Source organism: Streptomyces polygonati (genome assembly GCF_042650325.1).
Taxonomy (GTDB): Bacteria; Actinomycetota; Actinomycetes; order Streptomycetales; family Streptomycetaceae; genus Actinacidiphila; species Actinacidiphila polygonati.
Genome location: NZ_JBHSBB010000019.1, coordinates 1 through 115,077, shown reverse-complemented (window position 1 = coordinate 115,077; position 115,077 = coordinate 1). Strand labels below are relative to the sequence as shown.

The window sequence follows — 115,077 nt, the reverse complement described above, 5'->3', positions numbered from 1 at the left end:
GGCGATCATCTCAAGGCTGATGTTCTGATTGCCACGCTCAATACGGTTCACCGCACTCTGGCTGGTACCGAGCGCTTCGGCGAGCTGGGCCTGTGTCCAGCCACGATGCTGCCGCGCGTCCCGAATCAGCCTGCCGATACGTACCAGGTAGTCGTCGGTCATGTGATCGAGGCTATCTCTTATATGAGATGCGGCAACTCGGGACCCGCCATCAGTGACACAACCCGTACATTGCCCGACCGGTCGGTACATCGCATCTTCCCCGGCGGGCAGGCGCCACACCTGGAGACTACCGGGCCGGGGCATGACCCGGGCGCGGTGGTGTACTAGAGTTATCTCGACATCGAGATATCTGCCGAGGCGTACCGTCAGGTCGGCGGCAATGCGGGCAACGCGGTGGTACGCGCGAAATCATGCATGAAGGAGACTGTCGTGTCGGCGAACAGCTTCGACTCCCGCGGCACCCTGCGGGTGGGCGACGAGTCGTACGAGATCTTCCGGCTGGACAAGGTGGCCGGCTCCGCCCGACTGCCGTACAGCCTGAAGGTGCTGCTGGAGAATCTGCTCCGCACCGAGGACGGCGCGAACATCACCGCCGACCACATCCGGGCCGTCGGCGGCTGGGACTCGCAGGCCCAGCCAAGCCAGGAGATCCAGTTCACGCCGGCCCGGGTGATCATGCAGGACTTCACCGGCGTGCCCTGTGTGGTGGACCTGGCGACCATGCGCGAGGCGGTCAAGGAACTGGGCGGCGACGCGGCCAGGATCAACCCGCTGGCCCCCGCCGAGCTGGTCATCGACCACTCGGTCATCGCCGACCGCTTCGGCACCCCCGACTCCTTCGCGCAGAACGTGGAGTTGGAGTACGGCCGCAACAAGGAGCGCTACCAGTTCCTGCGCTGGGGCCAGACCGCCTTCGACGAGTTCAAGGTGGTCCCGCCCGGCACCGGCATCGTGCACCAGGTGAACATCGAGCACCTGGCCCGTACCGTGATGGTCCGCGGCGGCCAGGCCTACCCCGACACCCTCGTCGGCACCGACTCGCACACCACCATGGTCAACGGCCTCGGTGTGCTCGGCTGGGGCGTCGGCGGCATCGAGGCCGAGGCCGCGATGCTCGGCCAGCCGGTGTCCATGCTCATCCCGCGGGTGGTCGGCTTCAAGCTGACCGGTGAGCTGCCGGCCGGCACCACCGCCACCGACCTGGTGCTGACCATCACCGAGATGCTGCGCAAGCACGGTGTGGTCGGCAAGTTCGTGGAGTTCTACGGCGAGGGCGTCGGCGCCACCTCGCTGGCCAACCGCGCCACCATCGGCAACATGTCGCCGGAGTTCGGCTCCACCGCGGCGATCTTCCCGATCGACGCCGAGACGATCAGCTACCTGACGCTGACCGGCCGCTCCGCGCAGCAGGTCGCGCTGGTCGAGGCCTACGCCAAGGAGCAGGGCCTGTGGCTGGACCCGGCCGCCGAGCCGGACTACTCCGAGAAGCTGGAGCTGGACCTCTCCACCGTCGTCCCGTCCATCGCGGGGCCCAAGCGCCCGCAGGACCGTATCGTGCTGGCGAACGCCTCCCGGCAGTTCGCCCGCGACGTGCGCAACTACGTCACCGACGACGAGGAGGCGGGCAAGGAGTCCTTCCCGGCCTCGGACTCGCCCGCGACGACCAACGGAGTGCCGACCAAGCCCACCCTGGTGACGGCCCCCGACGGGACCAGCTACGAACTCGACCACGGCGCGGTCACCGTCGCCGCGATCACCTCGTGCACCAACACCTCGAACCCGTATGTGATGGTCGCCGCCGCGCTGGTGGCCAAGAAGGCGGTCGAGAACGGCCTGACCAGCAAGCCGTGGGTGAAGACCACGCTCGCCCCGGGCTCCAAGGTGGTCACCGACTACTTCGACAAGTCCGGCCTGACCCCGTACCTGAACAAGCTCGGCTTCAACCTGGTCGGCTACGGCTGCACCACCTGCATCGGCAACTCGGGCCCGCTGCCCGAGGAGGTGTCCAAGGCGGTCAACTCCGCGGACCTCGCGGTCACTTCGGTGCTGTCGGGCAACCGCAACTTCGAGGGCCGGATCAACCCCGACGTGAAGATGAACTACCTGGCGTCCCCGCCGCTGGTGGTCGCCTACGCCATCGCCGGCTCGATGAAGGTGGACATCACCCGGGACCCGCTGGGCACCGACCCGCAGGGCAAGCCGGTCTTCCTGGCCGACATCTGGCCGTCCGAGGCCGAGGTCAACGACGTGGTGGCCGCCTCCATCGGCCAGGACATGTTCAACCAGTCCTACCGGGACGTCTTCGCCGGCGACGAGCAGTGGCAGGCGCTGTCGATCCCGACCGGTGACACCTTCGAGTGGGACCCGCAGTCCACCTACGTCCGCAAGCCCCCGTACTTCGACGGGATGCGGATGGACCCGGAGCCGGTCGCCGACATCACCGGCGCCCGGGTGCTGGCCAAGCTGGGCGACTCGGTCACCACCGACCACATCTCCCCGGCCGGCGCCATCAAGGCCGACACACCGGCCGGACAGTACCTCACCGAGCACGACGTGGCGCGCCGCGACTTCAACAGCTACGGCTCGCGCCGCGGCAACCACGAGGTCATGATCCGCGGCACCTTCGCCAACATCCGGCTGCGCAACCAGATCGCCCCCGGCACCGAGGGCGGCTTCACCCGCGACTTCACCCAGCCGGACGGCCCGGTGGCGTTCATCTACGACGCCTCGCGCAACTACATCGAACAGGGGGTCCCGCTGGTCGTGCTGGCCGGCAAGGAGTACGGCTCCGGGTCGTCGCGCGACTGGGCGGCCAAGGGCACCGCGCTGCTCGGCGTCAAGGCGGTCGTCGCGGAGTCCTACGAGCGCATCCACCGCTCCAACCTGATCGGCATGGGTGTCCTGCCGCTGCAGTTCCCTGAGGGCGCGTCAGCGGCCACCCTGGGCCTCACCGGCGAGGAGGCCTTCACCATCACCGGTGTCACCGAGCTCAACGAGGGACGCACCCCGCGCACCGTCAAGGTCAGCACCGACACCGGCACCGAGTTCGACGCCGTGGTGCGCATCGACACCCCCGGCGAGGCGGACTACTACCGCAACGGCGGGATCATGCAGTACGTGCTTCGGTCGTTGATCCGCAAGTAACCAGCACGTAGCATCCGGTCCGTGCGACGGGCCGCATCCCTGTCAGCAGGGATGCGGCCCGTCCGTCTTTGTCCGGACGTGACCCCCCACCGGCCCTTCACTACTTGAACGCATGCCGCAGAAGGACTCGTTGACGATTGAATCCAAGATCCGGCCGATCCTTCGACGGCGAGTCATCCCACGTTTCGGACAGGTCTCAACTCGGGAAAGCTTACTGTCCAAACCGGCAATGGATCTTGCCCTCCCGGAGAGAAGTGGACTATACCTGTCGCGTCCAAGGAACCCGCCTCGCAGCGGGGCGGGGCGGGGGGAACGGCGGGCTCGGCAGCCAGCCGATACGGTGACGTACCCCTCCCCGATGGATGCACGGCATCACTTCACGCTTCATCTGTTCGCGGTCGTCGGCGGATTCCGCTGCACCGCATGAGTCCTGTTAGAAGGCGAGGACTTGAGCATGGGATCCGAATTCAACCGTCGGGATCTGGTCAAGCGTTCCGCGGCGCTCGGCCTGGTCGCCATCCCGTCGGCCGGCCTGCTGAGCGCTTGCGCGTCCGATGGTGGCGACAGCAGTTCCAGCACGCCCACCACCACCGCCCCGGCGGCCGGTGCCACGGTCGACCCGAAGAACCCGTTCGGCGTCAAGGACGCCGACCCGCTGGACATCGTCATCTTCGACGGCGGTTACGGCCACGACTACGCCACCGCGCTGGGCAAGCTCTACGAGCAGCAGCACAGCGGATCCAAGGCGAGCGTCCTGGCCACCCAGGACATCATCGGCAAGCTCCAGCCCCGCTTCAACGGCGGTACCCCGCCGGACGTCATCGACGACTCGGGCGCCCAGCAGATCAAGCTGGACACCCTGCAGAGCAGCGGCCAGCTGGCGGACCTCACCCCGCTGCTGGACGCGCCGTACCTGGACGACCCGACCAAGAAGGTCCGCGACGTGCTGCAGCCCGGCACGATCGAGAGCGGCACGCTGGCCGGGAAGATGTACTCGCTGAGCTACATCTACACCGTCAGCGGACTGTGGTACTCGGGCAAGCTGTTCAAGCAGCACGGCTGGACCCCGCCGAAGACCTGGAAGGACTTCATCTCGCTCTGCGGCGAGATCAAGAAGGCCGGCATCGCGCCGTTCTGCTACCAGGGCAAGTACCCGTACTACATGAACACGCCGATCCTGGACCTGGCCGCCAAGAACGGCGGTCTGGACATCCAGAAGCGTGTCGACGCGATGGACCCGACGGTCTGGGACGAGCCGGCGATCAAGAACGCCGTCGAGGCCGCCTACCAGATCGTGTCCAACAACTACCTGCTCCCCGGCACCAACGGTCTGACCCACATCGAGTCGCAGACCGCGTGGAACCAGTACAAGGCCGCCTTCATCCCGTGCGGCTCCTGGCTGGAGAACGAGCAGATGAAGGCCACCCCGGCCGACTTCGACATGAAGTTCCTGCCGATGCCCTCGCTCGACGGCGACAAGCTGCCGTGGGAGTCCATCCGGGCGGGCGCCGGTGAGCCGTTCATCGTGCCGGAGAAGGCCAAGAACAAGGCCGGCGGCCTTGAGTTCCTGCGCATGATGCTGACCAAGGAGGGCTCCGGCCGGTTCGCCGCCGCAGCCAACTCGCTCACCGTGCTGCAGAACGGTGTCGGCTCCGACGTCAAGCTGCGTCCGGGCACCGCCTCCACCGTGGTGGCGATCGACGCTGCCGGCAACAACACGTTCAACTTCAACTACCCCAACACCAACAGCGTGTTCGACGTCGCGCTGCAGGGTGCCACCGCCGAGCTGATGGCGAAGCGCTCCACCCCCACCCAGTGGATCGCCAAGGCCAAGGCGGCCGCGTCGAAGGAAAAGAAGGCCTGACCTAACGACGTCGTGCGAGCCGCGGGGGCCGGAGGTGTTCCGGTCCCCGCGGCGGCGCAGCCCCTCGATCAGGAGCAGGATCCATGCAGCATCGCAAATACCCCTTTATTGTGGGTTTCCTCATCGTTCCGCTCGTCCTGTACATCGTCTTCGTGATCTGGCCGTATCTCCAGACCTTCGGATATTCGATGACGGACTGGAAGGGCGAGTCCCAGAGCTTCAAGTTCATCGGGTTCGACAACTACACGGCGCTGTTCCACGACGGCGTGTTCAGAACCGCGCTGTGGCACAACATCCTGCTGCTGATCTTCCTGCCGATAATCACCATCCTGCTGGCGCTCTTCTTCGCCTTCATGGTGAACGTGGGCGGCCGTGAGCGGGCTGGCGGCGTCGAGGGCGTGCGCGGAGCCGGCTTCTACAAGATCGTCTACTTCTTCCCGCAGGTGCTGTCGGTCGCCATCCTGATCGTGCTGTTCGGCGCGGTCTACCGCAGCGACTCCTCGGGTCTGCTCAACGGCGTCCTGGTCAAGGTGCACCTGGAGGACGCCAACAACCCGATCGAGTGGCTCAACGACCCCAAGCTGGTGCTCTGGTGCCTGCTGGCCATCCAGATCTGGGCCGGCGTCGGCTTCTACCTGGTGCTGTTCTCCGCCGCCATGCAGTCCATCCCCAAGGACATCTACGAGGCCGCGCTGCTGGACGGCGCCGGGCGCTCGCAGACCTTCTTCAAGGTGACGCTGCCGTTGCTGTGGGACAGCGTGCAGACCTCGTGGGTGTACATCTCGATCTTCGCCATGGACTTCTTCGCCCTGGTCTCGGGTCTGACCCCGGGCACCGGCTACGGCGGCGGCCCCGACCACCACAGCGAGGTGATGGCCACCTATCTGATGCGCAACTTCCAGTTCTTCGGCAAGAGCGGCTACGCCTGCGCACAAGGCGTGATCATCATGCTGGTGACCTTGATCGTATCCGCCGTCACGCTCCGGGCCTCCCGGCGCGACCGTATCGAGTTCTGAGCGGGGAAAGCACCATGACCTCACCCATCACCGAGTCGCAGGCCGGTCTGATCGACCAGGTCCCCGTCCCGGGTGATCTCCGCAAGCGGAAGACGACCGACGGCGAAGGTTACGACGGGGCCGGCGGCCGGGTGCTGAACGTCTTCTCGCACGGCTTCCTGGCGCTGTGGGCGATCATGATCGTCCTGCCGCTGGGCTGGATCATCCTCAGCGCGTTCAAGAACAACGCCGAGATCGGCGCCAGCGCCTGGTCCTGGCCCTCGCACTGGAGCTTCGGCGCCTTCGGCCGGGCCTGGGACAAGGGCATCGGCGACTTCTTCCTGAACACCGTGATCGTGATGATCTTCTCGGTGCCGCTGACCATGCTGCTCGGCGCGATGGTCGCCTATGTGCTGGCCCGGTACGAGTTCCCCGGCAACAGGTTCTTCTACTACCTGTTCGTCAGCGGCGCGATGTTCCCGTACTTCCTCGCCCTGGTGCCGCTGTTCTTCATGGTGAAGAACCTGCACATGCTGAACACCTACCAGGGCCTGATCCTGGTGTACATCGCCTACTCGCTGCCGTTCACCACCTTCTTCATGCACTCGTTCTTCAAGACGCTGCCGACCGCGGTGCACGAGGCGGCGGTGCTGGACGGGGCCTCGCACACCCGGACGTTCTTCCAGATCATGCTGCCGATGGCCAAGCCCGGGCTGCTGAGCGTCGGCATCTTCAACGTGCTCGGCCAGTGGAACCAGTACATCCTGCCGGTCACCCTCATGCAGCAGCAGAGCAGCACCGACAAGGACCACTCCATGCTGGCCCAGGGCCTGGTGAACCTGGCGCTGTCGCAGGGCTACTCCGGCGACTACCCGGCGCTCTTCGCCGGCATGGTGATCGCCATGCTGCCGGTGCTGGTGGTGTACCTCTCCTTCCAGCGGCAGGTTCAGGCCGGCCTCACGGCGGGCACCTTGAAGTAGACCGCGCAGCCGCACCCGGGGCAGTCACCGGGCCGGCCCGAGCGGCTCCGCGCACCCGCGGAGCCGCTGCTCGGCGTTCCCGGTCGTTTCGCATAACGGTGTGGTTCTCCCCCTTGACGGGACATCACCCCAAACACTCAACTTAGAGTTCACATGTTGTAGACGACGGGGTCTCGCTGGTGTGATGCCGGTGTGGTGCCGTCCGTGCGGGCAGCCGGAGGCGCTCCGACTGCCGGGCAGGAGTGGATGTCGTGGAGACTCCGGGATCGCAGTCATCACTGCACCGGGCCAACCTGGAACGCGTCGTGCGCGCCGTACGGCTCGCCGGTTCGCTGACCCAGGCCGAGATCGCCCGGAGCACGGGGCTGTCGGCCGCAACGGTGTCCAACATCGTCCGGGAACTGCGGGACAACGGAACGGTGCAGGTCACGCCGACCTCCTCAGGGGGTCGGCGGGCGCGCAGCGTGTCGCTGTCCGGGGACGCCGGGATCGTGGTGGGAGTCGATTTCGGCCACTCGCACCTGCGGGTCGCGGTCGGCAATCTGGCCCACCAGGTGCTGGCCGAGCAGTCCGAGCCGATCGACGTGGACGCCTCCGCGTCGCAGGGCTTCGACCGGGCCGAGCAACTCGTTGCCCGGCTGGTGGAGTCCACCGGCATCAGCCCGGAGAAGGTGCTGGGGGTCGGACTCGGTGTGCCGGGCCCGATCGACGTGGAGTCCGGGACCCTCGGCTCGACCGCGATCCTGCCCGGCTGGAGCGGCATCAACCCCCGCCAGGAGCTCACCGACCGGCTGGGCGTCCCGGTCCAGGTGGACAACGACGCCAACCTCGGCGCGCTCGGCGAGCTGGTGTGGGGCGGCGGCCGCGGGGTCAAGGACCTGGCGTACATCAAGGTGGCCAGCGGTGTCGGCGCCGGCCTGGTGATAGACGGCCGGATCTACCGCGGACCGGGCGGCACCGCGGGTGAGATCGGCCACATCACGCTCGACGAGTCCGGTCCGGTCTGCCGCTGCGGCAATCGCGGCTGTCTGGAAACCTTCACCGCCGCGCGCTATGTGCTCGAACTGCTCAGGGGCAGCCACGGCGACGGACTGACCGTGCCGAAGATGGTGCAGCTGGCCCGTGAGGGCGATCCGGGGTGCCGCCGGGTGATCGGGGATGTCGGACGTCACATCGGCATGGGTGTCGCCAGCCTCTGCAACATCTTGAACCCCAGCAGGATCGTGCTGGGCGGCGATCTGGCCGAGGCGGGGGAGCTGGTGCTCGGCCCGATAAGGGAGTCCGTGTCGCGCTACGCCATCCCCAGCGCGGCCCAGCGGCTGTCGGTGATGCCCGGGGCGCTCGGCGCTCGCGCGGAGGTTCTGGGGGCACTTGCCCTGGTGTTGAGCGAGATGGGCGATTCAACACTTTTGGACGGAAATGCTGCGGTTGATGAGCCCGCCTTTTCAGCATAACTGAGCGTTCACACTGCTAACGAAACGCGCCGTTGCCATCTCGTTAAGTGTTTACTTCTTGACGACACGGTGTCAGCCGGAGTTGACTCACGAGCACCTCGGCCGCGGTGTTGCGGCCCTGTCAGGGAGGCAACCTCACATGAACGCAATGACGCGTCGCTTCGCTGTCGGAACGGTAGCCGTTTCGATCGCGCTCACCATGGCCGCATGCGGCAAGGCGGGTGACAGCAAGGGGTCGAGCAGCGCCAGCGCCAGCAGTAGCAGCAGCGGCGCCTCGGCCAAGTCCATCGGCCTGCTGCTGCCCGAGAACGCGACCACGCGCTACGAGAAGTTCGACAAGCCGCTGATCGAGGCGAAGATCAAGGAGCTTTGTCCTGACTGCACGGTCAGCTACGACAACGCCGCCGCTGACCCCGCCAAGCAGGCGCAGCAGGTCAACACCATGATCACCAAGGGCGTCAAGGTCCTCATCCTCGACCCGCAGGACTCGGTCGGCATCAAGTCCTCCGTCGAGGCCGCGGTCGCCGCCGGCATCAAGGTCGTCGCCTACGACCGCCTCGCCGAGGGCCCCATCTCCGCCTACGTCAGCTACGACAACGAGAAGGTCGGCGAGCTGCAGGGCCAGGCGCTGCTGGACGCGATGGGCCCCGCCGCCACCCCGAAGTCGAAGATCGTCATGATCGACGGCGACCCGGCCGACCCGAACGCCGCCCAGTTCAAGGCCGGTGCCCACAAGATCCTCGACGGCAAGGTGGACATCGCCTACGAGCAGAGCGGTCTGTGGAAGGACACCGTCGCCAACCAGAAGGTCACCGCGGCGATCACCCAGCTCGGCAAGGCCAACATCAAGGGCGTCTACTCCGCCAATGACGGTATGGCCGGTGGTATCGCCACCGCACTGAAGGGCGCGGGCATCAAGGTGCCGCTGACCGGACAGGACGCCGAACTCGCGGGTCTGCAGCGGATCCTGGTCGGCACCCAGACCAGCACGATCTACAAGGCCTACAAGCCCGAGGCGGACGCCACCGCCGAGATCGCGGTGGACCTGCTGCAGGGCAAGGACTTCAAGTCCGTCGCCACCACCACGGCCACCAGCCTCTCCGGCCAGACCGTCCCGGCCCTGCTCATCGGCGCCACCTCGGTCACCAAGGCGAACATCAAGAGCACGGTCATCGCCGACGGTCTGTACACCACCAGCCAGCTGTGCACCGCCGAGTTCGCGTCGGCCTGCAAGGCCGCGGGTATCTCGTAGTCGTAGTCTTCGGTAGCAACACCCTCCCGAAATAAGCCTGTCCGGCACCTCGCCTCAACCAAACCACCCCGCTGCGAGGCGGGGTGCCGGACGGAAACGCTTACGTCGGGGGATCGCGGTACAGGGGAACGGGATTACCCCTTCCCCGTTCCCCGTTCACTTGTAATCCTGTGCTTCTGGCACTCCCTCCGCGGCTGTATCCAGCACGCGGCATCCCCGCCGGTCAGGCGGCGAAGGAGATGGTTCACGTGTCCGCTACGCCCGTGCTGGCGTTGCGCGGAGTCTCCAAGCGATTCGGTGCGGTCCAAGCCCTCACCGAAGTCGAGTTGGAGGTTCAGTCCGGAGAGGTCGTCGCCCTGGTGGGTGACAACGGTGCCGGCAAGTCGACGCTGGTCAAGACCATTGCCGGCGTCCACCCCATCGATGAAGGCGTCATCGAGTGGGAGGGCCGGCCGGTCACGATCAACCGGCCGCAGGACGCCCAGCACCTCGGTATCGCCACCGTCTACCAGGACCTCGCCCTGTGCGACAACCTGGACGTGGTGGGAAACCTCTACCTCGGACGGGAGCTGCTCCGCTTCGGCAGCCTCGACGAGGTCACGATGGAAAAGCGCGCCCGCGAACTCCTCAGCACCCTCTCGATCCGCATCCCCAGTGTGCGGATACCGATCGCCAGCCTCTCCGGTGGTCAGCGCCAGGTGGTGGCCATCGCCCGCGCCCTGATCGGTGAGCCCAAGGTCGTCATCCTCGACGAGCCCACCGCCGCCCTCGGCGTCGAGCAGACCGCCCAGGTCCTCGACCTGGTCGAGCGGCTGCGCGAGCGGGGTCTCGGGGTGATCCTCATCAGCCACAACATGGCCGACGTCAACGCGGTCGCGGACACCGTCCACGTACTGCGGCTGGGCAAGAACAACGGTTCCTTCGACGTGAAGGGCACCACGAACGAAGAGATCATCGCCGCGATCACCGGTGCCACGGACAATGCCGTGACCCGTCGGCAGGCGCGCAACGCGGAGGCGGCCAAGTGAGCAGCGACAAGGGCACCCTGGACACGTCGACGCAGGCCGAAGAGATGCCGCCGCCCGCGGTACAGGCCATCGACCCCCGGCTGCTGATACGCGAAGAGGGCTTCAAGGGCTACCTCACCGAGTTCAAGCGCAAGCTCAAGGGCGGTGAACTCGGCTCGCTGCCGGTCGTCGTCGGCCTGATCATCATCTGGACGATCTTCCAGGTGAAGGACAGCCTGTTCCTGAGCTCGAACAACCTGGTGAACGTCAGTTACTTCCTGGCGGCCACCGGCATGATAGCCATCGGCCTGGTCTTCGTGCTGCTGCTGGGCGAGATCGACCTGTCGGTCGCCTCGGTCAGTGGTCTGTCGGCCGCCATCTTCGCGATCTTCGCCACCACGCACGGGATGAATCCCTGGCTGGCGGTGCTGCTGACCGTGCTGACCGGTATCGGGATCGGCGCCATCCACGGCTTCTTCTTCGCCAAGATCGGCGTACCGGCGTTCGTCGTCACCCTGGCGGGCAACCTGGGCTGGAACGGCCTGATGCTGTGGCTGCTCGGCTCGACCGGCAGCCTCTCGATCCAGGACACCGGCCCCATGCACCTGCTGGGCCAGCGGTCGTACTTCATGAACCAGTCGATCGCCGGCGCCTATGTGCTGGCGACGGTCGGCGTCCTCGCCCTGCTCGCCAGCTCGCTGGTCGAGCAGGTCCGCCGCCGCAAGGCCGGCGTCCCGTTCCGTCCCACCAGTGAGATCATCCTGCGCGTCGTCGCGCTCGCGGTGGTCTCCTACGTGGCCGCGTACGTGCTCAACAAGTCCACCGGTGTGCCCAACGCGCTGGTGATCTTCCTGGTCGCGCTGGTCATCTGCGACTTCGTGCTGCGCCGTACCACCTTCGGCCGCAAGGTCTTCGCGGTCGGCGGCGGCATCGAGGCCGCCCGCCGCGCCGGTATCAACGTGGCCATGGTCCGGATCGCGGTCTTCGCCATCTCCGGCGGCTTCGCGGCGCTGGGCGGCCTGTTCCTGGCCGGCCAGACCTACACCGCGACCCTGCAGGCCGGACAGGGCAACCTGCTGATGCTCGCCATCGCGGCGGCCGTCATCGGCGGCACCAGCCTGTTCGGCGGTCGCGGCAACGTCTGGTCCGCGCTGCTGGGCATGCTGGTCATCCAGTCCATCCAGACCGGTCTGGACCTGCTCAACATGAACACCTCCATCCAGTACATGATCACCGGCGCGGTGCTGCTGGCCGCGGTGGTCATCGACTCGGTGTCCCGCCAGACCCAGAAGACCTCGGGCCGGGCGTAACCCGAACGGCGGCCCCGCCGGTATTCCGGACGGGACCCGCACCGCGCACCACCGGCATCATCGGCACCCACCCGGACCGCCGGGCGGACCTGGACTTCCAGGACCGCCCGGCGGTTTCGTACATACGCTCGAACAGGGGCCATCAGGCCCACTCGTGACATTCATCGCACGGGTCGGCCGACGAGCCGCTAAGCGGAACATTAGACTCGTCCGAAAGCCGGACCGGCCGAAGGCACCGGCGGACGCGACGCAAGGAGGAACGGGTGGCAGTGCTGACCCGTATCAACGGACCCCGTGACCTCGACCGGCTCGGCCAGCCCGAGCTGGTGGAACTGGCCGGGGAGATCCGGGCCTTCCTCGTCGACGCGGTGTCCAAGACCGGCGGGCACCTCGGCCCCAACCTCGGCGTGGTCGAACTGACCATCGCACTGCACCGGGTGTTCCACTCGCCGAAGGACCGCGTGCTGTTCGACACCGGGCACCAGGCCTATGTGCACAAGCTGCTCACCGGCCGTCAGGACTTCACCGGGCTCAAGAGCAAGGGCGGCCTGTCCGGCTACCCCTCGCGCGCCGAGTCCGAGCACGACGTGATCGAGAACAGCCACGCCTCCACCGTGCTCGGCTGGGCCGACGGCCTGGCCAAGGCCAATGAGCTGCTCGGCCGCGACGACCACGTGGCCGCCGTGATCGGCGACGGCGCGCTCACCGGCGGCATGGCCTGGGAGGCGCTGAACAACATCGCCGCCGCCAAGGACCGGCCGCTGGTCATCGTGGTCAACGACAACGAATGGTCGTACTCCCCGACCATCGGCGGCCTGGCCAACCACCTGGCCACCTTGCGCACCACCGACGGCTACGAGCAGTTCCTGGCCCGCACCCGCGAAGTGCTGGAGCGCACCCCGCTGATCGGCCGGCCGCTCTACGAGACGCTGCACGGCGCCAAGAAGGGCCTGAAGGACTTCATCACCCCGCAGGGCATGTTCGAGGACCTGGGCCTGAAGTACCTCGGCCCGATCGACGGCCACGACATCGAGGCGGTCGAGTCCGCCCTGCAGCGCGCCAAGCGCTTCCGCGGCCCGGTCATCGTGCACTGCATCACCGAGAAGGGCCGCGGCTACCGCCCCGCCGAGCGCGACGAGACCGACCGCTTCCACGGCATCGGCCCGATCCACCCCGACACCGGCCTGCCCATCGCCGCGGCCGGCGCCGACTGGACCTCGGTCTTCGGCGACGAGATGCTCGAACTCGGCAAGGAACGCGCCGACATCGTGGCCATCACCGCCGCCATGCTGCACCCGGTCGGCCTCACCAAGTTCGCCGCGGCCTTCCCGCACCGGGTCTTCGACGTCGGCATCGCCGAGCAGCATGCCGCCACCTCGGCGGCGGGCCTGGCCACCGGCGGTCTGCACCCGGTGGTGGCGGTCTACGCGACCTTCCTCAACCGGGCCTTCGACCAGGTGCTGATGGATGTCGCCCTGCACAAGTGCGGCGTCACCTTCGTACTGGACCGGGCTGGCGTCACCGGCAGCGACGGCGCCTCGCACAACGGCATGTGGGACATGTCCATCCTCCAGGTCGTCCCCGGGCTGCGGATCGCCGCCCCGCGCGACGCCGACCAGGTGCGCGCCCAGCTGCGCGAGGCGGTGGCGGTCGAGGACGCGCCGACCGTGGTGCGCTACTCCAAGGGCGCGGTCGGCCCCGCCGTCGCCGCGCTCGGCCGGATCGGCGGCATGGACGTGCTGCGCGCGCCCGCCGCCGGCACCGACCGCCCCGACGTCCTGCTGGTCTCGGTCGGCGCGCTGGCCCCGATGTGCCTGGAGATCGCCGGCCTGCTGGACGCCCAGGGCATCACCAGCACCGTGGTGGACCCCCGCTGGGTCAAGCCGGTCGACCCGGAGCTGCCCGGGCTGGCCGCCCGGCACCGCGTGGTGGTCACGGTGGAGGACAACAGCCGGGTCGGCGGTGTCGGCGCCGGCATCGCCCAGGCGCTGCGCGACGCCGAAGTGGACGTACCCCTGCGGGACTTCGGCATCCCGCCGGAATTCCTCGGGCACGGCTCCCGCAAGGACGTGATGGCCGGCATCGGCCTGACCGCCCCGGACATCGCCCGCCAGGTGACCGGCGTGGTCGCCACCATCGACGGCCGGTTCGTCGACGAGGCGGGACCGCTGGCCGGCGCGGTGACCCCGGTCCCCGCCGTCCCCGGGCAGACCGCGGAAGCGGCCGAACCCGCCGACGGCACCGGGCGCAGCGACTCCGCCGCGGAGAGCACCCGCGACTGAGCACCGAGCCTGCCGAGCGCTGAATCGACCGAGCGCCGAATCGACCGAGCGCCGAGCCGGCCGAGCGCTCCATCGATGTGAACGGCCGGGCGTCAGCACGGCGCAGAAGGGGTCCACCCGAACGGGTGGACCCCTTTCGCCTGAGGCGTACGCGTAGGCGCGCCTGGACGGGTGAGGCGACCCACCGGAGTGGAGTAACGACTGCCGCCTCGAAACCGGAGTCGGCGCAGCGATCCGGAGGTGCCCCCATGGTGGACGTCGACACACACGAAGACGACAGACACGAGGAATGGACGGCGCCGCCGTCGCGCGGCCTGTTCCGCACCAAGAGCATCGAGCAGTCCATCGCGGACACCGAGGACCCCGAGCACGGGCTGCGCAAGTCGCTGTCCACGGTGGACCTGGTGGTCTACGGCGTCGGCGTCATCGTCGGCACCGGCATCTTCGTGGTCACCGGCGCCGTCGCCAAGCAGTACGCCGGCCCGGCCGTCGCGCTCGCCTTCATCGCCTCCGCGGTCGTCTGCGGGCTGGCGGCGCTGTGCTACGCAGAGTTCGCCTCCACCGTGCCGGTGGCCGGCTCCGCCTACACCTTCGGCTACGCCTCCATCGGAGAGCTGCCCGCCTGGATCATCGGCTGGGACCTGGTGCTCGAACTCGCCCTCGGCGCGGGCGTGGTGTCCGGCGGCTGGTCCGGTTACGTGGCCGAGCTGCTCTCGCACTTCGGCATCGACGTGCCCGCCCGGCTGAGTCACCGCGGCGGGCACTTCGGCTTCGACATCCTGGCCGCCGGGCTGGTGCTGGTGCTCACCGGCGTGGTGATGGCCGGCATGAAGCTGTCCGCGCGGGTCACCGGAGTGGTGGTGGCCGTCAAGGTCACCGTGGTGCTGGTCGTCATCTTCGCCGGGCTGTTCTTCATCACCGGCAGCAACTACCACCCGTTCCTGCCGCCGTCCCGGCCCAATCCGGGCGGCGGCTCGCACCTGCACGCGCCCCTGGTGCAGGTGCTGTTCGGTTTCACACCGACGTCGTTCGGGGTGATGGGCGTCTTCTCGGCCGCCGCGGTGGTCTTCTTCGCCTTCATCGGCTTCGACATCGTGGCCACCGCCGCCGAGGAGACCCGCAACCCGCAGCGGGACATGCCGCGCGGCATCATCGGCTCGCTGGTGGTGTGCACCGTGCTGTACGTGGCGGTCTCGCTGGTGGTCACCGGGATGCAGAAATACTCCCGGCTGGACACCGCCGCCCCGCTCGCCTCGGCCTTCAAGTCCGTCGGCGCCCCGTTCTGGTCCGGGCTGATCAGCTTCGGCGCCGCGGTCGGCCTCACCTCGGTGGTGATGATCCTGCTGCTCGGCCAGACCAGGGTGTTCTTCGCGATGAGCCGCGACGGGCTGCTGCCGCGGGCCTTCTCGCAGGTGCACCCGAAGTTCGGCACGCCGTACCGGACCACGGTGCTGCTGGGTGTGGTCGTGGCGGCGATCTCCGGGTTCTTCTCGGTCGGCGCGCTGGAGGAGATGGTGAACATCGGCACCCTCTTCGCGTTCGTCGTGGTCGCCGTCGGCGTCGTCGTCCTGCGCCGCACCCGGCCGGATCTGCCCCGCGCCTTCCGGGCGCCCTGGGTGCCGGTGCTGCCGGTCCTGTCGGTGTGCGCCTCGCTGTGGCTGATGCTCAATCTGAGCGTCGAGACCTGGCTCCGGTTCGCGGTCTGGATGCTGCTGGGCCTGGCCGTCTACTTCGGCTACGGCCGCTCGCACAGCAGGCTGGGCCTGGGCCCCGGCCGGTGACCTCGGCGGCACTGCCGGAGGAGGGCGGCACCGCGCCGGTCGCGCTCGCCCCGGTCAGCCGGCTCCGTTTCTGGCTGGGCCTGGCACCGGCGCTGGCGGCGGTGACGGCGCTGGTGCACCTGCCCTCCTTCCTGCGCCCGGTGTGGAACCCCGACGAGGGCTTCCTGGCCATCCAGGCCCGGCTGCTGGCTCACGGCGGGGTCGTCTACCAGACGGTGGTGGACCGCAAGCCGCCGCTGCTGCCCTGGCTCTACGAAGGTGCGTTCGCCGCCTTCGGCGACACCTCGCTGTGGCCGCTGCGGACCGCCGCGCTCCTGGCCCATCTGGCCACCGCGCTGCTGACCGCCTCGCTGGCCCGCCGCCGCTGGGGCGACCGCCCGGGGCTGGCGGCCGGCTTCGGCGTGGCGCTGCTCTCGGTGGGCCTGGCCCCGGAGGACACCCAGGCCGCCAGCTTCGAGGTCTTCATACTGCCGTGGACGGTGGCCGCCCTGTGGTGCGCCGACCGGACCCGCTTCGGCTGGGCGGGCGCCGCGCTGGCGGTCGCCGCGCTCACCAAGCAGACCGGGCTGGCGGCGCTGGTCCCGGTGCTCTGGCTGGCCTGGCGCGCGCCCGGCGCCGGGTTCGGCCGCCGGGCGCCGTCGCCCGGCCGCCGGGGCGCGAAGCCCGATCAGCGGGCGGCCGCCTTCCGCTCCGGTCCGGCACTGGACGGCGAGCCGTGGCCAGGGCCGGACGGGCTCGCCGTACCCGCCGCCGCGCAGGAGGTGCCCGTGGCGGCGCGCGGGCCGCTGGCGCCCCGCTGCTGGGCCCTGCTGCGGGTCGCCGGCGGCTTCGCGGTGCCGGTCGCGCTCGTCGCGGCGGCCTCCGGGCCCGGCCGCTTCGTGTTCTGGACGCTGACCGGCTCCGCCGCCTACGCCTCACCGAGCGGGGCCTGGCTGATCGCGCTGGCCCGGGCCTACGCGAGCCTGACCCTGCTCGGGGTGGCGGCCGGCGGCCTGCTGGTGGTGGCCTGCGCCGGGCTGGTGCTGTGGCCGGCCGCGGTCCCGGCCGATCTGTGGCTGTGGCTCGGCGCCTCGACGGCCGCGGTGGCCACCGGGTTCCAGTTCTACGGCCACTACTTCCTGCAGCTCGTGCCGCCGCTGGTGCTGACCGGGGTGGCGGCGGCACGGCGGCTGCCGCGCTGCTGGCCGGCGGTGACCGCCTGGACGGTGCTGACCTGCGCCGCCTTCGTCAGCTGGGGTCTGACCGCGCCGCGGCCCGAACTCGACCACGCCCGCACCGTCGCCTCCGCCGTACGGGCCCACACGGACCCCCGGCAGCCGGTCCTGGTGTGGGGCATGCACCCCGAGGACTACTGGCTGGCCGACCGCACCCCGTCGAGCCGCTTCCTGACGGCCGGCTTCCTCACCAACTTCAGCGGCGGCCGGCGCGGCGTGCGGGTGGGGGAGCGGTACGCCGTCCCCGGGGCCTGGCGGATCTTCCGCGCCGAGTTCGCCGCGCACCCGCCGTCCCTGGTGGTGGACGACTCCCGGGGCGCCCCGTACGCGACGGACCGTACGCCCACGCTGCGCCGGCTGCTGCTCGACCGGTACCGTCGGGTGGCCGTGGTGGACGGCGCCGTGATGTACGCCCGGGGCCCGGCTTCGTGGAACGGGCGGGACCGGTGGTAGAAATGCGCGGAGAGCAGTGCGGGATGATCGAGGTGGCGTAGTCATGACGGAGTCCAAGGGACCCGACAACCAGGACGGTACGGCGGTCCCTGGCAAGAAGAAGCGCGGCAGCCGGATAAGGCGGCTGCGGCCGTACGCGTTCGGCGTGGTGGCGATGGCCGTGGTGTTCGGCATCTCCGCGGTGATCGGCGCGCACGTCCGGGCCGGCAAGGACGACAAGGTGAGCGCGCCGGCCGGCGAGGTCGGTCCGGCGATCGTGCCCACCGGCACGGCCGGCCCGACCGACTCGCCGACCCCCACCGTCAGCGGCGGCGGCAACCTCAACATGCCGGTCCGCCCGTCGGTCCCGGTGACCGTGACCATCTACGAGGATCTGCGCAGCCCGGTGTCCAAGGCCTTCGCCGCCGAGTACCAGCCGGTGCTGAACCAGCTGCTGACCACCGGTCAGATGCAGATCCACTACCGCCTGGTCACCGCCTCCGACCAGAAGTACGGCGGCGACGGCTCGCTGCTGGCGGCCAACGCGGCGGCCTGCGCGCAGGACCAGGGGCGCTTCACCCAGTTCGTCGACCAGGTCTTCAAGCACCAGCCGGACCCGCAGGACGACAGCCTGGCCAAGGTGAGCGTGCTCAAGAAGCTGGCCGTGAAGGCCCACAAGATCCCGATGGGCAAGTTCGACCCCTGCCTGGAGCAGAAGGACCACCTCGGCTGGGCGAAGAAGTCGCAGGCCGACTACGCCGCCAGCGGCTTCGGTGACGTCCCGGTGGTGCAGATCAACGACACCACGCTCAAGGACGTGACGTCCACGCTGACCCCGCAGAAGCTGCACAGCATGGTCCTGGCCGAGGCCAGGCGGGTGATCGCGATCCAGCTGAAGCCGACCGCCTCTCCCTCCGCCAGCCCGTCCGCCTCTCCCTCGGCCTCCCCGTCCGCCAGCCCCTCCGACACGTCCACGACGAGCGGCTGACCCCGGCGACTGACATGGGTGTGGCCCCGGCGCGTGCGCCGGGGCCACACCCATGTCCGGGGACGGAGGGCGAGCGGGGGAGCTAGACGGGCACGCTCGCCACGCCCGGTGCCAGGAAACGCTTGCCGTTGACGCGCTCGGAGACGCCCTCGCGGTCCAGATAGGGCGTGATGCCGCCGAGGTGGAAGGGCCAGCCCGCGCCGGTGATCAGGCACAGGTCGATGTCCTGCGCCTCGGCCACGACGCCCTCGTCCAGCATCAGGCCGATCTCCTGGGCCACCGCCGCCAGCACCCTGGCCCGTACCTGCTCCTCGGTGAGCACCCGGTCGCCCTGCTTCAGCAGCGCCGCCACCTCCGGGTCCAGCTCCGGCGTGCCGGAGTCGTACACGTAGAAGCCGCGCTTGCCCGCCTTGACGACCGCGGCCAGATTCTCCGAGACGGTGAACCGGTCGGGGAAGGCGCCGTGCAGGGTCTGCGACACATGCAGCCCGATGGCCGGGCCGACCAGCTCCAGCAGCACCAGCGGGGACATCGGCAGGCCCAGCGGCTCGATCGCCTTCTCCGCGACCGGGACCGGGGTGCCCTCGTCGATGATGTTCTGGATCTCGCCCATGAAGCGGGTCAGCACCCGGTTGACCACGAACGCCGGGGCGTCCTTGACCAGCACCGCGGTCTTCTTCAGCTTCTTGGCGACCGCGAAGGCGGTGGCCAGCGACGCGTCGTCGGTGCCGCTGCCGCGGACGATCTCCAGCAGCGGCAGCACCGCGACCGGGTTGAAGAAGTGGAAGCCGACCACCCGCTCCGGGTGCTCCAGCTTCCCGGCCATCTCGGAGACCGACAGCGAGGAGGTGTTGGTGGCCAGGATCGTGTCCGGGCGCACCACCGCCTCCAGCTCGGCGAAGACCTGCTGCTTGACGCCCAGTTCCTCGAAGACCGCCTCGATCACGAAGTCCGCGTCACCGAACGCGGTGGCCTTGTCCAGGTGGCCGGTGACCAGCGCCTTGAGCCGGTTGGCCTGGTCCTGGCCGACCCGGCCCTTGGCGAGCAGCTTGTCGATCTCGCCGTGGACGTAGCCGACGCCCTTGTCGATCCGCGCCTGGTCGATGTCGGTGAGCACCACCGGCACCTCCAGCCGGCGGGCGAACAGCAGCGCCAGCTGCGAGGCCATCAGACCCGCGCCGACCACGCCGACCTTGGACACCGGGCGGGCCAGCGAGGCCTCCGGCGCCCCGGCCGGGCGCTTGCCGCGCTTCTGCACCAGGTTGAAGGCGTAGACGCCGCTGCGCATCTCGCCGCCCATGACGAGGTCGGCCAGCGCCGCGTTCTCCAGATCGAAGAGCGGGTCGGCGTCCAGTCCCCGGCTGAGGTCGACGTCCTTGGCGGCGGCGATGATGTCCAGCGCGCGGTAGGCGGCGGGAGCCGCGCCGTGCACCTTGCCGTCGGCGATCAGGCGGCCTCGGGCCACCGCCCGGTCCCAGGCCTCGCCGCGCTCCACCTCCGGGCGGATCACCTCGATCTCGCCCTTGAGGACGGCCGCGGTCCAGGCCAGCGACTGCTCCAGGAAGTCGGCGGCCTCGAACAGCGCGTCGGCGATGCCGAGTTCGTGGGCCTGGGCGCCCTTCAGCTGCCGGTTCTGGTTGAGCGAGTTCTCGATGATGACGGTGACCGCGCGGTCGGCGCCGATCAGGTTGGGCAGCAGGGTGCAGCCGCCCCAGCCGGGCACCAGGCCGAGGAAGACCTCGGGCAGCGAGAAGGCCGGTACGGACGAGGAGACCGTGCGGTAGGAGCAGTGCAGGCCGATCTCGACACCGCCGCCCATCGCGGCGCCGTTGTAGTAGGCGAAGGTCGGCACCGCCAGTGACCGCAGCCGCTTGAAGACGTCGTGGCCGCCCTTGCCGATGGCCAGCGCGTCCTGGTGCTCCTTGAGCTTCTCCATGCCCTTGAGGTCGGCGCCCACCGCGAAGATGAACGGTTTGCCGGTGATGCCGACACCGGTGATCTCGCCGGCCGCGGCCTCTTTCTCCACCTGGTCGACGGCGGCGTCGAGCCCGGCCAGCGACTGGGGGCCGAAGGTGGTCGGCTTGGTGTGGTCCAGGCCGTTGTCCAGGGTGATCAGGGCGAAGCGGCCAGCGCCCGGCAGGTCCAGATGGCGTACCAGCGCGCTGGTGACGACCTCGCCGGGGAACAGCCCGGCCGCGCGCTTCAGCAGTTCCGCGGTGCTCACTTGGTGCCTCCGTCGCTGTGCCGGGTGGCCGGCTCGGTGCTCGCCCCGCTCCAGTGCGGGTTCTCCCAGACGACCGTGCCGCCCATGCCGAAGCCGACGCACATGGTGGTGATGCCGTAGCGCACCTGCGGGTGGTCCTCGAACTGCCGGGCCAGCTGGGTCATCAGCCGCACCCCGGAGGAGGCCAGCGGGTGGCCGTAGGCGATGGCGCCGCCGTACTGGTTGACCCGCGGGTCGTCGTCGGCGATGCCGTAGTGGTCCAGCAGGGACAGCACCTGGACGGCGAACGCCTCGTTGATCTCGAACAGGCCGATGTCACCGATGCCCAGGCCCGCTTTGGCGAGCGCCTTCTCGGTGGCCGGGATCGGGCCGATGCCCATCACCTCCGGCTCGACACCGGCGAAGGCGTAGGAGACCAGGCGCATCCTGACCGGCAGGCCCAGTTCCTCGGCCACGTCCTCGGCGGCCAGCAGGGAGGCGGTGGCGCCGTCGTTGAGGCCGGCCGCGTTGCCCGCGGTGACCCGGCCGTGCGGGCGGAAGGGCGTCTTGAGCCCGGCGAGCTGCTCCATCGTGGTGCCCGGCCGCATCGGCTCGTCGGCGGTCGCCAGGCCCCAGCCGGCCTCCCCGCCGGAGCCGGCCTCGGACGCGGCGGTACGGCGGACCGCGATCGGCACCAGGTCGCGCTGGATCAGACCGTTCGCGTACGCCTTGGCGGCCTTCTCCTGGCTGCGCACGGCGAACTCGTCGGCGCGCCGCCGGGTGAGCCGCGGGAAGCGGTCGTGCAGATTCTCCGCGGTCATGCCCATGAACATCGCGGACTCGTCCACCAGCTTCTCGGAGACGAACCGCGGGTTGGGGTCGACCCCCTCGCCCATCGGGTGCCGCCCCATGTGCTCGACACCGCCGGCCACCACCACGTCGTACGCGCCGAAGGCGATACCGCCGGCCGTGGTCGTCACCGCCGTCATCGCGCCCGCGCACATCCGGTCGACGGAGAAGCCGGGCACGGTGGTCGGCAGCCCGGCGAGGATGGCGGCGGTACGGCCCAGGGTCAGTCCCTGGTCGCCGATCTGCGTGGTGGCGGCGATCGCGACCTCGTCGATACGCCCGGGGTCCAGGCCCGGGCTCCTGCGCAGCAGCTCCCGGATGCACTTGATCACCAGATCGTCGGCGCGGGTCTCGTGGTAGATGCCCTTCGGGCCCGCCTTGCCGAACGGGGTGCGGACGCCGTCGACAAAGACGACGTCCCTCGCGGTACGAGGCACGATGGCTCTCCCTCTCAAGATGTGGAACCCGGCTCGTCCTTATGCTACTCACGGGTAACCCGAGGCGACAGACCCACGCGCGTAAGCGGTACAGCTCACACCGGGACGGAGGGGCTCCCGGCGCCGCCGCGGACCGCTCGGGCCCAGGCCGGCGCTACTCGGCGGCGGTCGGGGCGGGCGGCGCCGCCGGTGCCGGGCGGGCGGTGAGGGCCTCCGGGAGGAGCGGGGCGACCAGCGCGGTCTGCCAGGGCCGGGCGCCCAGCGAGGCCAGGGTGGAGGTGAGCACCTCGGCGGACAGGTCGGTCGGCGGCGCCCAGCAGACCCGGCGGACGGTGTCCGGCGAGATCAGGTTCTCCTGCGGCAGGCCCAGCTCCTCGGCCAGGGCCGAGACGGCGGCGCGGGCCGCGGACAGCCGCGCCGCGGCGGCCGGGTCCTTGTCGGCCCAGGCGCGCGGCGGCGGGGGACCGGTGTACGCGGCGGTCGGCTGCGGCAGCTCCCGCTCGGGCAGCGCCCGCGCCCGGTCGATGGCCGCCTGCCACTGCTCCAGCTGACGGCGGCCCATCCGGTGCCCGAATCCGGGCAGCGCGGCCAGCGCGTGCACATTCGGCGGGCTCTCCAGCGCCGCCGCGACGATCGCCGCGTCGGTGAGCACCCGGCCCGGCGAGACATCGCGCTCCCTGGCCGCCCGGTCACGCGTCAGCCACAGCTCGCGCACCACCCCGATCTGCCGCCGCCTGCGCACCTTGTGCATGCCCGAGGTGCGGCGCCAGGGATCGACCCGGGGCGGGGGCGGCGGCGCGGCGGCGATGGCCGCGAACTCCTCCATCGCCCACTCCAGCTTGCCCTGGACGCGCAGTTCCTCCTCCAGCGCGTCCCGCAGGTCGATCAGCAGCTCGACGTCGAGCGCCGCGTAGCGCAGCCAGGGCTCGGGCAGCGGGCGGGTGGACCAGTCCACCGCCGAGTGCCCCTTCTCCAGCGCGAAGCCGAGCACGTTCTCCACCATCGCGCCCAGGCCGACCCGGGGGAAGCCGGCCAGCCGGCCGGCCAGTTCGGTGTCGAACAGCGAGGTGGGCCGCATGCCCAGCTCGTCCAGGCACGGCAGGTCCTGGGTGGCGGCGTGCAGCACCCACTCGGTGTCCGCCAGGGCGTCGCCCAGGGTGGTCAGGTCGGGGCATCCGACGGGGTCGATCAGCGCGGTCCCTGCTCCGGCGCGGCGCAGCTGGACCAGATAGGCCCGCTGCCCGTAGCGGTAGCCGGAGGCGCGCTCGGCATCGACGGCGACCGGACCCGAGCCCGCGGCGAAGGCGGCGACAACGCTGCTCAGAGCCTCGGGGCTGGCGGTCACCGGCGGGATTCCCTCGCGCGGGTCCAGCAGCGGGACCGGCGCCGCGGTGGTCGGGGTTGCGGTCTCTCTGGCGTCGGTCACCTGTCAAGGGTAGCCGGGCGGGGCTTTGCCGGTGCTTCTACGCCGCGACGCCGCGTAGAACCAACGGCCCACGCATCACCGGAACGCCCGCCGGCGGAACGTTCCGCCGACGGGCGCTCGCCGACCCGGCGGGTCGGTGGGTCCGGTGGGTCGTATGAGGAGGCTCGCGGAACACGGCGGACGGGGCGTCATCGGCGGCGGTCGCCGACCCGGCCGGCCGTCAGTGGATGATGCCGGTGCGCAAGGCGACCGCCACCATCCCGGCCCGGTCACCCGTGCCCAGCTTGCGGGCGATCCGGGCCAGATGGCTTTTGACGGTCAGCGCCGAAAGGCCCATGGACACGCCGATCGCCTTGTTCGACTGGCCTTCCGCGACCAGCCGCAGCACCTCGACCTCGCGGCCGGACAGTTCGCGGTAGCCGCCCGGGTGGCCGGGGGCTCCCGGCGGGCGGCGCTGCATCCGGGCCGCGGTGGCACCCAGCGGGGCCAGCCCCGGTCGCCCGGCCAGCGAGCCGGGGCTGTTGCGGGTACCGGTCACGACATAGCCCTTGACGCCGCCGGCCAGCGCGTTGCGTACCGCGCCGATGTCGTCGGCGGCGGACAGCGCCAGGCCGTTGGGCCAGCCGGCGGCGCGGGTCTCGGCGAGCAGGGTCAGGCCCGATCCGTCGGGCAGATGGACATCGGCGACGCAGATGTCGCGGGGATTACCGACCCGGGGACGGGCCTCGGCGATCGACGAGGCCTCGATCACATCGCGGACCCCGAGCGCCCACAGGTGTCGGGTGACAGTGGAGCGGACGCGGGGGTCGGCCACGACGACCATGGCCGTCGGCTTGCTGGGACGGTAGGCGACCAGGCTCGTGGGCTGCTCGAGAAGAACGGACACCGGGCCTCCTGTGGCAAAGGGGACTGAAACGGTCACTGTCTCCTTCGGCAGCAATTGCCCCGGGCTTTAGCTAAAGATCACGATTTATTGAGTATCAATTCCGGCAAATCGGACGGCCGATCGAACGGACGGACTGCCGGGGCACGTGTGTGCGCCACGGGCGCGCCGTGCCGGCCGGCAGGTGCCGGGCCGGGCCGCGCCGCCAAGTGCCGTGCGGTGGATCGAGTGCCGGGGCCCGCGCCGGTGCTCGCGGCGCCAGGGCGCGTGCCCCGGGTCGTACCGTCGCTCAGGTGCGCCGCTTGGGCAGCGGGAGCACTCCGGCCCCGCCGCGTACCGCCTGCTCCGGACCGTCGGCCGGCGGCAGCCCGGCGCACGCGCACAGCAGATCGCACCAGGCCGCCAGATGCGCGGCCGTGTCGGGGCCGGCGCCGCCCGGCCCCTCCCGCGGCGTCCAGGACGCCCGGATCTCCATCTGCGTGTCGTCCACCCGGTCCCCGATCGCACCGAAGTAGTGCGACGAGGCGCGCGAGACCGTCCCGCTGGGCTCCTGGTACGCCGCCCCCCGGGCGTCCAGCGCGCCGGTCAGCCACGACCAGCTGACCTCGGGCAGCAGCGGATCGCCGGCCATCTCCGGTTCGAGCTCGGCCCGCACCAGTGTGACCAGCCGGAAGTCGCCGTGCCAGGAGTCGTGGCCGGCCGGCTCGTGCAGCAGGACCAGCCGCCCGTCGGCCAGCTCCTCGCCGTCGGCGAGCACCGTGGCCTCCAGCGCGTACGCGTACGCGGCGAGGCGGCGCGGCGCCGCGGCCTCCTCGATCCGGACCTCGGGCCGGACCCGCGCCGAGCGCAAGCCCTCCACCGCGTGCCGGAAAAGGAAGGGGGCCTCGTCGCCCAAGTGCCCGGTAACCGCTGCCATGCCCGGAAGACTAGGACGCAACGGCCCCGCGCGCCCGCAGCAACACCCGCCCGGGCACGACGGGTCCGAGCGCCGTGCGAAGATTCGAGGCGTGAGTGCGCACCAGCAGACCGCTGCTTCCCCGTTCATCCGCGCCTGCCGGCGCGAGTCCGTGCCGCACACCCCGGTGTGGTTCATGCGCCAGGCCGGGCGTTCGCTGCCCGAGTACCTGAAGCTGCGCGAGGGCATCCCCATGCTGGAGTCCTGCACACGGCCCGAACTCATCACCGAGATCACCCTCCAGCCGGTGCGCCGGCACAAGGTGGACGCCGCTGTCTACTTCAGCGACATCGTGGTGCCGCTCAAGGCGATCGGGTTGGACCTGGACATCAAGCCGGGCGTCGGCCCGGTGGTCGCCGCCCCGCTCCGCCGCCGGGAGGATCTGGACCGGCTGCGCCCCCTGGAGCCCGACGACGTCCCGTATGTCACCGAGGCCATCGGCCTGCTCACCGCCGAACTCGGCCCGACCCCGCTGATCGGCTTCGCGGGGGCGCCCTTCACCCTCGCCAGCTATCTGGTCGAAGGCGGTCCGTCGCGCAACCACGAGCGCACCAAGGCCCTGATGTACGGGGAACCGGAGCTGTGGCGCGACCTGCTCGACCGGCTCGCCGACATCACCGTGGCCTTCCTCAAGGTGCAGATCGAGGCGGGCGCCAGCGCGATCCAGCTCTTCGACTCCTGGGTCGGCGCGCTGGCCCCCGCCGACTACCGGCGCTACGTCATGCCGTCCTCGGTCAAGGTCTTCGACGCGGTCGCGGGCTACGGCGTACCGCGGATCCACTTCGGCGTCGGCACCGGGGAACTGCTCGGTCTCATGGGCGAGGCCGGCGCGGACGTGGTCGGCGTCGACTGGCGGGTACCGCTGGACGAGGCGGCCCGCCGGGTCGGACCCGGCAAGGCGCTGCAGGGCAATCTCGACCCGGCGGTGCTCTTCGCCCCCACCGGGGTCGTGGAGGCCAAGACCCGGGAGGTGCTGGACGCCGCCGCGGCCAGCGGCACCGGCCACATCTTCAACCTCGGCCACGGCGTGCTGCCCAGCACCGACCCGGACGCGCTCACCCGCCTCGTCGACTTCGTCCACCGGTCGACGCGGGCCTGAGCCGCCCGCCCGACCGGCCCGGCGCGCCCGCCGCTCGTCACTCGTCCGCCGGCGGCTCCTCCGGCTGCGGGACCCGCTCCCGCCCGGACTCCGCCGGGTGCCGCGGCAGCGGGAAGGCGAGGGGCGTCTCGGCGTGTTCCCCGGCCCGGTCCGGCCCGCCGCCCGGAGGCCGCAGGGACGGCCGGGTGAGCGGACCCGGCCGCCGGCGCCGCACGACCCGGTAGCCGAACCAGCCGAGCCCCAGCACCGCCAGGAACGGCAGCGCCGCCGACAGCACCACCAGCGCCACCCGCAGGGTCACGAAGAACGCGTGCCAGCCGTTGCCCAGCGCGTGGCCCACCGACCCCCAGAAGCCGTCGTGCCTCGCCCGCTCCGGCGGCGCGGGCCTCGGCTGCGGCTCGCTCAGCCGCAGCGTGACGGTGGCCAGCGCCGTCTGCGACCTCAGCGACGCCTGCTGGGCCTCCAGCGCCTCCAGATCGCTCTCACGGGTGGTCAGCTCGCTCTCCAGCGAGACGATGGCGCTGAGTTGCTGGGCCCGGTCCATCAGAGCGCGCAGCCGGACGAGGCTCGCCTGCTGCGACTTGATCCGGCTGCCGACGTCGACCACCTGACCGGTGACGTCCTCGACCCTCACCGTGCGCGCGGTCAGCGTGCCGAGCCCGGCCAGCTCGGTCAGTACGCGGTCGTAGCCGGCGGGCGGCACGCGCAGCTGGACGGTGGAGGAGGTGCGGCCGGCGGCGTCCACCGAGGTGGTCTCGTCGCCCGCGTAGCCGCCGGCCTCGGCGACGTAGGAGCGGGCCCGGTCCAGTTGCCGCTCCACGTGCGGGGTGCGGACACTCAGGTCCGCGGTGCGCGCCAGGTAGGCGGGGGAGGCCGGGACGGTTCCGGGACCGGCGGTGCTCGCGCCGGTGCCGGTGCCCGGCGCGCCGCCGGGGCCCGCCGCGGTGGTCCCGGCGTCGTCGCGGGCGGCGGCCGGCGCCTTGGCCGCCGAGCCGGCGCTGGAGTCCGCGTGGTCGGACGCGCCACACCCCGCCACGGTCAGCGCGGCGGCCAGCAGGACGGCGCAGACCGCCGCCGGCCGCCCCCGTCTGCGCCGCCGGTGGTCGCGCCGACCTGCGGGCAGCGCGGGCGAACCGGAAAACTCTGACATCAAATCCCCCCGGGATCAGGGCCGTTGGAACACCGACGCCGTTTGGACGGATGGCCCGCCCGGCCGGTTGCCGGTCCGCGGTCCCGAAGGGGTCACGTTCGGAACTCGATCCGGAGTCTGCGACAGTGGACGGATGAGCCAGAAGCGCACCGAGCCCGCCGCCCGTCCCCCGGCCGGAAGCGCCGCCACCCCGGCGCACACGGTGGTCGTCGGCGGCGGGATCTCCGGGCTCGCCGCCGCCTACGACCTGGCGCGCGCCGGGGTCCGGGTGACGCTGCTGGAGGCCACCGGGCGGCTCGGCGGCAAGCTCTGGGCGGACGAGATCGCCGGAGTGCCGGTCGACCTGGGCGCCGAATCGCTGCTCGCCCGCCGGCCCGAGGCGGTCGGCCTGGCCCGCGAGGTCGGGCTCGCCGACGACCTGGAGCCGCCCGCCGTCCTCGGCGCCACGCTGTGGACCCGGGGCCGGCTGCGGCCGATGCCCCAGGGCCATGTGATGGGTGTACCGGGCGATCTGGGACCGCTGGCCGCCTCCGGAGTGCTGTCCGCCGCCGGACTGGCCCGGCTGCCGCTCGACCACGTCCTGCCGCGTACCGAGGTCGGCGACGACATCGCGGTCGGCGCCTTCGTGGCCGCCCGGCTCGGCCGCGAGGTGGTGGACCGGCTGGTGGAGCCGCTGCTCGGCGGTGTCTACGCCGGCGACGCCTACCAGCTCTCGCTGCGGGCCACCGTCCCGCAGCTCTATCCGGCGGCGCGCGACGGCCGCTCGCTCATCGAGGCCACCCGCGCGATCCAGCGCGGCGCCGCCGCCCGCGGCGCCACCGGACCGGTCTTCAACGGCATCCGCGGCGGGGTCGGCCGGCTGCCGCTCGCGGTCGCCGACGCCTGCCGGGCGGCCGGCGTCACCATCGAGACCGGCGCCCCCGTCCGCGAACTGCGCCGCACCGGGACGCGCGGCTGGCAGATCGTGCTGGCCGACCGGACGCTGCGGGCCGACGCGGTGGTCATAGCCGCGCCGGCGCCCGCCGCCGCCCGGCTGCTGACCGCCGAGTCCCCGGCGGCCGCGGCCGACCTGAGCGGTGTCGAGTACGCCGGCATGGCTCTGGTCACCATGGCCTTCCGCCGCCGCGACCTGCTCCAACTGCCGGTCAGCAGCGGCTTCCTGGTCCCGCCGGTGGACGGCCGGACGATCAAGGCGTCCACCTTCTCCAGCCACAAGTGGGGCTGGCTCGCCGAGGCGGGCGCCGACACCTTCGTGCTGCGCACCTCGGTCGGCCGCCACGGCAGCGAGGCGGACCTGGCCTGGGACGACACCGACCTGGTCCGGCTGTCCCGCGAGGACCTGACCGAGGCGGTCGGTCTGCGGGCCGCCCCCATCGCGGCCCGCGTCACCCGCTGGGACGCAGGACTGCCGCAGTACGCGGTCGGGCACCTGGACCGGGTGGCACGGATCAGGGAGCACGTCGGCAAGCTGCCGGGGCTGGCGGTGTGCGGCGCGCTCTACGACGGGGTGGGCGTCCCCGCCTGCGTCGCCGGCGGGCGCCGGGCGGCGGCCGACGTCCTGGCCACCCTGGTGCCGGAGGCCGGCGGCGGCGCGGGAGAATAGCGGCATGACCGACGCGAATCCCGCCCACGCCCACGCTCACGACCCGGCCGCCGAGGGCGCCGCCGAAACCGGCAAGGCGCCGAACGCCGGGAAGAAGGCCAAGGACCTCAACGACGTCATCCGCTACACGCTCTGGTCGGTGTTCCGGCTGCGCGAGCTGCTCCCGGCGGACCGCGCGGGCTACGCGGAAGAGGTCGAGGAGCTGTTCGGCCAGCTCGCCGCGAAGGACGTCACCGTACGCGGCACCTACGACGTCTCCGGGCTGCGGGCCGACGCCGATCTGATGATCTGGTGGCACGCCGAGACCGCCGACGCGCTCCAGGAGGCCTACAACCTCTTCCGCCGCACCCGGCTCGGCCGCGCCCTCGAACCGGTCTGGTCCAACATGGCGCTGCACCGCCCGGCGGAGTTCAACAAGTCGCATGTGCCGGCGTTCCTGGCGGACGAGACCCCGCGCTCGTATGTGAGCGTCTACCCCTTCGTACGCTCCTACGACTGGTATCTGCTGCCCGACGAGGACCGCCGCCGGATGCTCGCCGACCACGGCAAGATGGCGCGCGGCTACCCGGACGTCCGGGCCAACACCGTCGCCTCCTTCACGCTCGGCGACTACGAGTGGATCCTCGCCTTCGAGGCCGACGAGCTGCACCGGATCGTGGACCTGATGCGGCACCTGCGCGGGTCCGAGGCGCGGCTGTACGTCCGCGAAGAGGTGCCGTTCTACACCGGTCGCCGCCGCTCGGTCGGCGAACTGGTGGCCGGACTGGCCTGAGCCGGCCGCCGGCCCCCCTCAGCCACCCGCCCGGGGCGCCTGGAGCGCGCCGGGCAGTCCCCGGCCGGGCCGCAGGTCCGGGTGGTCGGCGACCACCGTGCAGGAGCCCGGGGCGATCTCGGTGAAGCCGGCGTCCCGGACCACCGGCAGGCCGGCGGAGATCAGCCGGCCCCAGTCGGCGGTGGTGGCAGTGCGGACCGACAGCGGGAAGCCGGCCGCGCGCCAGGCGTCGCGCCGCGCCTCGGACAGCTCCCACCAGGCGAGCTGGGCGCCGTGCCCGGCCTGCGCCATCGCCTTGCCCGCCGACATGGCGACCTCCGGGCTCATCCACAGCACCGGCAGCGCCGGGTCGGCGGGCGGCGGCGGGACCGGGTCGTCCAGTTCGGTGCCGGAGACCTGGAGGCGTGCCAGGTCCTTGGGCCAGCCGTCCAGCGGCACCGGCGGGAAGACCCGCACCTCGGCGGCGGCGCCGGTCACGGTGATGCCCGGCAGGGCCTCGGCGCGCCGCCACTCGGTGCCCCGGGCCCGCCGCACCACCTTCCTGATCCGCGCGTCCTGCCAGTCCCGTACCGCCTCGGCCCACTCCCCGCCGGGGGCGGTCGCCCGCTCGTCGGTCAGCAGGGTCAGCACCGCCCGGGCGGCCGTCTCCAGCGCGTCGGTACGGGCCGGGGGTGTATCGCGCTCGATCCGCACCACGAGCGGAAGGACGTACTGCGGTCTGGCGTCCCGGTCGGCGGCTTCGTGCCGGAAAGGGCCGGGCTCGGCGGGACCGGGAAGCTGCGGCCGGTCGGCGGGGGTGTCGCTCACGGGGCCAGTCTGCCACCGGGCCCGCGGGGTGAACCCGGTGGCCGACCGGTCCCGGGAACGCGGCCGGCGGCCCGGACCTGGTGGAGGTCCGGGCCGCCGGGGCGGTGACGAAGGGTGACAACCGCATGACCGCGGTCGGCGTGATCAGCTGGTGGGAGCCATCCGCAGCGAGATCGAGTTGATGCAGTAGCGCTGGTCGGTCGGGGTGTCGTACCCCTCGCCCTCGAAGACGTGGCCGAGGTGGGAGCCGCAGCGGGCGCAGCGCACCTCGACGCGGGCCATCCCCATCGAGCGGTCCTCGATCAGCTCCACCGCGTCGGACTTGGCCGGGTCGTAGAAGGACGGCCAGCCGCAGTGGGACTCGAACTTGGTGTCGGAGCGGAACAGCTCCGCCCCGCAGGCGCGACAGGAGTACACACCCTCGGTCGTGGTGTCGGTGTACTCACCGACGAAGGGACGCTCGGTGCCGGCCTGGCGCAGGACCGCGTACTCCTGCGGGGACAGCTCCGCACGCCACTGCTCGTCGGTCTTCTTCACTTCATACGACATGGAGGTCCTCTCAGCTTTCGAGGCGGGCGAGAATCTGGGGGCCGAGGTCGGTCACATCGCCCGCACCCATGGTGATAACGAGATCACCCGCCTTCGCCATTCCTGCCACGAGCGCGGGGACCGCCGTCTTGTCGTGTTCCGCGGTCACGTCGCCGCCGGCCGCCCGGGCGGCCTCGATCACGACGTCGCTGCTGACCCCCGGAATCGGGTCCTCGCGGGCCGGATAGATGTCCAGCACCACCGAAGCGTCCGCGAGCGCCAGCGCGGCGCCCATCTCCGCGCCCAGCTCCCGGGTCCGGCTGAAGAGATGCGGCTGGAAGACGACCAGCACCCGCGAGTCGCCCGCCGAGCCGCGGATCGCCTCCAGGTCGGCGGCCATCTCGGTCGGGTGGTGGGCATAGGAGTCGATCACCTGGACACCCGCCGCCTCGCCCTTGAGCTGGAGGCGCCGGGCGACGCCGGTGTACTTCGCCAGCGCGGCGGCCAGATTGCCGGCCGGGGCGCCGATCGCCACCCCGGCGGCGAGCGCGGCCACCGCGTTGTGCGCGTAGTGCCGGCCCGGCACGGAGACGGTGAAGGTCGTCAACCGGCCGTCCAGCAGGACGGTGACCTCACTGGTCAGGCCGCGCGGGTTGATCCGGGTGATCCGCACGTCGGCGTGCTCCGACTCGCCGACGGTCACGATCCGCAGCGTCCCGATGCCCCGGACCCTGGAGGTCAGCTCGACGGCGCCCGGCTGATCGGCCGAGACCACCAGGGTGCCGCCGGGCCTGATCTTGCCGACGAACGTCTCGAAGGACTGGTAGATCTCTTCCAGCGACGCGTAGTTGGCGTGGTGGTCCAGCTCCACATTGAGGACGACCGCGACCTCGGGGGAGTAGACGTGGAAACTGCGGTCGCTCTCGTCGGCCTCGGCCACGAAGACCTCGCCGTCGCCGTGCCGGGCGTTGGAGCCGGGGGCGTCCAGCTCGCCGCCGATCGCGTAGGACGGGTCGAGTCCGAGGGCGGTGAGCGCGACCGCCAGCATCGAGGTGGTGGTCGTCTTGCCGTGCGTACCGGCCACCGCGATCGGGCGGGCGTCGCTCATCAGTGCGGCCAGCGCGTCGCTGCGGTGCACCACCGGGACACCGCGCTTCCCGGCCGCCGCCAGCTCCACGTTGTGCGGGCGGATGGCGCTGGAGACGACCACCGCGGTGGTGTCCGGCGCGAGGTTCGCGGCGTCGTGCCCGATGTGCACGGTGACGCCCAGCGCGCGCAGCGCGTCGACGGTCTCGGATTCCCGGTGGTCGCTGCCGGCCACCCGCGCCCCGCGCTGGGCCAGGATCTTCGCGATGCCCGACATTCCGGCGCCGCCGATGCCGATGAAGTGCGGTCGGTCCAGGGCGGGGGGAACGGACGGGCTCATGCGAGGCTCTCCCGGGGGTGGTGGTCCAGTACGTGTCGGGGCACCGATTCTCGCACTTCCGCGAGGCGAAGCCGTACGGCACCGCGAGGGCGTCAGCGCGGTGCGCGGGTCCCGCCGCCCGAAGCCGCGCCGGCGGCTGCCCCGCCGCGCGCGGACTGGCTCAGTCTTGCTCCGCGAACAGCTTGAGCACCGGGACGCCCACCTTGTGCCGGGCCCGGGAGGTCCAGTCGCGGTGGAAGAACTCCTCCACGAAGTGCGGCGCGGTCAGCACGATCACCTCGTCGGCCCCGGTCCGGTCGACGACGGTACGCAGCGCGTCCAGCGGGTGCGTCTCGACGACCTCGCCGACCGCCTCGGCGCCGGCCTTCCGCAGCGACTCCAGCGAATAGGCCAGGGCCCGCTCGGCCGGCGGAAAGGCCTCCTGGCCCTCCGGTACGGCGTTCTCCCGGGCCGCGTCCTCCAGATGGCCCAGCGCCACATCGTCCACGGCCCGCAGCAGCCGGTCCTGGTCGCCGCGCGGCTGCATGAGGACGACGAAGGAGACCTGCTCGTCACCGTGCAGTGTGGTGACCATCTCCACATCGGCAGGGGCGAGTGGCTTCTCGATCATGAGTACGGTCGTGAACACGGACGCGTCCTTCTTTCTCATGGAGCTCATGGGCCACCGGCCTTATTCGGCCAACGGGCCGCCACAGGGACCATCCTGCCCCGAACTTCACCGGACACCGCAATCAGTGTTCCCGTGCCGGGCGAAACGGAACAGCGGAATCCGTTTTTTCGCCGGGATCTTCGGGAATCTTCCGGGCGTCTTCCAGCTGGCCGAGCGTCACCGGCGGACGTAGCGGGTGAAGAGGAAGCCGTCCTCCTCCAGCACCGACACCGGCCCGAAGCGGGCCGGCGGCAGGACCCCGGGACCGCTCATGATCCGGGGCGCGTCGCCGCCGGTGAGCACCGGGGAGACCGTCAGGCACAGCTCGTCGAGCACGTCGGCCGCGGCGAACTGCGCCAGCACGCGCGGACCGCCCTCGTGCAGCAGCCGGGTGAAGCCCAGGGCGGCGACCTCGCGGACGGCCCGCGCCGGGTCCACGCCGTCGCCCTCGCCGGCCACCACCACCCGGGCACCGGCCGCGCGGGCCGCGTTCAGGGCGCTGCCGGGAGCGCCGGCGCCGGTCAGCACCAGGGTCGGGGTGAGCGGGGCGGTGAACAGCGGCGCGCCGAAGTCCAGATCGAGGCGGCGGGAGATCACCGCGACCGCCGCGGCCGGCGGCTGTCCGGCGGCGGCCCGCCGGGCGGCGAAGACCTCGCGGGCCTTGGCCGGGCGGTAGCTCTCCTGCCGTACGGTCTCGGCGCCGACCAGGATCAGGTCGGCCAGTGCCCGCAGCGTGCCGAACACGCGCATGTCGGCCGGCGACGACAGCGGTGCGGACTTGCCCTCGGCCCGCGCCGCGCCGTCCACGGAGGAGACCATGTTCGCCCGCAGATACGGCGTGCCGGCCGGCCGGTCCGACGGGTAGGCGTAGGCGTCGGCCAGCCCGAGGACACCGTCCAGGTCCCGGTCGTCGGTCGCTTCGGGCCCCGGACGGGGAAACAGCCGCTGCATGGCGGAAGTCTCGCACGGACGTTTTCCGCCCGCCCGCCGCCGCGGCCCGCCCGACCTGGGCGGCTGCCCGGCTGCGGGGCCCCGGCGAAGCATTAAGCTCGACACCCGTGTCCCCTTCCGCGATGACCACGCAGGGCCCCGGGTCCGCCGGTCCCGTAGCCCTCAGCACGCGCCGGCCCGAGGTCGAGGTGTCCCGGCTGGTCGCGGACATGGTGCCGCCGCCCCGCTTCGACGGCGTGCGCTTCGAGACCTATGTGCCGGACCCCGGTCAGCCGAGCCAGACGGCGGCGGTGAAGCGGCTGACCGAGTTCGCCGCTTCGCTGGACGCCGGGCGGGACGAGAGCCCCAAGCGGTGGTTCCGGCGCGAGCCGCGGACCGCCCCCGCGCCCGGCGGGGTCTATCTGGACGGCGGCTACGGCGTCGGCAAGACCCATCTGCTGGCCTCGCTGTGGCACGCCACCCCGGCGCCGCGCGAGCGGAAGGCGTTCGGCACCTTCGTGGAGCTGACGAATCTGGTGGGGGCGCTCGGATTCCAGCGGGCCGTGCAGGCGCTGCAAGGGCACCGGCTGGTGTGCATCGACGAGTTCGAGCTGGACGACCCGGGCGACACCGTGCTGGTCTCCTCCCTGCTGGGCAAGCTCGCGGACGCCGGGGTGCGGCTGGCCGCGACCTCCAACACGCTGCCGGGCAGGCTCGGGGAGGGCAGGTTCGCCGCCGCCGACTTCATGCGCGAGATCCAGGGGCTGTCCGCCCGCTTCACCTCCCTGCGGATCGACGGCGAGGACTACCGCCACCGCGGCATGCCCCAGGCCCCGCGCCCCCACACCGACGAGCAGGTCACCGCGACGGCGCTGCGCACCCGGGGCGCGTCGCTCGACGATTTCGGGGCGCTGACCGCGCACCTGGCCACCGTCCACCCGAGCCGCTACGGAGCGCTGTGCGACGGGATCAGCGCGGTGTTCCTGCGCGGCGTCGGGCAGATCACCGACCAGGCCACCGCGCTGCGTCTGGTGGTGCTCGCCGACCGGCTCTACGACCGCGAGGTGCCGGTGATGACCTCGGGGACGCCCTTCGACCGGCTGTTCAGCGAGGAGATGCTGGCCGGCGGCTACCGCAAGAAGTACTTCCGCGCGGTGTCACGGCTGACCGCGCTGGCGCGCGACGCCGAACGGCTGAGCCCGTCGCTCTGAGCCTGTCGGTCCGAGCCCGGTGGCTCGCCGGGGCCTCCGTCCGGACCGGGCGGCTGGCGGCGCGGGCCGAACCGGCGCACGATCGTGTGCATGGCCACGTCGAAGTCCCCCTCGAAAGCCGGACCCGCGTCCGGGTCGGACGCCGGGCACGGGCTGCGCGGCGCGCAGTTGCGGTCCCTGCTGCGGATCGCTCCCCACAGCGGCCCGGTCGACCTCGCGGCGTACGACGCCGGTGCCACCCCCGGCGGCCCGAAGGGCAAGAAGCAGGGCGTCGCCGAGACCGAGCGGATGCGGGTGCGGCTGGCCGGGCTCCAGGAGAAGCTGTTCGCCCAGAGCACCGCCGGTGACCGGCGGCGGCTGCTGGTGGTCCTCCAGGGCATGGACACCTCCGGCAAGGGCGGCACCGTCAAGCATGTCGCCTCCGGCCTCAATCCCGGGGGCCTGCGGGTGCGCGCCTTCAAGACGCCCACCGACGAGGAACGCGCCCACAATTTCCTGTGGCGCATCCGCAAGGCGCTGCCCCTGCCCGGTGAGATCGGTGTGTTCGACCGCTCGCACTACGAGGACGTGCTCATCGTCCGGGTGCAGAATCTGGTGTCGGCCGCCACCTGGAACCGCCGCTACGCCGAGATCAACCGCTTCGAGCGGTCCCTCGCCGACGACGGCGTGACCGTGATCAAGCTCTTCCTGCACATCAGCTACGACGAGCAGCTCGACCGGCTGCTGTCCCGGCTGGACAACCCGGCCAAGCACTGGAAGTTCACCCCGGGCGACATCGAGGACCGCGAGCGGTGGCCCGCCTACCAGGAGGCGTACCAGACGGCCCTGGAGCGCTGCTCGACCGAGAACGCACCCTGGTATCTCGTCCCGGCCGACCACAAGTGGTATCGCAACTGGGCGGTGAGCCGGCTGCTGCTCGAACACCTGGAGGAGATCGACCCGGCCTATCCCAAGGCGGACTTCGATGTGGCCGAGAACCGCCGCTCGCTGCTGGCGACCTGACGTCGTGGCGCCGGGCCGGGCCCGATCAGCCGGAGCAGGCCGTGCGCTGGGCCTCCTGCCACGCACAGACCGGGCACAGCGTGGCACCCCGGGTGCTCGCCGGGTGCTCGGTCGGCTCCCCGCACAGCACGCAGTCGGCGACCGCTCCGGCCTCCCCGATGTCCCCGACGTCTCCGGCAGCCCCGGCCGCTCCGGCTCCGTCGACCCTTCCGACCTGCTCCACCCGCTCCACCCGCCCGACCTCCTCGGCAGCCACCGCTTCCGGCTCCGTCCACATCACCCCTTCACCGTAACGTCCCCGGTCCGCAGTACGGCCGCGCCCCGGGCGGGCAGGGACACCAGCGGGCCGGGCAGCAGCGCGCACCGCGGCCGGGACAGCACCACCTCGCAGGGGGCGTCCAGCGGCACCCGGGCGGCGGTGTCGGAGAAGTTGACGACGATACGGAACGGGCCGCGGGCGATCAGCAGTGTCCGGCCGCCCGCGGTCGCCGTCACCGTGTCCAGCCTCGGGTCGGTCAGCGCGGGCTCGCTCCGGCGCAGCGCGATCAGCGCCCGGTACCAGTCCAGCAGCTCCCGGTGCTCCGCCTTGGCCGGCTCGGCCCAGTCCAGGCAGGAGCGGTTCCTGGTGGCGGGGTCCTGCGGGTCGGGCACATCCTGCTCGGCCCAGCCGTGGGCGGCGAACTCCCGCCGCCTGCCCCGGGTGATGGCCGCGGCCAGCTCGGGGTCGTCGTGGTCGGTGAAGAACTGCCAGGGGGTGCTCGCGCCCCACTCCTCGCCCATGAACAGCATCGGGGTGAACGGCGAGGTGAGGACGAGCGCGGCGGCGGCGCCGAGCTGATCGGCGGTCAGCCGGTCGCCGACGGCGCGGTTGCCGATCTGGTCGTGGGTCTGGGCGTAGCCGAGCAGCCGGTGGGCGGACACCTCGGCGGTGTCCAGCGGGCGGCCGTGGTGGCGGCCGCGGAAGGACGACCAGGTGCCGTCGTGGAAGAAGCCGTGGGTGAGCACCCTGGCGACGGCGCCCGGACCGGCCGCGGCGAAGTCGGCGTAGTAGGCCTGCGCCTCGCCGGTGACCGCGGTGTGCACCGCGTGGTGGAAGTCGTCGTTCCACTGGGCGTGCAGGCCCAGGCCGCCGGCCTCGCGGGGCGCGGTGGTGCGCGGGTCGTTCAGATCGGACTCGCCGATCAGGAACAGCGGGCGGCCCAGCGCCGCGGAGAGACCGTCGACCGCGGTGGACAGCTCCTCCAGGAAGTGCAGCGCCCGGGTGTCGACCAGCGCGTGCACCGCGTCCAGCCGCAGGCCGTCCAGCCGGAAGTCCCGCAGCCAGGACAGCGCGCTGCCGATCAGGAAGTCCCGCACCTCGTCGGAGCCGGGAGCGTCGAGATTGACCGCGTCGCCCCACGGGGTGTGGTGCCGGTCGGTGAAGTACGGCCCGAACGGCGGCAGATGGTTGCCGGAGGGCCCGAGGTGGTTGTGCACCACGTCGAGCACCACGCCGAGGGAGTGCTGGTGCGCCGCGTCGACGAACCGCTTCATCGCCGCCGGGCCGCCGTACGGCTCGTGCACCGCCCACAGGGACACGCCCTCGTATCCCCAGCCGTTGGTGCCGGGGAACGGGCAGACCGGCATCAGCTCGATGTGCGTGATGCCCAGCCGGGCCAGGTGGGGGAGCCGTTCGGCGGCCGCGTCGAAGGTGCCTTCGGGAGTGAAGGTGCCGACATGCAGCTCGTAGAGGACCGCTCCCGGCAGGGCCCGGCCGGGCCAGGGGGCCTGCCAGGCGAACGCGTCCTGCTCGACCACCGCGCTGGGGCCGTCCGGGCCGTCCGGCTGGCGGCGGGAACGCGGATCGGGCAGCGCTTCCCCGCCGTCGAGCGCGTACGCGTACCGGGTGCCGTCCGCGGCCGGCAGCTCGGCCTGCCACCAGCCGGTGCGGGACGGGTCGGGGCCGAGCGCGTCGCGCCGGTCCTCGATCAGGATCTCCACCTGCTGGGCGTTCGGCGCCCACACCTCGAACAGCACGTACGGCTCCCGTCTGATGCGTTGTGACCGATGCTGTCCTGCCGGACGTACCGGGCCCTGCTGGATTGTGCCGGGTCGTGGCGGGCCGCGTCGCGGCTCCCCGCAGATGCATGCCCGCGCCCCCGGCGGGTCCATGCCCGGGGCCGGCCGATTCGGACGAAGCTCACACCGGCGTGGACGGCCGGGCGGCTGCCTGCTTCCGCGATGTGCCGCGACCGGTCAGCTGGATCCGGCCGGATCAGCCCAGCGGTATGTACACGCCGCCGTTCGCACCCAGCGGGAGGTAGTCGGGCACGCTGCGGCCCACGCAGGCGTGCAGCCGGCGGACCAGGTCCCGGGCCGGCGGCCGGTCCAGCCCGAGCAACCCGGCCACCCGGTCCCGGCGTTCGTCCAGGTCGTGGAAGGTCGAACGGTACTCGGCCTCCAGGCCCGGCAGCGGGAAGCCGCGTCCCGGCAGGCAGTCCTGCCAGTAGGGCAGCCCGATCAGCAGCTCCAGCGCCTCCCGCAGCGACTCGGCGATCAGACCCCCCTCGCCCTCCGATCCGGCGTACAGCACCGGCCGGTCGGCGTCGCTTCCCACGCCCACCTGGTAGTAGGTGCCACCCCCGCCGTCACCGGCGATGGCTTGCAGCGGCACGCCCGACGGCAGGCGTATCTCCTCGCCGTGCCCGGCCCTGCACGGCTCGAAGTCACCGGGCCAGGCGAGGAACTCCTCGGCTTCCGGGATGCCCAGGAGCAGCCCCAGCAGTGAATCCGTATCGGTGGTCGTCATGGCACCGAACGTAACAGCGGGGTCCGACAATCGGCCGCCCGGCCGGAGAACGCCCGGCCGGCAGGGCGCCTGACGGCCGATCAGGCCTGGTGGCGCGCGCGGTAGGCCGCGACGTTGGTGCGGTTGCCGCAGAACTCGTAGGAGTGCCAGCGGCGGGTGCGGCTGCGGGAGGTGTCGTAGAACGCCTCGCGGCACTCGTCGTTGGCGCACAGCCGCATCCGGGACCAGTCGCCGGCCGCCACCAGGGCCGCGACCGCCTCGACGATCCCGCCGACCACGAGGTCGCCGCCGACCTGGCGCAGCCGCACCCGGCCCGGCGCGGCGAACTCCTGCCGGAAGGTGACGGACGAGGCGCGGCCGGACAGCGCGGACCACTTCCCGGCGTGGTCCTCGGGGTCGGCGGCGGTCACCAGGTCCAGCAGGTCGGCGCGGACCGCGCGGACGAGGTCGAGCCGGGCGGCCGAAGGGGCGGCGCCGTCCTCCTGGCCGAAGGGGCGCAGCACCGCGGCGGCCGGCCCCGGGGAGTCCAGTTTGTCGCCGAGGTCGGCGTAGGCCCGGGAGTTGAGCAGGTCCGCCACCGCCACCGCGCCGGCCGGCACGGCCGCCTCGCGCTCCGCGGGTGTCGTGGTCTTCACCATGGGCACAGCGTACGTCAACATGGTCTATTCATCGAAGACCTTTACAAAACTTCCGGTCTCCGCGTAGCGTGTAATGGTCTTCACGGAGAAGGCGCTGTTCGACGCAAAAGAGGCATGACCATGAACGAGTTGCTGACCCAGGTGATCGACACCTACGGCGGCCTCGACCGCTGGAACGGCTTCAGCCGGCTGACCGCCCGGGTGAAGGGCGGCGGGGCCCTGTGGGTGGTCAAGGGGCAGGAGGGCGTGCTGGACGACTACACCACCCGGATCGACCTGCACCGGCAGTACGCCTCGCACGCCTTCGGCGGACGCGGGCTGCGCAGCGTCTACACCCCCGACCGGGTGGCCGTGGAGACCGAGGCGGGCGCGGTGGTCGAGGAGCGGACCGACCCGCGATCCGCCTTCGCCGGGCACGACTTCACCATGCCCTGGGACCGGCTGCACCTGGCCTACTTCACCGGCTACGCCATGTGGACGTATCTGACCGAGCCCTTCTCGCTGGCGGCCCCCGGCTCCGTCACCGAGGAGCTGGAGCCCTGGCGGGAGGAGGACGAGACCTGGCGCCGGCTGAAGGTGGTCCTCCCCGCCGGGGTCGTCGGCCACGGCAGGGAGAACGTCTACTACATCGATGAGGGCGGCCTGATCCGCCGGCACGACTATGTGGCCGAGGTGCTGGGCAAGGGCGCCGGCCTCGCGGCGCACCTGATCTCGGGGCACCGCGAGTTCGACGGGATCGTGGTGCCGACCGAGCGCCGTGTCTGGCGGGTCGGCCAGGACGGCCGGCCGGACAAGAGCCTGCTCAGCGTGTCCATCGACGTCAGCGAGGTCAGCTTCGCGTGACCTCGGTGAGCAGCGCCACGGGGGAGTCCGCCAGCAGTTCGGCCAGCGGCACCAGCCCCTCGTAGCTGCCCCCGCCCAGCAGGTCCTGCCAGCGGCCCGGCGGCAGCGGGAGGACGGTGTCCCGCCAGCCGCCGGCCTCCTCCAGCCGGCGCGACAGCCGGGTGACGGCGGTCAGCGCGCCGCCGCCGCGCAGATAGGCCGTGCAGTGGTCGGCCGCCGGGCCCCGCGCCGCCAGCGCCTCGTAGGAGGCGGCCGGCCCGTACCACTCGGGGTGCTCCCGGCGCAGCCGCAGGGCGGTGGTGGTCAGCCGCAGCTTGGCCTCGTCGAAGGAGTCCGGCGCCGCGCCCTCCAGCAGGCGGCGCAAGGTGCCGTGGGCGGCGTCCAGCACGCTCCCGCGCGCGGCCTCCCCCGGCGCGCCGACCGCCGGGCCGTTCATGGGCGCGCGGTTGTCGGGGTCCACGAGGGTGCGCACCGGCCACTCGGTGCCCTGGTAGACGTCCGGCACGCCCGGCATGGTCAGATGCAGCAGCGCCGCACCGAGGACGTTCGCCTCCTCGTAGGGGCGCAGGGTGGCCACGAAGGCGCCGACGTCGTCGTTCTGGACCCCGCACGGCCCCTGGTCGGTGAAGTCCGCCACCGCCTTCTCGTAGGCCTCGTCCTGCTCGGTCCAGGTGGTGTGCAGTCCCGCCTCCCGGACCGCCTTCAGCGCGGCCGGGACCAGCCGCTCGGGACGGCAGGAGCCGAGGCCCACACCGGTCTGGAAGACGGTGTACTCGGTGTGCCGGTCGGGACCCGGCGGGCAGCCGAGCGCCGCGCCCCGCTGCGGGCGGGCCGCGAGCCACTCCCGCCAGGCGCCGGGCAGCTCGGACAGCACCGCCAGCCGCAGCCGCAGGTCGGCGCTGTGCTTGGTGTCGTGGGTGGACAGCGCGGTGCCGGTCGCGGGCCGCTCCCGCCGCACCCGCTCGCAGTAGGCGTGGAACTCCTCCGGTGTGGTGGCCGGCTCCCCCGGGTCGCGCCCCACCTCGCACAGCGGGAGCAGCGGCACATAGCGGTAGAAGGCGGCGTCCTCGACGGACTTGGCGTGCAGGGCGGAGGCGACCTGGGCGAAGCGGGCCACGAAGTCGGCGGCGTCCGCCGAGCCGCCCACGGTGTCGTCGGCCGGCCCGCCGCCGGCCCGGCCCAGCGCCAGATCCCGTACGAAGTCCAGCGCCGTCGCCAGTTCGGGCGCCCGCTCGCGCCGGGCCTCGGCCGCCGCGCGCTCCAGCATCGCGGTGTCCTCGGCGGTGGCCGGGACGCCGGGGACGACATAGGGGCGGTAGACGGGGACGCGCAGCAGCAGCTCGCGGATGGCGTCGGCCAGCAGTTCGGGTCCGTACGGCGGGCTGCCGGGGATCGCGGCCAGGGCGCGCTGGGCCGTGCGCTCCAGCCGGGACACCTCGGCCGACAGGTCGCGGGACACCACCCGGTACGCGGCGCGGCGGACGGTCGGGGCCCAGCGGCCGCCGCGGTCGTCCTCGATACCGGTGAACTCCCGGTAGAAGTCGGCGATCTCGGCGGTCCCCGCGGGGTCGGTGAACAGCCCGTCGATCCGGTCCAGCGCGTCGTATCCGGTGGTGCCGGCGCACTCCCAGTCGGCCGGGAGCCACTCACCGCGCTGGAGGATCTTCTCCACCACCGTCCAACGGCCGCCGCTCGCCTCGGCCAGCCGCCGCAGATAGCCGGCCGGATCGGCCAGCCCGTCCGGGTGGTCGATCCGCAGGCCGTCCGCCACGCCGTCGCGCAGCAGCCGCAGCACGGTCGCGTGGGTGGCCTCGAAGATCTCCGGGGACTCCACCCGGACCGCGATCAGGTCCGAGATGGTGAAGAACCGCCGGTAGTTGAGCTCGGTACGGGCCGCTCGCCAGTACGCCAGCCGGTAGTGCTGCGCCTCCGCCAGCTCCGGCAGCGGCAGGTCCTCGGTGCCGGGCCGCAGCGGGAACCTGTGCTCGTAGTACGCCAGCGCCGCGCCGCCCGCCGCCTGGTCACGTACCACCGACAGGCTGCCCAGCGCGTCCGGCAGCGGCTCGCCCAGCACCGGCAGCAGCACCTTGCCGTCGAGCGCCGCCCAGTCGATGTCGAACCAGGAGGCGTACGGCGAGGACGGGCCCTCCCGCAGCACCTCCCACAGCGGCGCGTTGAGGTGTTCCGGCGCGGGTACCGCCATGTGGTTGGGCACGATGTCCAGGATCAGGCCGAGCCCGTGCTCCCCGGCGGTACGGGACAGCTCCCGCAGGCCCTGTTCGCCGCCGAGCTCGGTGCGGACCCGGCTGTGGTCCACCACGTCGTAGCCGTGCGTGGAGCCGGGCACGGCCTCCAGTACCGGGGACAGGTGCAGATGGCTGACGCCCAGCTCAGCCAGGTAAGGTACCGCCGCTGCGGCGTCGGCGAAGGTGAAGCCGGGCTGGAGCTGCACCCGGTAGGTCGAGCTGGGCGTCAGGGAGTTCGCGGTCATGGGGTCTCTCTACCCCGTATCCGGGGTTCAGGCGCGTGAGGCGGGGCCGACCGCCGTGGCCCGGCCCCGCCGCGCGGCGCCCGTCCGGTCCGCCGCGGCCCGTTCTCAGTCCGCCGGGCGCTGGAGCACCACCATGCTGCGGTCGGCCAGCAGCAGCCGGTCCCCGGCCTGCACCCGCTCACCGGTGCCCGGCGCTACGCCGTCGGGCCGCTCGGTGTCCACCACCACGTGCCACTCCTTGCCGTGGTTGTCCGGCACCACGAACTCCTCGGCGCTCGGCGCGGCGTTGAACATCAGCAGGAAGGAGTCGTCGGTGACCGGCTCGCCGCGCGGCCCCGGCTCGGAGATCGCGTTGCCGTTGAGGAAGACCACCAGTGTCCTGGCGTGCGCGGCCTGCCAGTCCCGCTGCGCCATCTGCTGCCCCTGCGGGGTGAACCAGGCGATGTCGGACAGCTCGTCCTGGGCGCCCTCCATCGGCCGGCCGTGGAAGAAGCGGCGGCGCCGGAAGACCGGGTGGTCGCGGCGCAGCCACACCATGCTGCGCACGAAATCGTGCAGCCGCAGCGCCTCGTCGTCCTCCTCCGAGGTGCCGGGCTTGCCCGGCCAGGGGATCCAGGACAGCTCGTTGTCCTGGCAGTAGGTGTTGTTGTTGCCGCGCTGGGTGCGGCCGAACTCGTCGCCGTGCGAGATCATCGGCACCCCCTGGGACAGCATCAGGGTGGCCATGAAGTTGCGCATCTGCCGGCCGCGCAGCGTCCGGACCGCCCGGTCGTCGCTCTCGCCCTCGACACCGCAGTTCCACGACCGGTTGAAGCTCTCGCCGTCCCGATTGCCCTCGCCGTTGGCGTCGTTGTGCTTGTCGTTGTACGACACCAGGTCGCGCAGCGTGAAGCCGTCGTGGCAGGTGACGAAGTTGATGGAGGCCAGCGGACGGCGGCCGTCGTCCTGGTAGAGGTCGGAGGAGCCGGTCAGCCGGGAACCGAACTCCTCCAGCGTGGCGCTCTCGCCGCGCCACAGGTCCCGTACCGTGTCGCGGAACTTGCCGTTCCACTCGGTCCACAGCGGCGGGAAGTTGCCGACCTGGTAGCCGCCCTCGCCGACGTCCCACGGCTCGGCGATCAGCTTCACCTGGGAGACCACCGGGTCCTGCTGCACCAGGTCGAAGAAGGACGACAGCCGGTCCACCTCGTGGAACTGCCGGGCCAGGGTGGCGGCCAGGTCGAAGCGGAAGCCGTCGACATGCATCTCGGTGACCCAGTAGCGCAGGCTGTCCATGATCATCTGCAGTACGTGCGGGCTGCGCATCAGCAGGCTGTTGCCGGTGCCGGTGGTGTCCGTGTAGTAGCGCTTGTCGTCGCCGAGCCGGTAGTAGGACGCGTTGTCCAGGCCGCGCAGCGACAGCGTCGGGCCCAGATGGCTGCCCTCGGCGGTGTGGTTGTAGACCACGTCGAGGATCACCTCGATGCCGGCCCGGTGCAGCGCGCGCACCGCCGTCTTGAACTCCAGCACCTGCTGGCCGCGGTCGCCGCCCGAGCAGTAGGCGTGGTGTGGGGCGAAGAACCCGATGGTGTTGTAGCCCCAGTAATTGGCCAGTCCGGCGTCCATCAGCCGGTGGTCCTGGATGAACTGGTGAACGGGCATCAACTCCAGCGTGGTCACCCCGAGTTCCGCCAGATGGCTGATCACGGACGGATGCGCCAGCGCGGCGTAGGTGCCGCGGATCTCCTCCGGCAGCCCTGGGTGGGTCATCGTCAGGCCCTTGACATGGGCCTCGTAGATCACGGTCTTGTGGTAATCGATCCGCGGCGCCCGGTCGTCGGCCCAGTCGAAGTACGGATTGACCACGACGGAGGCCATCGTGTGCGGGGCCGAGTCCAGGTCGTTGCGCGAGTCGGGCTCCCCGAACCGGTAGCCGTAGACGGACTCGTCCCAGTCGATGCCGCCGCTCATCGCCTTGGCGTAGGGATCCAGCAGCAGCTTGGCGGAGTTGCAGCGGTGACCGCGCTCGGGGTCGTAGGGTCCGTGCACGCGGAAGCCGTAACGCTGCCCCGGCACCACCCCCGGCAGATAGGCGTGCCGGACGAAGGCGTCCGCCTCGCGCAGCTCCACGGCCGTCTCCGAGCCGTCGTCGTGCAGCAGACACAGTTCGATCCGCGACGCCACTTCGGAGAACACGGCGAAGTTGGTGCCCGCGCCGTCGAAGGTGGCGCCGAGGGGATAGGACTGACCCGGCCAGACTTGCATGTGATGACTCTTCCACTCCGTTTACCGGACCGCACGGTTCCGTTCCGCCCGCCCGGATGTCACGTTGCCGAAGAGGCATCCTCCCATCCGGTCCACCCGAGGGTGACACTGCCACAACAGGCAGCGACCGCAAGGGTGATGAGGTTGTCCGGTAGTAGTCAAGTAGGGTCGTTACGGCTGCGACGCCCCCCCGCACCGCAGTACCCTTCCTTGATCGTGGACGGGGGCGGGAGGCGGTGACGTGGTGACGTCCGGAGGTCTGATGCTCCCGGGTGGTGGCGAGCAGGGCGACCGGCACATCGCGGACGCCGCCGGCCCGGAGGGGACGCACGCCGTGGTCTCCGTCGCCGCGCCCCTGGAGATCGGCGCGGAACTGGACTGGGGCGCCGACGCCTGGGCCGAGGTCCGCACCCGCGCCCGCCGGGCCGGACGGGCCTATGTCTGGCTCAATCTCGTCGAGCAGCGCCTGCGCGCCGTGGTCAACGCCGTGCTGCGCCCGATCTACGAGCCGGTGCACAGCGAGGACTGGGTGGTCGCCGCGGCCGGACCGGCCGGACACGAATGGGTGCAGCGGGCCGTGGCGGTACGCGAGGTCAGCCGGCGCAAGGGCTTCCTGCTCGACCCGGCCGACGACAACGTGCTGAGCTTCCTGACCCTGCCGCAGTTGCGCGAACTCGTCGTCCAGCACTGGCCCTGCTTCGAGCCCTACTACGACGACCGGCGCGAGCTGGAACTCGCGCTGGACGAGCTGGAAGTGGCCCGGCACGTGGTCTCCCGCAACCGGGCGCTGTCCACCACCGTGCTGGACCAGGCCGAGCGGGCCGCCGCCCGGGTGCTGGAACTGCTGGGTTCGGGCGAGGCCCGCACCGCGGGACAGCGGCTGCCGGTGGACGCGATGGAGGAACTGGTCGCCGACCGCTACGCCGACGTCATCGGCGTCTACCCCGACCGGGTACGGCTCCAGCGGCAGCTGCCGGTCGAGAACCTGTTCTCCGGCGCCCGGCGGCTGGACGCCGTGGGCATCGGGCTCAATCTGCTGGTGCAGAACTTCTCCGGCCGTCGGCTGGTCCGGCTGGTGGAGTCCGGCTGCCGGGTGCGGCTGCTCTTCCTCAACCCGGCCAGCAGCGCCACCCGCCGCCGCGAGCGTGAACTCGGCCTGGGACGGGGCGAGCTGAGCCGCTCGGTCGAGATGAACATCATGCACATGCGCCGGGTGCGGGCCCGGCTGCGGGACCAGGGCGCCTTCGAGATCCAGGTCTTCGACGAGATCCCGCGGTTCACCGCCTACCTCATCGACGGCGACAGCTCCGGCGGTCTCGCGGTCGTGCAGACGTATCTGCGGCGGGCCCGCGGCATGGAGGTGCCGGTGCTGGTGCTGCGCGGCGGCACGCGGCGGGTGGTGGCCGACGACCGGCCCACCGAGAGCGGGCTCTTCGACGTCTACCGCGAGGAGTTCGAGGGGATCTGGGCGGATTCGCGGCCGGTTTCCTGACGGTACGTCACCGGCCCCCGCCGGAGGGCGTTGTCAGTGCCCCGCGCGATGATGTCGGGGCAAGGACACACGGGGGAATCGGGTGGGAAGGACTTCGCCATGGCATGGCACGAGGATCTGCTGGTCGGCTTCGACCTGGAGACCACCGGAACGGATCCGCGGCAGGCCCGGATCGTGACCGCGGCGGTCACCGAGGTCAAGGCGGGGGAGCCGGTCCGGCACCGGGCGTGGCTGGCCGATCCCGGGGTGCCGATCCCGGCCGAGACCACCGCCATACACGGCGTCAGCACCCAGCGGGCGGCGGCCGAGGGACGCCCGGCCCCCGAGGTGGTCGCCGAGATCGCGGACGCGCTGCGCGGCTACTGGGCGGCGTCCGTGCCGGTCGTCGTCTACAACGCGCCCTTCGACCTCACCCTCCTGGACGAGGAGTTGCGCCGCTACGCGCTGCCGCCCCTGGTCGCCCCCGGCGGCCGGGCCGGCCCGGTCCTCGACCCGCTGGTCATGGACCGCGCCCTCGACAAGTACCGCCGCGGCAAGCGCACCCTGGAGGCCGCCTGCGAGGTCTACGGCGTCCGGCTCGACGGCGCCCACGAGGCCGGAGCCGACGCCCTGGCAGCCGTCCGCGTCGCCCTCGCCCTCGCCGCCCGCCACCCCCTCGCCGCCCAGTCCGACCCCTGGCCCCTCCACGACAGCCAGCGCGCCTGGCACGCCGCCTGGGCCGAGGATTTCACCACCTGGCTCCGCAAAAAAGACCCGACCGCCCCACCCGTCGACCCCTCCTGGCCGCTGCGCACCGCGTCCGCCGCGGCGCCGCGAGCCGGGGGCGGCGCCGTTCGGTGAAGCGGGCGGTCGACGGCTGACCACCTCCGCCCGGGACGCCGAAGGGGACACGATGCCGCGACTGCCAGAGCCGCCGGCCGATCCCGTCCGGGACCTCGCGGAGGCCTCCGTGGGCCATCGGCGCGTGCCGGAAGTGGCCGCGCTGCGGGCGCGGGTCGCCGGGGTTGTGCGGCGGATCGCGCGGGTGGCGGGGGTCTCTTCCGAGGGTGCCGGGTCATCGGATTCGCCGAGAACGAGCTGTGGCGGCTTCCCGGCGGGATCGTCGTACGGATCGCGCGTCCCGGGCAGGCCGCCGCGGCGGCGCGGGAGGTGGCGGTGACGCGGTGGCTGGGTGAGCGGGGGTTCCCCGCCGTCCGGCCGCTGCCGATGGCGCAGCCGGTCCAGGTGGAGGAGCGGGCCGCGTCCTTCTGGCCCCGGCCCTGGGGGTGGGCGGCGGTCGGCTGATGTCCGGGGACCCGGGGCCGGGGGCGGCGGACTCAGGTCGCGGTGGAAGCGGCGCGGCGGCGCAGCCAGGCCGCCTCGGTGGGGGACAGGTTCGGGTCGGTCAGCTTGGTGCTGATCGCCTGCTGGAGGCGCGGCGCCGGGTCGGTGCGGCAGCCGGCCCGGACGGAGCGCAGGAGGAGGCCGCGGCCGAAGCGCGCGGGAAGGCCCGGGACGTCGGCGCTGCCGACGGTCACCAGGGTCATCGCGACGTCGGCGGCGGGGGCGCCGGCCGCGGCGTTGCTCCAGTCGATCACCATCGGGCCGCGCGGGGTCAGGATGATGTTGCCGGGATGCAGGTCCAGGTGCAGTATCCGGTCGTCGCCCGTGGTGGCGAACCTCTTCGGGAGCCACTGCGGGGCCGGCAGCGCGTGCAGCCGGTCGAGGAGGCAGCCCAGCGTCCGGCCGAGCGAACGCACCTGCCAGGGGCGGCGGGACAGCGCCTCCAGCATGGTCGGCCCGGTCAGCCGCTCCAGCACCATGTCGGTGTCCGTCGCCTCGTAGACACGCGGCACCGGATACCCGCACTCGGCGAGGTGCGTCATCAGGCGCGACTCCCGGCCGGTGGGACCTTCGCGCCGATACCGCCGCAGCACCCGGGACTCGTCCAGCGCGTACACATCGGCGTCCCGCCCCCGCGCGACCAACTCCATGCCCGCCATTGTGTCCTGGGGCCCGTCACCCGCCAACACCCCGCTAGAAGGAGTACCACCGCACCGTCGGATCCGATGCCCGCAGGGAGGCGACCCGGCGGCGGAACTCGGTACGGGCGGCCGGGTTGGCGGGGGCGTGCTGGGCGACCCAGGCGCAGCCGGCGGTTTCGCGGGCGCCGCGGAGGGTGTCACAGCCGGGCCAGTCGGTGACGTCCCAGCCGTAGGCGGTGGTGAAGGCGTCGTAGGCGGACTGGTCCACGCCGTAGCGGTCGCGGCTGAGGGCCTGGACGACCAGGTCGTGCTCGCGCAGGTCGGAGGAGAAGGTCTCCAGGTCGACCAGGACCGGGCCGTCCGGGCCGATATGGACATTGCGGGGCAGGGCGTCGCCGTGGATCGGACCGCGCGGCAGGTGCGGGACGAGGTCGGCGGCGGCCTCGGCGAAGCCGTCCCTGCGGCGGCGCAGATAGGTCGCGTCGGCCGGGTCGATCGCGTCGCCGGCGATCCGCAGCCAGCGCTCGACCCCGCCGAGCAGATCGCGGGCGGGCAGCCCGAAGTCCGGCTCGGGCAGGGCGTGCACCAGCTTGAGCAGCGGCGCCACATCCGCGGGCACGGCGGGGCGCAGGGACTCCGGCAGCCGCTGCCAGTAGGTGATCGGGTGACCGTCCACCAGCCGCACCTCGGACTCCGCCGAACGCACCGCGGGCACATCCTGCTTGGCCAGCCAGTCCGCTGTGCGCACCTCGCGGCGGGCCCGGTCCAGCAGGTCCTCGCCGCGGCCGACCTTGATCACCAGTCGGCCGGCCGCGAACACCGCGTTCTCCCCGAAGGAGAGCAGCTCGGCCGCCGGGTGCCCGGCAGCGTCCAGTACCGCTCGCGCCCGCTCCCGCGTGAACACCGCGTCCGCCATGCCGCCGCGCCTCTCACTGGTCCGCTGTCCGTGGTCCGTTGCCGCGCTTCGCTCCGCCGTCCGCTCCCGCATATGCCCAAGTCAACGGCTGGTCGGGCGGACACCGCAAGTCTCCCATCCGCCGGCCATGGATTCACGGCGGGTTTCCCGGTCATCCGCCGCGAATTCCCGCCCCGGCCGGTCGGCGGTCCCCGACGACCCCCTGGGGCCGCCCCGGGTGCCGAACGAAGGGTCAGGCGCCGCCCGTGAGTTCGAGCGGGAGTCCGAACAGCGGAAAGAGGCGCTCGGCGTCCAGGAACGAGGTGATCCCGGCGACCCGGCCGCCCGAGATGTCCAGCACCTGGAGCGCCCACGGCCGGAGGCCGCCGTCTCCGGTCGCCCGATATTGGCCGAAACCCGGCGCCCCGTTCGCCGTCACCGGCAGCAGCCGCGAGCCCCGGCACCCGATCCCGGTGCCCAGGAACCAGGCGCGTATGTCCTCGTGGCCGCGCAGCCACAGCGGATAAGGCGGCATCGACAACGTCGCGTCCTCGTGCAGCAGGCTGGTCAGCGAGTCCAGGTCGTAGCGCTCGAAGGCGTCGACATAGCGGTCCAGCAGGAGTCGCTGCGCCGCGTCCATCACGGGCGCCGGACCCGACCCGGGCCGGCCGGCACCGGCCTCGGCCAGGGTGGCGCGGGCCCGCTGCAGCGCGCTGTTGACCGAGGCGACGGTGCCGCCCAGCAGTTCCGCCGTCTCGCTGGCCTTCCAGGCCAGCACCTCGCGCAGGATCAGCACCGCCCGCTGGCGCGGCGGCAGTTGCTGGAGCGCGGCCACGAACGCCAGCCGGACCGTCTCGCGCGCGACCACCACATCGGCCGGGTCGCCGCCGGAGGGCAGCACCCGGCTGTCGGGGACCGGTCCCACCCACTGGGACTCGGCGGTGGTCGGGGGCAGGGCGGCATCGGCGTGCGAAGCGGGGGACAGGTCCATCGGCAGGGCCCGCCGCTTGCCCGCGCTGAGGCTGTCCAGGCACACATTGGTGGCAATCTTGTACAGCCAGGAGCGCAGGCTGGCGCGGCCCTCGAAGCGGTCGGCGCCGCGCCAGGCCCGCACCAGCGTCTCCTGCACCGCGTCCTCGGCCTCGAAGACCGATCCGAGCATCCGGTAGCAGTGGCCGGTCAACTCGACCCGGTGCTCCTCCAGTCGAAGCACCACGTCATCGGCGGCCGGCGCCGTCACCACGCTCGTATTCTCCCGTACGGTCATGAAATCCACCGTAGCGGCGGTCACTGACAGTGCCCCTGTCCCGCGCGGGACAGGGGCACTGTCAGTGACCGGACGGCCAGGTCGGGCGGTGCTCACACCCGGTCCGGGACCTGCTCCTGGTCGAGGCCCGGGACCGGCCCGTGGACCGGCCGGCCGGCGGCGCCCGGCGGCGGGGGCAGCGCCGACTCGTCGTGGGTCAGGTCGGGCAACCGGCGCAGCCAGCGCGGCAGATACCAGTTGCGCTCGCCGAGCAGCATCATCAGGGCCGGCAGCAGCACGCCGCGGATCACGGTGGCGTCGATCAGCACCGCGACCGGCAGGCCCAGGCCCATCTGCTTCATGCTCTGCATCGACAGGGTGCCGAAGATCGCGAACACCGCGACCATGATCACCGCCGCGCTGGTCACCACGCCCGCCGTGGTGGTGATGCCGTGCTCGATCGCGCCCCGGGTGGTCAGCCCGCGCATCCGGGCCTCGCGGATCCGGGAGACCACGAAGACGTGGTAGTCCATGCTCAGCCCGAACAGGATCACGAAGAGGAACAGCGGCAGCCAGGCCACCACCGCGCCCGTCCCGGTCGCGCCGACCAGCCCGGCGCCCCAGCCGTGCTGGAAGACCACGGTGAGCACACCGTAGGCAGCGCCCACCGACAGCAGGTTGAGCACGATCGCGGTCAGCGCGATGGTCAGCGAGCGGAAGGAGAGCAGCATCAGCAGGAAGGCGAAGACGGTGACGAAGGCGAACACCGGCGGCACACTGCTGGTGATCTTGTGGGTGAAGTCCATCGACCCGGCCGTCTCACCGGTGATCGGGGCCTGGAGCCCGGCGACCCTGCCGAGGGTGTCCGGGCGGACACGGTCGCGCAGCGCGGTGAGATCCGCCTCGGCCCTGGCGTGATCGGTGCCGCCGGCCAGCGGTACGGCGATCTCGGCGACGTTCTGCCGGCTGTGGACGGTCAGCGTGACCGGGCCCTTGCTCGCGCCGGAGGAGACCGCCTCGGCGCGGAAGGCGGCTATCGCCGTACGGACCGCGGGCGCGTCGATGGAGTCGGCCTCGACCACGACATGGGCCGGGTCGGGGCCGCCCGGGAAGGCGGCGTTGATGTGGTCGTAGGTCCGGACGATGGGCAGGCCGTCACCGAGTTCCTGATCCATCGACAGATTCGCGGTGTGCATGCCGAACGCGGGGGCCGCCACCGCGATCAGCAGACCGCCGGCGATCACCACCGCGGCCTTGGGGTGGCGCAGCACCGGCCGCAGCACGGTCCGCCAGAAGCGGCTGCCGCGGCCGGCCGCGCCCGAAGAGCCGCCGGCCCCCGACCCGTGGCCCCCCGCACCCCGCGCGCCCCGGCGCAGGAAGGGGATCCGGCCCTTCTCGACCCGCGCCCCCAGCAGCGACAGGATCGCCGGCAGCACGGTGACCGAGCCGAACATCGCGATGGCGACCACGATCATGGTGGCCACGCCCATCGCCTTGAAGTCGCCGATGCCGGTGAACAGCAGACCGGCCATGGCCACGATCACGGTGATGCCGGAGATCAGGATCGCCCGCCCCGAAGTGGCCGCGGCGATCCGCAGCGCGGTGCCGGCGTCGTGCCCGGCCTCGCGCTCCTCGCGCTCACGCCGCAGGTAGAACAGGCAGTAGTCGACGCCGACGGCCAGACCGACCAGCAGCATCACCGAGTTGGCGGTGTCGCTCATCGGCACCGCGTGGCTGACCAGCGCCACCACCCCGGAGGCGCCGAGGAAGGCGGTCATCGCCAGCATCACCGGCAGCAGCGCGGCCACCAGCGCGCCGAACGCGATCAGCAGGATGGCCAGTGCCACCGGCACGGCCGAGAACTCCGCGGTCTTGAAGTCGTCGCCGAACGCGCCGTCGAGCGCGTGGTCGGAGCTCGCGTCGCCGAACTCCTCGATCCGCAGGGCCTGGTGGCTCTTCTGGACCTTGCCCACCGCGTCCAGCACGGGCTGCACCCGGTCCCCGGCGTCGTCCGCGCTGCCGAGCATGTCGAATCTGACCAGCGCGCTGCGGCGGTCGGCGGAGATCGCGCCGGAGTCGTACGGGGAGGTGACCGCGGTGACCTTGCCGGTCGCCCGCACCGCGGTGACGACGTCGCCGACCGCCGCGCGGAAGGCCGGATCGGCGGTGGTGCCGCCGTGCGCCGCCTGGACGAGGACCATCTCGCCGGCCGCGTCCTTCAGCCCGGCGTCGTCGATGATGGTGGCCGCCTGCCGGACCTCACCGGGCATGGCCCGGTCCTCGTCCACGTCGATGCGGCCGGCCGCCTGACCGATGGCCATGGCGAGGACGACGAAGAGCAGCCAGCTGCCGACCGCCGCCCAGCGGTGGCGGGCGCTCCAGCCGCCCATCGCCGCCGCGATGCCCATCCTGTTGCCGTGTGCGCCTGCGCGACTCACGGAATGCCCCCTCGAAGGATCGTCCTGGGTGGCGGCTCGCGCCGCTCTCGTCTGCCCAAGACGCTAGGGGCCGCCGGGGCGGCGACCCATCCTGCCTGCCGGTCACTCGACCCCCGGGCTTCTCCCGCCCCGGGGTGGGGAAAACCCCACCACGACCCGCTGGTTGCCCCCTACACGGGGAGATCGCGGATCACGCCGCGTCGCGCCGCCGGGCCGGCGCCACGGCCTCGTCGTAGCGGCGCAGCAGCAGCGCCGCCAGTTCGGGCGCGGCGCCCAGCACCGGGGCCAGGATGTCGGCGCCGGCCTCGCGGGCGCCGCGGATGATCCGGTCCGGCAGGAAACCGGGCGCGATGACATAAGGGGCGACCGCGATCCGGCGGACGCCCTCGGCGCGCAGCGCGCGTACCGCGTCCTCGGTACGGGGCAGCGACGCCGAGGCGAAGGCGGGCCGTACCGCGCACCAGCCGCTGCGCCGCCACTCGCGGGCGATCTCGGCGATCACCGCGCCCGCCTCCGGGTCGGTGGAACCGGCCGACGCCAGCACCACACCGGTCGACGCGCGGTCGCCGAGCGGGCCCGCCTCGGCCAGCCGCCGCTCCAGCGCCGCGATCAGCAGCGGGGATGGGCCCAGCACATCGGCGGTACACAGCCGCAGGGAGGGCAGCGCGGCGGCGGACTCCCGCAGCACCGCCGGGATGTCGGTCTTGGCGTGGAAGGCCCGGGTGAGCAGCAGCGGCAGCGCCACCGCCTGCCGCACCCCGTCCGCGGCGAGGGCCCGTACCGCCTGCGGCACCGAGGGCCCGCAGAAGTCCAGGAAGGCCGTTTCCACCCGCAGCCCGGGCCTGGCGGCCGCCACCCGGCGGGTCAGCGCGCGGACCGTCCCGGCGTGCCGCGGGTCGCGGGAGCCGTGCGCGATGACCAGCAGCGGGGGCGGGAAGTCCGGGCCCGGGTGGCGGTGCCCGGGCCCGGTGGTGGTACGCGCGGTCATGGAACCCAACGTTACTGGCTCGCGGCGGACAGGCCCCGGCTGCGCAGCACCCAGCGCTCCAGCGGGCTGAAGACGATCTGGTCGATGGCGATGCCGACCAGCAGGATCAGCAGGATGCCGAGGAAGACGCCGGCCATGTCGGAGCCCTCCCGCATGTTCTCCAGATAGCGGCCCAGGCCCACGCCCAGATCGGGGGAGGAGGCGATCAGCTCGGCGGCCATCAGGGACCGCCAGGAGAAGGCCCAGCCCTGCTTGAGGCCCGCCACATAGCCGGGCAGCGCGGCCGGCAGCAGGATGAACCAGGCGCCGCGCAGCCCGGTCGCCCCGATCGTGCGCCCGGCCCGCAGATACAGCGGCGGCACCTGGTCGATGCCGGCCACCAGCCCGTTGGCTATCGACGGCACCGCGCCCAGCAGGATCACCGCGTACATCGCGCTGTCCTCGATGCCAAGCCAGATCACCGCGGCCGGCACCCAGGCCACCGACGGCAGCGACTGGAGCCCGGACAGGATCGGGCCGATCGCGGCCCGGACGAAGGGCACCCGGGCCACCAGCAGACCCAGCGGGGTGCCGATGGCCAGTGCCGCCAGGAAGCCCAGCAGGCCGCGCTCCACGCTGGTCCAGATGATGGTGAACAGGTCGCCGGCGCTCCACCGGGCCACCAGCTCCTCCCACACCGCGTGCGGGCTGGGCAGCTTCGTCCGGTCGGCGACCTTGCCCCAGACCGCCAGCTGCCACACCACCAGCACCAGCAGGATGGCGCTGAGCGGCGGCACCACCTTCTTCAGCAGCAGCTGCCCGACCGGCACCCGCCGGATGACGACCGTGTCGAGCGCGTCCAGGCCGGCCTCCAGACCGGACAGGTCCTCACCGGCCGACGGCGACCCGGGCGTGCCCGCTCCGGCCGAGCCGGGCCCGGCGGCGTCCCGGGGGTCCTTCTCGGCCGTGCCCGTCTCAGTGCTGGCCATGGCGGCGGATCTCCCCACGCAGTTCTTCGGTGATCTCGACGGACAGGTCCGCGACGGCCGCGTCCTCGATCCGGCGCGGCTGCGGGATGTCGATGACCCACTCGCGGTTGATCCGCCCGGGCCGGGACGACAGCAGGACGACCCGCTGGGCGAGCCGCACCGCCTCGCGGACGTTGTGGGTGACGAACAGCACCGACAGATCGGTCCGGGACCAGATCCGGGTCAGCTCGTCGTGCAGCACATCGCGGGTGATGGCGTCCAGCGCCGCGAACGGCTCGTCCATCAGCAGCAGTTGGCTGTCCTGGGCCAGCGCCCTGGCCAGTGCGACCCGCTGCCGCATACCGCCGGACAGCTCGTGCACCCGCTTGCCGTACGCCTCCCCGAGCCGGACCAGCGACAGCAGCCGTTCGGCCTCCGGGCGCCGCTCCTCGCGCGGCACCCCGCGCAGCCGCAGCGCCAGTTCGATGTTCTTGCCCGCGGTCAGCCACGGGAACAGCGCGTGCTCCTGGAACATCAGGGCCGGGCGCCCGCCGGGAGCGCTGATGCTCCCGGCGGTCGGCCGGTCCAGGCCCGCGATCAGATTGAGCAGCGTCGACTTGCCGCAGCCGGAGGCCCCCAGCAGGCAGACGAACTCGCCGGGCCGTACGTCCAGCGTGATGCCGTCCAGTACGAGCTGCTGGGCGCCGGGCCTGCCGAACGCCTTCGACACATGGTCGAGCCGGGCCGCGTACGCGGCGGCTTCCCCGGTTCGCTCGGCGGTGCCGGCGAGGGTGTCGGCCATGGGTGTCACCTCCTGGGGTCCTCTGGGACGGGCGGAACGGATCGAACGGATGGAACGGATGAGAAGGACGGGACGGATGCGTCCCCGCGGCGGGCGGCCGCTACTGGTTGCCGAGACCCGCCGCGTCCACCGCCGGCTGGCCCTGCTCCTTGAGCACCTTGTTCAGCAGCGTCAGGTCGTAGATGCCGTCGAGCTTCGGGGCCTTCAGCAGACCGGCCGACACCGCGTGGTCCGCCTCCTCCTGCGCGGTCTTGGCCAGCGGGTCGTCCAGCACCTGGATGGACTTCCACGCCGGGTCCAGCACGGCCGGCGGCAGCGCCTTCTGGGTCAGCACCTTGAGCTGGTCGTTCGCGTCGGCCTTGGCCTTGTCGGAGTTGGCGTTGATCCAGGCGTTGGTCTTCACCGAGCCGCGCAGTACCGCCTCGACCACGTCGGGGTGGGCGGTGAGGAACTTCTGCGAGACGATCACATTGGTGATGACGAACTTCTGGTCGGGCCACAGCGTGCTCTCGTCCAGCAGCACCTTCGCGCCCTCGCTGACCAGCTTGGACGCGGTGGGTTCCGGCACCCACGCGCCGTCGATGGAGCCGGCCTTGTAGGCGTCGGGGGTGATCTTGTTGTCGGTACGGATCACCGACACGTCGCCCTTGCCGCTCTGCGCGTCGACCTTCCAGCCCTGGGACTTGATCCAGGCCAGCAGCGCCACGTCCTGGGTGTTGCCGAGCTGCGGGGTGGCGATCTTCTTGCCCTTGACGTCGGCCAGGGTCTTGATCTTCTTGGGGTTGACCACCAGCTTCACACCGCCGGACGCCGAACCCGAGATGATCCGCAGATCGCCGCCGTCGGACTTGGTGTAGCCGTTGATCGCGGGGGAGGGGCCGATCCAGCCGATGTCGATGGAACCGGCGTTGAGCGCCTCGATCTCGGCCGGACCCGCGTTGAAGGTGGCCTGCTTGATCTTGGTGGCGCCGAGTTCCTGCTGGAAGAAGCCCTCCTTCAGCCCGACCAGCGCGGTGGCGTGCGTCAGGTTGGGGAAGTAGCCGATCCGGACCTCGTCGGCGGAGAGCTTCGCGGTGCTCGCGGAGGCGGCGGGAGCGGCGGGGGTGGTACTGGCGTTGTCGTCCGAGGACTTGCTGGAGCCGTAGCCGCAGGCGGCCAGCGCGCCGAAGAGGACCGGCAGGGCGGCGGCCGCGGCGATGAGTCTGCGGCGGCGGGTGGTGCGGTTCGGGGCGGGTACGGAAGTGGCAGACACGGGAGTGTCCTTTCGTAAGGCCCGGCGTGTCGCGCGACTAGGGCGCGGCCGGAATGTCGTCAGGTCTTCGAAAGCGGTGCAGCGGGAAGCGTGCAGCGCGGCGGGGACGTACGGCGGCGGCTGCGGTCCGTCCGGGGACCGTCACCAGGGGCGTCAGCGCACACATCGCGCCACCCCGCCCGTACCGGAGCCGAGCGAGCCGCTGCCCACGCGCCCGCCCTCCTTCGCGAAGCCCGAGAAGGCGTCAAGAATCGCGTCCGGGGTCATCGTCAGAAGTCCCATCCCTTGTCGTCCTCGTCGGCCGCTGGTGCGGCCGGCTCCCGCTCGACGAACTCCTCGCCGGCCATCGCGGCGGTCAGCGTCGTCCCGTCGGCGGGGTCGATCAGCAGGAACGATCCGGTCAGCCGGGAGTCGGCGTAGGCGTCCATCGGCAGCGGCTCGGCGGTCCGCAGCACCACCGCACCGATGTCGTTGACCGCCAGCTCCGCCGGGTCGTTCTGGCGGGACAGCCCGGACGACAGGTCGATCCGGTACGGCAGCGCCTTGACGATCGCCTTCACCGTCCGGGTCGCGTGCTTGAGCAGCACCCGGTCCCCGATCCGCAGCGGGCGTTCGTGCAGGTGGCAGACGGTGGCCTTGATGTCCTGGGTGACCGGGGGCGCGGTCGCGGTCGGCGCGATCAGGTCGCCGCGCGAGATGTCGAGGTCGTCGGCGAGCAGCACGGTCACCGACTGCGGCGCCCAGGCGGTGTCCACCGCGCGGCCCAGCGCGTCGATGCCGGTGATGGTGGTGGTCCTGCCGGACGGCAGTACCGTCACCGCCTCGCCGACCCGCAGCATGCCCGAGGCGATCTGGCCGGCGTAGCCGCGGTAGTCGGGGTGCTCGGCGCTCTGCGGCCGGATCACGTACTGCACCGGGAAGCGCGCGGCGCAGTGGGTCAGGTCGTGGCTGACCGGGACCGTCTCCAGGTGCTCCAGCACGGTCGGGCCGCCGTACCAGTCCATGTGCGCGGAGGGCTCCACCACATTGTCGCCGGCCAGCGCCGATATCGGGATCGCGGTGATCCAGTCCTTCTGCAACAGCCCGCCGGAGCCCCAGCCGGGGACGCCGAGCGAGGCCGCGTAGGCGGTGAACTCCTCGGCGATCGCGGCGAACACCGGTTCGGCGTAGTCCACCAGGTCCATCTTGTTGACGGCCAGCACCATATGCGGGACCCGCAGCAGCGCGGCGACCGCGGCATGGCGCCGGGTCTGCTCCACCACGCCGTTGCGCGCGTCCACCAGCACCACGGCCAGCTCCGCGGTCGAGGCGCCGGTCACCATGTTGCGGGTGTACTGCACATGGCCCGGGGTGTCGGCCAGGATGAAGCGGCGCCGCGCGGTGGCGAAGTAGCGGTAGGCGACATCGATGGTGATGCCCTGCTCCCGCTCGGCCCGCAGGCCGTCGGTGAGCAGCGCCAGGTCCGGCGTGTCCTGGCCGCGGCTCAGCGACGCCCGCTCGACCGCCTCCAGCTGGTCGGTCAGCACCGACTTGGAGTCGTGCAGCAGCCGGCCCACCAGGGTGGACTTGCCGTCGTCGACGGAGCCCGCGGTGGCGAAGCGCAGCAAGGTGGTGGCCGACAACTGCTCGGCGGTGAGCGGGCTCGTGGTGCCGGTCATGGTTAGAAGTACCCCTCGCGCTTGCGGTCTTCCATCGCGGCTTCCGACATCTTGTCGTCCGCCCGGGTGGCGCCCCGCTCGGTCAGCCGGGAGGCGGCGATCTCGGCGATCACCGCGCCGAGCGTGGTGGCGTCGGAGTCCACGGCCCCGGTGCAGGACATGTCGCCGACCGTGCGGTAGCGCACCAGCCGGGTCTGCACCGTCTCACCGGTCTTCGGGCCGCCCCACTCGCCCGGTGTCAGCCACATGCCGGAGCGGTTGAACACCTGCCGCTCGTGCGCGAAGTAGATCTCCGGCAGCGCGATCTCCTCCCGCGCGATGTACTGCCACACGTCCAGCTCGGTCCAGTTGGACAGCGGGAAGACCCGGACGTGCTCGCCGGGCGCGTGCCGGCCGTTGTAGAGCGCCCACAGCTCGGGGCGCTGGCGGCGCGGGTCCCACTGGGAGAACTCGTCGCGCAGCGAGAACACCCGCTCCTTGGCCCGGGCCTTCTCCTCGTCGCGCCGCCCGCCGCCGAACACCGCGTCGAAGCGCTCCCGTTGGATCGCCTCGGTCAGCGGCACGGTCTGCAGCGGGTTGCGGGTGCCGTCCGGGCGCTCGCGCAGCCGCCCGTCGTCGATGTAGTCCTGCACCTTCGCCACGTGCAGCCGCAAGGAGTGCTCGGCGACGGTACGGTCCCGGTACGCCAGCACCTCGGGGAAGTTGTGCCCGGTGTCCACATGCAGCAGGGAGAAGGGCACCGGGGCCGGCGCGAACGCCTTGAGCGCCAGGTGCAGCATCACGATCGAGTCCTTGCCGCCGGAGAACAGCAGCACCGGCCGCTCGAACTCCCCGGCCACCTCACGGAAGATGTGCACCGCCTCGGACTCCAGCGCGTCCAGGTGGGTGAGCGCGTACGGACTGTCCTTGGCACCGGTGTTCGCGACGGTCGTCATACGGTCAGGCCCTTCTCGACGAGCAGCCCGTGCACGGCCGCCGCGGACTCCTCGACGGTGCGCCCTTGCGTCTCAATCCGCAGGTCCGGCTGCTCCGGCACCTCGTACGGGTCGTCCACGCCGGTCAGGCCGGTGAGTTCGCCGGCCGCCTGCTTGGCGTACAGCCCCTTGACGTCCCGCGCCGAGCAGACGTCCACCGGCGTGGCCACATGGATCTCCAGATAGCCGGTGCCCCGGGCCTGGTGGCGCTTGCGCACCGCCTCGCGGCTGTCGGCGTACGGGGCGATGACCGGCACCAGCACCAGCACCCCGTGGGAGGCCAGCAGTTCGGCGACGAAGCCGATCCGCTGCACATTGGTGTGCCGGTCCTCGCGGTCGAAGCCGAGGCCGGCGGACAGGAACGCGCGGATCTCGTCGCCGTCGAGCACCTCGACGCGCCGGCCGCCGCCGCGCAGCCGGTCGGCGAGGGCGTACGCGATGGTGGTCTTGCCCGCGCTCGGCAGACCGGTGAGCCAGACGGTGGCCCCGGAGCTCATCGTGTCCTCCTGCTCGTACGGCGGTCGGGTGGCGGTGGGGACGGCGGAGACGGTGGGTGGCGGGCCGGCGGTCGTGCGCGCCGCTGGACTCACAGGTGGATCCCGCACTCGGTCTTGCCGAGCCCCGCCCACCGGCCGGATCGGGCGTCCTCGCCCTCCAGCACCCGGCGGGTGCAGGGGGCGCAGCCGACGGAGGCGTAACCGTCCGTCAGCAGCGGGTTGGTGAGCACCCCGTGCTCGGCGACATAGGCCTCCACGTCGGCCTGCGACCAGCGGGCGATCGGGGCGATCTTGACCTTCCGCCGCTTGGCGTCCCAGCCGACCACCGGAGTGCCGGCCCGGGTCGGGGACTCGTCGCGGCGCAGGCCGGTGGCCCAGGCGTCGTAGCCGCGCAGGCCCTCCTCCAGCGGGGCGACCTTGCGCAGCGCGCAGCACCGGTCGGGGTCGCGGTCGTGCAGCTTCGGGCCGTACTCGGCGTCCTGCTCGGCGACGGACTGCCGCGGGGTCAGCGTGATCACGTTGACGTCCATCACGGCGGCCACCGCGTCCCGGGTGCCGATGGTCTCGGGGAAGTGGTAGCCGGTGTCGAGGAAGACCACGTCCACCCCGGGCAGGGCGCGCGAGGCGAGGTGGGAGACCACCGCGTCCTCCATCGAGGAGGTGACGCAGAAGCGGCTGCCGAAGGTGTCGGCGGCCCAGCGCAGGATGTCCTGCGCGGACGCCTCCTCCAGGTCGCGTCCGGCCTGTTCGGCGAGCTCCTGGAGCCGCCGCGGTTCGAGCGCGCTGTGCTGAGCGGTGGTCACGAGGCGCCTCCGTCAGGGGATTCGGCCGTCAGCCCGCGGGCCAGCAGCCCGAGGAACTTCAGCTGGAATGCGCGATTGCAGGCCCGGCATTCCCAGGCGCCGTGCCCCTCCTCGGAGGGACGCAGGTCCTCGTCCCCGCAGTAGGGGCAGTAGAACGGCGCGGCGCGCTCGGTCATGCGAGGGCCTCCTCGGAGGCGCGGGCGGCCCACTGGGCGAAGCGCTCGCCCTCGGTGCGCTCGGCCTGGAAGCGGGTGAGCAACCGCTCGACGTAGTCCGGGAGTTCGGTGGCGGTGACCTTCAGACCGCGGACCTTGCGGCCGAAGCCCGGCTCAAGGCCGAGGCTGCCGCCGAGGTGCACCTGATAGCCCTCGACCTGCTCGCCGTCGGAGCCGGTGACCAGCTGCCCCTTGAGACCGATGTCCGCCACCTGGATACGGGCGCAGGAGTTGGGGCAGCCGTTGATGTTGATGGTGATCGGCAGGTCGAACTGCGGCAGCCTGCGCTCCAGTTCGTCGATGAGCGAGGCGCCGCGGGCCTTGGTCTCCACGATGGCGAGCTTGCAGAACTCGATACCGGTGCAGGCCATCGTGCCGCGCCGGAAGGGCGACGGGGTGACCTGGAGGTCCAGCGCCTTCAGCCCGGCGGCCAGCGACTCGACCCGGGACTCCTCGACGTCCAGCACGATCATCTTCTGGTCGGTGGTCGTCGTCAGCCGGCCGGAGCCGTGCGCCTCGGCGAGTTCGGCGATCTTGACCAGGGTGGCGCCGTCGATCCGGCCGACCCGGGCGGCGAAGCCGACGTAGTAGCGGCCGTCCCGCTGCCGGTGCACCCCGAGGTGGTCGCGCCACACCTGGGTGGGCTGCTCGGGCGCGGGGCCGTCCAGCAGCTCGCGCTTGAGGTAGTCGTCCTGGAGCACCTGGCGGAATCGGGCCGCGCCCCAGTCGGCGACCAGGAACTTCAGCCGGGCGCGGGTGCGCAGCCGGCGGTAGCCGTGGTCGCGGAAGATGCCGATCACCCCGGCCCACACCTCCGGCACCTCGTCCAGCGGCACCCAGGCGCCGAGCCGGACGCCCAGCTTGGGGTTGGTGGACAGGCCGCCGCCGACCCACAGGTCGAAACCGGGGCCGTGCTCGGGGTGTTCGACGCCGACGAAGGAGATGTCGTTGATCTCGTGCACCACGTCGAGCAGCGGCGAGCCGGAGATCGCCGTCTTGAACTTCCTCGGCAGGTTGGAGAACTCCTTGCTGCCGATGTAGCGCCGCTGGATCTCGTCGATCGCCGGGGTGCCGTCGATGATCTCGTCGGCCGCGATACCGGCCACCGGCGAGCCGAGGATGACCCGCGGGGTGTCACCGCAGGCCTCGGTGGTGGACAGGCCCACCGCTTCCAGCCGGCGCCAGATCTCCGGGACGTCCTCGATCCTGATCCAGTGGTACTGGATGTTCTGCCGGTCGGTCAGATCCGCGGTGCCGCGGGCGAACTCGCGCGAGATCTCGCCGATCACCCGCAGCTGGGCGACGGTGAGCCGGCCGCCGTCGATGCGCACCCGCATCATGAAGTAGCGGTCGTCCAGCTCCTCCGGCTCCAGGATCGCGGTACGTCCGCCGTCGATGCCGGGGCGGCGCTGGGTGTACAGGCCCCACCAGCGCATCCGGCCGCGCAGATCGGCGCCGTCGATGGAGTCGAAACCGCGGTGGGCGTAGATCGTCTCGATGCGCGTGCGCACATTGAGGCCGTCGTCGTCCTTCTTGGTCTGCTCGTTGGCGTTCAGCGGCGTGAAGTGACCCTTCGCCCACTGTCCCTCGCCGCGATGGCGCCCGGCCTTGCGATGGGTCACGGGACCCGCCGCGGGGGCGCTCCCCTCGGGGGTCTGGGGCTGGTCAGGGCTGGAAGCCATCGCGGTGCGTCCTTCGGGCAGGCAGGAATACGGTCGGTGCGGCGCGGATGCACCCTACGGCCTGGGCGGGTCAGGGCTGTCGGACTCGGGGGGACGGCGGGGTGTGCCGCGCGTCCACGGCGACGGGAACGGCAGGGGGCTGGAGGCGGTACGGGTGCGGTCACACGGGCCGGCGCTGGTGTGTTCAGACCGCCGGACAGATGGCGCTGGAGACGCGGCAGAAGTCGACATGCGGCCGACCTACCAAGGCGATTCCCGTGCGTGACATGTCGAAAGCGTGGCACGCGGGTCTCTGGCGAGTCCACCATGATCCAGCATGTGGACCCGTTTATCCCACAGGCTGAGACACTGTGGTCCGCGTCACCCGGAAACCGCGGCGCCGGTAGTTGGCCAGCGCGTACGGCCCGTCCAGCGAACAGGTGTGCAGCCAGACCCGCCGGGTGGCCGGCCGCCCGGGCCAGCGGTCGGCCAGATCCCAGCCGCGGGCGGCGCCGTACGACAGGAGGTGGCCGCCGATGCCCAGGCCGCGGGACTCCGGCAGCAGCCCGAAGTAGGCGATCTCGACCGCCCCCTCCTCCTGCCCGTCCAGCTCCATGTAGCCCGCCGGGGTGCCGTGCCGGTAGGCCACCCACACCTCGCGGCCCGGCCGCTCCAGATGGCCCTGCCACCGTTCCGGCGGCCACGGCAGCCGGTCGGTCCAGGAGCAGTCGCCGCCCACCGCCGTATACAGAAAACGCCCGAAAGCCCCGGACGGGATCTCGGCCCGTACGATCCGCAGGCCCGCCTCCCGGGCCGGCTCGGCGGCCGGCCGCAGCTCCCCGGGGGCGGTCAGTTCCAGATACCAGGTGGTCAGGGTCGCACTCATGCGCCCACCCTAGGCGGCGCGGGCGGGCGGGCGGCCGGCTGACCGGCGGGGCGCGGCCGGGGGCCGGTCAGTGCCGGGCGGCCAGCACCGCGGGCGCCACCGAGTGCGGCAGCAGGTCCAGCGGCCGGGGCGGGCGGACCAGCTCCACGTCCACACCCTCGGCGAAGCGGTACGGGCGGTGCGCCAGCACACCGGCCAGATTGCGGCGCAGCCGGGACAGCTCGGCGCGGACCGTCACCGCGCGGCTCGGGTCGCCGAACAGATCCGCCGCGAGCTGGGCCGCGGTCCGCCCCGACCGGTGGACCGCCAGGACGAACAGGAGCTCGGCGTGGCGCGGGCTGAGCCGCTGGGCCCAGCCGCCCGCCGGACCGGAGACCGTCACCACGCAGTCGCGCGGCCGGCTCAGATCGAGCACCACCCGGCTGGCGGCCGGCGGGCGCTCCCGGCCGTTCACCCGGATCAGCCAGCCGCCGGGCAGCGGCTCCAGCGCGCACAGCCCGAGCGAGGGCAGCCACACCTGCCCGGCCCGTACCGACACCGGCAGCGCGACCCGGTGGGTGGGCGCCATGCCCGTCACCGCCGCCGTCCAGCCGTTGCGGTCCACCGCCAGCGCCTGGCCCTCGATCCGGGCCAGCAGCGGCGCCGCGATCGACCGCAGCCGCTCCACCGCCGCCCAGTGACCGGCCCGCAGCTCCCCCTCGGCGACCCGGGCCACCGCCGACACCAGGGACAGCGTCGCCGGGTGCACGGTGGCCGCCGGGCCGCTGATGTCCACCACCCCCAGCAGCCGGCCGTCGCGCGGATCGTGCAGCGGCGCGGCGGCGCAGGTCCAGCCGTGGTGGCTGCGGACGAAATGCTCGGCGGAGTGCACCTGGAGCGGGGTCCGGGTGACCAGCGCGGTGCCGATCGCGTTGGTGCCCACCATGTCCTCGGCCCAGGAGGCGCCCTCGGTGAAGCCCAGCCGGTCGGCGCTCCTGCGCACCGCGACGCTGCCGTCCCGCCACAGCACCCGGCCCTCGGTGTCGGTCACCACCATGATGTGCCAGGCCGCCTCGGCCACCGGGACCAGCCCGTCCCGCAGCACCGGGAGCACCGCGCCGAGCGCGGTGGCCTGCCGGCGCTGCTCGATCTCGTCGGTGCTCAGCGGCGCGCCGCGCCGGCCGTTGTCCGGGTCCACCCCCGAACTCAGCGCCCGGGTCCAGGACTCGCCGATCACCACCCGGGGCGGCCGGGGCGGCACGTCGCCGGCCAGGGTGGCCTCGCGCACCGAAGCGAGCAGATGCGCGGACGTACGGACGTCCAGGGTGTCCAGCCGTCCCAGCCCGATCGGTAGATGTGCCACGAAGCCCCCGCCCTGGATGCCTGCCGGTACCGCTTCCCATGTCCCATGGTCCCGCCGTGCCCGCCCGCCCGCCATGACCGCCGCGCGTACGTATGCAACGGGCTGCAACGGTTGCGGGCACGCTTGACTTCGACGGAGAGTGACGACGCGTCACCTTGTCGACACAGCGGTGCGCGTGCGCCGGGTGCGACGGCGGCCCATGGGACCGGGGGTGGTGCCGAGTCGGCGCGGCGCCACCCTCACCCCCCGGCCGTACACCCCGGATCGACGCCGCCCGGGTCAGTGCGGCGCCGGCCCGGCCCGGTCCACGATCGCGGCCAGGTCCAGCGTGTGCGGCAGCGTCCCGAAGGTCGAACCCCAGTCCCCGCCCAGCCGCGAGGCGCAGAAGGCGTCCGCCACCGCCGCGGGCGCGAAGCGCACCAGCAGCGAGCCCTGGAGCACCAGCGCCATCCGCTCCACGATCCGCCGGGCCCGCGCCTCGACCGCGTCCAGATCGGCGAGTTCGCCCAGCAGATCCTTGATCGCCCGGTCGAGCCGGTGATCGGCGCCGCGGGCCAGACCGATCTCGCCGAGGAAGGCGTTCAGCGCCAGCGGCTCGCGCTGGAGCACCCGCAGCACGTCGAGCGCCTGCACATTGCCCGAGCCCTCCCACACCGAGTTCAGCGGCGACTCGCGGAAGATGCGCGGCATCCCCGACTCCTCCACATAGCCGTTGCCGCCCAGGCACTCCAGCGCCTCGGCGGCCACCGCGGAAGCCCGCTTGGTCACCCAGAACTTGGTGATCGCCACCGCCAGCCGGCGGAAGGCACGCTCCTGCTCGCCGTCCGCGTCGTAGGAGGCGGCCAGCCGCAGCGCGGTGGTGGTGGCCGCCTCGGACTCCAGTGCCATGTCGGCCAGCACATTGCGCATCAGCGGCTTGTCGATCAGCGGCCCGCCGAACGCGCTGCGGTACGTGGCGTGGTGGACGGCCTGCGCGACCGCCTGCCGCATCAGCGCGGCGGAGCCGAGCGAGCAGTCCAGCCTGGTCGCCGCCACCATCTCGATGATGGTCGCCACGCCGCGGCCCTCTTCGCCCACCCGCCGGGCCCAGGTCCCGGCGAACTCCACCTCGGCCGAGGCGTTGGAGCGGTTGCCCAGCTTGTCCTTCAGCCGCTGGATCGCGAAGACGTTCCGGCTGCCGTCCGCCAGCACCCGCGGCAGCAGGAAGCAGGTCAGCCCGCCGCCCCGCCCCTCGCCGCGCGACGTCCCTCCGGGGACCTGCGCCAGCACCAGGAAGCCGTCCGACATCGGCGCCGAGCAGAACCACTTGTGCCCGGTCAGCGCGTAGGTGCCCTCCTCGGCCAGTGGCTCGGCCCGGGTGGTGTTGGCGCGGACGTCCGAGCCGCCCTGCTTCTCCGTCATGCCCATCCCGAACAGCGCGCCCGGCTTGCCGCCCGGCGCCACCAGCCGCTCGTCGTAGATCCGCGAGCCCAGCCGCGGTTCCCACTCGGCGGCCAGCTCCGGGTCGGCGCGCAGCGCGGGTACGGCGGCATGCGTCATCGACACCGGGCAGCCGTGGCCCGCCTCGACCTGCGACCAGACCAGGAAACCCGCCGCGCGCCGCAGATGGCCGTCCGGCCGCGACCAGGCGGCGGTCAGCCCCGAGGTGACCGCGTGGCCCAGCAGCCGGTGCCAGGAGGGATGGAAGTCGACCTCGTCGATCCTGTTGCCGTAGCGGTCATGGGTGCGCAGCACCGGCGCATAGGTGTTCGCCTGTGTACCCCAGGCCTGGGCCGCGGCCGATCCGGCCGCCCGGCCCAGTTCCGAGAGCTCCGCGGTGATCTCCGGCAGCCCGGCCGGGTCCGCGTGCCGGGCGACCGCCTCGGTGAGGGCGCTGTCGGTGCTGTACACGTCATGCCCGACCAGCGGGGGTACCTGGTTGCTGACCGTGTGGGTGGGGGTGCTCATGGCAGATAACGTAAGGGGGTGCCAGCAGCAGAAGGAAGAACCCACCGGCGGCCGACCCGGTGGCGCAGGGTCCGCGCCCTGTACCGCAATGTCTCGAAGCGCAAGGTGGCCTGGCTGCTGCTCAAGGACACCGTGGACTCGTGCATGGAGTACCGGGTCACCGGGCTGGCCGCGGAGGCCGCCTTCTTCGTCCTGCTGTCGCTGCCGCCGCTGCTGCTCGGCCTGGTCGGCGCGCTGGGCTATGTGGACACGGTGATCGGCCTCGACACCATCGACCACATCCGGCACAACATCCTCAGCGCGTCCTCGACCGTGCTCTCCGACAAGGGCGTCGACGACCTGGTGAAGCCGCTCGTCGACGACGTCTTCCACGGCCGCAGGCCCGATCTGGTCTCGCTGGGCTTCCTGATCGCCCTGTGGTCCGGGTCCCGGGCGGTGAACGTGTTCGTGGACACCATCACCATCATGTACGGGCTGGAGGGCCGCCGCGGCATCGTCATGACCCGGCTGATGTCGCTGGTGCTGTACGTGGTCGCGCTGGTGCTGGGCGCGGCGGTGCTGCCGCTGGTGGTGGCCGGGCCGGACGCGGTGACCGCCTGGCTGCCCGGCGGCGAGGGGGTGGTCCACGTGCTGTACTGGCCGGCCGTGCTGCTGGCCTCGGTCGCCTTCCTCACCACGCTCTACCACGTGTCGGTGCCGGTGCGGTCGGCCTGGTACGAGGACGTGCCGGGCGCGCTCGTCGCGCTGCTGATGTGGGTGCTGGGCAGTTTCGTGCTGCGGATCTACCTCACGCACACCGTGGAGGGGCCGACCATCTACGGATCGCTGGCCGCGCCGGTCGCGGTGCTGCTGTGGATCGGGGTGTCGGCGTTCGCGGTGCTGGTCGGCGCGGCGGTCAACGCCGCCGTGGACCGGGTGTGGCCGTCGCTGGCCACCGCCGCCGCCCGTGAGGAGAACGCCCGGCTGCGCGAGGCCGCCGCCGCCGAGGTGGTGGCCCGCGCCGCCGCCGACCTGGCGGCCGTGGAGAGCGTCGAGGACGAGGACGTCCACGAGGTGGACGACGCGCCGTCGGAGTACCCGGAGCGCTGGGCCGGATTCCTGCCGCCGGGCGACCTGCGGGCCCGGCTGCGCCCGCGGCGGCCGGAACCCGGGCCGGTGCCGTACCCGTTGCCGGGTCAGGGTCAGGGTCAGGAGTATGGCCAAGGCCAAGGCCAGGGCCCGGCGCAGGTGCCCGGCCGGCCTCAGGACCAGGGGCCGTTCCCGCCGCAGCGGCCCGCGCCGGACGACTACCCCGGGCCGGGCTATTACGTGCAGCCGCCGGGCGCCCCGGACACCGGCCGCCCCGCCCCGCCGCGCGCCCTGCCGCCCAGGCCGCCCGAGCCCCCGTACCCGCCGGTCGCCGCACCCTGGCCGGCCGACGAACAGGACCGCTGATCCCCGCCGGGGCGATCGGGCGGACCGGCCCGGCGCACTATGGGGGCATGGACGGCGACTACCGGGAACGGCCCGCGCGCGTGCCGGGCGTCACCGTGTGGACGCGGGGCGACGCCGGCGGGCGGTACCGCGTGCTGCCCGACGGCTGCATGGACCTGATCTGGCACGACGGCGGCCTGCTGGTCGCCGGGCCGGACACCGTGGCGCAGGTCGCGGACGGCCGGCCCGGCGGTGCGTACGCGGGGCTGCGGTTCGCCCCCGGCGCCGGGCCCGGGGCGCTCGGTGTCCCGGCCCGCGAACTGCGCGACCACCGGGTGGCGCTCGACGCCGTCTGGGCCGGGCCCGCCGCGCGGCTGCTGGCCGAGCGGGTCGCCGCCGACCCGGCGGCCGGCCTCGAAGCCTGGGCGGTCGCCAGGACCCGCGCCGCCGGGCCCGCCGACCCGCTGCCCGCCGCGGTCGCCACCGCGCTGGCCGAGGGCCGCCCGGTCGCCGAGATCGCGGCCGGAACGGGCCTGGGGGAGCGGCAGTTGCGCCGCCGTTGCGAGGCCGCCTTCGGCTACGGGCCCAAGACGCTGGCCCGGGTGCTGCGCCTCCAGCGGGCCCTCGCGCTGGCCCGGTCCGGTGCCCCCTTCGCCTCTGTCGCCGCGGCATCCGGCTACGCCGACCAGCCGCACCTGTCCCGCGAGGTGAGGGCGCTGGCGGGAGTGCCGCTCACCGAACTGCTGGGCGGCCACCGGGAGTAGGCGGCGGCGCGGGCGGCACTGGGGGGCGTCCGGGCCGGCGGCTGCCGCGGATCGGGCCCTGCGGATCGGGCGCCACGGATCGGGCGCCAGGGGCGGTCAGGAACCCGGCTGCGGGGAGGCCGCGAAGAGGTCGACCGTGTTGCCGTCCGGGTCGTGCAGGACCGCGTAGCGCTGCCCCCAGATGGCGTCCCAGGGCTTGAGGTGGCCGTGGTGGCCGGCGTCGGTGAGTTCGGTCCAGAGCGTGTCGACGCCCTCGGGGGAGCCGCAGTCGAAGGCGAGGGAGACGCGGGCGCCGGTGGCCGGGGTCCAGTCCGGGTCGAAGGAGCGGACCGTCTCCACGGTGTCCCAGCCGAGCCGGAGGCCGCCCGGCAGCACCGCCTCGGCGTGCGGCAGCGTGTCGGCTTCGGCGGGCAGTTCGATGCCGAGGCGGCGGTAGAAGGCCAGCGAGGCGGCCATGTCGGCGACCGTCAGGCCGACCATGTCGAAACGGGGTGTGATACGTGCTGTCATGCCCTCCACGGTAGACAGGGCGGGCGCCCGCGTCTTGAAGGAAACGGACACCCGCCCATGCCGCCCCCGGATGTCGCTCACACCCGGTCGGTCACGCCGCCGCGAAGGCGCACCCTGCTCCGCGGCGGCGTGGTCTGTTGGCCCTCCCGTAGGTCTGTTTGGTTGGGAAGGATTGCCGCAAGCAGGCCGCCGAGTCAAGGAGGTGAACGAAAATCAGCTCCCGGACCGACTTCGACCGTTATCGAGTCAAGGATTCAATCGCAGGTCATTGACATGAACATAGTCTAGACCTTTGAATCCTCGGTACAGGCGCGCGCCCCCACCGTCGCGACGAGGAAGGCCCCCCACATGTTCAGACCCCTTACGGCAGTTCCCTGGCCCCGCACCCTGATACGGCTGCTGGCCCTGTTCGCCGTGGTGCTCGGCCTGCAGGCCGCGCCGTCGCACAGCGCGCAGGCGGCCCCCACCTTCAAGGTGCTCGCCTTCTACGACGGCACCTACGACGCCGCGCACATCAGCTTCGTCCACGAGGCGAACACGTGGTTCCCGCAGCACGCGGCGCAGTATGGCTTCTCGTACACCTCGACCAACGACTGGAGCCAGCTCAACACCGCCAACCTGGCCAACTACCAGGTGGTGATGTTCCTCGACAACGCCCCGCAGACCGCCTCCCAGCAGAGCGCGTTCCAGACGTACATGAACAACGGCGGCGGCTGGATCGGCTTCCATGTGGCGGCGTACAACGACTCGTCGTCCAACAGCTGGTCCTGGTACCACCAGACCTTCCTCGGCACCGGGTTGTTCAACTCCAACAGCTGGGGACCGACCGCGGAGACGCTGAAGATCGAGGACCCGAACCACCCGGCCACCGCCGGTCTGCCGTCCACCATCGCGTCCTCGGTCAGTGAGTGGTACAGCTGGCAGAACGATCTGCGGCAGAACCCGAACATCGACATCCTGGCCTCGATGGACCAGTCGACGTTCCCGATCGGCACCGACCCCAACCAGACCTGGTACAGCGGGTACTACCCGATCGTCTGGACGAACCGCAACTACAAGATGGTCTACAACAACTTCGGCCACAACGCGATGGACTACGCCACCAACACCACGCTGTCGTCGACCTTCGCCAGCGCCCAGCAGAACCAGCTGCTGATCCAGGAGATCCGCTGGGCGGCCGGCCAGTCCGGCCCGGTCACCCCGCCGCCGGCCAGCCCGGTCGGGGCGATCCACGGCTACGGCGGCAAGTGCGTGGACGTCGCGGCCGCGAGCAGCGCCAATGGAGCGGCCGTCCAGCTCTACGACTGCAACGGCACCAACGCGCAGACGTGGACCGTCGGAAGTGACGGGACGCTGAAGGCGCTGGGCAAGTGCATGGACGTGACCGCGGCGGGCACCGCCAACGGCACCAAGGTGGATCTCTACGACTGCAACGGCACCGGTTCCCAGGTGTGGCAGAAGTCGGGCAGCACGCTGGTCAACCCGCAGTCCGGCAAGTGCCTGGACGCCACCGGGCCCAGCTCGGCCAACGGCACCCGGCTGCAGATCTGGACCTGCGGCACCGGCGCCAACCAGCAGTGGACGCTGCCGAGTTGAGCCCGGCGGGCTGATCCGGCCCGGTGAATCCGGGCCGCGTGGCACCCGGGACGTCCCCCCGGGTGCCACCTCCGGCCGTTTTCAGGCCGGATAGGCGTGGGTCTGGGCCGCCTTCACCTGCGCCCACACCTCCGCGCCGGTCTCCAGGGCGAGTTCGGCGACCGCGACATTGGTCAGGTCGGCGGCCAGCGGCAGACCGTCGGCGGCCCCGGTCAGCGCCACCCGGATCCGGTCGCCGTGCGACTCCATCCCGGTGATCCGGGCCCGCCAGGCGTTGCGGGCGCCGGAATCGCCGGGCCGGGTCGCCGAAAGGGCCACCGCGCTCGGTGGGAAGGCCACGAACGCCGGGCCGGTCAGCTCTTCGGTGGTGGTCAGCGCGAGGTCGGGTCCGAGGCGGACCGTACGGCCGTCCGCCTCGCCCTGGTAGAGGTTGAGCCCGACCAGTCTCGCGATGTAGTCGGTGCGCGGCCGGCGGGCGATCTCCGCCGGGCTGCCCTCCTGCACCACCCGGCCGTGCTCGATCACCACCAGCCGGTCGGCGAGCACCATCGCGTCCAGCGGATCGTGGGTGACCAGCACCGCCACCGCCTCGAACGCGGCCAGATGGCGGCGCAGTTCGGCCCGGATGTCCAGCCGGGCCCTGGCGTCCAGCGCGGCCAGCGGCTCGTCGAGGAGCAGCAGTCGCGGCCCGGTGGCCAGCGCCCTTGCCAGCGCGACCCGTTGGGCCTGCCCGCCGGAGAGCCGGCGCGGCTTGGCCCCGGCGTGCTCGGCCAGCCCCATCCGGTCCAGCAGCTCCGCGGCCAGCGCCCGCGCCCGCGCCCGGGGCACGCCGTGGCAGCGCGGGCCGAACGCCACGTTCTCCAGCGCGGTCAGATGCGGGAACAGCAGATAGTCCTGGAAGATCACCCCCACCGGCCGCCGCTCGGGCGGGACCCGGCGCCGTATCCCGGGTTCCTCCAACGTGGCGCCGTCCAGCCGCAGATGCCCGCCGGTCAGCGCGGTCAGCCCGGCCAGTGCCCGCAGCGACGTGGTCTTCCCCGCTCCGTTCGGCCCGAGCAGCGCCAGCACCTCGCCGGGTGCGACCGTCAGCCGCACATCGAGGCCGAACGCGCCCCGGTCCAGCACCAGATGGGCGTCCAGCCCGCTGCCGTCGCCGCTCCTCATACCGCCCCCGTCCACCGGTCCCGCAGACCCGCAAGCACCGCGATCGAGACCGCCAGCAGGACCAGGCTCAGCGCGACGGCCGCCGCCGGGTCGTCCTGAAGGGCCAGGTAGACGGCGAGCGGCATCGTCTGGGTGCGGCCGGGGAAGCTGCCGGCGAAGGTGATGGTGGCGCCGAACTCGCCGAGCGCGCGGGCCCAGGCCAGCACCGCGCCGGCCGCCACCCCCGGCATGATCATCGGCAGCGTGACCCGGCGGAAGGTGGTGAAGCGGGACGCCCCGAGGGTCGCCGCGGCCTCCTCGAAGCGGGTGTCGGCGGCCCGCAGGGTGCCCTCGACGCTGATCACCAGGAAGGGCATCGCCACGAACGCCTCGGCGACCACCACCCCCGCGGTGGTGAACGGCAAGGTGATGCCGAACCAGGAGTCCAGCCAGCGCCCGACCACTCCGTTGCGCCCCAGCGCCAGCAGCAGCGCCACCCCGCCGACCACCGGCGGCAGTACCAGCGGCAGCGTGACCAGCGCCCGTACGACGCGGCGGCCGGGGAAGCCGGTGCGGGCCAGCAGCCAGGCCAGCGGCACCCCGAGCACCAGGGCGACCGCTGTCGCGGTGGTCGCGGTCTCCAGCGACAGCCGCAGCGCCTGCCACACCGAGGCGCTGGTCAGCTGCTGCGGCAGGGTCCGCCACGGCGCCCTGATCAGCAGCGCGAGCAGCGGCAGCAGCAGGAACGCCAGTCCGATCAGGGCCGGCACCAGCAGCGGCAGCGGCGGGCCGCCCCCCGGGAAGCGGCCCCCTGGAGTGCGCCGCCCGTGCGGCCGCGGGCGCCACGCACGGACCGCGACCGGTCCGGGCGTGCCGCCGAGGGCCTGTCGTTTGGATCTCCGCGGCGTCGCGGCGCCCGGCACGCACATCTGCCGCGTTCTCGTCGGTCGACGACGCTCCGCGTCGCCTCCCTCCTCCGCCTTGCAGCTGCACGCACCGGACACCGCTCCTCCATCCACGGAGATCCAAACGACAGACCCCAGGTGCTCCTCGGTGGAACGGCGGCTCACGGGTTGAGGAAGCCCGCCTGCGTCAGCACCGTACGGCCCTCGGCGGACTCCACCAGTGCGATGAACGACTCCGCGCCCGCCGCGTTGGGCGCGTCCTTGAGTTCGACGATCGGGTAGGCGTTGATCGCCTTCGCCGACTCCGGGAAGTTCACGCCGTCCACCTTGCCGCCCGCCGTCTTGACGTCGGTCTTGTAGACCACGGCCGCGTCGACCTCCTTCAACTCGACCTTGGTCAGCGCCGACTTGACGTCCTGCTCGTAGGACACCGGGGTGAGCTTGAGACCGCTGGCGGTCAGCGCGTTCTGCGCGGCCGACCCGCACGGCACGGTCTTGGCGCACAGGGCGACCTTCAGCCCCGAGCCGGTCAGGTCTTTCAGCGAGGTGATGTGCTTCGGGTTGCCCGGCAGGGTGGCGATCTCCAACTGGTTGCGGACGAAGGTGCTCGGCGTCCCGACGCCGTCGCCCTTGTCCGTGACCGTCTTCATCGTCTTCGGGCTGGCCGCCGCGAACACATCGGCGGGGGCGCCACTGGTGATGCTGGCCGCCAGGGTGTCGCTGCCGCCGAAGTTGAACTCCACCTTGGTGCCGGGGTGGGCGGTCTCGAACTCCTTGCCCAGCGTGGTGAAGCTCTCCTTCAGCGAGGACGCCGCGAAGACGACGACCGTGCCGGAGACCGTCGACGAGGCCGACGAGGCCGGCGCGGTCGCCGAGGGCGAGGTGGCGGAGGGCGCGGGCGCCGACGACGGAGACGACGCGTCGGACGACGAACCGGAGTCGGAGGAGCAGGCCGTGAGGGCCAGCAGGGCGGCGGCTCCGCCGGCCGCCAGGCACACAGTGGTACGCCGTGCGAAACGGGTGGTCACAGGATGTCGTCCTCTCTGCCGCGCATGGTGACGCGGGTCCGCCTACCTCGGTGTTCGCGATGATAGCGCCGCATCTGCGAGGCAATGTCGGCTGAAGCATTGCGGAATCCGAACGATCCGAGCCTTCCCCCTGGCTTGTGCGATCACACGGGCCGAGTCGGCGGGGGGCGACTTCCGGCCGCCGAGGAGGTCTTGCGCTCCTGGCCGAACAGGCGCATATGAGAGGAGTGACGGTATTTCGCGGCCGCGTACGCGCGGCATCCGACGCCGAACCCTCGCAGCCGCGACGCGGCACCCCCGCCCGGGCCGGTGTCTCGCTGGCCGGCGATCTCGCCCGCCCCGCCCTGCTCACCGTCACCGCGCTGCGCGGCTGGCCGGAGCGGGACGCCGACGTCAGCTTCGAATGCGCCAGCAGCGGAATACAGCGCCACCGCTTCCGCGGCCCGCTGCTGCACGACGTGCTGATCGACGCGGGTCCTGCCTTCGGCCCGGCCGGGCGCCGGGACCGGCTGCGCTTCCTGATCACCGTCACCGGTCGGGACGGCCATCTCGCGCTGCTGTCCTGGGCGGAGATCGACCCCGACTTCGGCGGCGCCCCGGTGCTGCTCGCCACCGGCGCCGACGGCGTGCCCCTCGACGACCGGGGGCCCCAACTCGTCGTCCCCCAGGACCGCTGCGGCGCCCGCCACATCAGCGGCATCACCGCCATCCGCGTCGAGGCCCACCTCCCGGCCGCGACCGGGCCGGCTGTTCCCCGTGTCGCCCGGCGGCGAACGCTCGCGCGGGAGCGATGAGTTCACCGGCGGACGGCCGAGTACACGTCGACCGGCCGGACACCGAGCAGCGGGTGGGGCGTTCGCGGCCGTACGCCGAGCCCGCCCGCCGGCAGCCGGCCAGCCCGGTCACTCGGGGGCGTCGCCCACCACGGTCCCGCCCGGGATCAGCGACAGTCCGGCGTGCTCGGGTTCGCTCTCGGCGGCCCCGCGCGTCCGGCGCCCGGCGGCGGGGATCAGTATCGCGGCCAGCGCGGCCACGACGAGGGCGCCCGCCAGCATGGCGAAGCCGTGGGTGTAGCCGGCCTCGCGGGGCAGTCCGTCGGGCGCGGGGCTCGCGGTGACGATGCTGGCCATGAGCGCGGCGCCGATGGAGCCGCCGATGGTGCGGATGTTGGCGTTCATCCCGCTCGCCACCCCGGTCTGCTCCGGCGGCACCGCGCTGACGATCAGGCTCGACATGGCCGAGAAGGCCAGTCCGAAGCCGACACCCATGATCGCGGTCGCGAGGAACAGCTCCCACTTCTCCTGATGGGCGAAGGCGAGCAGGGCCATCGACACCAGTCCGACCAGGCAGCCGAGCACCACCACGGCCTTGGCGCCGATGCGCCGGGCGAAGCTGCCGGCCCACATGCCGACCAGGAACATCGTCACGGTGGACGGCAGCAGGATCAGCCCGGACTCGGTGATGCTCGCGCCGAAGCCGTAGCCGGTGCTCTTCGGGGTCTGGACGAACTCGGGCAGGAAGGCGAACACCGCGTACATGCCGACGCCGATCAGCAGGGCGACCAGGTTGTTGGTCCACACCGCCGTCCGCCGCATCATGTTCATGTCGATCAGCGGGGCGGCCGACCGGCGCTCCACCTCCACCCAGGCGGCGGCCACCACGACCGCGAGCACGATCAGTCCGACGACCTTGCCGGAGCCCCAGCCCCAGGTCGGCGCCTCGCTGAGCGCGACCAGCAGGGCGACCAGCCACCCGGACAGCAGCAGCGCGGGCGGCCAGCTGATCTTCCCCGCGGTCCGCACCGGCGACTCGGGGACGAAGAAGTGCGCGGCCAGCGCGGCCACCACGGTCAGGATCATCGGCAGCCAGAACAGCCAGTGGTAGTCCAGCGCGTTGACGATCGGCCCGGCGAGCACGATGCCCAGACCCGCGCCGACCGCGCTCAGCGACGCGATCGCCCCGACGGCGCCGGCCAGTCTCTCCTTCGGGAACTCGTCCCGGATGATGCCGAAGGCCAGCGGCAGCACACCCCCGCCGATGCCCTGGATGACCCGGGCGACGATCATCACCTGGACATCGGTGGCCAGCGCCGCCAGCAGCGACCCGACGGCGAGCGCGCCGAGCGTCGCGACGAACACCCGCTCCTTGCCGATCATGTCGCCGATCCGGCCCATGATGGGGGTGAAGATCGACGCGGACAGCAGATACGCCGTCAGCACCCAGGTCACGGTGTTCTGGGTCGTGTGCAGATCCACCGCGATGGTCGCCAGTACCGGGGTGACCAGCGACTGGAGCAGCGCGTAGGCGGCGACCGCCGCCGCCAGCACCGCGAAGGTGACCTGATGGTGCGTGCGTCGGGTCTGTGACGCCATGGGATCCCCTCACCCTTCCGAGTAAGTCCCGAGTAAGCGGAATCACCATTCCGCCAGCAGCGGCGGACAGACTATCGCACCAGGAATCCCCGTTCCGCTTCTGCGGCGGTGGCAATTTCCGCCAGGTGCGAGGGGCCGGGGGAGCGGGAAGCGGCGACCGGGCCCCGCCCTCCGTACCCGACGGTGGGGCGAGGCCCGGTGACCCGGCGGCTTCGAACCGCGCGGCGGTTGGTGGGTCGGTGGATTGGTGGGTTGGTGGGTTATGCCGCCTGGGCCGGGTGCAGCAGGTCGGTCAGCTCGATGCGCTGGTAGAAGCGGGTACGGATCCGGTCGCCCACCTCGTCGACCTCCTCGGCTCCGTCGTTGGCCGGGTCGACGTGGACGCGGAACGGGCGCTCCCCCTTGGGGGTGTCCACCACGCGGACCATGGTGCGGGCCACTTCCTCGGGGTCGGCGTCCGGCGGGGCGAGCGCGGCGAGCTTGCCGCTGACCTGGTCCATCACTCCGGCGTAGTGCTCCTCGTACTCCGCCGAGACCGCGTCGTCCGCGGCATGGCCGGCGTGCGCGAAGTGGTTGGTGCCGCTGGTGAAGGAACCGGGCACCATGATGGTGGTCTCGATGCCGAAACGGGCGAGCTCCACCGAGTAGGACACGGCGAGCGCGTCCTCGGCGGCCTTGGCGGCGAAGTACGGGCCCAGATAGGGCGGTGTGCCGCCCTTGGTGCTGGACGACCCCACCCAGAGCAGCAGTCCGTCACCCCGCGCGCGCATGTGCGGCAGCACCGCCCGGTTGACGCGCTGGGTGGACAGGACGTTGACGTCGTAGATCTCCGCGATCTGCTCGGGCGTGAACGCTTCCGCGGGACCGAGCACCATGTGCCCGGCGTTGTGCACCACCACGTCGACGCGCTGGGCGTCCGAGAGGATCGACGCGATCGCCACGTCCACGGACTCCTGGTCGTCCACGTCCATCTCGATCGGACGCAGCCGCACCTGGTTCTTGTCCGCGTAGGCGGTGGCCTCCGCGGCGGCCTCGGCGTTGTGCCCCTGCGTGGCGCGCATGCCCGCGTACACCGTGTGGCCGGCGTCGGCCAGGTGGCGTGCGGTCATGGCGCCGAATCCGCTGGAGGCTCCGGTGACGACGATGTTCTTGGCGTTCTCGGCCATGATGTGAGCTTCTTCCCTGGGGACCGTCGACGGGACGGCGAAGCCGGGCTCGCGGGGACGACCGCTGTTCGTCGCTCTGCCCGTTCGATCCGCTGGGCGCGCAGGGGAGAATCTCGGCGGCTGAAAGGGGCCGACTTCGGTCGGCCGCTGGGCCGTTCCCGCGCGACGCGGGCGCCCGGCCTTTCCCGATGCGGCCTGCGCGCCACAGCGCGGCTCCACTTGTCCAGGACTCTTTCAGCCTAACAGGAATGCCATGGCCGGACCCCTGGGACAGCGGGGGTCCGGCCATGGCATTCCTCTGGGAGCGCGGGGCCCGGTCAGAACCGCGCCATATGCCCGTCGCCGGCCTCGGACGCGGACTGCCAGGCCTGCATACCTGCCCGGGACGCCTCCCTGGCCTGCCGCCACTTGACGGCCGCCTGCTCGGAGGGCGTCGTGTCCATCCGGTCGAGCATCCGGCGCCCGGCGGTGACCAGGGCGAAGCCGGCGATCGCCATCCCGGTCCAGGCGAGGGCGGCGCCGGCCGCGGTCAGCACCGCTCCGGTCTTGACGAGCCGCGAGTCGATCTCGATCATCCGCTGGGGCTGGTGGTGAGGGGTCATGCTTCCCACCATGCGAGCTCCGCCAGGAGCGCGCATCCCGGGCGCGGCCATCCGCGTGCGCCCGGCGGCCGGCGACCGGCGCTTCTGCGCGCGGAAGCGCCGGGTCCGGCGATCCAGGTGGCGCAGGTGCTTCATCAGGACGGGGGAACCGATCCGGGCGAAGGGATGGCCGGCCGGACGGAGAGGGACTGGACCAGCGACGGGCCGGACAAGGGGACCGGACAGCGGACCACCGGACAGGGAACCAGCGGACAAGGAAACCAGCGGACCACCCGACGGGGACACCGACAACCAGCAGAAGACCGGGAGAAAGGGCGAGCCATGGCAGCGGGACGGACGGTCGGATCCTTTGGCATCTTCAGCCCGGAACTGCGCGCCGAGGATCCCGGTCTCCGGGCGGGACTGCGCGAGGCGGCGGCCGAACTGGAGGAACTCGGTTTCGGAGCGCTCTGGCTCGGTGGCAGCAGCGGTGTGCGGCACGCGGCGCGACTGGCCGGCGCCACCTCCCGCATCGTGCTGGCGACCGGCATCGCCAACATCTGGTTCGAGACCGCGGCGGAGCTGGCGGCCGCGCGAGCCCGGCTGGAGGAGGCGCACCCGGGCCGCTTCCTGCTGGGGCTGGGCGCCAGCCACGCCGAGCTGGTGGCGCGATACGAGCGTCCGTACACCGCGATGGCGCGGTATCTGGACGGGCTCGACACGGCGGCGGTACCGGTGCCGGCCGACCGCCGGGTGCTGGCGGCGCTGGGACCGAAGATGCTGCGACTCGCCCGGGACCGCGCGGCCGGCGCGCTGCCGTATCTGGTCAACCCCGAGTACGTCGCCCGGGCCCGGAGCGTGCTGGGCGACGGTCCACTGCTGGCTCCGGAGGTCTCGGTGGTGCTGGAGAGCCGGCCGGACCGGGCGCGCGAGATCGCCCGCGGCTTTCTCCCGCACTACCTCCAACTGCCCAACTTCCAGGCGAATCTGCGGCGCCTCGGCTTCACCGACGCCGACTTCGCCGATCACGGCAGTGACCGCATGGTGGACTCGCTCGTCGTCTGGGGTCCGGACGAGGTGGTACGCGACCGGCTGGCGGAGTATCTGACCGCCGGAGCGGACCATCTGGCCCTCCAGATCCGCCAGGAGCGCGGCGTCAGGACGGCGCCGCGCCAGGAGTGGCGCCGGCTGGCCGGGATCCTGGAACCCGCCCAGTGAGACCGGCCCGGCCGCGCACACCGCGACCGGGCCGGCCGAGCCGCCAGCCGCCCCCGTCCCCGCCGCCCCTGTCCCCGCCGCCCCTGTCCCCGCCGCCCCTGTCCCCGCCGCCCCTGTCCCCGCCGCCCCTGTCCCCGCCGCTCCCGCCGACATGCCGTGCCATCGGAGCCGGGGTAACGTCGCGAGCACGGCGGCAGCCGACTCGGACGTCGACCAGGGAGTCCTTCGATGCCTCTGCACGGTGAATACGAACCCAGCCCGCGCCCCGATGTCCGGGAGCAAGTCGCACGCTACGAAGCGACCGACGGTGCGGAGGGCCGACTCTTCCTCGGCCGCCCGGTCGTCATTCTGACCACCATATCCGCGAAATCCGGGCGGCTCCGAAAGAATCCGGTGATCAGGATCGAGGACAACGGCCGGTACGCGGCCGTCTCTTCGGACGGCGGCGCCAGCAGGAATCCGGCCTGGTATCACAATGTCAGCGCCAACCCGGAGGTCCAACTCCAGGACGGCCCCAGGAAATGGGACATGCGGGCCCGCGAACTGCGCGGGGGCGAGAAGGCCGAGTGGTGGCAGCGCGCCATCTCCGTCTATCCGGAGTACTCCACCTACCAGAAGAACGTCGACCGCGAGATCCCGGTGTTCGTGCTGGAGCCGCTGGCGAGCTGACCGGCCGGACGCAGGTCGCGGTCAGCCGCCGTTCGTGGCGGAGACCTCGACGTTCTCCAGGACGCCGAGCGCGTCGGGGACCAGGACGGCGGCGGAGAAGTACGTGCTGACCAGGTACGACACCACGGCCTTGGCGTCGATGCCCATGAACCGTACGTTCAGCCCCGGCTCGTACTCGTCCGGCAGGCCGGTCTGGTGCAGGCCGATCACACCCTGGTCGTGCTGACCGGTGCGGACGGCGAGGATCGACGAGAGGCGCTGGCCGCTGACCGGGATCTTCTCGCACGGCAGCAGCGGCACACCACGCCAGGAGGTCAGCTGACGGCCGTTCAGCTCGACGCCGCCGGAATAGACGCCCCGCCGGTTGCACTCCCGGCCGAAGGCGGCGATCGCCCTGGGGTGGGCGAACAGGAAGCGGGTGTCGCGCCGCATGCTCAGCAGTTCGTCCAGGTCGTCCGGGGTGGGCGGCCCGGAGTGCGTCGAGATCCGCTGGTCCCAGTCGGCGTTGTGCAGCAGGCCGAAGTCCTTGTTGTTGACCAGTTCGTACTCCTGCCGCTCGCGCAACGCCTCGACGGTCAGCCGCAGTTGCTCGTCCGTCTGGTCCATCGGATGGCGGTAGACGTCGGCGACCCGGGAGTGCACCCGCAGGACCGTCTGCGCGACGCCCAGTTCGTATTCGCGCGGCGCCGGTTCGTAGTCCGCGAAGGTGGCGGCCAGCGGAGCCTCGCCCCGGTGGCCGGAGTGGATCCCGATATCCGCCTCGCCCGAGGCGTTGGCGGGCCCGGACGAGCCGGACCGCGCCGCCCGGATGTGTTCCCGCAGGCCGGGGCGCCGGTCGGCGATCCGCTGGTACGCGGTGAGCGGCAGGGCGAGCACGACGGTGGGGGTGAGCGCGCGAGCGGTGAACTCCCAGTCCTCGCTCCGCTCGGCCAGCACCTGGCCGCCGAAGAACTCCCCGTCCGCCATCGTGCCCAGCGAGGTCTCCGCGCCGTACGGCCCCACGCCGATCCGCCGCACCTTGCCGTGCGCGATCAGGAACACATGGTCGGCCCGGTTGCCCCGCCGCGCGATGACCTGGCCGGGCTCGTACTCCCGCTGTGCGAACTCCTCGGCCAGCGCGTCCAGCGCGTCGTCGTCCGCGAGACCGCGCAGCAGCGGCAGCTCGCCGAGTTCGGGCGGCACCACGCGCACCCGCGACCCGGTCTTGACGAACGACACCCGGCCGTCACCCACGGTGTACGTGAGCCGGCGGTTCACCCGGTAGGTGCCGCCCGCCGCTTCCACCCACGGCAACGTCCTCAGCAGCCACCGCGAGCTGATGGCCCGCATCTGCGGCTTCGACTTGGTGGTCGTCGCCAGATTCCGGGCGGCCGCCGTATCGAGGCTCTGCTGCCTCGGCGCCTGCTCCCCGGTGTCCCCTGCCGGGGAAGAACTCGTCTCGACGGACATCGAGTGCCTTTCCTGCCGTCATTTCCTGCCGATTTTCCCGCTGCTGCCAGGTCGTGCGCCGGCGCGCCCGGCGCGCCGTCACGAACCGTGATCAGGCTTCCCGTGCGAACCCGCCGGGCAACGTGGGCGCGGTGGGCGTACCGGATCGGACCGGACTGAGCCCCGCGCGCCCCTGCGCGCTCGCTCCCAGGGGGTATGGACAGACCGGTCGCCACCGCGAAGAATGCCCGGCTGCCTCCGGCGCCGGGCGTGGCGCGGGCCAGGCCGATCTGCGAGCAGCGCATCGCTGCGACCAGCACATATGCGAATTCATGACTGGGCCGTCCGGGGTATGCGCGCCAATTCACCCGAATGCGTCATAACGCACGGCTCGGATAAACCTACTTTGGTCGCTGTCTCTTCCCATGGGCTGTCAAGGGTCCTGTCCTGCGAAATTCGGCCTACTGACGGGAAGAGCTGATCGGCGATCCGTCACGTCTCAGGGGTCGCCGTGGGACTTCCATTTCCCCAACAGGAGTAGGCCCATCGATGAAATTGAACATCCTTGGCGCGCCTCGTTGGCGTGCCGTATCCACTTCGATCGCGTCGGTCGCGCTGCTGGCCGGCACCGTGGTCGCGATCACGCCGACGCAGGCGAGCGCCATCGCCACGGCTGTCCCGCTCGGCACCGTCACCAGCTTCGCCGTGCTGGGCGGTCAGTCGGTGACGAACACCGGTCCGACCGTCATCACCGGTGACCTGGGTGTCAGCCCCGGCACGGCCATCACCGGCTTTCCGCCCGGACTGGTGAACGGGGCCACCCACGCCGCCGACGCGGTCGCCCTCCAGGCGCAGGCGGACCTGACCACCGCGTACAACAACGCGGCCGGCCAGGCGCCGGACGCGAGCATCGCCGGTGACCTCGGCGGCCTGACGCTGGCGCCCGGGGTCTACAACGCGGCGTCCTCGATCGGCCTCACCGGCACGCTCACCCTGGACGCCGCCGGTGACCCGAACGCGGTCTGGGTCTTCCAGATCGGCTCGACGCTGACCACGGCGACCGCCAGCCGGGTGCTGCTGGTCAACGGTGCCTCGCCCTGCAACGTCTTCTGGCAGGTGGGCAGTTCGGCGACCCTCGGCACCAACACCACCTTCGTCGGCACCATCATGTCCCTGACCTCGACGGGCCTGAACACCGGAGCGACCGTCAACGGCCGCGCGCTGGCCCGCAACGGCTCGGTGACGCTGGACACCAACACCATCACCCGGCCCTCGTGCGGCACGACGACGGGTGGCACCACGACCGGCACGACCACCGGCACCACCACGGGTACGACGACGGGCACCACCACCGGCACGACGACGGGCACCACGACGGGTACGACCACCGGCGGCGTGCTCGGCGGCGTGCTCGGCGGTGTGCTGGGCGGCGTGACCACCGGTGGCGTGACCACCGGCGGTGTGCTGGGCGGTGTGCTCGGCGGTGTCACCACGGGCGGTGCGACGCTCGGTGGCGTGACCACCGGCGGTACGACCACCGGCGGCAACATCTCCGGCGGCGCCATCGGCGGCAACATCACCTCGGGCAACACCTCCGGGAACACGGTGGGCAACACCGCGGGCAACATCGGCGGGAACACCTCCGGGGCCAACGGAGGCAACATCGCGGGGAACACCGGCGGGAACAACGGCAACGGCAACGGCAACCGCAACGACTGCCACTGCGTGCACCGTCCCCCGCACCACGTGGACCACAAGCCCCCGCACAAGCCGGTCGCCCACAAGCCGGTCCACAAGCCGGTGCACAAGCCCGCGCACCACAAGCCGGCCAAGAACAAGGTCTGCGAGAAGAAGCCGCACCACCACGGCGACCAGGGCAAGGACCACAAGAAGAAGGCCCACCACAAGGCCGAGCACAAGAAGGCCGACCACAAGAACAAGGACCACCAGAAGCCGGCCAAGCAGTACTGACACCGGTAGGCACGACCAGCGGCGTGCGGCGGAGCGACATCCCGCCGCACGCCGCCGGGCGTCCGCCCGGCGCGCACCAGGTTCAGCGGAAGAATGGCGAGAGGAGGGGCCGGGATGACACCGACTGGCCCGACAGACGTAGTGCGCACCGGTGGAGAGCCGGTGAGAACGGCGGAAGCCGGCCAGGTCCGGCCCGGCGGCCCGGACCTGGCCGGCGGCGAACCGCCCGGACCGCTCACAGCCGGGCCGCCACCCGAGGAACCGGACCGGCTCCTGGAGGTGCCGCCTCCGCTGCGTCTGGCGACCCGGGCCGTCGTCGCCCTGCTCGCGGCGGTCGCCGTCCTCCATGTGTTCTTCGTCTTCCTGCACGTGGCCCCGCCCAACCAGATCTCGCAGCGCTACGCCCGGCAGGTCGAAAGCTGGGTCTACCCCTTCTTCGAGCAGAACTGGCGGCTGTTCGCCCCGGAACCTGAGTCGGCCGTCCCGCAGATCTCGGTCAGGACGGCGTACACCTCCGCCGACGGATCACGGCGGATCGGCGACTGGCTCGATCTGACCGCCATCGACAACGCCGGGGTGCGGCACAGCGTCTTCCCGAGCCACACGCACCAGAACATGCTGCGCAGGGCCTGGACCGTCTACCTCGACCTGCACGGGAACAGCGATGTGTCCTCCTCGGACCGCGCGGTGATGGCGCAGGAATACCTGCGGAACATCGCGGTGGAGCGGATCGCCGCGGCGCGGCACAGCGCCTTCACCGATGTCCAACTGCGGGTACGCACCTATCCGGTCCCGGGTTACGACGCCACGGGCCACATGCTGCGGACCGCGCCGTCGACGGTCGATACCCGGATGCTGCCCTGGTGGAAGGCGAGCGACCATGACCACTGACCAACTGGCCACCCCGGCAGCCGCGAAGAGCGGCCGTCCCGGGCCGGCCGCCGCCGGGCCCGTCCGCGGCGCGCATTCCCTGCCGGGCCGGGCGTTCACCCTGCTGACCCGTCGGCCCATCTCCCTCTACGCGGCCTCGATGCTGCGCATCGGCTACGGACTGATCTATCTGGGCTTCCTGCTGCGGGAGTTCCCGCACCGGAACGAGATCTGGGGCCCGGGCTCGCCCTGGACACCCGCCCTGGCCCGCGAACTGTTCCAGCAGACCGGCTGGTTCAGCTTTCTCACCCTGTCCGGCAACATGGTCTACTTCAGCGCCTGTTACGTGGCCGCGCTCGTCGTCTGCGCGCTGTTCACGCTCGGCTGGCGGACCCGGGCGGTGTCGATCCTGTTCGCGGTCGTGGTGGCGGCGTTCCACGCGCGGTCCATCTTCATGACCGACGGGGGAGACAACCTGATCCTCCTGATGGCGCTCTACCTCACCTGCACCGCCTGCGGCCGCCGCTGGTCCCTCGACGCCCGCCGGGCGTCCCGCGGCGAGCGGGCGGCCCGCCCCGACCGCTGGGCGCTGTGGCGCGCGACGAGCGACCTGTGGTCCCAGTTCGCGGTGGCCCGCGGCGCGTTGGTCACCGCGCTCCACAACTGCGCCATGTTCGTCATCGCCGCCCAGGTCTGCCTTCTCTACGGCTCGGCAGGGCTGTACAAGGTGCAGGGCAGCTCATGGCAGAACGGCACCGCGCTGCACTACGTCCTGAACCTCGACCTCTTCCGGCCCTGGCCGGCGCTGTCCACGACGGTGGACGGCCACCCGCTGTTCATCGCCGTCGCCAGCTATCTGACGGTGCTGCTCCAAGTGGCCTTCCCCTTCGCCCTGTTCAGCCGGCTCAAGTACGTGATCCTGGTGATGCTGCTGGGTATGCACCTCGGGATCGCGCTGCTGATGGGCCTGCCGATCTTCTCCGGGGCCATGATCGTCGCGGACGCCGCCTTCCTGCCCGACCGCTTCTACCGCGCGGTGGCCGACCTCGGCGGCCGCGCCGTCCGCCGCGTGCGGCCCGACCGGTCGCCGACGGCGGCCGAGGAGCGCCCCGCACTCGTACCACCGCAACCGGCCGACGGCGGACCGGTCGCGTAGCGGGCCCGCGGGCGTGCGCGGCCCGCCCGTGGGGAGCCGCCAGGTGCGCGGGGCCCGGCAGCTCAGCAAGACGTACCACCGTCCGGTGGTGGACGCCCTGACCCTGGACGTCAGCAGCCGGCCGTGGGGACCCGACCCGACCAGCGGCTGGGCGCCCGCACCGCCCCGCCCGGCTCCGCCTCCCAGGAGGCGCTGCGCTTCCTCCTCCAGCGGTCCGCCCAGGACCGGGTCGGCCGAAGAGCCGCTCCCGGATTGCCCGCCGGGCCGATCGCCCGCATCGTGGAGGCATGACGCTCGGTACGACGACCGGACAGCTGAGCGGTTGGGCCGTCGGGCAGACGGGTCCGATCGCCTCGGGACCTCTGACCATGGTCCGGCGGCCGGTCCCCGAGCCGGGGCCGCACGATCTGCTGCTGCGGGTGGAGGCGTGCGGGGTCTGCCGTACCGATCTGCACCTGGCCGAAGGCGATCTGCCGCCGCACCGGCCGTCCACCATCCCGGGGCACGAGATCGTCGGCCGGGTGATCGCCGCCGGGGAGCACACCTCGCGGTTCGCGGTCGGCGCGCGGGTGGGCGGGGCCTGGCTGCGCGGTACGGACGGGACGTGCCGCTACTGCCTGCGGGACCAGGAGAATCTGTGCCCGGCCTCGACCTACACCGGGTGGGACGCCGACGGCGGCTTCGCCGACGTCACGCTGGTCCCGGAGGACTACGCGTACGCGCTGCCCGAGGACGCGGACGCCGCCCAGCTGGCGCCGCTGCTCTGCGCCGGGATCATCGGCTTCCGTTCGCTGCGCCGCAGCGAACTGCCGCCGGGCGGCAGACTCGGCATCTACGGCTTCGGCGCCTCGGCCCATCTGGCCATGCAGGTGGCCCTGGCGGAGGGCGCCACCGTCCATGTGCTGACCCGCGCCGCGGCGGCCCGCGAACTCGCCCTGCGACTCGGCGCGTCGTCGGCCCGGGACGCCTACGACGGGCCTCCCGAGCCGCTCGACTCGGCGATCCTCTTCGCTCCGGTCGGGGATCTGGTGCCGGTGGCGATGTCCGCCCTGGACCGCGGCGGCACGCTCTCCGTGGCCGGTATCCACCTCACCGACATCCCTCCGCTGAACTACGAGCGGCACCTCTTCCAGGAGCGCGATCTGCGCAGCGTCACCTCCAACACCCGTCAGGACGGACGGGACTTCCTGGCCACCGCGGCCCGGATCGGCATCCGGGCCACCGTCAGCACCTATCCGCTGAGCCGCGCCGACCAGGCGCTCGCGGACCTGGCGGCGGACCGGGTGAACGGCGCCGCCGTGCTGATCCCGGACGGGAACGCGTCGGCGGAGTAGCGCCCGTGACGGCCCGACGCCGGGCGGTGTCGGACGGCGTCGGGCCGATAGATCGTTCATCTTTCAACTGAAGTTCAGTTGTCGGCTCCTGAACCGGTGCGTGATCATCAACCGGGCGAATGAGCGTCTGAAGTGCCATCTTCTTTCGGCCAACGGGCCGATTCCGAGAGGACTTCGATGAACGACGCCCCGGACACCCGCCAGGAGCCGACAAGCCTCACCCGACGCAGACTTCTCGGTTCCGCCGCCACCGTCGGTGCCATCGCGGCCGCCGACATGGCGCTCCCCCCGAACGTGCGCAAGGCGCTCGCCCAGGACGGCCCGGCCCGGCGCGGCCGGCTGGACGACATCGAGCACGTCGTCCTGCTCATGCAGGAGAACCGCAGCTTCGACCACTACTTCGGCACTCTGTCCGGTGTGCGCGGCTTCAGCGACCCGCACGCGGTACGGCTGCCCAACGGCCGCCCGGTCTTCGAACAGCCCGACCCGACGAGCCCGGCCGGCCACCTGCTGCCCTACCGCCTCGACACCCGCACCACCGCCGCCCAGGTCATCCCGTCCATGAGCCACGAGTGGGCGGTGCAGCACCAGGCCTGGAACCAGGGCAAGATGGACAGCTGGCTGCCCGCGCACCGCGCCTCCGACGGCTCGGCCGGCCCGTACACCATGGGCTACTTCACCCGCGAGGACATCCCCTTCCAGTACGCCCTCGCCGACGCGTTCACCGTGCTGGACTCCTACCACTGCTCGGTGCTCGGCCCGACGGGCCCCAACCGCCACATGTGGATGGCCGGCACCGTCGACCCCGACGGAGAGTTCGGCGGACCGTCGCTGACCACCGGCGCCCCCAACGCCGCCTACTCCTTCACGACCTACCCGGAGCGCCTCACCGAGGCGGGCGTGAGCTGGAAGGTCTACCACCAGGACGGCGCGACCGGCCTGCCCAGCCTGCAGCACATCGCGCAGTACTTCAACGCGCAGCCGGGCACCCCCCTGCACGACCAGGCGATGGCCTCCTCGGCGCTCGGGCAGTTCGAGTACGACGCGATGAACGACAAGCTGCCGACCGTCAGCTGGCTGCTGCCGCCCAGCGGCTTCGACGAGCACCCGGCCGGATCGCCGGCCGCGGGCGCCACCTTCGTGTCCAGCGTGATCGACGCGATCGCCGCCAACCCGGACGTCTGGGCCAAGACGGTGTTCATCCTGTCCTACGACGAGAACGACGGGATGTTCGACCATGTCGTGCCGCCCACGCCGAAGGCGGGAACACCGGACGAGTTCGTCTTCAAGACGTCGGTGACCGGTGTGGACGGCGCCGGCCTGCCCGTCGGACTCGGTTTCCGGGTGCCCGCGATCATCGTGTCGCCGTGGACGGTGGGGGGCTGGGTGTGCTCCGAGCTGTTCGACCACACCTCGCAGCTCCGCTTCCTGGAGAAGATCACCGGTGTGGTGGAGACGAACATCAGCCAGTGGCGCCGCCGCACCGTCGGCGACCTGACCTCGGCCTTCCGCTTCCACGACGCGAGCAAGTACGCGCCGTCGCTGCCGGGTACCAACGGTCAGTACCACCTGGCCCAGTACGAGGCGAGCCACTTCCCGCTGCCCGTCGCGCCCACCAGCGGCCAGCACATGCCGCGCCAGGAGTCGGGCCACCGCCCCCAGGTCCCGTAACCCCGGTCCGGCCCGGGCCGTGTACGGGGGCGGGGCCGGCACCGTACCTACGGTGCCGGCCCCGCCCGTCCGCGCCCGCCGTCGCGGACCGCGGCCGGGTCAGCCGCTCGCGGCCGTCCACCTGATCCGGGTGCCGCACAGCGAGACGAACATCGCCGAGGCGGCGACGGCGCCCAGACCCCAGACCAGTCCGCTGGCGTTGGCTATGAAGCCGATGACCGGCGGCCCGGCGAGCAGGCCGGCCGTGCCCATGGTCGCGACGACCGTCAGCGCGTCCGAGCCCTGCTTGGCCGCCGCCACGTACACACAGGGGGTCACGGCCGCGATCCCCAGGCCGACGCAGGCGAAGCCGATCAGCGCCGGCACCACGCCCCCGCTCAGCAGGGCGAGGGCCAGGCCCGCCCCGGCCAGCGCGCTGCCGGCCCGCACGATGCGGCCGTCGCCCCAGCGGCTGCGCCAGCCGTCGGCGAAGACACGGGCGAGCACCATCATGACGGAGACGACGGCGATGCCCATGGGCGCCAGCTCCGCCGACGCCTTGGCGACGTCCTTCATGTAGATGGCCGACCAGTCGTTCATGGCGCCTTCCGTCACCGTGCCGAACACCATCGCGGCGCCGAGCCAGAGCGTGACGCGGGACGGCAGCGTCCAGCGGTTGCGGCTCTTCTCCTTCTTCTCCTCCTCGTCGTCCGCCGCGGCCGCGGCCGGCCGGTCCTCCGCCAGCAGGCCCGTTCCCGCGTAGCCGGCCAGAAGCAGCAGGAGCGCGGCGGCCACACCGAAGTGGACGGCCAGGGTCGGGGTGAGGGTGTTCATCCCGGAGGCCACCAGGGCGGCGCCCAACGACCCGCCGCTGAAGGTGGCATGGAGCTTCGACATGGCGTTGCGCCCGTAGGCGACCTCAAGCGCGGTCCCCTGCGCGTTCATCGCGACGTTCAGGCAGGCCACCAGCACACCGTCGATCCCCATCACCAGCAGCGCCACCGGATAGTCCGGCAGCACCGACATGACGAGCAGCAGCAGGGCCAGGCAGACCGCCGAGGCCAACGCCAGGCGCCGGGAGCCGAGCCTTCTCATCAGCATCGTCACCAGCGGGAAGGAGACCACCGCGCCGATACCGGTGGCCATCAGCAGCAGACCCACTTCCGCGGCGCTCAGACCGAGGTGCGTCTTGATCGCGGGCAGCCGCGACGCCCAGGTGGCGTACTGGAAGCCCAGCGAGCTGAACAGCGCCGAGGTGGCCAACTGACCCCGGCGGAACGGATCGTGAACGCGCAACATGTGGCTCATCCCACTTCGTCTCGTGCTGATGCCCCGCTCGGCGGACCGCCGACCGGTGTCGGGCTCTCGATCTGCTGCGACGGCTGTGCCCGCGACGGCGGTACGGGTGAGGACGACGCCTCAGCTCTCAGCGCCAGCGACATATAGACCGAACCCGGTCCGTAGCCCCCGGAGTTCACCACGCCGGGGCGCGGCGCGAACCCGTTCGCCGACCAGAACCCGTGACTGCCCTCGACCGCGATCAGCGAGATCTGCTCGTACTGCTGCTGCCGGGCGCGGGCGGTCAGCTGGCGCAGCAGGCGCTTCCCGAGCCCCGCGCCGCGCAGGTCCTCGGCGACGACGAGATCGTGCAGATGCAGATTGGGCGACCGGAAGACCGCCTCTTCCGGGCGGGTCAGCTCCGGAAAGGCGAGCGCCGGATACGGCAGGGCCAGCAGATAACCCGCCCGCCGGCCACGGACCTCCAGGACGAAACACGTCGTCGGGGAGGCCCGGGCCTTCGATTCGAGCGCCGACCGCTCCTCGGACAGGCCGAGCGAGGTGTAGGCGCCGGCTTCCAGCGCGACGATGTCGTCCCAGTCGTCGTCGCGGACATCCCGGACGCGTATGTCCTGGTCCATTCACCGGCCGCCTTCCGTGCTTCGCACGCATGTGAAGGGAAGCGGGCTGAAGCCGTTGAATCCCTGTGTCATATAGCTGACCGCGTAGGCGCCGCTGGACAGCACCCAGACCGGATCGCCGGACGCCAGCGCTTCCGGTACCCGGACCAGGCTGTGGGCGCGGGAATAGGCGTCGTCGCTGTCGCAGGTGGGGCCGGCCACGGTGGCCAGGACAAACGGGTCGTCCGGATGGTCCCCATGGGTGGGGAAGACGAGCCGGTACTGCAACTCGTCCATCTCGTACAGGCCGTTGAATTTCCCGCAGCTCAGATACAGCCAGTTCTGGCGCTCACCGTCCGGTGTGTGCCGCACGGTGAGCCTTGAGACGCGCGCCCGGATGGCTCCGTGGTCAGCGACGAGATACCGGCCGGGTTCCATGACGAAATCCAGGTCCTTTCCCGCCGCGTCCCGGCACTGCTGCATCCCCTCCCGGATCACGGTGAATATCTTGTCGACCGGCGGCTCCAGCGGCGCACCGCGCTTGTCGAGATATCCGAGCGCCGGCAGACCGCCGCCCAGATTCACATGGCGCAGCGCGATACCTCGCCGGTCCAGTTCGCCGATGACGTCCGTCAATTGCTCGAAGGCCCGCCGCCAGGCGTCGGCCGTCATCTGCTGGGAGCCGACATGGACCGAAAGTCCGGCCGGTTCCAGGCCCGCGGCCCGCGCCGTTTCCAGCACTGCCACCGCGTCTGCGGCCGAGCAGCCGAATTTCTTGCTGAGGCCCCAGAGCGCGCCGTCCCCGTCGGTGGCCAGCCGGCAGAACACCCGCGAGCCGGCCGCGTGCGAGGCGATGGCGCGGACGTCTTCGAGACTGTCGGTGGCGAAATCCCTGATGCCGAGACGATGGGCCGCGGCGATGTCGTGGTCGGATTTCACCGTATTGCCGTAGTGGATTCTTTCGCGTGGGATTCCGGAGCCGATGGCCTGGGTGATCTCATGGAGGCTCGCGGCGTCGACTCCGCTGCCCTGGTTTCCCAGGCAGGCCAGCACTTCGTCCACCGGGCAGGCTTTCATGGCGAAGCGCACCGATACATCGGGCAGCTCCCTGAGCAAGGACCGGTAGCTTTCCTCGATTCCGGTGAGATCGAAGACGATCCGGTCCTCGGTCGAGGCCGCCAGGGCGGAGAGCAGAGTGTTCTCGTGCATAGCGGCGATTTCAGCCGGGCTGTCGCTGGAGGCGGTGGAGGTCGGTGGCCCGGCTCGCCCGGATCATCGCCGACCAGGTCTCGGTGAGCAGGGCGAAGTCCTCGATGTCGCGGCGGGCCTCGTCCAGCAGCCGCTCCCGCTGTCCGGCCAGGCTCTCCGCGAAGCGGGCGTACCGGCCGCCGAGCCCGCGATAGGCGCGGTCCAGGGCGTCCAGCCGCTGTACATTCTCGGCGTCGTCCAACCGCGCGCTCTGCCGCAGGAGTTCGACGATCGCGGCCACCCGCACCCGGCCCCGGTCGTCCAGCAGCGCCTCGCCGGCGTGTTCCATCGCGGCGTAGACGGAGTTGAGGTAGAGCATGGACAGGAAGAACTTGGCGAACCGCAGCTGGTACGCCATGAATCCCGGGTCGGTTCTCCGCTCACCGGTGTAGTAGTTCACGATGTTCCGGTTGTGCAGTACGCCGGGCAGGGTGGCGTCGTGCACGAGGTGGATGAGGAAGTAGTCGCTGCCAATCGTGTCGGTGGCCGGCATCAGCGGCACCTCTTCGTGCACCCCGTGGAACGCGATGTTGCACATGTCCACCCGCATCGGGTCGACCAGGGTCAGCGTCGAACGGTCCCGCGTGAAGGCCTCGGAGCCGGCGCCGCGGAAGGAGTCGTCCGCGAACTCCCGTTTCCGCTCGGCCGACCAGTGGAAGGGCGCCCACAGGCCGACGACTTCGTAGTAGAGGCCGGGGTCGATCCGGTACATCTCCTCGATGTCCACCGACATCTCACCGACGAAGGAACCGCCCACCATGGACACGGTTTTGTCCTGGTGCCGGGCGTCCAGCGCGGTCTCGCTCACCGCGCCGGCGGCCTCGGCCGCGCGCCTGCCGAGCGACATCAGTTCGTGTTGGACCGGAAAGACCGGGATGCCGTCGGCGACCTGGTAGCGGCTGTCCGAGTCCCTGCGGTGCACGGACTCGCAGCCGAGGGCGGCGGCGATCAGGAACGCGCGATTGGTGCAGGCACCGTAGGAGACGCCGGCCGGAAGCATCAGCTCGAGCATCAGCTCGGGCTTGTCCAGGCCGGCCCGGTCGATCACCCGGCGCAGGAAATCGCGCTGCTCCGCCTCGCGGACGTGGTGCGCCACGACTCCCGGCGTCGCCGGCAGCCCTCGGACGACCCGCTCGTGCCGCGCGGCGGCCGACTCCTCGCTGGAGTCCAGGATCAGCAGGTGGACCTCGACGTCGAAGTGCCCGGCGGCGTACACCGCCTCCTCGTGCACGGCCGAAATGGTCGCGTCGCACGGCCTGTTGGTGGGAAGGGCCAGACAGATTCTGCGCATCGCTACTCCCCGGTCACCTGTTCGAGGTTCCATGTGTTCCAGGATTCGAGGCCCAGCAGCTTCGCGCCCAGCTCGGTCAGCGTGGCGGGGCCGTACCGGAGGGACTCGTGCCGGGTGGCGTCGCCGACCAGGGTCTTGTTCCACTCGGGCGTGCTGAGGGTCCGCCATGATTCGACGCGGGAGCGGCGCAGTTCGCGGTGCGATTCCAGCGCCGGCATCATGGAGAGGTACTGCGCGGCCCGCACCCCGCTCGCGGAGGTGTTCGGTGCCACTCCGTGCGCCAGCGCGCCGTTCCAGATCAGCAGGTCACCGGCCTTGAGGTCCGGGCGTACGACGGGGAATTCGGCCGGGTCGGTGTTGGGACGTATCGGGTCCCGGTCGGCCGGCTGGAGTGCCTTCCATTCCTCGAACCGGTGGAAGAGATCGGGCGCGCACTGGAAACCGCCCTGGTCCGGCTTGGTGTCGTTCAGCGCGATGATCCCCTGGACGCGCTGCGGCAGGACGTCGAGCGTGGTGTCGATGTCCCAGTGCAGCCGGATGTCGAAGCCGCGCTCGGTCGGGGCGATCAGGGCGCGGTCGCGGTTCCTGACGTTGGGCGGATTGAGGTTGAGGCGGTCCTGGGTGACCCACAGCTCCTCGCAGTCCCATACGTCGACGAACGCGTCGTAGACCCGCTGCGTCTGGCGGCTGTCCCACATGAGCTGGTGGTGGTAGGCCTCGACGAAGCCGTAGATGTGCAGTTCGCGGTCCAGGTCCGAGCGGAACTCCCGCTCCTCGTACCAGGTGTCCGGGCGGTCCGGGTCGAGCCCCTGGAAGTCCCAGGCGAATTCGAGCAGTTCTTCCGCCGCCAGGGCGGGGATCGCCTGCTCCACCACGACATAGCCGTACTTCTGCCAGAAGGCGAAGTCCGCTTCGGACAGCACCCGGAGCTTTTGGGTCTTGCGCAGACTCCGCAGCGGTGTCGGTGCGAGATAGGTGTCGCCGTCCGAGCTGAAGTACGGGAGTTCCGACGAGGCTCGGTAAGGACGATTGGGCGCCAGCAAAACAGTCGCTCCAGTGTTCCGGTGTTCATGAGCGGATCACCGCGGAGTTGTCCCTCGGTGGGGACGGACCGGCCGTGGGGGGCCGACGACCGCATCCAGCGCCGAGATCGGGTTCCGGGCGAAATCCATTGCGGTGCCGACGCGGCGCACGGTCGCGTCGTGCGCTGCTGTCGGTGCGCGAGCAAATACGCTCGGCAATGGGGGGTGTCGCCAGGTCGGACGGGCACCTGGTGGTGGGGCTCACGGATCCGCCCGGTCATGCCAATCGGTTCCCTGTGGGCTCCGCCGGCCAGCTTGCTCTTCCGCCTCGGCGCCACGCCGCGCTTGTCGCTCGCTGAACTCGCGTCGTCCTAAAGTGGACTAGACCAACTCTCCCTGTCAAATGCGCAGTTGGCGGAGCGGCTGCCCGAGTCGTCGGCGTGGCTCATTGGTTCACATTGTGTCGGCGATGGGGAGCTTACGTAGAAGGAGTATTTTCTGCGCTTTTTCGATGGCGGTGGTCAGTGGCGCCGAGGCCGTGCGGGCAATTTCGTTGCCGCATGCAATCTGTTCCTTACCGCGGGTGACTCGCTGTCATTAGTAGCGGCGCCGCGGGTGTGTGCGCAACGTGGCCGGTGCGTACCGGACCGGAGCCGGAGAAGACGGCTCTTGACACCGCAGATCGGGCTGAGTCAGTATCCGTTGGTCTGTACCAATGATCGCCCGGGCGCGATCAATGCGTTGGCTCTACGTGGAAGGCCCCCAGCTGATGTCCTCCTCCAGCAAGCGAAGCGAGGAGTTGCGACGACTCGCACTCTCCGTCCTGCAACCGGGTTTTGTGGGCACGGAGGCGCCCGACTGGATACTGCGGGCCATCAATGAGGGCCTGTCATCCGTGGTGCTCTTCTCCCGCAACATCGTCTCGTCCGAGCAGGTCGCCCGGCTGACCGCCCAACTGCGCTCCGAGAATCCGTCGTTGATCGTGGCCATCGACGAGGAGGCGGGTGATGTCACCCGTATTGAGTCCTCCACGGGTTCCACCCGGCCCGGCAACTTCGCGCTCGGCGCGGTCGACGACGCCGAACTCACCGCAGCGGTCTCCCGCGATCTGGGCGGCCAGCTGCACGCGGTGGGGGTGAGCCTCAACTACGCGCCCAGCGTGGACGTCAACTCCAACCCGGACAACCCGATCATCGGCGTCAGGTCCTTCGGCGTCGACCCCGGCCTGGTGGCACGGCACGCCGGCGCGTGGGTCCGCGGACTGCAGTCGGCGGGCGTCGCCGCCTGCGCGAAGCACTTCCCGGGACACGGCGACGTCGCGATCGACTCCCACCACGGACTGCCCAGTTACGACGCCGACATCGAGACCATCGCCGCGCAGGCACTGCCCCCCTTCCGGGCGGCCCTGGACGCGGGCGTACGGGCCGTCATGAGCGGGCATCTCCTGGTGCCTGCCTATGACCCGCATCTTCCGGCCACCCTCAGCAGCCGCATCCTCAACGGCCTGCTGCGCAAGGAACTCGGCTTCGACGGGCTGATCGTCACCGACGCGATCGAGATGGGCGCGGTGACCGACCGCTACGGCATCGACGGCGCCACGGTGAAGGCCGTGGTCGCGGGCGCCGACGCGGTGTGCGTGGGCGGCGAGAACGCCGAGGAGGGCGTGGTCGGCCTCCTCGCGGGCGCGCTCACCCGCGCCGTGCAGTCCGGCGAACTCACCGAGGCACGCCTGATCGAGGCCTCCGACCAGGTCCGGGCGTTCGCCGACTGGTCGACCTCACTGGCCCGGGCGGTGCCGGTGAACCCGATCCGCGGCGACATCGGCTTCGTCGCCGCCCGCCGGGCGATCCGCCTCAGCGGCCCGGCGGACGACGTGCTCCCGCTGGCCGCCGCGCCGCACGTGGTGGAGCTGGTGCCGTCCACCAACCTGGCCATCGGCAAGGAGACGCCGTGGGGCGTCGCCCTTCCGCTGCGCGAGCGGCTCCCCGGCACCACCTTCGTCCGCGTCCACCACCAGCAGCTGCTGGCCCGCCCCGCCATCCTGGAGGAGTACGCCCTGGCGCCCGCCTCCGGGCGTCCGATGGTCATCGTGGTCCGGGACGCGACCCGTAACAAGTGGATGGGCCGCGCCCTCGCCGACCTCGCCCGGGTCCGCCCGGACGCGATCGTGGTGGAGATGGGCCTGCCGGGCGACTCCACGGCGGGCGCGGTCCGGATCTTCACCCACGGCGCGACCGCCGCGTCCGGCGTCGCCGCGGCCGAAGTCCTGGTGGGCGCCCGATAGTTCCGGTGATGCCCGATCCCTTCAGACCCTCTGTTCCCACCCGTTCGCGGTGACATGTTGCCGCAGTACCGCCGCAACAATCACGCCTCAAGCTGATTGTTGATCCAAAGATGACGGATCCCGGGCGTGGACCGCCCGGGCGGCGGGTAGATCCCGGGAGCACGTTGTCGTGTACCTGACTAGTACGCGCGGCTATGGCGCGTTTGGGAGTGGTGTCATGGGAGCGGGGAGAGTGATCGGGCGCATGCGCGCTGTCCGGGGAACGAGGGCCGCCGTCCTCGGGGTGGTGCTGGCCATGGCCGCCGCGGCGTGCACGGGCGGCGGTCACGGCCCGATCGCCGACGGCCAGAGCGCCAGCAGCTCCCAGGGCCCGGTGAAGAAGGGCGGGACGGTCACCGTCGCCGAGGTCGGGGCATCACCCGACTTCATCTTCCCGCTGGTCCCGGCGACGAATCAGAACGGCTACAACGTCAATCTGACGCAGGGCCTGTGGCCGTACCTGGTGTACGCGGGCGACGGCGCCGCGTCGGAGGTGAACAAGGAGAAGAGCCTGTTCTCCTCCCTCGACTACTCCAACGGCAACCGGCGGATCACCATCCGCCTCAAGGACTGGAACTGGTCGGACGGCAAGCCGATCACCAGCCGCGACTTCACCTTCGTCTACAACCTGCTGAAGGCGAACGCCACCAACTGGGCAGCGCACATCGCGGGGTTGTTCCCCGACGACGTCTCCGAGGTCGCCACCCCCGACGCCCACACGGTGGTACTGGACCTGACCAAGGCCTACAACCCGGACTTCTACACCGACGACGTCCTCAGCACCATCCCGCTGCTGCCCCAGCACGCCTGGGACAAGACCTCCGATGCCGGCCCGGTCGGCGACAACGACACGACCACCGCGGGCGCGAAGGCGGTCTACTCCTTCCTCCAGGGGCGGGGCGCCAAGATGGCCGGCTTCGCCTCCGACCCGCTGTGGCAAGTGGTCGACGGTCCCTGGAAACTCGCCGAGTTCCGGACCAACGGCTACTACAGCTACGTACCCAACACGGCGTACTCCGGCTCCGCGAAGCCGGCCATCGACAAGCTGGTCGTATCGCCCTTCACCTCGGACACCCCCGAGATCAACGCCCTGCGCTCGGGCGGCTCCCTGGACGTGGCCGGACTGCCGCTGAACGACATCAAGCAGGCGGAGGCCCTGCGGTCGAGCGGCTACTCGATCGCCAGCGTCCCCATCCCGGGCGTGTCCGACATCATGCCGAACTTCTACAACACCAGCACCGGACCACTGGTGCGCCAGCTGTACATCCGCCAGGCCATCGAGTATCTGATCGACCGTCAGCAGATCGCCGCCAAGGTCTACAACGGCTACGCCGATCCGGGCAACGGACCGGTGCCGGTCAAGGCCCAGGGGTCGTGGGCCTCGGCGCTGGAGAAGGCGGGCGGGCCGTACCCGTACTCGCCGGACAAGGCCAAGGCGCTGCTGCTGGCCCACGGCTGGAAGGTGGCGCCGGGCGGCGCGTCGACCTGCCAGCACCCGGGCACCGGCCCCTCCCAGTGCGGCGCCGGGATCACCGCCGGCCAGCCGCTGACCTTCAAGCTCCTCTACTCCTCGGGCCGGACCACCACCGACGAGCAGAACGCCGCCATCAAGTCCTCGGAGGCCGCCGCCGGCATCACCTTCGACCTCAAGGCGGAGCCGTTCAACACCCTGATCGCCCAGATCGGGACCTGCACCGCCGCGTCCCATCCGGCGGCGAGCTGCGGCTGGCAGCTGGTGAACTTCGGCTACAGCCCGTACGCGCTCTACCCGAACGGCGCCGGGTTCTTCGACACCGGCGGCTCCAACAACTCCGGCGGCTACTCCGACCCGACGATGGACCGGCTGATCCAGGCCACCGAGTACGGCTCCTCCACCCAGGCGTTCTTCGACTACGAGGACTACGCAGCCCGTCAACTGCCCTGGCTCTGGGTGCCGCTGCGCAGCAGCATCCTGGTCTACCGGACGAAGCTGCGGGGCGTCGTCCCGCTCAACCCCTTCACCGGCGGGCTCAACTACGAGGACTGGTACTACACCTCATGACGGACCCGCGGTGACGACCTATCTCGTGCGCAGGACCGGCCAGGCGCTCGTGGTGGTGCTCGGCGTCATGGTGGTGACCTTCCTGCTGATCCACCTGGAGCCGGGCAGCGCCGCCAGGGCCACCCTCGGGATGAAGGCCAACTCGGAGCGGATCGCGGTGTTCGACGCTGCCAACGGCCTGGACCGGCCGCTGGCAGCGCAGTTCGTGACCTTCGTGAAGCAGGCGGGGGAAGGCGACTTCGGCACCTCCTACCAACTGCACCAGCCGGTCTCCACGCTGATCGCGCAGCGCCTGCCGCGCGACGCCGTGCTGCTCGGGCTGTCCACCCTGACCGCGCTGGCGGTCGCCCTGCCGATGGGGATCTACCAGGCGGTGCGGCGGGACCGGGTGGAGGACCACGCCTTCACCGTCATCGCCTTCGTGCTGTACTCCATGCCGGACTTCTTCTTCGCGCTGCTGCTGATCGCGCTGTTCTCCGTACAGCTGCACCTGCTGCCCTCCCAGGCGCCGCAGGCCGAGTCGGTGGCCGGTATCCTGGGCGATCCGCGGGCGCTGGTGCTGCCGGTGGCCACGCTGACCCTGGTCAGCGTGGCCGGCTTCAGCCGCTACATGCGGTCCTCGGCCATCAACACCCTTGCCCAGGACTACGTTCTGGTGGCGCGCGCCAAAGGGCTGCCCGACCGGCTGGTGCTGTCCCGGCACGTGCTGCGCAACTCGCTGCTGCCGGTCATCACCGTGCTGGGGCTGATGGCCCCGGGCATCGTCACCGGCGCGGTGATCGCCGAGTCGGTGTTCAACTACCCGGGCATGGGGCTGCTGTTCTTCCAGGCGGCCACCAGCAAGGACTATCCGATCCTGCTCGGCTCGACCCTGGTGGTCGGCGTGGCCACCGTGATCGGCAGCCTCGTCGCCGACATCGCCTACAGCCTCCTCGACCCCCGGATCCGCTATGACCACGCATGACACCGGACGGGCGGCGGCCGGACCGCCGCATGCGGGCACGCCGGGCACACCGGGGGCCCGGTGGGGCTCCGGGCGGCTGCTCGCGGCGGCCTTCCTGCGCAACCGGCGGGCGCTCGTCGGGATCGGAATGGTCGCCGTCATCGCCGCCTTCTGCTTCCTCGGACCGCTGCTGTACCGGACCGACCAGGTCACCGTACGGCTGGACATCGAGGAACTGCCGCCCGGCGGCGCGCACCCGCTCGGCACCGACGCCTCCGGGTACGACGTGCTGGGCCGGCTGATGACCGGCGGGCAGTCGTCGCTGGAACTCGGCTTCGCGGTGGCCGTCGCCACCACCGTGATCGGGACCCTCTACGGCGCCGTCGCCGGCTACGCGGGCGGCATCGTCGACGCGGTCATGATGCGGGTGATCGACACGCTCATCGCCATCCCCGGCCTGGTCCTGCTGCTGATCATGGTCACCATGTTCACGCCCAGCCTCTGGATGATCGTCCTGCTGCTCTCGCTGCTGTCCTGGCTCGCGGCGGCGCGGCTGGTCAGGGGCGAGGTACTGACCCTGCGCACCCGGGAGTTCGTCCAGGCGGCGCGGATGATGGGCGGCACCGGCCGGCGCGTGGTGCTGCGCCATCTGGTGCCGAACGCGGCCGGCGTCATCATCGTCAGCGCCACCTTCACCGTCGCCGACTCCATCCTCACCCTGTCGACGCTCAGCTTCCTCGGGCTCGGGCTGCCGCCGCCGCACGCCGACTGGGGCACCATGCTCTCCAACGGCCTCAACTACCTCTACGACGGCTACTGGTGGCTGGTGTACCCGCCCGCGGCGATCCTCGTCGTCACCGTGGTCGCCTTCAACCTGATCGGTGACGCCGTCCACGACGCGCTGGACGTCCGCCTGCGACGCCCGTGACCGTGTCCAGGCCGGCGAACCGGGGCCGTGGCCGCGCCCTGATCCGCACCGCTGCCAGCTGCCGAGGCGACAACGACGGCGACGAGACCGAGGAACGGTATGCCTCCCCTGCTCGACGTACGGAACCTCACCACCCGCATCAGAACCAGCCGCGGCACCGTACGGGCCGTCGAGGACGTGTCCTTCACCCTGGAGGCCGGGCAGACCCTCGGCCTGGTCGGCGAGTCCGGCTGCGGCAAGTCCATGACCGGGCTGTCCCTGATGGGCCTGCTGCCGCCCGGCGGCGCGCTGGCCGGCGGCTCTTCGGTGATGCTCGACGGGCGCGAGCTGGTCGGACTGCCGGAGCGCGAGCTGCGGAAGGTGCGCGGCAACGACATCGCGATGGTCTTCCAGGACCCCATGACCTCCCTGGACCCCACCAAGACCATCGGTCACCAGGTCGCCGAGCCCGTCCGGCTGCACCGCGGCTGCACCCGGCGCGAGGCAGCCGACCGGGCCGCCGAAGTGCTCGGGCTGGTCGGCCTGCCGCATCCCCGCGAGCGGCTGGCCGACTACCCGCACCAGCTGTCCGGCGGTCTGCGCCAGCGGGTGCTGATCGGCATGGCACTGGCCAACGAGCCCCGGGTGCTGATCGCCGACGAGCCCACCACCGCGCTGGACGTCACCATCCAGGCGCAGATCCTCGACCTGCTGGCCGACCTGCGGACCCGGCTCGGCATGGCGATGATCCTGATCACCCACGACATGGGCGTCACCGCGGGGCAGGCCGACCGGGTCAATGTCATGTACGCCGGACGGATCGCGGAGAGCGCCGACACCGACCGGCTCTTCCGCGGCATGCGCCACCCGTACACCCAGAGCCTGCTGGCCTCCGTGCCGCGGCTCACCCAGGATCCCGCCCGGCAGCTCCCCACCATCCCGGGGCTGCCGCCGGACCTCACTGCCCCGCCCACCGGCTGCCGCTTCGCCGACCGCTGCTCGTACGCCACCGACCGCTGCCGCACCGAGGAACCGCCGCTCACCGGCTCGGACAGCCACCAATACGCCTGCTGGCACCCGACCGACGGCCCGCTGACACCGGAGCTGAGCCCGCCGGTCCGGCGCCCCGCCGCGGCGAGGGCGCAGCGCCCGGGCGGGCCGCTGCTCGAAGCGCGCGGCCTGGTCCGGGAGTTCCCGGTCCGCGGTGGCCGGCTGCCCGGCAGCGGCCGGCGGGTGGTGCACGCCGTGTCCGACGTCTCCTTCACGGTCGGGCCCGGCGAGACCTTCGGCCTGGTGGGCGAGTCGGGTTGCGGCAAGACCACCCTCGGCCGGCTGCTGGTCGGCCTGGACCGGCCCGACGCCGGTACGGTCACCCTGGACGGCACCGACATCGGCGGCCTGCGCGGACGGGAACTGCGCCGCCACCGCCGCGACCTCCAGATGGTCTTCCAGGACCCCTTCTCCTCCCTCGACCCCCGTATGCGGGTCGGCGGCATCCTGCGCGAACCGCTGCGGATCCAGGGCATCGGCACCGCCCGCGAGCAGAAGGCCAGGGTCGCCGAACTGCTCGCCGAGGTCGGCCTGCCCGAGCGGAGCCTGGAGCTCTTCCCACACGAGTTCTCCGGCGGTCAGCGCCAGCGCGTCGGGCTCGCCCGGGCGCTGGCCCTCACCCCCAAGCTGATCGTCGCCGACGAGCCGGTCTCCGCGCTGGACGTCTCGGTCCGGGCCCAGGTGCTCAACCTGATGAAGCGCCTCCAGGCGTCGCACGGCCTGTCCTACGTCGTCATCTCGCACGACCTCGCGGTGGTCCGCTACCTCGCCGACCGGATCGGCGTGATGTACCTGGGCCGGCTGGTCGAGACCGGCAGCGCCGACGACATCCAGCTGCGGGCCGCCCACCCCTATACCGCCGGACTGCTGGAGGCCGTCCCGGTACCGGACCCGCGAGTGGAGCGGGCCAAGAGCGGAGCCGGGGTCGGCGGCGAACTGCCCAGCCCGCTGTCCCCGCCCTCGGGCTGCCGCTTCCGGACCCGCTGCCCGCTGGCCCGCGAGCGCTGCGCGCGGGAGGAGCCGGCCCTGCGCTCCTTCGGCGAAGGGCATGTCGCCGCCTGCCACTTCCCCCTCCGGCAGCCGCTTCCCGCCGCCACGGGAGACGCGGCCCCGCCGCTGGCCGCCCCGGGCACCGCCGGCCCGCCCGCCGAGCCGCGGCCGATTCCCTGAGCAGGGCCCCTGCGGATTCTTCCGGATTCTTCCGGGCCCTTTAATCCGGTGGCGCGCCCACGTCCGGGCCGCTATCGTCCGTGGTGTTCGTCCGGGCGCCCTGTCGGCTGCCCGGGTCGGCTCGTGAGTGTTGCCAGGGAGGTGTGACCGATGGCTGTTTATGTGATGGGCGCTGCCCGCTTTCAGCTGATCGTGCCGTTCATCTCCGTGGTCTCCGGCTGACTCCTCTTCTCCGCCGCGCCTGAACGCGCGCGCCGCCGGGGCCCTGTTCGAAGGGTTTCCCTTGTCTTTCTCATTTCTCTCGGCCTCCTCGCACGCCCTCGTCCCCTACGGGTGGGACGACGTGTGGGAGGCGGAGTTCGAGCCGTACGCCGCGCGGGGGCTGATGCCCGGGCGGGTGGTACGGGTGGATCGGAACATGTGCGACGTGTTCACCGCGGCCGGGACGGTGCGGGCGGACACCGCGCTGGTGATGCCGTCCGATCCCCTGCGGATCGTCTGCACGGGCGACTGGGCCGCGGTCGACCCCGAAGGGAGCGATCCGCGGTTCGTGCGGAAACTGCTGCCGCGCAGGACCGCGTTCGTACGGTCGACGTCGTCGAAGCGGTCGGAGGGGCAGGTGCTGGCCGCCAATCTCGATCATGTGGTGGTGTGCGTCTCGCTCGCCGCCGAGCTGGACCTCGGTCGGCTGGAACGGTTCCTGTCGCTGGCCTGGGAGAGCGGGGCGCAGCCGGTGGTGGCGCTGACCAAGGCGGATCTGGTGCCCGACACCACGCATCTGCTGGCCGACGCCGAGGCCGCCGCGCCCGGCGTGGAAGTGGTCGTGGTGAGCGCCGCGGACGGGGAAGGGCTGGATGTACTGGCCGCGGTGCTCGACGGAGGGAGCGCGGTGCTGCTCGGCCAGTCCGGCGCGGGCAAGTCCACCTTGACCAACGCAATGCTGGGCCATGAGGCGCAGCAGGTGCGCGCCACCAGGGACGCCGACGGGAAGGGACGGCACACCACGACCACCCGGGATCTGCTGCCGATGCCCGGCGGCGGGGTGCTGATCGACACGCCGGGGCTGCGTGGGGTCGGGCTCTGGGACGCCGAGTCCGGACTCGGCCAGGTGTTCGCCGAGATCGAGGCGCTGGCCGGGAACTGCCGCTTCCACGACTGCTCGCACCAGACGGAACCCGGCTGCGCCGTACTCGCCGCGCTGGAGGACGGCACCTTGCCGCACCGCCGGCTGGAGAGCTACCGCAAGCTGCTGCGGGAGAACACCTGGATCGCCTCCCGCACCGATCAGCGGCTGCGCGCGGAGATGCGGCGCGAGTGGAAGCAACGGAGCGCGGCCGGACGGGAGATGTACGAGCGCAAGCGCGGCGGAGGCGGCGGCCACCGCCACGGTCGCGTCTACTGACGAGGCGTCAGTACGTTGAACTGCGGCGGTCGTCGGTCCCTTCGACGGCCGCCGCTGATCGGGAACGCCGGGTCAGCGGACGCCGCCCGCCGTCATCGGGCGCGTCATCCGGCCCCGCCACCGCGGCCGTGCCGGCGTCGAACCGCGATCGGGCTGCCCGCGCTCCAGAAAGACCCGATGACACCGGCGACCACGAGTGCGACGATCACAATGCCCAAAATGACGCTGTAGGCCATACCGAACCCTCCTCGCCTCGCGCGCGGCCTTCACCGCACCGTCACGTTCGCTGCACGAGCGTGACATTCCCGTTGCGCGGTGTTTCCAACCCACGGACCGACGAGACGAGTTCGATAATATGAAGGGGTTTCAGAAGGGATCCGGAGGCTCGACCCCCGCCGGAGCGCGAAGGGATGACCGTACGGCCGCCCTGCCGCCCCCGTACCTCAGGCCGACGCCCGTACCACCAACTGGGTCGCGGTCACGATCGGTGACAGTGCCGGCGCGCCGTCCACCGCCGCCAGCGGTGACAGCCTGCGCAGCAGCAGCCGCGCCATCATCCGGCCCATCTCCTCGATGTTCTGCCGGATCGTGGTCAGCGGCGGGTCGGTCCAGTCGGCGACCGAGGTGATGTCGTCGAAGCCGACCACCGCCACGTCCTCCGGCACCCGCATTCCCCGGTTCCGCAGCACTCGAAGGGCGCCCGAGGCCATCACGTCGGACGCGGCGAACACCGCGTCCAGATCCGGCCAGTGGTCCAGCAGTTCCCCCATCGCCCGGGCGCCGCCCTCCGGGGTGAAGTCCCCCTCGGCGATGAGCTTGGGGTCGACATCCGGCAGCACATCGCGGTAGCCGTCCAGCCGGTCCACCGAGGCGGTCTGGTCCAGCGGCCCGGCGATATGGGCGATACGGCGCCGGCCGAGACCCAGCAGATGACGGACCGCCACCTGCGCGCCGCCCCGGTTGTCGCAGTCGACGTACAGCGTGTCGGCGTCCGACCAGCTGGGGCGTCCGCCTATCACCGTCGGCACCCCGGCCTTGCGGGCCATCACCGGCAGCGAGTCGTCGGAGTGCAGCGAGAAGATCAGCGCGCCGTCCACGTGCCCGCCCGCCAGATAGCGGCCCACCCGGCCGTAATCCGCCGCGCCCTCGGTCAGCAGCAGCACCAACTGGTTGTCGTGCGCGGTCAGTTCCCGGCTGATGCCGCGCACCTGCTGGGCGAAGAAGGGGTCGGTGAAGAAGCGGGTCTCGGGCTCGGCGACCACCACGGCGATGGCGTCGTTGCGCCGGGTGACCAGGGTGCGGGCGGCCTGGTTGGGCACGTAGCCCAGCTCGTCCACCGCCTGCCGGACCCGTTCGGCCAGCGGAGCCCGCACCCCCTCACTGCCGTTGACCACGCGGGACGCGGTCGCCCGCGAGACCCCGGCCCGCGCCGCGACGGCCTCCAGGGTGGGACGTGGCGCGAAGGTCGGGTCGGACACGGAGGGCTCCTCGGCGCGCGGATAACAGAAATTCCGGGGTGAAAAATGGTAGGCACAGCGTATCCGGTCACGGGCTGGAGTGTGAGAGCGCTCTCTGTGTTGCTCCCGGTTGCGGTGGGCTGTCACCCGGACGGCTGAGTCCCGCCCTTCGGGCGGGCAGCGCCCTTTTGTCCGACCACGTCCGGCCCCTCGGGCGGGCGCCGCCTCAGCCGGCGATCACCGCGCCCAGCCAGGCGCCCGCCACCACCAGGCAGGCCAGCAGTTCCACCAGGACCGAGCCGCCCACCGAACGCATCACCCGGCGGGTCGCCGACCACGCCGTGCGGTGGCCGCCCAGCCGGAGGCGCTCGGTGACGTAGATCGTGCCGGTGAAGCCCAGCACCGCGCCCACCACCGGCAGGACGCAGAAAGCGCCGACTGCCACCCCGGTCGCGGTGAACACGGTCCGTCGGCTCACGCCCGACTCGCGGATCCGGCGGGAGGGCAGCAGCCAGACGATCACCTGGGCGATCGCCAGCAGGCCGGTGGCCCCGGCCAGCACACCCCAGGTCAGGCTGGTGTGCTCCAGGGTCGCCCACCACAGCACGGCCCCCCAGACCAGCAGCGTTCCCGGTACGCCCGGGGCCGGCACACCGGCCAGGCCCAGCAGCATCACCGCGCCGATCAGGCTCACCTGTGCCGTCCCCATGAGGGCAACCCTGCCGGAAGTGCGGCCGGGGCGCGCGTCCGGGGTGGCGGTCGCGGCGGTGGCCGGTTTTGCGGTGACCGGCCGGGCGGCCGGTGCGCTCCGCGAGGGCCGGATGCTTGGGGGCGGGGGCGCATGTCCGGTCGCTCGGCCTGGGGCGCCGGGCCGGTGCACGCTGCGGCGGGCGGATGCCGGGGCGCCGGGCGGACGTTCCGCTGCCCGCTCCGCGGGGCGGGCGGGGTGGCGGCCGGAGGACATGTGGCGGAGAAGAGCCACGGCGGTAAGCCGCCAAGGTCATCTTCCCCTCTACCGGGTGCCCGGCCTCCGGGGCAGCCGTGGGCGGGTGATCAGCGGGGTCGAGGAGCGGGCGCGCACGCGGCCCGGAGCGGTGCTGAACGCGAGGACGGGCGGCGGGGCGGAGATTCGCGTTTCCCGTCGGTCCGGGCGGTGGACAATAAGGGCATGAGCCAGCAGGGCGACGCGCACGGGAGTCAAGAGGACGACTGGTGGGGGCAGTTGTACGACGAGGAGGCTGCCGCCGGCGGTAGGGCCGCGGGTGCCGGGCCCGGGGGCGAGTCGGTCGACTCGCACTTCGACTCGGCGCTGGACGCGGTGTCCCCGCCGCCGCCCCCGCGACCCGAAACGCTTCGCCTGCGGCGCCCGACCGCGCCGCAGCCGCCGGCTTCCTGGCCCCGGCCCACCCGGGACGCGCCGCCCGCCGACCCCGCCACGCCGCCCGGGCCGCCTCCGGTGCCACCGCCCGCGCCCCCGCTGCCGCCGCCTCCGCTCTCGCCGTATGTACGGTCGCGGTCGGCGCAGCCGTCGCGGCCCCCCGTACCGCCCGCGGCGCGCCAGGAGCCGGCTGAACGGTCAGGGGAGGTACGGGCCTCCGCCTCGGACGAACCCGCCCCCGCACGGCCCGAGTCGGGCGCCGCACAGCCCACCGAGCCTCCCACCGAAGGGTTCGAGCCGTGGGACGGATGGACGGCCCCGCCCGTCCACGGCGCACCCCCCGCTTCCGTTCCGCCGCGGCCCGCAGCCGGACCGGAGGAGAGACCGGAGACGGGAAGAGGGGACTCCGGGCCTTCGCCGTGGGACCCCTGGTCCGCGCCGCCGACCTTCCCCGACACCGAGCAGGCCGAGCAGCCCGAAGCGGCCTCCGCCGAGGAGGCCGCGCGGTCGGCGGAGGAGGAAGAGCTGCGGCCTTGGGACGCGTGGTCGGCCGAGCCGACCTACGGCCGTGGGACCGCGCCGGCCCGGCCGGTGAACGAGCCTCCCGCGACCCAGCCCTGGGAGGCATGGGTCGCCCCCCGCTCTCCGGGCCGCCCGGCCGCCACGCCCTCGGCACCGACAGCTCCGCCCGCCGCCGAGCAGTGGGGGCCGCCGAGCGCGGAGCCGCCTGCGGCGGAGGATCTCTCGGCGGGGGACGACCCGGGTGGGGATCAGGCGGGGCGAACGGTCACCGAGCCGCCGTCGGCGGCACCGGACGGCCCGGCGGTAGCGGCACGGGAAGCCGGCGCGGAGGCGGTCTCCTCGCCGAGGCCGCGGCGGACCGGAGGATGGTTCGGAGAGCCGCAGCCCCCTGCCGTGAAGCCCGCCGCAGAGCGGGCTGCGGCGTCGATTGCCGACGAACCGGCCGACGACGAACCGGCCGTGCACGGGTCCGCCCCGGCTGAGACCGCCTCAGCGGGACCGGTGGCTGCCGAGGCGACCCGCATCGAACCGGCGCCTGGTGAGTCGGCGGCGCCCGGGTCCTTCATCCGCGGGCCGGCCGTTCCCGAGGCGCCTCCCACCGAGCCGACTTTCGCCCGACCCGACGCTGCCGAGCCCTTCACCCCGGAGCCTGCCCCCGCACCGCCCCAGGCCGGACCTGTCTTCCCGCCCGACCCCCGCATCACCCTTCCGACGGAGCCCATTTCGGCCACCGGGCCCGCGCCCATCGCCGATTCCGGGCCCGCGGCGGATATGGAGGGTCCTGAGCCCGCGTCCGATGCCGGTCACTGGGCCGTACGATCGCCCGAGCCCGAGCCCGAGCCCGAGCCCGAGCCCGAGCCGGTACCGGAGGCCGTTGAGCGCCCGGAGCCCGTGGCCGACAGCGGTCCTCGGGCTGTGCCGTTGCCCGGGGCTGAGCCCGTACCGGAGGTGGCTGACGCCCCTGAGCCCGTAGCGGGGATCCGGCCCGGCGTCACTGAGCCCGCTGAGCCCGCAGCTGACAGCGGCCCTCGGGTCGTACCGCTTTCCCAGGCGGAATTCGTCCCCAAGGCGGTTCCCGGCCCTGAGCCCGCGGCTGAGATCCGGCCTGCGGCCGCCGAGCCCGCTGAGCCCGCCGCCGACAGCGCTCCTTGGGCCGCGCCGCTGCCGGAGCCCGAGCCCGAGCCCGAGCCTCAACCGGAGCCGGAGCCGGAGCCCGAACGGGAGGCAGCTGACGGCTCCGAACCCGTGGCCGCCGAGCCCGCTGCCGACAGTGGCCCTCAGGCCGTACCGCTGCCCCAGGTGGAGCCCGTACCGGAAGCCGCCGACGCCCCCGACCCCGCTGCCGGGGACATGGTGGGTCCTGAGCCCGCGTCCGAGGCCGGCCCCCGGCCCGTACCGCTGCCCGAGGCCGTAACGGAGCCGTCAGCCGATACCGCTCCCCGGCCCGTACCCCAGCCCCTGCCCCCTCCCGCGCCGCGTGCCGGGAATGCGCCCGTGCCGGTGCGCCGGGCCGAGGTCGTTCCGCCGGGCGGTCTTGGGGGCGCCGCGGCGCCCGCGTCGCCGGCTCCGGCCGAGATCGTGCCGCTCGGGGTGTTCGGGCCGCCGGGGTCCGCTCCGGGGACGCGTTCCGGGTGGGGGGAGACCGGGTTCGCGGAAGGGGAGGTGCGGTGGGCGCCCGAGGCGCCGCCGGAGTTGCCGCCCGGGTGGGAGCCCGCGCGGGAGGTGCGGGAGGTCGTCGGGACCCCGGAGGTGGTCGGGGGCGGGCCGCCCACGTACAGCGCGGAGCCGACCGCGTGGCCGGAGGCCGACCCGGAGGCGTTGGACGGGCTGGTCGCGGACACCGTGCTGGACGGGGCGCGGTACGGGCGGCTGACGATCAGGACCGCGGCGATCCGCGGGGACTCCGCCCGTTACCGGGGGCAGCCGCGCCGGGACGCCCTGCTGACCGCGCGGTTCGGGACCGGCGAGGACGCGCTGCTGCTGGTCGCGATGGCCAGCGGCGCGCGCGCCGCGGACGACGCGCACCGGGCCGCGCAGGACACGGTGCGCTGGATCGCCGGGGCCGTCGGGCGCAGCCGGGCGCGGCTCGCGGACGATCTGCGGGCGGCGCGGCGGGGCTCGCTGAAGTCGGGGCTGCACCGGCTCACCGACCGCTGCTACGGCAGGCTGCGGGCGCGCGGTGAGGATCTGGGGCTGGACGAGGGCACGTACACCGCGTCGCTGCGCTGCCTGCTGCTGCCCGCCGACCCGCAGTCGAGGGTCAGGCTGTTCTTCGGGGTGGGGGAGGGCGGTCTGTTCCGGATCAGGGACGGGATCTGGCAGGATCTGGACCTCGCGCCCGACGAGACCTCCGCGCCCTTCCGCTTTCGGGCCACCGTCGCCCAGCCGGGTGACGCGCTGCTGATGTGCAGCGCGGGGTTCGCGGAGCCGCTGCGGGGCGAGCCGGAGTTGGCCGCGCATCTGGCCGCCCGCTGGGGCGCCGGGAAGGTGCCGGGCCTGGCGGCCTACCTCGCGGACACCCAGACCCGGGTCAAGGGCTATGCCGACGACCGTACGGCGGTGACCGTCTGGGACGCCTGACCGCTCCCGGGATGCGTGACCCCCGTCCCTGTGCGGAGATGGGTACATGCCGAAGCAGAGCGTCGCCGAGCAGTTCATCGACGTCCTCGTCCGCGCGGGCGTGCGGCGCCTGTACGGGGTGGTGGGGGACAGTCTGAACCCCGTGGTGGACGCCGTGCGCCGCAACCGCTCCATCGAATGGGTGCACGTACGGCACGAGGAGACCGCCGCGTTCGCGGCCGGCGCCGAGGCGCAGCTCACCGGCCGGCTGGCGGCCTGCGCCGGCTCCTGCGGCCCCGGCAACCTGCATCTGATCAACGGCCTGTACGACGCGCACCGCTCGATGGCGCCGGTGCTGGCCCTGGCCTCGCACATCCCCAGCAGCGAGATCGGCACCACCTACTTCCAGGAGACGCACCCGGACCGGTTGTTCCAGGAATGCAGCCACTACAGCGAGTTGATCGCCAACGCCCGGCAGATGCCCCGGGTGCTGCAGACGGCGATCCAGCACGCGGTCGGCCGCGGCGGCGTCGCGGTGGTCAGCCTGCCCGGTGACATCGCCGCCGCCGAGGCGCCGACGCGTTCCTTCGAGCACGCCCTGGTCACCCGCCGGCCCACCGTTCGGCCCGGCGACGCGGAGATCGACGAACTGGCCCGGCTGGTGGACGCCGCCGAACGCGTGACGATGTTCTGCGGCAGCGGTACGGCCGGCGCCCACGACGAGGTGATGGCCTTCGCCGAGCGGGTCAAGTCCCCGGTGGGGCACGCCCTGCGCGGCAAGGAGTGGATCCAGTTCGACAATCCGTACGACGTCGGGATGAGCGGACTGCTCGGTTACGGCGCCGCCTACGAGGCCATGCACGAGTGCGATCTGCTGATGCTGGTGGGCACCGACTTCCCGTACAACGCCTTCCTGCCGGACGACGTGACGATCGTGCAGATCGATGTGCGGCCCGAACACCTCGGCAGGCGCTCCAAATTGGACCTCGCGGTATGGGGCGACGCGGCGGAGACGCTGCGCTGCCTCACGCCGAAGGTGCGGGAGAAGTCCGACCGGCGCTTCCTGGACCGGATGTTGAAGAAGCACAGTGACGCCCTGGAAGGCGTCGTGAGGGCGTACACCCGCAATGTCGAGAAGCATGTGCCGATCCACCCGGAGTATGTGGCCTTCGTCCTCGACGAAGAGGCCGACGACGACGCGGTGTTCACTGTGGACACCGGTATGTGTAATGTGTGGGCGGCGCGCTATCTGACGCCCAACGGCAAACGCCGGGTGATCGGTTCGTTCTCGCACGGCTCGATGGCGAACGCGCTGCCGCAGGCGATCGGGGCGCAGTTCCTGGACCGGGGCCGCCAGGTGGTGTCGATGTCCGGCGACGGCGGTTTCACCATGCTGATGGGCGATTTCCTCACCCTGGTCCAGTACGAACTCCCGGTGAAGATCGTGCTGTTCAACAACTCCTCTTTGGGCATGGTGGAGTTGGAGATGATGGTCGAGGGGCTGCCGGCGCACGGCACCGCCAACACGAACCCGGACTTCGCGGCGATCGCCCGCGCGTCGGGCGCCTGGGGTGAGCGGGTGGACCGGCCCAAGGACCTGCGGGGCGCGCTGCGGGCCGCCTTCCGGCACAAGGGTCCGGCGCTGGTGGACGTGGTGACCGACCCGGCGGCGCTGTCCATCCCGCCGAAGATCACCGGTGAGCAGATCGGCGGCTTCGCGCTGTCGATGGGCAAGATGGTGCTGGACGGCGGGGTCGGCAAGATGGTGCAGCTGGCCCGGTCCAATCTGCGCAACATGCCGCGCCCGTGAACGACTTCACGGGCGCGGCATGCCGATCGCGCTGTTCCGGACGGCTCAGTCGCCGACCACTTGTTGATCAGTCCTGATCAGTCCTGATCGGTCCTGATCAGTCGTTGATCAGGTCGAAGGACTCCCAGGGGCCGATGGCGGTGCGGTTGGCGATGAGCGGGGAGGCGCCGGCGTTGTCGGCGGTGACGTAGTCGCCGTTGATCCGGGACTGGAGGCTGATGCTGCCGTCGCCGTTGTGGACGAGCAGGAACTGCTCCCAGGTGCCGACGGCGTCGACTTTGGCGAGCAGGGGTGCGGCGCCGGCGTTGTCCGCGGTGACGTACTTGTTGTTGGCGTGGGCGCGCAGGGCGATGTAGCCGCCGCCCTGATCGATCTCGTCGAACTGCTCCCACTGCCCGATGGCGGTGCGGTTGGCGATGAGGGGGGAGGCGCCGGCGTTGTCCGCGGTGACGTAGTCGCCGTTGGCGTGGGCGCGCAGGGAGATGACGGTGCCGGAGGGCGGGGTGGTGCCGCCGCCGGTGCTGTCGAGGCCGATCTGGACGTTGCCGAGGTGGCGGGCGGTGGTGGCGGGGGTGCCGGTGACCTGGGCGTAGGGCAGTGCGGTGGTCAGGCTGCCGGTGCGTTCGACGAGGTAGGAGGTGCCGGAGGTGACGGGCACGCTGATGCTGGCGGCGGTGGTCGGGGAGACGACGACGGCGTTGCTGGAGCCGTTGACGACCTCGATGGACTGGCCGGGCCAGGGGTTTCTGACCTTCATGGTCTGGGTGGAGCCGGCCTGGATGGCGACGGTGACGGGGGTGCCGCCCTGGACCTGGACGTCGACCTTGGTGTTGCCCTGCACCGACACGGTGCCGCTGGCGTCCCAGCCGGCCGGCCAGGCCGGCGCGATCCGCAGCGTCCCGTCGTAGTCCTGCACCAGCGCCTCGTTCAGCGCGGTGGCCACACCCGAGGCCTGCTCGATGTAGGCCTCGGTGCCCACCGTGTTGCCCAGGTCGGCCAGGCCGTTGATGTAGACCTGGTGGCTCTGGGTGATGGACACCAGCCTCGCGGCGACCTCACTGGACAGGCCGAGGCGGGCGGCGTCGATGGCGTCCATGCTCCAGTCGTTGCCGCCGGTCACCGCGCGGTGGTTGTAGCTGCGCACCGCCAGGTCGTGCAGCGAACCCGGGTCGTCGGTGATCAGGTTCCACGGCCAGACCGGCTCCAGGTCGATGTTCTCGCTGTTCCGGATCTGCGCGGTGGGCTGGTACGAGTACGCGATGATGTCGTTGTTCGAGGAGTCCGCCGAGGCCGGCAGCACCTGCGTGCGGCCGTAGTCGGTCCGCGCCCAGGCGGGGATCTGCGGGATCGCGGTGTTCAGCTGGTTGATCAGCGTCGTGTCACCGGTGTTGAGCAGTTGGGCGGCTTTGATGACGACGGGGAAGAGGGCGGAGTCGGCGGTGAGGTCGGTGGTGGGGTCCTGGACGGCCCACTGGGTCTCGTGGGCGTTGGCGACCGCGTGGAGTTTCCCGTCGCTGCCGACCTTCTGGTAGGCCAGCAGGAATATCGCGGAGTCCTTCATCAGCGGGTAGTACGTGCGCAGGAAGTTCAGGTCGCCGGTGTCCTGGTACTGCTGCCAGACGTAGAGGCTGATCTCGGGCCCGGAGCTGATGTCCAGGGCGTTCCAGTTGGGGCTGCCGGGCTGGCTGCACGCGGCGTTGGCGCCCGCGCCGGGGTCGCCGCCGTTGCCGTTGAAGCGCATCACCTCGGGCACGCACGCCCCGGGCAGCCCGCCCATCTGCTGCTTGGTCCACGCCTCGATCGCCGACAGGTTGTTCTGGTACAGATTGAAGATCGGGGTGTTCAGCGCGAAGTTGCCGCTGCTCATGTTGGCCGAGATCTGCGTGCGCAGATTCCACAGCCACGTCGCCGACGGCGTCCAGTTCTGGTGGTCCTGCCCGAAGTTGAACATGTCCGCCACCCCGGCCTGGCTGCCCGGGATCGTGCCGCGCATCGAGGCGGCCTCCATGAACAGGTACAGCGTGCGCAGCGTCTCCATGTACTGCGCCTGCCCGTCGGAGGAGTTCGCCTCCAGCACCCCGGTGTTCGCCCAGAAGTTCGCCCACCAGGACTGCTGCGTGGACAGCAGCGAGGACTCCGCCACCGTCGCGTCCGAGCCCAGCAGCGCCGACGCGGTACCGGCCGCGTTGCCGCCGGTCCAGGCGGGTGCGCCCACGATCACCCGGAAGGTGCCGTCGGTGTTGGGGGTGAAGGTGGTCCTCACCTGGGTGGAGCTGACCACGGTGGAGGCCACATTCCGGCCGCCGGCGGTGACCGCGGCCAGCGACCCGAAGGTCCGCCCCGAATGGCCGGCCTCGGAGCCGTCCACCCAGGTCTCGGCCAGCGTCCCGGTGGCCCCGGACACCGCGGCCTGCGGACTGCGCCCCGACCACAGGCTGACCGTCGCGCTCTGCTGGGTGCTGGGGTTGGCGCCGGTCACGTCGACGACCAGCTCGTCCTTGGTCGCCGACACCCACGCCTTGAGCGTCATCCCCCCGCCGGACTCGCTGAGCACCCCGGTGTACACATCCAGGGAGCCCTTGAAGTCCGAAGCGCCGGTCAGCGCCGACAGACCCGGGATGGTCACCTGACCCGG

General features: G+C 71.9%; 94 protein-coding genes and 1 pseudogene (1 of these 95 only partly in view). 41 read left to right on the top strand and 54 right to left on the bottom strand.

The window, feature by feature from the left end; translation table 11 throughout:
- Positions 1-162 carry the 5' end (the start) of a helix-turn-helix domain-containing protein gene (locus tag ACFO3J_RS26210; protein ID WP_386434011.1) on the bottom strand. Its footprint begins 1,368 nt before the window's first position, so only the first 162 of its 1,530 coding nucleotides appear in the window; it begins with the start codon at positions 160-162; its stop codon lies beyond the left edge, outside the window.
- A 270-nt stretch (positions 163-432) separates the two neighbouring features.
- Between ACFO3J_RS26210 and acnA the strand changes: the two genes are divergently transcribed.
- The 12 genes from acnA to ACFO3J_RS26150 all read left to right on the top strand — a co-directional run bounded on the left by acnA (position 433) and on the right by ACFO3J_RS26150 (position 18,706).
- A complete protein-coding gene (gene acnA, locus ACFO3J_RS26205) occupies positions 433-3,147 on the top strand; it encodes an aconitate hydratase AcnA (RefSeq protein WP_386434008.1) in 2,715 nt (904 codons plus the stop codon).
- A gap of 454 nt (positions 3,148-3,601) precedes the next feature.
- A complete protein-coding gene (gene ngcE, locus ACFO3J_RS26200) occupies positions 3,602-5,011 on the top strand; it encodes an N-acetylglucosamine/diacetylchitobiose ABC transporter substrate-binding protein (protein ID WP_386434005.1) in 1,410 nt (469 codons plus the stop codon).
- An 83-nt stretch (positions 5,012-5,094) separates the two neighbouring features.
- Entirely contained in the window at positions 5,095-6,027 is a 933-nt protein-coding gene (locus ACFO3J_RS26195) for a carbohydrate ABC transporter permease (RefSeq protein WP_386434003.1), read from the top strand.
- A gap of 14 nt (positions 6,028-6,041) precedes the next feature.
- Positions 6,042-6,986 (top strand): carbohydrate ABC transporter permease, encoded by a 945-nt coding sequence (locus tag ACFO3J_RS26190; RefSeq protein WP_386434001.1) that lies wholly within the window; start codon positions 6,042-6,044, stop codon positions 6,984-6,986.
- Positions 6,987-7,237: 251 nt separating this feature from the next.
- Positions 7,238-8,440 (top strand): ROK family transcriptional regulator, encoded by a 1,203-nt coding sequence (locus ACFO3J_RS26185; protein WP_386433998.1) that lies wholly within the window; start codon positions 7,238-7,240, stop codon positions 8,438-8,440.
- Between the two features lie 139 nt (positions 8,441-8,579).
- On the top strand, positions 8,580-9,692 hold the full coding sequence (locus ACFO3J_RS26180; protein ID WP_386433996.1) for a sugar ABC transporter substrate-binding protein: 1,113 nt from the start codon (positions 8,580-8,582) through the stop codon (positions 9,690-9,692).
- 239 nt (positions 9,693-9,931) lie between these two features.
- Positions 9,932-10,720 carry an ATP-binding cassette domain-containing protein gene (locus tag ACFO3J_RS26175; RefSeq protein WP_386433993.1) on the top strand — a complete coding sequence of 263 codons (789 nt, stop codon included), beginning with the start codon at positions 9,932-9,934 and terminating at the stop codon, positions 10,718-10,720.
- 44 nt (positions 10,721-10,764) lie between these two features.
- The gene (locus ACFO3J_RS26170) at positions 10,765-12,009 is read left to right on the top strand and encodes a sugar ABC transporter permease (protein WP_386434511.1); all 1,245 of its coding nucleotides are present in this window, start codon (positions 10,765-10,767) and stop codon (positions 12,007-12,009) included.
- Positions 12,010-12,272: 263 nt separating this feature from the next.
- Complete coding sequence (gene dxs, locus ACFO3J_RS26165; RefSeq protein WP_386433990.1) at positions 12,273-14,291, top strand: 1-deoxy-D-xylulose-5-phosphate synthase; 2,019 nt, start codon at positions 12,273-12,275, stop codon at positions 14,289-14,291.
- Between the two features lie 248 nt (positions 14,292-14,539).
- Positions 14,540-16,072: an amino acid permease gene (locus tag ACFO3J_RS26160; RefSeq protein WP_386433987.1), complete on the top strand. Its 1,533-nt coding sequence runs from the start codon at positions 14,540-14,542 to the stop codon at positions 16,070-16,072.
- A complete protein-coding gene (locus ACFO3J_RS26155) occupies positions 16,069-17,739 on the top strand; it encodes a glycosyltransferase (RefSeq protein ID WP_386433985.1) in 1,671 nt (556 codons plus the stop codon). Before ACFO3J_RS26160 ends, ACFO3J_RS26155 begins: the two co-directional genes overlap by 4 nt.
- Positions 17,740-17,782: 43 nt before the next feature.
- Complete coding sequence (locus tag ACFO3J_RS26150; RefSeq protein ID WP_386433983.1) at positions 17,783-18,706, top strand: DsbA family protein; 924 nt, start codon at positions 17,783-17,785, stop codon at positions 18,704-18,706.
- 82 nt (positions 18,707-18,788) lie between these two features.
- Here the strand turns inward: ACFO3J_RS26150 and ACFO3J_RS26145 are convergent, their stop codons facing one another.
- The 5 genes from ACFO3J_RS26145 to ACFO3J_RS26125 form a co-directional block, all read right to left on the bottom strand.
- Positions 18,789-20,930: a 3-hydroxyacyl-CoA dehydrogenase NAD-binding domain-containing protein gene (locus ACFO3J_RS26145; RefSeq protein ID WP_386433980.1), complete on the bottom strand. Its 2,142-nt coding sequence runs from the start codon at positions 20,928-20,930 to the stop codon at positions 18,789-18,791.
- Positions 20,927-22,195, bottom strand: coding sequence for a thiolase family protein (locus ACFO3J_RS26140; RefSeq protein WP_386433977.1), 1,269 nt, complete (start codon positions 22,193-22,195; stop codon positions 20,927-20,929). Before ACFO3J_RS26140 ends, ACFO3J_RS26145 begins: the two co-directional genes overlap by 4 nt.
- 154 nt (positions 22,196-22,349) lie before the next feature.
- Positions 22,350-23,621 (bottom strand): HRDC domain-containing protein, encoded by a 1,272-nt coding sequence (locus ACFO3J_RS26135; protein WP_386433975.1) that lies wholly within the window; start codon positions 23,619-23,621, stop codon positions 22,350-22,352.
- 220 nt (positions 23,622-23,841) lie between these two features.
- Positions 23,842-24,507, bottom strand: a complete 666-nt coding sequence (locus ACFO3J_RS26130) for a response regulator transcription factor (RefSeq protein WP_093738920.1) — start codon at positions 24,505-24,507, stop codon at positions 23,842-23,844.
- Positions 24,508-24,793: 286 nt separating this feature from the next.
- A complete protein-coding gene (locus ACFO3J_RS26125; protein WP_386433972.1) occupies positions 24,794-25,420 on the bottom strand; it encodes a DUF3000 domain-containing protein in 627 nt (208 codons plus the stop codon).
- A 91-nt stretch (positions 25,421-25,511) separates the two neighbouring features.
- On the opposite strand from ACFO3J_RS26125, the gene hemE reads away from it, so the two are divergent.
- Positions 25,512-26,558, top strand: a complete 1,047-nt coding sequence (gene hemE, locus ACFO3J_RS26120; protein ID WP_386433970.1) for a uroporphyrinogen decarboxylase — start codon at positions 25,512-25,514, stop codon at positions 26,556-26,558.
- Positions 26,559-26,595: 37 nt separating this feature from the next.
- Here hemE and ACFO3J_RS26115 read toward each other — a convergent pair whose 3' ends face one another.
- On the bottom strand, positions 26,596-27,708 hold the full coding sequence (locus tag ACFO3J_RS26115) for a DUF4349 domain-containing protein (RefSeq protein ID WP_386433968.1): 1,113 nt from the start codon (positions 27,706-27,708) through the stop codon (positions 26,596-26,598).
- 133 nt (positions 27,709-27,841) lie between these two features.
- On the opposite strand from ACFO3J_RS26115, the gene hemG reads away from it, so the two are divergent.
- A complete protein-coding gene (gene hemG, locus ACFO3J_RS26110) occupies positions 27,842-29,311 on the top strand; it encodes a protoporphyrinogen oxidase (RefSeq protein ID WP_386433966.1) in 1,470 nt (489 codons plus the stop codon).
- 4 nt (positions 29,312-29,315) lie between these two features.
- The gene (gene hemQ / locus ACFO3J_RS26105) at positions 29,316-30,083 is read left to right on the top strand and encodes a hydrogen peroxide-dependent heme synthase (RefSeq protein WP_386433963.1); all 768 of its coding nucleotides are present in this window, start codon (positions 29,316-29,318) and stop codon (positions 30,081-30,083) included.
- Positions 30,084-30,101: 18 nt separating this feature from the next.
- On the opposite strand, the gene ACFO3J_RS26100 is transcribed toward hemQ, so the two are convergent.
- The 5 genes from ACFO3J_RS26100 to ACFO3J_RS26080 form a co-directional block, all read right to left on the bottom strand.
- Positions 30,102-30,890, bottom strand: a complete 789-nt coding sequence (locus tag ACFO3J_RS26100) for an aminoacyl-tRNA hydrolase (protein ID WP_386433961.1) — start codon at positions 30,888-30,890, stop codon at positions 30,102-30,104.
- Positions 30,891-31,034: 144 nt separating this feature from the next.
- Positions 31,035-31,439: a peptide-methionine (R)-S-oxide reductase MsrB gene (msrB, locus tag ACFO3J_RS26095; RefSeq protein ID WP_386433958.1), complete on the bottom strand. Its 405-nt coding sequence runs from the start codon at positions 31,437-31,439 to the stop codon at positions 31,035-31,037.
- A 10-nt stretch (positions 31,440-31,449) separates the two neighbouring features.
- Positions 31,450-32,844 (bottom strand): UDP-N-acetylmuramate--L-alanine ligase, encoded by a 1,395-nt coding sequence (gene murC, locus ACFO3J_RS26090; RefSeq protein WP_386433955.1) that lies wholly within the window; start codon positions 32,842-32,844, stop codon positions 31,450-31,452.
- A gap of 160 nt (positions 32,845-33,004) precedes the next feature.
- Positions 33,005-33,472 (bottom strand): indole-3-glycerol phosphate synthase, encoded by a 468-nt coding sequence (locus ACFO3J_RS26085; protein WP_386434509.1) that lies wholly within the window; start codon positions 33,470-33,472, stop codon positions 33,005-33,007.
- 198 nt (positions 33,473-33,670) lie between these two features.
- The gene (locus ACFO3J_RS26080) at positions 33,671-34,444 is read right to left on the bottom strand and encodes a pyrimidine reductase family protein (RefSeq protein ID WP_386433952.1); all 774 of its coding nucleotides are present in this window, start codon (positions 34,442-34,444) and stop codon (positions 33,671-33,673) included.
- Positions 34,445-34,566: 122 nt separating this feature from the next.
- Between ACFO3J_RS26080 and zapE the strand changes: the two genes are divergently transcribed.
- Together zapE and ACFO3J_RS26070 are read left to right on the top strand one after the other, a co-directional pair.
- Complete coding sequence (gene zapE / locus ACFO3J_RS26075; protein ID WP_386433950.1) at positions 34,567-35,634, top strand: cell division protein ZapE; 1,068 nt, start codon at positions 34,567-34,569, stop codon at positions 35,632-35,634.
- A 90-nt stretch (positions 35,635-35,724) separates the two neighbouring features.
- Positions 35,725-36,636, top strand: a complete 912-nt coding sequence (locus ACFO3J_RS26070) for a PPK2 family polyphosphate kinase (RefSeq protein WP_386433948.1) — start codon at positions 35,725-35,727, stop codon at positions 36,634-36,636.
- Between the two features lie 25 nt (positions 36,637-36,661).
- On the opposite strand, the gene ACFO3J_RS26065 is transcribed toward ACFO3J_RS26070, so the two are convergent.
- The 4 genes from ACFO3J_RS26065 to ACFO3J_RS26050 all read right to left on the bottom strand — a co-directional run bounded on the left by ACFO3J_RS26065 (position 36,662) and on the right by ACFO3J_RS26050 (position 40,062).
- Entirely contained in the window at positions 36,662-36,892 is a 231-nt protein-coding gene (locus tag ACFO3J_RS26065; RefSeq protein ID WP_386433945.1) for a hypothetical protein, read from the bottom strand.
- A gap of 20 nt (positions 36,893-36,912) precedes the next feature.
- Positions 36,913-38,652 carry a malto-oligosyltrehalose trehalohydrolase gene (gene treZ / locus ACFO3J_RS26060; RefSeq protein ID WP_386433942.1) on the bottom strand — a complete coding sequence of 580 codons (1,740 nt, stop codon included), beginning with the start codon at positions 38,650-38,652 and terminating at the stop codon, positions 36,913-36,915.
- 238 nt (positions 38,653-38,890) lie between these two features.
- On the bottom strand, positions 38,891-39,424 hold the full coding sequence (locus ACFO3J_RS26055; RefSeq protein WP_386433939.1) for a hypothetical protein: 534 nt from the start codon (positions 39,422-39,424) through the stop codon (positions 38,891-38,893).
- An 80-nt stretch (positions 39,425-39,504) separates the two neighbouring features.
- Positions 39,505-40,062 (bottom strand): CGNR zinc finger domain-containing protein, encoded by a 558-nt coding sequence (locus tag ACFO3J_RS26050; RefSeq protein WP_386433936.1) that lies wholly within the window; start codon positions 40,060-40,062, stop codon positions 39,505-39,507.
- 120 nt (positions 40,063-40,182) lie between these two features.
- Here ACFO3J_RS26050 and ACFO3J_RS26045 point away from each other — a divergent pair, with 120 nt between their 5' ends.
- Entirely contained in the window at positions 40,183-40,905 is a 723-nt protein-coding gene (locus ACFO3J_RS26045; protein WP_386433933.1) for a hypothetical protein, read from the top strand.
- On the opposite strand, the gene treY is transcribed toward ACFO3J_RS26045, so the two are convergent.
- Positions 40,892-43,396 (bottom strand): malto-oligosyltrehalose synthase, encoded by a 2,505-nt coding sequence (gene treY / locus ACFO3J_RS26040; protein ID WP_386433930.1) that lies wholly within the window; start codon positions 43,394-43,396, stop codon positions 40,892-40,894. The genes ACFO3J_RS26045 and treY overlap by 14 nt on opposite strands.
- Before the next feature lie 105 nt (positions 43,397-43,501).
- A complete protein-coding gene (gene glgX, locus ACFO3J_RS26035; RefSeq protein WP_386433927.1) occupies positions 43,502-45,640 on the bottom strand; it encodes a glycogen debranching protein GlgX in 2,139 nt (712 codons plus the stop codon).
- Positions 45,641-45,884: 244 nt separating this feature from the next.
- On the opposite strand from glgX, the gene ACFO3J_RS26030 reads away from it, so the two are divergent.
- The 3 genes from ACFO3J_RS26030 (at position 45,885) to ACFO3J_RS26020 (ending at position 48,416) form a co-directional block, all read left to right on the top strand.
- Entirely contained in the window at positions 45,885-47,132 is a 1,248-nt protein-coding gene (locus tag ACFO3J_RS26030; protein ID WP_386434506.1) for an SAV2148 family HEPN domain-containing protein, read from the top strand.
- Between the two features lie 99 nt (positions 47,133-47,231).
- Positions 47,232-47,972 carry a 3'-5' exonuclease gene (locus tag ACFO3J_RS26025; protein ID WP_386433925.1) on the top strand — a complete coding sequence of 247 codons (741 nt, stop codon included), beginning with the start codon at positions 47,232-47,234 and terminating at the stop codon, positions 47,970-47,972.
- A gap of 315 nt (positions 47,973-48,287) precedes the next feature.
- Positions 48,288-48,416 carry a hypothetical protein gene (locus ACFO3J_RS26020; RefSeq protein ID WP_386433923.1) on the top strand — a complete coding sequence of 43 codons (129 nt, stop codon included), beginning with the start codon at positions 48,288-48,290 and terminating at the stop codon, positions 48,414-48,416.
- Positions 48,417-48,448: 32 nt separating this feature from the next.
- Here the strand turns inward: ACFO3J_RS26020 and ACFO3J_RS26015 are convergent, their stop codons facing one another.
- The 19 genes from ACFO3J_RS26015 to ACFO3J_RS25925 form a co-directional block, all read right to left on the bottom strand.
- On the bottom strand, positions 48,449-49,105 hold the full coding sequence (locus ACFO3J_RS26015; RefSeq protein WP_386433920.1) for a phosphotransferase: 657 nt from the start codon (positions 49,103-49,105) through the stop codon (positions 48,449-48,451).
- Positions 49,106-49,148: 43 nt separating this feature from the next.
- Positions 49,149-50,012 carry an aminoglycoside phosphotransferase family protein gene (locus tag ACFO3J_RS26010; RefSeq protein ID WP_386433919.1) on the bottom strand — a complete coding sequence of 288 codons (864 nt, stop codon included), beginning with the start codon at positions 50,010-50,012 and terminating at the stop codon, positions 49,149-49,151.
- A gap of 232 nt (positions 50,013-50,244) precedes the next feature.
- The gene (locus ACFO3J_RS26005) at positions 50,245-51,258 is read right to left on the bottom strand and encodes a sigma-70 family RNA polymerase sigma factor (protein ID WP_386433916.1); all 1,014 of its coding nucleotides are present in this window, start codon (positions 51,256-51,258) and stop codon (positions 50,245-50,247) included.
- A 92-nt stretch (positions 51,259-51,350) separates the two neighbouring features.
- Entirely contained in the window at positions 51,351-53,645 is a 2,295-nt protein-coding gene (locus tag ACFO3J_RS26000) for an MMPL family transporter (RefSeq protein ID WP_386434504.1), read from the bottom strand.
- A gap of 220 nt (positions 53,646-53,865) precedes the next feature.
- Positions 53,866-54,663 (bottom strand): sirohydrochlorin chelatase, encoded by a 798-nt coding sequence (locus ACFO3J_RS25995; protein WP_386433913.1) that lies wholly within the window; start codon positions 54,661-54,663, stop codon positions 53,866-53,868.
- 11 nt (positions 54,664-54,674) lie between these two features.
- Positions 54,675-55,631: an ABC transporter permease gene (locus tag ACFO3J_RS25990; RefSeq protein ID WP_386433911.1), complete on the bottom strand. Its 957-nt coding sequence runs from the start codon at positions 55,629-55,631 to the stop codon at positions 54,675-54,677.
- Entirely contained in the window at positions 55,618-56,412 is a 795-nt protein-coding gene (locus ACFO3J_RS25985) for an ABC transporter ATP-binding protein (RefSeq protein ID WP_386433908.1), read from the bottom strand. Before ACFO3J_RS25985 ends, ACFO3J_RS25990 begins: the two co-directional genes overlap by 14 nt.
- Positions 56,413-56,512: 100 nt before the next feature.
- Entirely contained in the window at positions 56,513-57,664 is a 1,152-nt protein-coding gene (locus ACFO3J_RS25980) for an aliphatic sulfonate ABC transporter substrate-binding protein (protein ID WP_386433906.1), read from the bottom strand.
- A 153-nt stretch (positions 57,665-57,817) separates the two neighbouring features.
- Positions 57,818-57,946, bottom strand: a complete 129-nt coding sequence (locus ACFO3J_RS25975) for a hypothetical protein (RefSeq protein WP_386433903.1) — start codon at positions 57,944-57,946, stop codon at positions 57,818-57,820.
- Positions 57,934-59,322 carry a sulfate adenylyltransferase subunit 1 gene (locus ACFO3J_RS25970; RefSeq protein WP_386433900.1) on the bottom strand — a complete coding sequence of 463 codons (1,389 nt, stop codon included), beginning with the start codon at positions 59,320-59,322 and terminating at the stop codon, positions 57,934-57,936. Before ACFO3J_RS25970 ends, ACFO3J_RS25975 begins: the two co-directional genes overlap by 13 nt.
- Before the next feature lie 2 nt (positions 59,323-59,324).
- Complete coding sequence (cysD, locus tag ACFO3J_RS25965; protein WP_386433897.1) at positions 59,325-60,257, bottom strand: sulfate adenylyltransferase subunit CysD; 933 nt, start codon at positions 60,255-60,257, stop codon at positions 59,325-59,327.
- Complete coding sequence (cysC, locus tag ACFO3J_RS25960) at positions 60,254-60,793, bottom strand: adenylyl-sulfate kinase (protein ID WP_386434501.1); 540 nt, start codon at positions 60,791-60,793, stop codon at positions 60,254-60,256. The genes cysD and cysC overlap by 4 nt, the downstream gene beginning before the upstream one ends.
- A gap of 89 nt (positions 60,794-60,882) precedes the next feature.
- The gene (locus tag ACFO3J_RS25955) at positions 60,883-61,596 is read right to left on the bottom strand and encodes a phosphoadenylyl-sulfate reductase (protein ID WP_386433894.1); all 714 of its coding nucleotides are present in this window, start codon (positions 61,594-61,596) and stop codon (positions 60,883-60,885) included.
- Positions 61,593-61,772, bottom strand: coding sequence for a hypothetical protein (locus ACFO3J_RS25950; RefSeq protein ID WP_386433891.1), 180 nt, complete (start codon positions 61,770-61,772; stop codon positions 61,593-61,595). The genes ACFO3J_RS25955 and ACFO3J_RS25950 overlap by 4 nt, the downstream gene beginning before the upstream one ends.
- Complete coding sequence (locus tag ACFO3J_RS25945) at positions 61,769-63,493, bottom strand: nitrite/sulfite reductase (protein WP_386433888.1); 1,725 nt, start codon at positions 63,491-63,493, stop codon at positions 61,769-61,771. The genes ACFO3J_RS25950 and ACFO3J_RS25945 overlap by 4 nt, the downstream gene beginning before the upstream one ends.
- Positions 63,494-63,677: 184 nt before the next feature.
- Positions 63,678-63,761 (bottom strand): putative leader peptide, encoded by an 84-nt coding sequence (locus tag ACFO3J_RS25940; protein ID WP_355338823.1) that lies wholly within the window; start codon positions 63,759-63,761, stop codon positions 63,678-63,680.
- A gap of 60 nt (positions 63,762-63,821) precedes the next feature.
- Positions 63,822-64,358 carry a GNAT family N-acetyltransferase gene (locus ACFO3J_RS25935; RefSeq protein ID WP_386433885.1) on the bottom strand — a complete coding sequence of 179 codons (537 nt, stop codon included), beginning with the start codon at positions 64,356-64,358 and terminating at the stop codon, positions 63,822-63,824.
- A 67-nt stretch (positions 64,359-64,425) separates the two neighbouring features.
- Positions 64,426-65,700 carry a GAF domain-containing protein gene (locus ACFO3J_RS25930; RefSeq protein ID WP_386433882.1) on the bottom strand — a complete coding sequence of 425 codons (1,275 nt, stop codon included), beginning with the start codon at positions 65,698-65,700 and terminating at the stop codon, positions 64,426-64,428.
- Positions 65,701-65,979: 279 nt separating this feature from the next.
- The gene (locus tag ACFO3J_RS25925; protein WP_386433879.1) at positions 65,980-67,647 is read right to left on the bottom strand and encodes an acyl-CoA dehydrogenase family protein; all 1,668 of its coding nucleotides are present in this window, start codon (positions 67,645-67,647) and stop codon (positions 65,980-65,982) included.
- An 18-nt stretch (positions 67,648-67,665) separates the two neighbouring features.
- Here ACFO3J_RS25925 and ACFO3J_RS25920 point away from each other — a divergent pair.
- Positions 67,666-68,778, top strand: a pseudogene (locus tag ACFO3J_RS25920) (YihY/virulence factor BrkB family protein); the annotation flags it as partial.
- 350 nt (positions 68,779-69,128) lie between these two features.
- A complete protein-coding gene (locus ACFO3J_RS25915) occupies positions 69,129-69,824 on the top strand; it encodes a helix-turn-helix transcriptional regulator (RefSeq protein WP_386433876.1) in 696 nt (231 codons plus the stop codon).
- Positions 69,825-69,920: 96 nt separating this feature from the next.
- Here ACFO3J_RS25915 and ACFO3J_RS25910 read toward each other — a convergent pair whose 3' ends face one another.
- Positions 69,921-70,334: a VOC family protein gene (locus ACFO3J_RS25910; protein WP_386433873.1), complete on the bottom strand. Its 414-nt coding sequence runs from the start codon at positions 70,332-70,334 to the stop codon at positions 69,921-69,923.
- A gap of 348 nt (positions 70,335-70,682) precedes the next feature.
- Between ACFO3J_RS25910 and ACFO3J_RS25905 the strand changes: the two genes are divergently transcribed.
- Positions 70,683-71,930 (top strand): ThuA domain-containing protein, encoded by a 1,248-nt coding sequence (locus tag ACFO3J_RS25905; protein WP_386433870.1) that lies wholly within the window; start codon positions 70,683-70,685, stop codon positions 71,928-71,930.
- A gap of 81 nt (positions 71,931-72,011) precedes the next feature.
- On the opposite strand, the gene ACFO3J_RS25900 is transcribed toward ACFO3J_RS25905, so the two are convergent.
- From ACFO3J_RS25900 to modA, 3 genes are all read right to left on the bottom strand, one after another.
- Positions 72,012-73,094 carry an ABC transporter ATP-binding protein gene (locus tag ACFO3J_RS25900; protein WP_386433867.1) on the bottom strand — a complete coding sequence of 361 codons (1,083 nt, stop codon included), beginning with the start codon at positions 73,092-73,094 and terminating at the stop codon, positions 72,012-72,014.
- Positions 73,091-74,002 (bottom strand): ABC transporter permease, encoded by a 912-nt coding sequence (locus tag ACFO3J_RS25895; protein ID WP_386433864.1) that lies wholly within the window; start codon positions 74,000-74,002, stop codon positions 73,091-73,093. Before ACFO3J_RS25895 ends, ACFO3J_RS25900 begins: the two co-directional genes overlap by 4 nt.
- Before the next feature lie 137 nt (positions 74,003-74,139).
- Positions 74,140-75,006, bottom strand: a complete 867-nt coding sequence (gene modA / locus ACFO3J_RS25890; protein WP_386433861.1) for a molybdate ABC transporter substrate-binding protein — start codon at positions 75,004-75,006, stop codon at positions 74,140-74,142.
- Between the two features lie 317 nt (positions 75,007-75,323).
- Between modA and ACFO3J_RS25885 the strand changes: the two genes are divergently transcribed.
- The gene (locus ACFO3J_RS25885; protein WP_386434498.1) at positions 75,324-75,800 is read left to right on the top strand and encodes a hypothetical protein; all 477 of its coding nucleotides are present in this window, start codon (positions 75,324-75,326) and stop codon (positions 75,798-75,800) included.
- A 108-nt stretch (positions 75,801-75,908) separates the two neighbouring features.
- On the opposite strand, the gene ACFO3J_RS25880 is transcribed toward ACFO3J_RS25885, so the two are convergent.
- The 3 genes from ACFO3J_RS25880 to ACFO3J_RS25870 all read right to left on the bottom strand — a co-directional run bounded on the left by ACFO3J_RS25880 (position 75,909) and on the right by ACFO3J_RS25870 (position 79,146).
- On the bottom strand, positions 75,909-77,378 hold the full coding sequence (locus ACFO3J_RS25880; RefSeq protein WP_386433858.1) for an MFS transporter: 1,470 nt from the start codon (positions 77,376-77,378) through the stop codon (positions 75,909-75,911).
- Positions 77,379-77,638: 260 nt separating this feature from the next.
- Positions 77,639-78,544: an SDR family oxidoreductase gene (locus ACFO3J_RS25875; protein WP_386433856.1), complete on the bottom strand. Its 906-nt coding sequence runs from the start codon at positions 78,542-78,544 to the stop codon at positions 77,639-77,641.
- 317 nt (positions 78,545-78,861) lie between these two features.
- On the bottom strand, positions 78,862-79,146 hold the full coding sequence (locus tag ACFO3J_RS25870; RefSeq protein ID WP_386433853.1) for a hypothetical protein: 285 nt from the start codon (positions 79,144-79,146) through the stop codon (positions 78,862-78,864).
- A gap of 321 nt (positions 79,147-79,467) precedes the next feature.
- Here ACFO3J_RS25870 and ACFO3J_RS25865 point away from each other — a divergent pair, with 321 nt between their 5' ends.
- Both ACFO3J_RS25865 and ACFO3J_RS25860 read left to right on the top strand, forming a co-directional pair.
- Positions 79,468-80,343: a TIGR03620 family F420-dependent LLM class oxidoreductase gene (locus tag ACFO3J_RS25865; RefSeq protein WP_386433850.1), complete on the top strand. Its 876-nt coding sequence runs from the start codon at positions 79,468-79,470 to the stop codon at positions 80,341-80,343.
- Between the two features lie 228 nt (positions 80,344-80,571).
- Positions 80,572-81,012 carry a nitroreductase family deazaflavin-dependent oxidoreductase gene (locus tag ACFO3J_RS25860; RefSeq protein WP_386433847.1) on the top strand — a complete coding sequence of 147 codons (441 nt, stop codon included), beginning with the start codon at positions 80,572-80,574 and terminating at the stop codon, positions 81,010-81,012.
- Between the two features lie 21 nt (positions 81,013-81,033).
- On the opposite strand, the gene ACFO3J_RS25855 is transcribed toward ACFO3J_RS25860, so the two are convergent.
- Positions 81,034-82,461: a family 2B encapsulin nanocompartment shell protein gene (locus ACFO3J_RS25855; protein WP_386433844.1), complete on the bottom strand. Its 1,428-nt coding sequence runs from the start codon at positions 82,459-82,461 to the stop codon at positions 81,034-81,036.
- Positions 82,462-82,989: 528 nt separating this feature from the next.
- On the opposite strand from ACFO3J_RS25855, the gene ACFO3J_RS25850 reads away from it, so the two are divergent.
- The 6 genes from ACFO3J_RS25850 to ACFO3J_RS25825 all read left to right on the top strand — a co-directional run bounded on the left by ACFO3J_RS25850 (position 82,990) and on the right by ACFO3J_RS25825 (position 89,442).
- Positions 82,990-84,411: an ice-binding family protein gene (locus tag ACFO3J_RS25850; protein WP_386433841.1), complete on the top strand. Its 1,422-nt coding sequence runs from the start codon at positions 82,990-82,992 to the stop codon at positions 84,409-84,411.
- Between the two features lie 162 nt (positions 84,412-84,573).
- A complete protein-coding gene (locus ACFO3J_RS25845) occupies positions 84,574-85,302 on the top strand; it encodes a DUF5819 family protein (RefSeq protein WP_386433838.1) in 729 nt (242 codons plus the stop codon).
- Positions 85,292-86,437 (top strand): HTTM domain-containing protein, encoded by a 1,146-nt coding sequence (locus ACFO3J_RS25840; protein WP_386433835.1) that lies wholly within the window; start codon positions 85,292-85,294, stop codon positions 86,435-86,437. Before ACFO3J_RS25845 ends, ACFO3J_RS25840 begins: the two co-directional genes overlap by 11 nt.
- Before the next feature lie 123 nt (positions 86,438-86,560).
- A complete protein-coding gene (locus ACFO3J_RS25835; protein WP_386433832.1) occupies positions 86,561-86,728 on the top strand; it encodes a hypothetical protein in 168 nt (55 codons plus the stop codon).
- Positions 86,725-87,771, top strand: coding sequence for a zinc-binding alcohol dehydrogenase family protein (locus ACFO3J_RS25830; RefSeq protein ID WP_386433829.1), 1,047 nt, complete (start codon positions 86,725-86,727; stop codon positions 87,769-87,771). The genes ACFO3J_RS25835 and ACFO3J_RS25830 overlap by 4 nt, the downstream gene beginning before the upstream one ends.
- Positions 87,772-87,948: 177 nt before the next feature.
- The gene (locus ACFO3J_RS25825) at positions 87,949-89,442 is read left to right on the top strand and encodes an alkaline phosphatase family protein (protein ID WP_386433826.1); all 1,494 of its coding nucleotides are present in this window, start codon (positions 87,949-87,951) and stop codon (positions 89,440-89,442) included.
- Between the two features lie 99 nt (positions 89,443-89,541).
- Here the strand turns inward: ACFO3J_RS25825 and ACFO3J_RS25820 are convergent, their stop codons facing one another.
- The 5 genes from ACFO3J_RS25820 to ACFO3J_RS25800 are packed head-to-tail and all read right to left on the bottom strand — an operon-like array spanning position 89,542 to position 94,901.
- The gene (locus ACFO3J_RS25820; RefSeq protein ID WP_386433823.1) at positions 89,542-90,720 is read right to left on the bottom strand and encodes an MFS transporter; all 1,179 of its coding nucleotides are present in this window, start codon (positions 90,718-90,720) and stop codon (positions 89,542-89,544) included.
- Between the two features lie 5 nt (positions 90,721-90,725).
- Positions 90,726-91,340 (bottom strand): GNAT family N-acetyltransferase, encoded by a 615-nt coding sequence (locus ACFO3J_RS25815; RefSeq protein WP_386433820.1) that lies wholly within the window; start codon positions 91,338-91,340, stop codon positions 90,726-90,728.
- Entirely contained in the window at positions 91,341-92,528 is a 1,188-nt protein-coding gene (locus ACFO3J_RS25810; protein ID WP_386433817.1) for a type III PLP-dependent enzyme, read from the bottom strand.
- Between the two features lie 10 nt (positions 92,529-92,538).
- Positions 92,539-93,858, bottom strand: coding sequence for a DUF6271 family protein (locus tag ACFO3J_RS25805; protein WP_386433814.1), 1,320 nt, complete (start codon positions 93,856-93,858; stop codon positions 92,539-92,541).
- Between the two features lie 2 nt (positions 93,859-93,860).
- Positions 93,861-94,901, bottom strand: a complete 1,041-nt coding sequence (locus ACFO3J_RS25800; protein ID WP_386433811.1) for a phytanoyl-CoA dioxygenase family protein — start codon at positions 94,899-94,901, stop codon at positions 93,861-93,863.
- Between the two features lie 715 nt (positions 94,902-95,616).
- On the opposite strand from ACFO3J_RS25800, the gene ACFO3J_RS25795 reads away from it, so the two are divergent.
- The 6 genes from ACFO3J_RS25795 (at position 95,617) to rsgA (ending at position 104,716) form a co-directional block, all read left to right on the top strand.
- Positions 95,617-97,164 carry a glycoside hydrolase family 3 protein gene (locus ACFO3J_RS25795; protein WP_386433808.1) on the top strand — a complete coding sequence of 516 codons (1,548 nt, stop codon included), beginning with the start codon at positions 95,617-95,619 and terminating at the stop codon, positions 97,162-97,164.
- Between the two features lie 244 nt (positions 97,165-97,408).
- Complete coding sequence (locus tag ACFO3J_RS25790) at positions 97,409-99,244, top strand: peptide ABC transporter substrate-binding protein (protein ID WP_386433805.1); 1,836 nt, start codon at positions 97,409-97,411, stop codon at positions 99,242-99,244.
- A gap of 10 nt (positions 99,245-99,254) precedes the next feature.
- Complete coding sequence (locus ACFO3J_RS25785; protein ID WP_386433803.1) at positions 99,255-100,208, top strand: ABC transporter permease; 954 nt, start codon at positions 99,255-99,257, stop codon at positions 100,206-100,208.
- Positions 100,195-101,115 (top strand): ABC transporter permease, encoded by a 921-nt coding sequence (locus tag ACFO3J_RS25780; RefSeq protein ID WP_386433801.1) that lies wholly within the window; start codon positions 100,195-100,197, stop codon positions 101,113-101,115. Before ACFO3J_RS25785 ends, ACFO3J_RS25780 begins: the two co-directional genes overlap by 14 nt.
- 99 nt (positions 101,116-101,214) lie before the next feature.
- On the top strand, positions 101,215-103,314 hold the full coding sequence (locus ACFO3J_RS25775; protein WP_386433798.1) for an ABC transporter ATP-binding protein: 2,100 nt from the start codon (positions 101,215-101,217) through the stop codon (positions 103,312-103,314).
- A 283-nt stretch (positions 103,315-103,597) separates the two neighbouring features.
- Positions 103,598-104,716: a ribosome small subunit-dependent GTPase A gene (gene rsgA, locus ACFO3J_RS25770; protein WP_386433796.1), complete on the top strand. Its 1,119-nt coding sequence runs from the start codon at positions 103,598-103,600 to the stop codon at positions 104,714-104,716.
- Positions 104,717-104,820: 104 nt separating this feature from the next.
- Here the strand turns inward: rsgA and ACFO3J_RS25765 are convergent, their stop codons facing one another.
- The 3 genes from ACFO3J_RS25765 to ACFO3J_RS25755 all read right to left on the bottom strand — a co-directional run bounded on the left by ACFO3J_RS25765 (position 104,821) and on the right by ACFO3J_RS25755 (position 106,882).
- Complete coding sequence (locus ACFO3J_RS25765; protein ID WP_386433793.1) at positions 104,821-104,952, bottom strand: hypothetical protein; 132 nt, start codon at positions 104,950-104,952, stop codon at positions 104,821-104,823.
- A 207-nt stretch (positions 104,953-105,159) separates the two neighbouring features.
- Positions 105,160-106,194: a LacI family DNA-binding transcriptional regulator gene (locus ACFO3J_RS25760; protein WP_386433790.1), complete on the bottom strand. Its 1,035-nt coding sequence runs from the start codon at positions 106,192-106,194 to the stop codon at positions 105,160-105,162.
- 205 nt (positions 106,195-106,399) lie between these two features.
- Positions 106,400-106,882 carry a DUF456 domain-containing protein gene (locus ACFO3J_RS25755; RefSeq protein WP_386433787.1) on the bottom strand — a complete coding sequence of 161 codons (483 nt, stop codon included), beginning with the start codon at positions 106,880-106,882 and terminating at the stop codon, positions 106,400-106,402.
- A gap of 2,853 nt (positions 106,883-109,735) precedes the next feature.
- Here ACFO3J_RS25755 and ACFO3J_RS25750 point away from each other — a divergent pair.
- Positions 109,736-110,653, top strand: a complete 918-nt coding sequence (locus tag ACFO3J_RS25750) for a protein phosphatase 2C domain-containing protein (RefSeq protein WP_386433784.1) — start codon at positions 109,736-109,738, stop codon at positions 110,651-110,653.
- 46 nt (positions 110,654-110,699) lie between these two features.
- A complete protein-coding gene (locus ACFO3J_RS25745) occupies positions 110,700-112,442 on the top strand; it encodes a pyruvate dehydrogenase (RefSeq protein ID WP_386433783.1) in 1,743 nt (580 codons plus the stop codon).
- Between the two features lie 97 nt (positions 112,443-112,539).
- Here ACFO3J_RS25745 and ACFO3J_RS25740 read toward each other — a convergent pair.
- The coding region (locus tag ACFO3J_RS25740; protein WP_386433780.1) for a hypothetical protein at positions 112,540-115,077 on the bottom strand (2,538 nt) is incomplete at its 5' end.

What these genes read in the sequence shown, in the direction of transcription:
- ngcE (WP_386434005.1), top strand. Translation starts at nt 3,602, where the DNA reads ATGGGATCCGAATTCAACCGTCGGGATCTGGTCAAGCGTTCCGCGGCG.
- ACFO3J_RS26195 (WP_386434003.1), top strand. Translation starts at nt 5,095, where the DNA reads ATGCAGCATCGCAAATACCCCTTTATTGTGGGTTTCCTCATCGTTCCG.
- ACFO3J_RS26190 (WP_386434001.1), top strand. Translation starts at nt 6,042, where the DNA reads ATGACCTCACCCATCACCGAGTCGCAGGCCGGTCTGATCGACCAGGTC.
- ACFO3J_RS26180 (WP_386433996.1), top strand. Translation starts at nt 8,580, where the DNA reads ATGAACGCAATGACGCGTCGCTTCGCTGTCGGAACGGTAGCCGTTTCG.
- ACFO3J_RS26175 (WP_386433993.1), top strand. Translation starts at nt 9,932, where the DNA reads ATGGTTCACGTGTCCGCTACGCCCGTGCTGGCGTTGCGCGGAGTCTCC.
- ACFO3J_RS26170 (WP_386434511.1), top strand. Translation starts at nt 10,765, where the DNA reads ATGCCGCCGCCCGCGGTACAGGCCATCGACCCCCGGCTGCTGATACGC.
- ACFO3J_RS26160 (WP_386433987.1), top strand. Translation starts at nt 14,540, where the DNA reads ATGGTGGACGTCGACACACACGAAGACGACAGACACGAGGAATGGACG.
- ACFO3J_RS26150 (WP_386433983.1), top strand. Translation starts at nt 17,783, where the DNA reads ATGACGGAGTCCAAGGGACCCGACAACCAGGACGGTACGGCGGTCCCT.
- ACFO3J_RS26125 (WP_386433972.1), bottom strand. Translation starts at nt 25,420, where the DNA reads ATGGCAGCGGTTACCGGGCACTTGGGCGACGAGGCCCCCTTCCTTTTC.
- ACFO3J_RS26115 (WP_386433968.1), bottom strand. Translation starts at nt 27,708, where the DNA reads ATGTCAGAGTTTTCCGGTTCGCCCGCGCTGCCCGCAGGTCGGCGCGAC.
- hemG (WP_386433966.1), top strand. Translation starts at nt 27,842, where the DNA reads ATGAGCCAGAAGCGCACCGAGCCCGCCGCCCGTCCCCCGGCCGGAAGC.
- hemQ (WP_386433963.1), top strand. Translation starts at nt 29,316, where the DNA reads ATGACCGACGCGAATCCCGCCCACGCCCACGCTCACGACCCGGCCGCC.
- msrB (WP_386433958.1), bottom strand. Translation starts at nt 31,439, where the DNA reads ATGTCGTATGAAGTGAAGAAGACCGACGAGCAGTGGCGTGCGGAGCTG.
- murC (WP_386433955.1), bottom strand. Translation starts at nt 32,844, where the DNA reads ATGAGCCCGTCCGTTCCCCCCGCCCTGGACCGACCGCACTTCATCGGC.
- ACFO3J_RS26080 (WP_386433952.1), bottom strand. Translation starts at nt 34,444, where the DNA reads ATGCAGCGGCTGTTTCCCCGTCCGGGGCCCGAAGCGACCGACGACCGG.
- zapE (WP_386433950.1), top strand. Translation starts at nt 34,567, where the DNA reads ATGACCACGCAGGGCCCCGGGTCCGCCGGTCCCGTAGCCCTCAGCACG.
- ACFO3J_RS26070 (WP_386433948.1), top strand. Translation starts at nt 35,725, where the DNA reads ATGGCCACGTCGAAGTCCCCCTCGAAAGCCGGACCCGCGTCCGGGTCG.
- ACFO3J_RS26055 (WP_386433939.1), bottom strand. Translation starts at nt 39,424, where the DNA reads ATGACGACCACCGATACGGATTCACTGCTGGGGCTGCTCCTGGGCATC.
- ACFO3J_RS26050 (WP_386433936.1), bottom strand. Translation starts at nt 40,062, where the DNA reads ATGGTGAAGACCACGACACCCGCGGAGCGCGAGGCGGCCGTGCCGGCC.
- ACFO3J_RS26045 (WP_386433933.1), top strand. Translation starts at nt 40,183, where the DNA reads ATGAACGAGTTGCTGACCCAGGTGATCGACACCTACGGCGGCCTCGAC.
- treY (WP_386433930.1), bottom strand. Translation starts at nt 43,396, where the DNA reads ATGACCGCGAACTCCCTGACGCCCAGCTCGACCTACCGGGTGCAGCTC.
- glgX (WP_386433927.1), bottom strand. Translation starts at nt 45,640, where the DNA reads ATGCAAGTCTGGCCGGGTCAGTCCTATCCCCTCGGCGCCACCTTCGAC.
- ACFO3J_RS26025 (WP_386433925.1), top strand. Translation starts at nt 47,232, where the DNA reads ATGGCATGGCACGAGGATCTGCTGGTCGGCTTCGACCTGGAGACCACC.
- ACFO3J_RS26015 (WP_386433920.1), bottom strand. Translation starts at nt 49,105, where the DNA reads ATGGAGTTGGTCGCGCGGGGGCGGGACGCCGATGTGTACGCGCTGGAC.
- ACFO3J_RS26010 (WP_386433919.1), bottom strand. Translation starts at nt 50,012, where the DNA reads ATGGCGGACGCGGTGTTCACGCGGGAGCGGGCGCGAGCGGTACTGGAC.
- ACFO3J_RS26005 (WP_386433916.1), bottom strand. Translation starts at nt 51,258, where the DNA reads ATGACCGTACGGGAGAATACGAGCGTGGTGACGGCGCCGGCCGCCGAT.
- ACFO3J_RS26000 (WP_386434504.1), bottom strand. Translation starts at nt 53,645, where the DNA reads ATGGGCATCGCGGCGGCGATGGGCGGCTGGAGCGCCCGCCACCGCTGG.
- ACFO3J_RS25995 (WP_386433913.1), bottom strand. Translation starts at nt 54,663, where the DNA reads ATGACCGCGCGTACCACCACCGGGCCCGGGCACCGCCACCCGGGCCCG.
- ACFO3J_RS25990 (WP_386433911.1), bottom strand. Translation starts at nt 55,631, where the DNA reads ATGGCCAGCACTGAGACGGGCACGGCCGAGAAGGACCCCCGGGACGCC.
- ACFO3J_RS25985 (WP_386433908.1), bottom strand. Translation starts at nt 56,412, where the DNA reads ATGGCCGACACCCTCGCCGGCACCGCCGAGCGAACCGGGGAAGCCGCC.
- ACFO3J_RS25975 (WP_386433903.1), bottom strand. Translation starts at nt 57,946, where the DNA reads ATGGGACTTCTGACGATGACCCCGGACGCGATTCTTGACGCCTTCTCG.
- ACFO3J_RS25970 (WP_386433900.1), bottom strand. Translation starts at nt 59,322, where the DNA reads ATGACCGGCACCACGAGCCCGCTCACCGCCGAGCAGTTGTCGGCCACC.
- cysD (WP_386433897.1), bottom strand. Translation starts at nt 60,257, where the DNA reads ATGACGACCGTCGCGAACACCGGTGCCAAGGACAGTCCGTACGCGCTC.
- cysC (WP_386434501.1), bottom strand. Translation starts at nt 60,793, where the DNA reads ATGAGCTCCGGGGCCACCGTCTGGCTCACCGGTCTGCCGAGCGCGGGC.
- ACFO3J_RS25950 (WP_386433891.1), bottom strand. Translation starts at nt 61,772, where the DNA reads ATGACCGAGCGCGCCGCGCCGTTCTACTGCCCCTACTGCGGGGACGAG.
- ACFO3J_RS25945 (WP_386433888.1), bottom strand. Translation starts at nt 63,493, where the DNA reads ATGGCTTCCAGCCCTGACCAGCCCCAGACCCCCGAGGGGAGCGCCCCC.
- ACFO3J_RS25940 (WP_355338823.1), bottom strand. Translation starts at nt 63,761, where the DNA reads ATGTCACGCACGGGAATCGCCTTGGTAGGTCGGCCGCATGTCGACTTC.
- ACFO3J_RS25935 (WP_386433885.1), bottom strand. Translation starts at nt 64,358, where the DNA reads ATGAGTGCGACCCTGACCACCTGGTATCTGGAACTGACCGCCCCCGGG.
- ACFO3J_RS25925 (WP_386433879.1), bottom strand. Translation starts at nt 67,647, where the DNA reads ATGAGCACCCCCACCCACACGGTCAGCAACCAGGTACCCCCGCTGGTC.
- ACFO3J_RS25915 (WP_386433876.1), top strand. Translation starts at nt 69,129, where the DNA reads ATGGACGGCGACTACCGGGAACGGCCCGCGCGCGTGCCGGGCGTCACC.
- ACFO3J_RS25910 (WP_386433873.1), bottom strand. Translation starts at nt 70,334, where the DNA reads ATGACAGCACGTATCACACCCCGTTTCGACATGGTCGGCCTGACGGTC.
- ACFO3J_RS25905 (WP_386433870.1), top strand. Translation starts at nt 70,683, where the DNA reads ATGTTCAGACCCCTTACGGCAGTTCCCTGGCCCCGCACCCTGATACGG.
- ACFO3J_RS25900 (WP_386433867.1), bottom strand. Translation starts at nt 73,094, where the DNA reads ATGAGGAGCGGCGACGGCAGCGGGCTGGACGCCCATCTGGTGCTGGAC.
- ACFO3J_RS25895 (WP_386433864.1), bottom strand. Translation starts at nt 74,002, where the DNA reads ATGTGCGTGCCGGGCGCCGCGACGCCGCGGAGATCCAAACGACAGGCC.
- ACFO3J_RS25880 (WP_386433858.1), bottom strand. Translation starts at nt 77,378, where the DNA reads ATGGCGTCACAGACCCGACGCACGCACCATCAGGTCACCTTCGCGGTG.
- ACFO3J_RS25875 (WP_386433856.1), bottom strand. Translation starts at nt 78,544, where the DNA reads ATGGCCGAGAACGCCAAGAACATCGTCGTCACCGGAGCCTCCAGCGGA.
- ACFO3J_RS25870 (WP_386433853.1), bottom strand. Translation starts at nt 79,146, where the DNA reads ATGACCCCTCACCACCAGCCCCAGCGGATGATCGAGATCGACTCGCGG.
- ACFO3J_RS25865 (WP_386433850.1), top strand. Translation starts at nt 79,468, where the DNA reads ATGGCAGCGGGACGGACGGTCGGATCCTTTGGCATCTTCAGCCCGGAA.
- ACFO3J_RS25860 (WP_386433847.1), top strand. Translation starts at nt 80,572, where the DNA reads ATGCCTCTGCACGGTGAATACGAACCCAGCCCGCGCCCCGATGTCCGG.
- ACFO3J_RS25855 (WP_386433844.1), bottom strand. Translation starts at nt 82,461, where the DNA reads ATGTCCGTCGAGACGAGTTCTTCCCCGGCAGGGGACACCGGGGAGCAG.
- ACFO3J_RS25850 (WP_386433841.1), top strand. Translation starts at nt 82,990, where the DNA reads ATGAAATTGAACATCCTTGGCGCGCCTCGTTGGCGTGCCGTATCCACT.
- ACFO3J_RS25840 (WP_386433835.1), top strand. Translation starts at nt 85,292, where the DNA reads ATGACCACTGACCAACTGGCCACCCCGGCAGCCGCGAAGAGCGGCCGT.
- ACFO3J_RS25830 (WP_386433829.1), top strand. Translation starts at nt 86,725, where the DNA reads ATGACGCTCGGTACGACGACCGGACAGCTGAGCGGTTGGGCCGTCGGG.
- ACFO3J_RS25825 (WP_386433826.1), top strand. Translation starts at nt 87,949, where the DNA reads ATGAACGACGCCCCGGACACCCGCCAGGAGCCGACAAGCCTCACCCGA.
- ACFO3J_RS25820 (WP_386433823.1), bottom strand. Translation starts at nt 90,720, where the DNA reads ATGTTGCGCGTTCACGATCCGTTCCGCCGGGGTCAGTTGGCCACCTCG.
- ACFO3J_RS25815 (WP_386433820.1), bottom strand. Translation starts at nt 91,340, where the DNA reads ATGGACCAGGACATACGCGTCCGGGATGTCCGCGACGACGACTGGGAC.
- ACFO3J_RS25810 (WP_386433817.1), bottom strand. Translation starts at nt 92,528, where the DNA reads ATGCACGAGAACACTCTGCTCTCCGCCCTGGCGGCCTCGACCGAGGAC.
- ACFO3J_RS25805 (WP_386433814.1), bottom strand. Translation starts at nt 93,858, where the DNA reads ATGCGCAGAATCTGTCTGGCCCTTCCCACCAACAGGCCGTGCGACGCG.
- ACFO3J_RS25795 (WP_386433808.1), top strand. Translation starts at nt 95,617, where the DNA reads ATGCGTTGGCTCTACGTGGAAGGCCCCCAGCTGATGTCCTCCTCCAGC.
- ACFO3J_RS25790 (WP_386433805.1), top strand. Translation starts at nt 97,409, where the DNA reads ATGCGCGCTGTCCGGGGAACGAGGGCCGCCGTCCTCGGGGTGGTGCTG.
- ACFO3J_RS25780 (WP_386433801.1), top strand. Translation starts at nt 100,195, where the DNA reads ATGACCACGCATGACACCGGACGGGCGGCGGCCGGACCGCCGCATGCG.
- ACFO3J_RS25775 (WP_386433798.1), top strand. Translation starts at nt 101,215, where the DNA reads ATGCCTCCCCTGCTCGACGTACGGAACCTCACCACCCGCATCAGAACC.
- ACFO3J_RS25765 (WP_386433793.1), bottom strand. Translation starts at nt 104,952, where the DNA reads ATGGCCTACAGCGTCATTTTGGGCATTGTGATCGTCGCACTCGTGGTC.
- ACFO3J_RS25755 (WP_386433787.1), bottom strand. Translation starts at nt 106,882, where the DNA reads ATGGGGACGGCACAGGTGAGCCTGATCGGCGCGGTGATGCTGCTGGGC.
- ACFO3J_RS25745 (WP_386433783.1), top strand. Translation starts at nt 110,700, where the DNA reads ATGCCGAAGCAGAGCGTCGCCGAGCAGTTCATCGACGTCCTCGTCCGC.